We start from the raw sequence: 113,636 nt of genomic DNA on the forward strand, positions 1-113,636 counted from the left end.
CGAAGATCGAACCGGTCACGCCGATCACGAAGGCGCCGATCGCAAGCCCGTGGAACGGGTCGAACCAGGAGGCGTCGAGCGACAGCCCGGCGGGCGCGTCGCCCGCGCCGACGTGCACGAGTGCCGCGACCGCGAACGCGAGCAGGAGCACCATCTGGAACCCGACGAGCGCGTACTGGACGCGTTCGCTCGTGGTGATGCCGCGGCTCGCGATCCATGTCGCGATCGCGATGAACACCAGGGTGGTGCCCACGTTGACGAACTTGTTCCCGGGAAGATCTGCGATCGCGGAGTCTCCGGTGATGCGGGCGAGGAACAGGTAGAAGAACTGGACGGCGATCGCGGCCAGGTTGGACAGCACGATGATCGTCGCGATCACCATGCCCCAGCCGCACATCCACCCGACGTACGGGCCGAAGGCCTTCGTCGACCACGTGAACGACGCCCCGCAGTCCGGTGATTCGGAATTGAGTTCGCGATAGGCGTACGCCGTGAGGAACATCGGGATGAACCCGGCGATGAAGATCGCCGGCATCTTCAGCCCGACGGCCGCGACGATCAGGCCGATGCTCGCCGTCAGCGTGTAGCCCGGCGCGACGGACGAGATGCCCAGGACGGCGCCGGCGAACGTGCCGATCCTGCCGGCGGCCAGGCCCTTCGGCACGACGCCGTCGCCGGGGGTGATCACCGGGTCGGCCTCTCGAACCCGGGTGGGAGGAAGCGAATTCGTCATGGCGGGCCTACTCACTGTTCTCGGGGTCGTGGGCGGGAACGACGACCATGGGCACCGGAACGACCCGCAGCATCTTCGCTGCGGTCGAACCCAGGAAGAGCCGGTGCGGCTGGGCGAGCCGGCTCGAGCCGACCATCACCACGTCGCCGTCGCGCCACTCCAGCGTGGCCACCGCCGATTCGACGGTCGCACCGTCCGCGACGAGGGAGGCGACCGGGAAGTCGTCGGGGAGCTGGGCGCGTGCGGTGTCCAGGACGCACCGGGCATGTGCCCGCGCCGATTCGAGCACGTGCTCATGGGACGGATGTGCGCCGCGCCCGACCCCGTGCGGATCGAACGCGACGAGCGAGACGAGCCGCAGCGGCGTGCGCATGTGCTCGCAGGCGCGCACCGCGGTCCGGAGCAGGAGGTCCGCTCCGGTGCGGGTGCCGAGTGCGCACGTGACCTCGCGGATCCGGGGGGCGGCGGAGTGCCGGAATCCCCGCGGTGCCAGGGCCAGCGGCACGGGCGCGGAATGCAACAGCTCGGACGACACCGTGCCGATGGAGTGCCGGCCGAGGAGCCCGTCGCCCGCGGCACCGACGACGACGGCGCGGGCGCCGAGCCGCGCCACCTCGTCGAGCAGGCCCTGCGCAAAGGACTCGTGAAAGCTCAGGTGGGTATGTGCCCGCACGTCGTCGGGCACCGTGGCCGCCGCCTGGGCGAGCCACGCTTCGCCCGTTCCGGCGAGGACGTCCTCGTACCCGGGCTCGGTGGGTGCCCGGGAGGGCACCGGGCGATCCGGGGGCAGGACCATACAGATGTCGAGTTCGGCGCCCAGGCTGCGGGCCAGCTGGACGCCGAGCGCCAGCCCGTCCGCGCCGCTGGGAGTGGCGAGGTATCCGACAACCAGTCTCATGGGAATCCGATCCGGTAGGGAAGCCGGAGCCGGGGTGGTGCCGGCTCCGGCGACGGCGCGGTGGGGCCGCGGAAGGTCAGTCGTGGGTGCTCATCACGTGCTTGATGCGGGTGTAGTCCTCGACGCTGTAGGCGGAGAGGTCCTTGCCGTAGCCGGAGTGCTTGAACCCGCCGTGCGGCATCTCCGCGACGAGCGGGATGTGGCAGTTGATCCACACCGCCCCGAAGTCCAGCGCGGCGGACAGGCGCTGGGTGCGCCCGTGGTCGCGGGTCCACACGCTCGCGGCGAGCCCGTAGCGGACGTCGTTGGCCAGGGCGACGGCCTCGTCCTCGGTGGCGAAGGACTGCACCGTCAGAATCGGGCCGAACGTCTCGTCCTGCACGATGGGGTCGTGCTGGTCCACGCCGGTGACGATCGTCGGCTCGAAGAAGAAGCCCTTCTCGCCGGCGCGCGTGCCGCCGGTGACGATCGTCGCCGAGGCGGGCAGGGCGGCGATCTTGTCGGTGACGCGCTGGAAGTGCTGGGCGTTGTTGAGCGGGCCGTAGAAGGCGTCGGGGTCGTCGGGCCGGCCCGGTCGCAGCTGCTCGGCCTGCCGCGCCAGCGCGTCGACGAGATCGTCGTGGACGGACTCGTGGACCAGTACCCGGGTGGCGGCCGTGCAGTCCTGGCCACCGTTGAAGAAGGCGGCCGCCGCGACGGCCTCGGCGGTCTTGGCCACGTCGGCGTCGTCGAACACCAGGACGGGGGCCTTGCCGCCGAGTTCGAGGTGGGCGCGCTTGAGCTGCCGGGCCGCGGAGACCGCCACCTCGATGCCGGCGCGGACCGAGCCGGTGATCGACACCAGGCCGAGTGCGGGATGTTCGACGAGGGCGGCCCCGGTGGCGGCGTTGCCGAGCACGACGTTGAAGACACCGTCGGGCAGGATGCCCTGGGTCAGGCGGGCCAGCACCAGCGTGCTGTCCGGGGTGGTGTCGCTGGGCTTGAGCACGATCGTGTTGCCGGCGGCGAGCGCGGGACCGATCTTCCACAGCGCCATCATCAGCGGGTAGTTCCACGGCGTGACCTGGCCGACCACACCGATCGGCTCGCGCCGCACGTAGGAGGTGTGGCCCTCCATGTACTCACCGGCCGCCTTGCCCTCGAGCAGGCGGGCCGCGCCGGCGAAGAAGCGCAGCTGATCCGCGCCGACCTTGACCTCCTCGTCCGCGATCATGGACTTCGGCTGGCCGGTGTTGCGGCACTCGGCCTCGACGAGTTCGTCGCAGTGCTCCTCGAGGGCGTCGGCGAGCTTCAGCAGCGCCGCCTGGCGTTCCTTGGGGGTGGTCCTGCCCCAGCTCCGGAACGCGCGCTGCGCGGCCGCCACCGCGGCGTCGACGTCGGCGGCGGTCGACACCGGGATCGAGCCCACGAGGGACTCGTCGACCGGGTCGATCAGCGGCAGGGATTCCGTGGCCGTCGAGGGCACGAACGCGCCGTCGATGTAGTTCTCGCGGATGTCGGTCATGGGGGTCCTCTCGGAAGCCTGCCCGGCCGGGTGGGAGGGGCAGGGATCTCTGGTGATCAGTGTGGGCCGCGCCGCGGGTGCCCGGCCAGGGGTCCGGCGGCGGGGTGGGAGCGCAAGCTCGGAAGCCGGCGGCGCCGCCGGAGGGGCGGCGCCGCCGCGACCGGAACGCTCACGTCGTCGTGAGCGCGTCGGGCGCCGCGACGGGCGCGCCGAAGGAGTCGTGAAAAACGGTGTAGAAAAGGGTCTTCGGTGTCGCGGCGGCCGGGCCGCGAGGGGCGGTCAGTGTGCCGGGGCACCGGCCACCGCGGCCGCGGCCGAGCGGGAGCCGAGGGCGTCGAGGATGCGCCGGGCCGTGTCCTCGCCCATGCGCACGGCTCCGTCGACGTGCTGGTAGCCCTCCGCGGCGAGGTCGGACGACGAGAAGAGGATCGGACCGACGGGGGTGAGCTGGTCCTTGCCGTAGCGGTGCAGGCCGCCGAGGTCGTAGCTTGCCGCGTAGGCTCCGCGGGTCCACTCCTCCGAGCCCCAGTCGGATTCGTAGTAGACGACCGGGCTCAGCGCCTTCTCGCCGAGGTAGCCGGCCATGGACGAGAGGATCGCGGCCTTGCGCTCCTCGGCGGGGAGTTCGAAGACGGCGTCGGCCTTCTCGTCCGCCACGAAGGCCACCAGGGTGCCGCGCGGATCCTCGAAGTTGGTGTTGTCGTAGATCTCCTGGACGAGTGCCCCGGCGCCGAAGCACGTGCCGGACAGGCCGTCCTCGCGCCAGAACGGCATGTCGTACACGGCATGCACCTTGATGACGAGACCGAGGGACTGGTGCTGGTGCATCTGGTGCTGGCGGCGCGGCAGCGGCGGGACGTAGGAGATCCGGGAGTACAGGTTCGGCGGCACGGCGAGCACGGCGAAGCGGGCATCGACGGTGACGCCGTCGGCCACCGCCCGCACGTGCCCGGGCGCGCCCGGTTCTTCGCCCTCGGACCAGTGCAGGGTCCGGACCGGGTTGCCGAGAAAGACGTCGTCGCCGAGCTTTTCGGCGAGCCGCTGCGACACCTGCTGCATGCCGCCCACGACGCGCTGGTCGAGGATGAAGTCCTCGTCCACGAGGTTGCTGAACGAGCCCGCGGAGGCCGCCATGAGGATCGCCTGCAGCGCGGAGAACGCGTGGGCCGGCTTGGTGAGCATGCCCCCCGCGATGAACAGCCCGATGTTGTTGCACGCCTCCTCGTCGTCGGAGTTGGCCCGCAACCAGTGGTGGAAGGAGACGGTGTCGAGTTCCCGCGCCCGCGGATGCGCCCACGGCTCCCGGGGGCCGATCTCGGCGGCGAGTTCGTCGAGCAGCGCGATCAGCTTGTCCATCTCGGCGCGGGTGTGCTCGGACGTGGGGAACATCTCGCCGCGGTACCGGACGGGCCGGCCCTCGGCGTCGAGGTAGATGTTCTCGCCCTCGCGGTAGCGGGAGAACGTGCGCAGGCCCAGTTCGTCGAGCAGCGCGATCAGGGCGGTCTGGTCGGGGGACACCCACTGACCGCCGATCTCGAGCATCGCTCCGTCGATCGTGTCGGTCCAGGTGCGGCCGCCGACGCGGTCGCGGGCTTCGAGGACGGCGACCCGCAGGCCCGCCTGCCGGAGGCGGTAGGCGGCGGTCAGGCCGGACGGGCCCGCCCCGACGACGACGACGTCACGCTCGATGGATTTCATGGGATTCCCCTTCGAGAAAATGAACGACATTCATATGTGTCGCATCACACTGTAACCTCATCGGGGCGCGAGGAGAAGACCTTCGCGGCAATTCGTGGCCGGAATCGTGAGGCGAAGGGGAGCGGCGTGGGAGAGGGGACGCATCGACGCGCCGGCCGGCCGTCGACGAAAGTGCTGTCTCGGCAGGCGATCACCGACGCGGCGCTCGACGTGATCGAGCAGGGCGGCTACGACGCCTTCACCGTCGCCAAGCTCGCCCGTGCCCTCGGTGTGGCCCCGTCCGCCCTGTACAACCACGTGAGCTCGAAGCAGGACGTCCTGCTGTGGGTGCAGGAGGACCTCATGACGAAGGTCGACGTGAGCGGCTTCGGCGCCGAGCCGTGGGCGGTGGCGACGCGGCGGTGGGCCCTGTCCTACCGGGACGTGTTCGCCCGGCACGCGCCGCTGGTCCCGGTGATCGCCGTGATGCCCGTCGCGGGCGCGCCCCGCACCCTGGCGGTGTACGAGGCGGTGGCGGCGGGCTTCGCGGAGGCCGGGTGGCCGATCGACACGATCGTGCCGGTCGTCGTCGCGCTGGAGTCGTTCATCTTCGGCTCCGCGCTCGACGCCAACGCACCGGCCGACATCTTCGACACCGCCGACCTCGCCGGCGACAGCCCGGTGTTCACCGCGGCGATCGACGCGTTCGCCGGATCGGGCGGCCACTACACCCCGGACGCCGGTTTCGACGCCGGACTCGACGCGATGATCGCCGGACTCGAGGCGCGCCTGGAGCTGCTCCGGAAGGACTGAGCCGCAAGAGGATACGGCTCGGTCCGGGACCGGCGGTGTGCCGTGATCCCGGACCGAGCCGGTATTCGATTGCCGGGCGGGGTCCCGCCGCGGGGCCTACAGGGCGATGTACTTGGTGTCGAGGTATTCCTCGATACCCTCGGCCGCGCCTTCGCGGCCGAATCCGGACTCCTTGACGCCACCGAACGGGGCGGCGACGTCGGAGATGATGCCGCGGTTGACACCGACCATGCCGGTCTTCAGCGCGGACGCCACGCGCATCGCGCGGTCGAGGTCGCGGGTGTAGAAGTACGCGGCCAGGCCGTATTCGGTGGCGTTGGCGGCGGCGATCGCCTCGTCCTCGGTGTCGAAGACGGTGATCGCCGCGACCGGACCGAAGATCTCCTCCCGCAGCAGTCGCGCGTCGGCCGGGACCTCGTCGAGCACGGTCGGCGGGTAGAACGTGCCGGGTCCGTCGGGGATCTGCCCGCCGGTGCGGACCCGGGCACCGCGCTCGACGGCGTCGCGCACCAGTGCCTCGACCGTGGCGCGCTGCCGGGCGGTGATCAGCGGGCCGAGGTCGGTGCCGTCGTCGAGGCCGTGGCCGGTGCGCAGCGCCGCGATGCGGGCGGTGAGCTTGTCGGTGAACTCGCCGGCGACGCTGCGGGCGACGTGGAAGCGGTTGGCGGCGGTGCAGGCCTCGCCGCCGTTGCGCATCTTCGCGGCCATCGCGCCGTCCACGGCGGCGTCGACGTCGGCGTCGTCGAACACCAGGAACGGGGCGTTGCCGCCGAGTTCCATCGAGGTGCGCAGCAGCCGGTCGGCGGACTGGCGGACCAGCAGCTTGCCGACGCCGGTGGAGCCGGTGAAGGTGATCTTGCGCAGCCGCGCGTCGGTGAGCAGCGGCCCGGTCAGCGCCGCGGCGTCGGTGGCGGGCAGGATCGACAGCACCCCGGCCGGCAGGCCGGCGTCGGCGAAGACCTGCCCGAGCAGCAGCATCGTCAGCGGGGTCTCGGCGGCCGGCTTGACCAGGATCGGGCAGCCCGCGGCCAGGGCCGGGCCGATCTTGCGGGTGGCCATCGCCAGCGGGAAGTTCCACGGGGTGATCGCCAGGACCGGCCCGACCGGTTCCTTGGTGACGAGGATGCGCCCGCTGCCGGCGGGGGCGGTGGCGGTGCGGCCGCCGATGCGCACGGCCTCCTCGGCGAACCAGCGCAGGAACTCGGCGCCGTAGTTCACCTCGCCGCGCGCCTCGGCGACGGTCTTGCCCATCTCGAGGGTGATGACGCGGGCGAAGTCGTCGCCGCGGGCGTGGACGAGGTCGAAGGCGGTGCGCAGGATCTCGCCGCGCACCCGGGGCGCGGTCGCGGCCCACTCGGCCTGCGCGGCGACGGCGAGGTCGAGGGCGCGCAGCCCGTCGTCGGCGGAGGCGTCGGCGACGTCGGCGAGCACCGCGCCGGTGGCGGGGTCCTCGACGGGGAACGTCGCGCCGGTGGACGAGTCGGTGAGCTTGCCGCCCAGCCAGAGCCGGGTCGGGACGCCCGCGGGGAGGGTGTGGGTCATCGGGTGGCTCCTGCCAGGGTCGGGCGCACGCCCGCGACATCGCGGACGGCGGCAGCGAGGACGTCGAGGCCGTCGGTGAGCAGCTCGTCGGAGATCACCAGCGGTGGCAGCAGGCGGACGACGTTGCCGTAGGTGCCGCAGGTGAGCACGATGACACCCTGCTCGAGCGCCTTCGCGGCGATCGCCTTGGTGGCCTCCGGATTCGGCTCGCGCGTGCCGGGCTGCACGAACTCGACGGCGAGCATCGCGCCGCGGCCGCGGACCTCGCCGACGATGTCGACGTCCGCGGCGAGCGCCCGCAGCCGCTCGGTGGCGATCTGCTCGATGCGCCGGGCGCGGCCGCACAGGTCCAGCTGCTCGATCCGGTCCAGCGTGGCCAGCGCCGCGGCGCACGCGACGGGGTTGCCGCCGTAGGTGCCGCCGAGGCCGCCGCCGTGGACGGCGTCGATCAGCTCGGCGCGGCCGGTCACCGCGGCGAGCGGCATGCCGCCGGCGATGCCCTTGGCGAGGGTCATCAGGTCCGGCACGACGTTCTCGTCGTTGCTGGCGAACCAGTCGCCCGTGCGCGCGAAGCCGGTCTGCACCTCGTCGGCGACGAAGACGATGCCGTTGGCCTTCGCCCAGTCGACGAGGGTCGGCAGGAAACCCTTGGCCGGCACGATGAATCCGCCCTCGCCCTGGATGGGCTCGAGCACGATCGCGGCGACGTTGTGCGCACCGATCTGCTTGTCGATCTGCACGATCGCGCGATGGGCGGCCTGCTCACCGGTGACCTCGGTGCCGTCGTAGTTGCGGCCCTCGCGGAACGGGTACGACGCCGGCACGCGGTGGATGTCCGGGGCGAACGGGCCGAAGCCCTCCTTGTAGGGCTGGTTCTTCGCGGTCAGCGCCATCGTCAGGTTGGTGCGGCCGTGGTAGGCGTGGTCGAAGACCACCACGGCGCTGCGACCGGTCGCGACCCGGGCGATCTTGACCGCGTTCTCCACCGCCTCCGCGCCGCTGTTGAACAGCACCGTGCGCTTGGCGTGGTCGCCGGGGGTCAGGGCCGCGAGCTTCTCGGCGACGGCGATGTAGCCCTCGTAGGGAGTGACCATGAAGCAGGTGTGCGTGAAGTGCGCGACCTGCTCCTGCACCGCCGCCACGACCGCCGGGTCCGAGGCGCCGACACTGGTGACCGCGATGCCGGAACCGAGGTCGATCAGGGCGTTGCCGTCGACGTCGACGACGATGCCGCCGTCGACGTCGGCGGCGTAGACCGGCACGGAGGAGGCCACACCCGCCCCGACGGCCGTGCGGCGACGCTCGGTCAGTGCCGCCGAGCGCGGGCCGGGCAGCGCGGTGACCAGGCGACGCTGCTGCGGAAGGCGGTATTCGATGCTCGTCATGGGGGACTTCCTCGGGCTCGGCGGCGTAGAGACGATTCGAGTATGGGAGCGTCCGCGGACCCGAGACAGGGCCGATTCGTACAACCCGGTGAATCGCACCGCGCCATTTCGTCGAGCGGTCTTACGATGGCCCCATGAGCGTCGGCATCGCCTGGCTGCTGCGGCAACCGGGACTGGGATTGACACTGCGCGGCGGCCGGACCGGGAAGGAGCGGCCGATCGGGTTCGTCCAGCCCACCGAACTGCTGGACCCGCGGCCCTGGCTCTCCGGCGGGGAACTCGTCCTCACCACCGGCCTGGGACTGCATGCGGAGGAGGGCGGTGACTACGTGCGCCGCCTCGCGGAGGCGGGCGTCGCCGCCCTTGGGTTCGGCACCGGGCTGTCGCACGAGCGGATCCCGCAGTCGGTGCTCGAGGCGGCCGACGCGGTGGGGCTGGCGCTGCTCGAGGTGCCGTACACGACGCCGTTCGCCGCCGTCAGCCGTGCCGTCACCGCCCGGCTCGCCGAACAGCAGTACGAGCTGGTGCGGCGCGCCGCCGACACCCAGGTGCGCATCACCCGCGCCGCGCTGCGCGGCGGCGTGGCCGCGATCGTGCGGGAACTGGCCGTCGCCACCAGCGCCGCCGTCGCCTACCTCGACGAGCGCAGCGGGGAGGTGGTCGCCCACCCCGAGGCCGCGGCGGAGCTGGCAGAGCAGATCTCGGAGCTGCGCCGGGACGGTGCCGGCTCGGTCACCACGAGCCGGCCCGGCCGGACGCTGACGGTGCAACCGGTCACGCACGCCGGCCTCGTCAGCGGACACCTGGCCGTGCAGGCCGACCGCCCGCTCGAGAACGTCGAACTCGTCCTGATCGGCCACGCCGTCTCCCTCGTCACCCTCGAGCTGGACAAGCCGCGGCGGCTGCGCGCGGAGCGGAACGCGCTGGGCGCGAAGGCATTCGGCCTGCTCGTCGACGACGTCCTCGACTCCGGCGACGCCTTGGAGTATCTCGCCGACGCGGTCGGCGCCCGCAACCGCATCCGGATCCTGCGTCTGCACACCCCGGCCGCGGCCGACGTGCGGCGCGTGCTGGACGCCGGTCTCGGCGCCCGGCAGCGCCCGCTGTACGCGCGCAGCGGCGACGAGGCGCTCACCGTGCTGCTGCGCGGTGAGGACACGCTGTCCGACGTGGCGGCGCTCCTGGCGGACCTCGCCCCGCCGCAGGCGCGCACCCTCCGCGCCGGGCTCAGCGCCGCGCACCGGCTCGCCGACACCCGCCGCGCCGTCGAGCAGGCCGAACACGCCGTGGCCGCGGCGGACGCGGCCCACCGCCTCGTCGAGTTCGACGCCACGCACGGAACCGCCCTGCTCGCCTCCCCGGCGGTGCGGTCCGTACTCGAATCCGTGGCTGCGTCCACTGTTTCCGCTCTCGCCGACTACGACCGCGGCCGGGGGACCAGGCTCGTCGCGTCGTTGCGGGCGTTCCTCGAGGCGAACGGGCAGTGGGAGGCGGCGGCCGCGGCTCTGGAGGTGCACCGGCACACCCTGCGCAGCCGGATCGCCAAGGCGGAGCAGGTGCTCGGCGTCGACCTCGGCGACGCCCGCGTCCGGGCCGAGCTGCTGCTCGCCCTGCTGATCGGGGAACCGGCGCCCTAGGTAGCTGGAAACGGCGTAGTGCTGCAGTCGTAGTCGGCCCTTCACGCTGCGGGCGAGTTCGTCCAGCCGGCCGGAATGCCGTCGGAGCCGGCGCGGCACCGTTCCCGGGGAGAGCCCGAGTGGTCGTCGCGGGGCGACTTCGGCCGGGAACAGGAAAGTATGGTTGAGTGTTCAACTATATGATTGAGTAATCAACTATATGACGAGCGTCGCGCCCTTCCGTCGGGAGGGGCGTGACCGAAACCGACCGTACGGAGGATCATGGCTAGCAGTTCGACCGAGCACAGCGGCTCCATCGGGACCGCGTCCCAGAAGGGCATCCCCGACGAGGTGGACGTGGCGATCGTCGGGTCCGGCGGCGCAGGCCTGATGGCGGCGCTCACCGCCGCCAAGGAGGGGGCACGAGTCCTCGTGGTCGAGTCCCGGGAGATCGTCGGGGGCGCCACCGGCATCTCGGCGGGTGCCGCCTGGATCCCCAACCACGGCTTCTCGACCAAGGACCTGAAGGTGCACGACGACCTGGACCAGGCGCGGCGGTACATCTACGGCCAAGGTCGCGACCGGATCCTCGACCACGACCTGGTGGAGAAGTTCCTGGAGACCGGACCGCACGTCGCCCGGTTCATCGAAGAGCACACCTCCTTCGGGTGGATCCCGACGATCTGGCCGGACTACCGCTCCGACATCGACGGCGCGTCCGTCGGTCGGGCACTGTTCCCCGGCCCGTACTCCCCGGAGGGACTCGGGGAGAACGCGAAGTACGTGCGACCGGCCCTGACCACGGGCATGGCCAAGAACCCGCTCCCGTTCTGGTTGCTGGGCGGGATCGGCATCGACGACGTCTGGCTCGCCGGACCGGCCTTGATCGGAGCGCTGCTCGAGGCGGGCCTGCGCAACGGCGTCGACGTTCGCGTCGAGACGCCCGCGACCCGGCTTGTCACCGACGAGTCGGGGGTGCGGGGGATCGTCGTGCGCGCCGCCGGCGCCGAGCACACGGTGCGTGCCACCCGGGGGGTCCTGCTGGCCAGCGGCGGGTTCGAGAGCTCGACCGAGATCACCACGACCTACCTCGACGCGCCCTTCGGCGTGCAGGTCTCCCCCCAGGGCCACGACGGCATCGCGGTGCAGCTGGCGCAGGAGGTGGGCGCTGATCTGACCGGCATGGAGGACGCCTGGTGGATGCCCGGCGTGCAGCTGCCCGGTGAAGAGCTGGAGGGCCGCCCGCTCAGTCGTGTGTTCCTGGGCGAGCGAGCGCTGCCGCACAGCATCATGGTCAACAGCAAGGGTGAGCGCTTCGCGAACGAGGCCCTGGCCTACGACCAGTTCGGGCAGATCATGCGCGAGGTCGACCCGGAGACGGGCACCATGCCCAATGCCACGGCCTGGCTGATCTTCGACCACAACTACTGGACGAAGTTCGGGATCTTCGGCGTCACGCCGGGCGCAGAGGTGCCCGACTACCTCCACCGCGCCGACACCCTGTCGGAGCTGGCGAACAGGATCGGGGTCGACGAGGTGGGGCTGCTCCGCACAGTCGACCGGTTCAACCCCGAGGCCGCCCGAGCTCGCGACCCGCAGTTCCACCGCGGGGAGACCTTGTTCGACCGCTACTTCGGCGCCTACTATCCCCGGCTGGGCAAGAACTCGCCCGACGCGCGGTTCCCCGCCGCCACCGCAAAGGCGCGGATGCGCATCGCCGCGGCGATCGGTCCGATCGTGAGCAAGCTCGCCGGACGGGTGGCGAAGAGGAACGACCCCGAACGCGTGCGTTCCCTCGTGGTCGGACCCCTGGCGAAGATCATCCGACCCATGCTGAAGAGCCCGAAGTCGAGCGTGCTGGGACCGGTCGACACCGCGCCCTACTACGCGCTCGAGGTCCAGGCCAGCGCGCTCGGCACCGTGGGCGGCCCGAAGACCGACGCACTCGGACGCGCGCTGAACACCGAAGGCAAGGTCATTCCCGGCCTGTACGCCGCCGGCAACGCAGGAGGCGCACCCACGAAGGGCTTCTACGGAGGCGCCGGGGGGACGATCTCGCTCGGGCTGGTGTTCGGTTACCTCGCGGGACGGGAAGCAGCCAAGCGGCAGGACGACGCGTAAGCATCTCGTCGGTGCCCTCGACCGTCGGCACGGCGGTCGAGGGCACCCTCGCGAGCACCGGCCTTCGCCGCAGGTGACCGAGCGCGAAGACAACGCATCGACCACGCCATAGCACCATGCCGCACACAGGGTCCCGTCCCTGCGAGGCACGCGCTCAACGGTCGAGCAGGCGCAGTTCCCCGGCGATCACGGCCAGCCGTGCGGTGTCCACCGCGTCCTCGCCGCGGAGCCGGTCGAGGAGTCGCACGAGACGGTGCGTGCGACCGGTCGGGTCCGCGGCACTCCCGTCGAGTGCGGTGACGACGAGCGTGTCGAGGCGGTCGGAGATCTCGTCGCGCAGGGCCGCCGCACCCATGGCCTCCCAGTAGGAGCCGCGGACGCGGGTGGCGAAACCTTCGAGCAGCCAACGGATGTGAAGGCTGTCGATCAGTGCGTCCCGGGCCGCGGCGACACGGGCGGGGTCGGTGCCCAGGCGCAGCGCCACCGCGGCGTTCGCGAACGCGCCACGGCAGTCCTCGGCCGACGGCCGGTCGCCCAGTGCGGCGGCGACGGGCGCGGCGAAGAGCGCCACGAGAGCCTCCGGTGTGTCCGCGTCGTCGCACGCACCCGCGAGCACGTCGCGGAGCGTCCGGCGGGCGGTGTGGCGCAGCAACCACGCCATCTCGGCCTCGACGACGCGCGCGAGCGCGCTCAGCTCCGCCAGCGTGCTGCGGGCATCGGAGCCCGCCGCGAGGATCCGGGTTCGGATGTCCTCGGTGTGCAGCACGCGGCTGACCACCACGTAAGCGCGCGCCGAGTCCGCGGTGGCGGCGCCGAACCGTTCCTCGAACCGGTACAGGGCTCCCGGGCCGAGACGGTTGACGAGCTCGTCCGCGAGCGACGCGACGACGATCTCCCGGCGCAGCGGATGCTCGGCCACGCCGCTTCCGGCGCGGGCCAGGATCTCGGCGGGGAAGTAGTTCTCGGCCCACGGGGTGCAGGCCGGGGAGTCCGGCAGCGACGACGCGGCCAGCTCGCTCGCGACGACGTTCTTCGACTGCGCCAGCAGCACAGCGAGTTCCGGTCGCAGCAGGCCCGTTCCCGCCCGGCTCCGCTCCCGGATCTCCGCCGTCGGGGGCAGGCCGTCGCCGTCGCGGGCGATCCGGCCGGCCCGCACCAGATCCTCGATCAGCCGCTCGTGCTGGGTGAGCAGCGCCGGGGCGTCGTGCTCGCTGCAACCCAGGGCGAGCACCTGATCCCGGGACGCCGTGAGCACGGCCTCGGCCACGTCGTCGGTCACCGCGGCGAGCAGCGTCTCCCGCTGTCCGGGCGCCAGCGTTCCGGCCGCGACCGCGCGATCGACTGCGATCTTGATGTTGACCTCCCGGTCGGAGGTGGCGACGCCGGCGGCGTTGTCGATGAAGTCGCCGTCGCAGCGGCCGCCGTGGCGCGCGTACTCGACACGTGCGGCGCGGGTGAAGCCGAGATTGCCGCCTTCGCCGACGATGCGCGCACGCACCTCGCAGGCGTCGACCCGGACCCGGTCGTTGGCGGGATCGGCGGCGTCGCCGTGCGTCTCGCCGGAGGCCTTCACGTACGTGCCGACGCCGCCGTTCCACAGCAGGTCCACGGGCGCGCGGAGCACGGCCTTGATCAGTTCGTCGGGCGTCTGGGTCTCGGCGTCGATCCCGAGGGCCGCGCGGGCGGCCGCGGACAGCGGCACGGCCTTGGCGGTGCGCGGCCACACGCCGCCACCCGCGGAGATCGCCGCGGGGTCGTAGTCGGCCCAGGACGAGCGCGGCAGCGCGAACAGACGCGCGCGCTCGCGGTGGGAGGCGTCGGGATCCGGGTCGGGGTCGAGGAAGATGTGCCGGTGGTCGAAGGCCGCGACGAGGCGGATGCGGTCGCTGAGCAGCATGCCGTTGCCGAAGACGTCACCCGACATGTCGCCGATGCCCGCGACGGTGAAGGTCTGCGTGTCGACGTCGTGTCCGAGTTCGGCGAAGCGGTGCCGCACGGCCACCCATGCGCCGCGGGCGGTGATGCCCATCGCCTTGTGGTCGTAGCCGGCCGAGCCGCCCGAGGCGAAGGCGTCGCCGAGCCAGTAACCGTATTCGGCGGCAACGGCGTTCGCCGTGTCGGACATGCGGGCGGTGCCCTTGTCGGCGGCGACCACCAGGTAGGCGTCCGCGCCGTCGTAGGCGACGGTGTCGGCCGGGGTGGTCGGCGCTCCGTCGACGACGTTGTCGACGACGTCGAGCAGGCCGCGGATGAAAGTGGTGTATGCGGTGGTGAGGTCCGCGGTGGATCCGGGGCGGATCACGAAGGCGCCCTTGGCGCCGCCCGGGACGATGGGTGCGTTCTTGACGGCCTGGGTCGCCATCAGTCCGAGGACCTCGGTGCGGTAGTCCTCCGGGCGTTCGGAGAACCGCAGCCCGCCCCGCGCGACGAGCTCGGCCCGCACGTGCACGCCCTCGACGTCGCGGGAGTGGACGTAGATCTCCCGCAGCGGCACGATCGCCCCGCCGACGGTCAGCGCGGACGGATCGAGCTTGAACGACGCGTACGGTTTGGTGCCCCCGCTCTGGAACCAGTTGGTACGCAGGGTCGCGTCGACGAACGAGCGCAGCCCTCGCAGGGTCCGGTCGAGGTCGAAGGTCGCGGCGCGGTCGATGTGGCCGGCCACCGCCGAGGCCGCGGCGGCGACGGCGGCTTCCCGGTCGGGCAGCCCGGGGCGGAACCGGGCGTCGAACAGTGCGGCGAGGGCCGCGGCGTAGCCGGGGGTGGCCGTCAGGCAGCCGAGCATGTACGTCGGCGACAGGCCGATGCCGGCCTGCGCCAGGAACCGGACGGCTGCCCGGATCAGGTCGACCCACCGCCACGAGATGCCCTCCTGCAGAACGAGTATCGAGAAGTCGTCGATGTCGGTGCGGCCTTCGGCGCCCGCGACGAACGCGTCCGCGATCAGGTCGAGCACCCCGGCATCCGGAGCGGCGGTTCCGGACGGCGCGATCGTGAAGTGGTGCGCCCCCGGCTCGTCCAGCGGCCGGTGGTCGCTCACGTGAAGACCGAAGCGCCGCAGGACGTCGACGACGTCGGTGAGGGTGAACCGGTGGTTCGGCCACGAGGCGAGGCAGCCGAGCGGACTGCCGTCGGCGGAGTCGAGGAAACGTAGCGTCGTCGTGTGCTGGGACAGGGAGGGGGCGCTCACGTGGGGTCCTTTCCGGGGCTGCGGCGATGGGGCGAGTCTGCCGCCTCTGCCTCCGGTAAGGCAGGGCCGAAGTGGAGCGGTCGGAGCGCCGCGAATCGCCGATTCGGAGTGGAGGCTGATCCGCTCGAGGCTGCGGGTGACCTGTGTATATCCGTCGGCGTCGGTGAACTGTACGCCGCGCCGGTGGGCGAGGGCCGGGCCGAGAAGATCTCTGCGGGGAGCTTCTCGGCCCGGGGCCTTTCTCACCGGTTCATGGATTGGACCGGTTTGCCGTCGTACGCGGCTTCACGAGGGTCAGGGCTCCTGGTGACGCGAGTCGTTCGGCTTCGTGGCCGACGGACGCCATCGGCGTAGCCCGGTGCCGGACTCGTAGGCCTGTGACGTGGGACAGGTGACGAGTTCGATGGTGCTACCCCAGGGCGTTCGGGCGTACAGATAATGGTTTCCCCGTCCCGCGTCGCCGCCGGGCAGCTCTGTCGGCGGGCTCATCAGCTGACCTCCTTCAGGATTACTTGGCGGGAGTCGCCGGCGTCGCCGCGGGTTCGTGCAATCGCCGAGCGGAGGAGATCGAGCGCCATGCGCCGGCGGTGTGCGCTCCGTCGGCGTCGAGGTGCCGCATCGACACGTCCGGCCATGCGGTCAACAGTTTCGGATTCGGAGAGTCCGGAAGTGTCCGCATGAGAGCCGAGTCGAGGTCGGGCACTGCGTCGGTCAACAGGTGGCGTGGAACGGAGAGGAGTGTTCTTGATCCAGGTCCCGGCACTGAGGCACTCGGCGGGGCCTACGCCGTCCCACAGGGCAGCGGTGCCGGAAGCGTTTTCGGCGCCCCGACTGCACTGTTCCAGGACCTCCGTTCCAGGGCGGACGATGAGGACCGCGACGTACTCACCTGGGGTGCGACGAAGTTCGGCGGCGCGTCGGTATCCGCTCATCGAGCCGACGCTGCATCCGACCACCAGTGGTCGCCATCGTCCGATGATGTCCGGCCGGGTGTTGACACTCCGAGTGTTGTGGAACACAATCTGAGCGCAGTTGACATGACTGTCACGTCATACTGCATGTCCGACGCGTTTCACTGTCCAGAGGAGATATCGATGACCGCCGCCGTTCCTGACATGCGTGAACTCGGACGAAAGGTACGGAATTGGGGGCGGTGGGGCGCCGACGACGAGCGCGGCACGACCAACCTCATCACCCCCGAGCGGGTCAGGGACGCGGCACGGCTGATCCGAACCGGACAGATCTTCGAACTGGGCATCCCGCTCGACGGCAACGGTCCGCAGCCGGGCGGAAGCCGGATCAACCCGATCCGTCTGATGTCCGAGAACGGGCAGGAGCAGGTGTTGCCGGGCGGTTTCAAGTGGGCCGACGACTACGTCTTCATGCCGCTGCAAGCCGGGTCGCAGTACGACTCCCTCGCGCACGTCCACTACGACGAGCAGCTGTACAACGGGCATCCCGGCGACGGCGTCACCGTCAAGGGCGCCGACAAGTGCGGCATCCACACCCAGGCCAAGGGCATCGCGGGCCGCGGCGTGCTCCTCGACGTCGCCCGGCATCGGGGTCTCCCATGGCTCGAGTCGGGAACCGCGATCACACCCGAGGAACTCGATGCCGTCGTGGAAGCGCAGGGCGTCGAGGTCGGGCCGGGCGACATCCTCCTGATCCGAACCGGTTGGCACGCCAAGTTTCTCGCGGAGTCCGATTCGGCCGCGTACATGGCGGGAGAGCCGGGGCTGAGCCTGTCGTGCGCACAGTGGCTGCGCGACCGGGACGTGGCGGTCGTAGGTGCCGACAACTGGGCCGTCGAGGTGATACCCGGGGAGAACCCGGGCGCCCTCTTCGAACTGCACATGGTGCTGATCCGAGACATGGGCATGACGCTCGCCGAGATGCTCGACTTCGAAGAACTCTCGAAGGCATGCGCCGCCGACGGCATCTACGACTTCTTCTACACGGGGCCGCCGTTGCAGTTCACCCGGGCAGTCGGTTCCCCGATCAACCCTCTCGCCATCCGTTGACACGACTGGCAGCCGGAATCCTCCCGCTCGGCCGAACCGACCCGATACCGCCCATTTCATCACGCCAAGGAGAACCGAATGCTGCTCAGCGACATCGTCGAGTACAGCGCACGCAAGCATCCCGATCGAATCGCCCTGCGCTTCGAAGACGAGACGGTCGGCTACGGCCAGCTGCGCGACCGCAGCCGCCGCCTCGCGAACGCACTCCTCGGCGTCGCGGACCCCGGCGACCGCGTCGCGATCCTCTCCACGAACCGCACCGAGTACTTCGACTGCTACTACGGCGTGCCCATGGCGGGCATGGCGTTGACGATCCTGAACTTCCGGCTGCATCCCGAGCAGATCGCGGCGCTCGTCGAGCACTCGGGCGCCGCGGTCCTCGTAGTCTCCGAGGACTTCGCCGAGATGGTCGCGAGTATCCGCGACCGGATCACGTCGGTGCATACCGCCGTCGTGATCGGCGACGCCGACGCCGATGCGGCGTTCTTGTCATGGGACGCGTTCGTCGCCGGCGCGCCCGCGACGGAACCGAAGGTGCGTCCGCGTCCTGACGACATCGCATGGATCGTCTACACCAGCGGCACGACCGGGGTGCCGAAGGGTGTGATGCTCAGCCACCGCAACCTCCTCACCGGCATAACCTCCTCGGCCCTCCAGTGGGCGCTGCCGGAGGACACCGTCTTCCTGTTCTGCTTCCCGCTCTGCCACGTCGGCGGTTACGTGACGCTCCTGAACCACCTGATGGGTGCCACGGTCGGGATCATCCGCGCCTACGACAATGCCACCTTCCTCCGGCTGGTCCAGCAGTGGAAGGTCACCCAGACCGGCCTGGCGCCCACGATGATCAACTTCCTGCTGCAGGATCCGGCGCTCGACGCGCACGACCTCGGCACGCTGGAGGCGATCGGGTACGGTTCGTCGGCGATTCCCGCTCCCGTACTGCGGGAGGGACTCGACCGCCTCGGTTGTGACTTCTATCAGGGTATGGGCATGACCGAGCTGGCCGGAAATGTGCTGCACCTCGACCAGCAGGCGCATCGGCGCGCCGCGAACGGGGAGTCCAACCTCCTTGCGGCAGCCGGAAAGCCGATGCGTTTGGCGGATATTCGAATCGTGGACGACGAGCTTCGGGACGTTCCGGTCGGAGAGATCGGCGAAATGGTCGTCCGTGGCGACCAGGTGATGGCCGGCTACTGGAACGACACCGACACGACGGACGCCGCGTTCACCGACGGCTGGTTCCACACCGGTGATCTGGTGCGACGGGACGCCGAAGGATTCGTCTACATCGTGGACCGCAAGAAGGACCTGATCATCAGTGGTGGCGAGAACATCGCTTCTCTCACGGTGGAACAGGCCCTGTACAGTCATCCGGCGGTGGCCGAGGCGGCCGCGATCGGCGTCAAGGACGAGACGTGGGGCGAAATCGTCTGCGCCATTGTTGCTCTGCGCTCCGGCTCCACCGCTACCGCGGACGAGATCATCGCGACGTGCCGAGAGCACCTCGGCGGATTCCAGGTGCCGAGGCGCGTCGAATTCGTCGACGCCCTCCCGAAGAACGTCAGCGGCAAGATCCTCAAGCGCGATCTTCGCGAGCGCTTCGCCACCCGAACACTCGTCTAGCACAAGCCTCCCAGTCCGGCCCGCCGCCCCGAGCCACACTTCTGTCCTGCCCTGCGCACCTCTCGACACACGGAGCGACCATGAAACGTACTCTTGCCGTGGGCCTTACTGCCCTGTGCACCACCGCCGCCCTGGCAGCCTGTTCCGGCCGGGACACCGCCACTTCGGCGGGTGACTGCGATCCCGGAATCACCGACACCGAGATCCGCTTCGGAACAAGCCTCATGCAGTCCGTCGCGGGACCTCAAGCGGTCGCCGCAACCGCGCTGTTCGACGAGATCAACGCCGCGGGCGGGGTCACCATGGGTGACGGGAAGACCCGCAAGATCGAGTACATCGCGATGGACGACGGATACGACCCTGCACGCACCGTCGGCAACGTCCGCTCACTGGTCGAACAGGAACAGGTCTTCGCGATCCAGAATCTGATCGGCACCGCCTCGACGCTCGCCGTCGTGGACTACCTGACGCAGAAGAACGTTCCGCTCGTGTTCCCGATGACCGGCACCGACGAACTGCTGGCCACGCACGAGCAGCGCCCTGTCGTGGCCGGAGCGGTGAACCCGCAGACACGATGGGAGGTCTCGGAGCGTGCCGAGATCATCCTGCGCGACCATCCACAGGCGAAGATCGCGGTGCTGTACCCGAACGACAGCCTCGGCAACGGAAGCCTCGACGCCCTGAAGTCCGCACTCGACGGCAGCGGTACCGCGGTCGTCGCACAGCAGGCCTACGAGCAGACGACGCCGTCCGTCGACTCGCAGGTGGTCAACCTCGCGAACTCCGGCGCCGACGTCTTCGTCAACTTTGCGACGGCGAGCTTCGTGACCCAGTCGCTGAAGAAGGCGCACGAACTCGGATGGAAACCCGACACCTACATCTACTCGGGCGCCACCGACACCAACTTCGTCCTCGCCCCCGCCGGTCCGGACGCCGCCGAGGGCGTCCACTCCTTCTACTGGATCTACGACGTCAGCAGCACCGATCACGACGCCAAGCCCGGTGTGCAGAAATGGCGGGAATTCGCCGAACGCAACTCCGGGAAGATCAAGACCACCGACACCATCGCGGCGACCGGCTACAACTCCGCCCAGCTGCTGGTGACCGCCCTGAAGCAGATGGACGGCTGCACGCGGGCCGACCTGCTCGACGCGGTGCAGAACATGCGGGGTGTGACCACCGACCTCGCGATCGAGGGAATCACCTTCGACACCACGCCGGACTATCCCTACGCGATCACCTCGATGGCGCCGATGACGTTCCGCGACGGCAGGTGGCACTACGACGCTGCGGTCACCCGCAGCACCGAGCGATGACGTCCGTACCGGACGCCGGCGACGACGGCGCGGTTCCCGCCCTGGTCGTGGAGGAGGTCCGGCTCCGGTTCGGCGGCGTCGTCGCGCTCGACGGTCCCTCGTTCACGATCGAGCCCGGCCACATCGTCGGGTTGATCGGTCCGAACGGGGCGGGAAAGACGACACTGTTCAACTGCATCAGCAGGCTGTACCAGCCGGAATCGGGACGAATCGCCTTCGGGGACAAGGATCTGCTGTCGCTGTCGGCGGACGGGGTCGCGGATGTCGGTATCGCCCGAACGTTCCAGAACATCGGGTTGTTCCCCACGATGTCGGTTGTGGACAACGTGCTGACCGGTGCGTACTCGCGTACCCGGACCGGGTTTCTCGGGGCCGCGCTGGGTCTGCCGATGACCGGACGTGAGGAGCGACGCGAGCGCGACGAGGCATGGGCACTGCTCGAGTCGATGAACCTCGCCCGGGTCGGTCGCGAACCGGCGGGCACCCTTCCGTACGGGACGCTGAAACGGATCGAACTCGCGCGGGCGCTGATGCAGCGTCCGAAGTTGCTGATGCTGGACGAACCCGCGAACGGCCTCATCCACGAGGAGGTGCTCGAACTCGCCGAGACCGTCCGGCAACTGCGTGACGAACGAGGATTCTCGGTGCTGCTGGTCGAGCACCACATGGCGATGGTGATGTCGATCTCGGACCGCGTCGTCGTGCTGAACTTCGGGCAGAAGATCACGGAGGGGCTTCCGGCCGACGTGGCCGCGCACCCCGAGGTCGTCGAGGCGTACCTGGGGGGTGCGGCGTGAGCCTGCTGAGCGTCGAGGGGCTTTTCGCCTGGTACGGAAGTGCAGAAGTTCTGCACGGCATCGAATTTCAAGCCGAGAAGGGCGCGGTGACGGTGGTGCTCGGCGCGAACGGTGCCGGCAAGACCACCATCTTGCGGGCGCTGTGCGGCATGGTCCGCACTCGTGGCCGGATCGAATTCGGCGGCCGGGACATCGCAGGCATGCGCACCGACAGGATCGCGCGTCTCGGGATCGCGCACGTTCCGCAGGGCCGCGGCACCTTCGGCGACCTGACGGTCGAGGAGAACCTCCGCATCGGAGGGTACGCGGCCGCCGTCGCCGACACCGACCGGGCGATCGAGCAGTGGTACGACTTCTTCCCCCGGCTGCGGGAGCGGCGTCGGCAGCAGGCCGGCGGACTCAGTGGCGGCGAGCAGCAGATGCTCGCCATCGCCCGGGCCCTCGTCGCCGCACCACGGCTGCTGCTGCTCGACGAGCCGTCCCTCGGCCTGGCCCCCCGCATCACCCAGGAGGTGTTCCGTGCGCTGAGCCGCATCAATGCGGAGACGGGGACGACAATTCTCGTCGTCGAGCAGAACGCGCACCTGGCCCTCGACATCGGGTCGTCCGCGGTGCTCGTCGACGCCGGTCGCATCGTCGCCCAGCGTCCCGCCGCCGGTCTCGCACACGACGAGTCGGTGCGACGCGCCTACCTCGGCTACTGAGCACAGGAGTGAGTCATGCACGTCTTTCTTCAACAATTGGTAGACGGGCTCACGTGGGGCGCACTGTACGGTGCGTTCGCATTGAGCATCGTCCTCGTCTACCGGGCCTCCGGGATCGTGAACTTCGCGCAGGGGGAGATGGCGATGTTCGCGGCGTTCTTCGCGTGGCAGTTCCACCAGTGGGGTGCGCCGCTGTATGTCGCGATCCTCGGGGCGATGGCGGTAGCGTTCCTCATGGGCGCCGTCACCGAGCGGGTGCTGATCCGGCCGCTGGCGGGCTCGCCGAACCACATGCCGCTCGTCATCATCACTCTCGGACTGATGCTGGTCCTCAACAGCGCGGCCGGCTGGATCTGGGGTGTGCAGAGCAGGGAATTTCCGTCGACGGTGTCCGGACCGGTGGTGACGCTGGGGACGGTGGCAGTCTCGCGGCAGTCCCTCGTGATCGTCGGCGCGGTCGTGGTTGTCGCGGCGCTGCTGTTCCTCCTGTTCCAGCGTACCCGTGTCGGCCTCGCGATGCGGGCGGCCGCCGGAAATCCGGATTCCGCTGAGCTGGTGGGTATTCCGGTAGGTCGCATGCTGATGATCGGCTGGGGATTGGCGGCGGCGATCGGCGCGCTCGCGGCGTCGCTCGCGGCCCCGCAATTGTTCCTCCAGCCGAACATGCTCGTCGCGTCGCTGATCTACGCATTCGCTGCCGCCGTTCTCGGCGGATTGGACAGTCCGGTCGGCGCCCTCGTCGGCGGATTGTGCGTCGGTGTCGCGGAGAACCTCGCCGGTACGTACATCGAGTGGATCGGCCACGACTTCAAGCAAGCCGTGGCACTGGTCCTCATCCTGGGGGTGTTGCTCTTCAGGCCGGAAGGTCTCTTCGGTGCGCGGAAGGTGGCGCGGGTATGAAAGTCCTCGATATGCTCCGCCGCCCCCGCGCCGAACTCGACGCACCGGTGTGGCTCCGCCGTACCACCGTTGCGGTGGTGCTCGTCCTCGCCGCGGTCGCACCGCTCGTCTCGGCGCCGTACGTCAACTTCGACCGTTCCATGGTCCTCGTGTACGTCGTGGTCGGACTCGGCCTGAATCTGCTGACAGGCAACACCGGTCAGATCTCCCTGGGCCATGGCTTCTTCTTCGCCGTGGGCGCGTATCTCAGTGCGGTGCTGATCGAGAACCATGGTGTCGCCTATCCGGTGGTGCTCCCGCTCGCCTTCGCGGTCTGCTATGTGGGCGGGTACCTGTTCGGGCTGCCGGCGCTGCGGCTCCACGGCCTCCAGTTGGCGCTCGCCACACTGGGTCTCGCACTGGTGACCCCCGCCGTGATCAAACGCTTCGAGCACGTGACCGACGGTCAGGCGGGCATCAACGTCACCGCGGCCGAGGCACCCGTATCCTCCGGTCTCGATCGCGACCAGTGGGTGTACTACCTGTGCCTGCTCGTCGCCGCGCTGACCTATCTCGTGGTGCGCCGGCTCTCCACCGGCCGCATCGGGCGATCGCTGATCGCGATCCGTGACTACGAGGCCGTGGCGACGACCCTCGGTATGCCGGCCACCCGGACGAAGACCACCGTGTTCGCCCTCAGTGCCGCACTCGCCGGCGTCGGCGGGGTGCTCTACAGCTTCGTCGTCCAGTACGTCGGTCCGGAGGCCTTCGGGCTGCCGCTGGCGATCGCGTTCATCACCATGATCGTGGTCGGAGGTCTCGGTACCGTGCCCGGTGTCGTGTTCGGCGCCTTCTTCGTCGTCTACGTCCCGCAGTGGACTGCTGAACTCAACCAGTCGGCGGCCGGCATCACCTACGGCGCTGCGTTGATCCTGTTCATCTTCGTACTGCCCTACGGCTTGATCAGTCTGGTGCGGTGGGGGCTCGCGCCGCTCGTGGCATGCATCCCGGGTCGTCGCAGCGACGGGGGACGGTCCGAGGGCACAAAGGACCCGGGACTGGAATTGGAACCGGTGGCCACCGGCTGAACTGCCCGGACCACGACCGGCGACGGACGGGCACCCTCGATCAGGATCTAGGGTGCCCGTCCGTCGCTGCGGTGTTAGTGGTCTCCGGCTGTCGCCCGGTGCGATCGGTACCGAAAAAGCCCGCCTGGCCATGTGGCCAGGCGGACCCTTCCGGCTCAGCGATCGGCGAAACGGGAACCGAGTTCGTTCACCTCGGACAGTCCGATGAACCCGGTGAACTCGTCGAAGGAGGGCAGGCGCGACAACGCCGCCGCCGGGGTCCCGTCGCGCACGATCGTGGCCAGGAAGTCCTGGATCGACCTCGTAGCGGCCAGCAGCGCGCCGATCGGGAACAGCACAAGAGCGAATCCCAGCTCGCCCAGCACATCCAGCGGCACCGGCGGAGTGCGCCCGCCTTCTACCCAGTTGAACACCAGGCGATGTCCCTTCAACCGGGTCGCCACCGCACGCACCTCGTCGATGCTGGCCGGAGCCTCCACGAACAACAGGTCGGCGCCGGCGTCCGCGTAGTGCAGGGCGCGATCGATTGCCGCGTCCAGCCCGTCGACGGCCGCGGCGTCGGTCCGAGCGATGATCAGGAGGTCCGGATCGGTGCGGGCCGCGACGGCCGCCTCCAGCTTGGCCACCATGTCGGTGACCGGGACGACCGCCTTGCCCTCCATGTGGCCGCATCGCTTGGGAGCGACCTGATCCTCGAGCTGGATGGCCGCGACGCCGGCCCTCTCGTAGTCGCGGACGGTGCGAATGACGTTGAGAGGGTTGCCGTACCCGGTATCGGCATCGGCGATCAACGGGACGTCGACGGCAGCAGCCATGCGGCGGGCGTTGTCGGTCATCTCCGTAGCGGTGAGCAATCCGACGTCGGGGCGACCGAGCAGACTCGCAGAGGTGCCGAAGCCGGTCATGTACGCCGCATCGAACCCGGCGGCCTCGACCAGGCGCGCGGACAGGCTGTCGTAGGCCCCCGGCGCCAGGACCGGTGCCGCGCTGTCCAGCAGTTGGCGCAGCCGTGGTCTGGTAGGGGTCGGTGATCCGAGAAAATCTGACATGGAATCGCTTTCGATCACGTGGTGAGGTGGCGTGGATTGGCGACGCGCAGACGGGCCAGGACCGCTGTCGAGACGGCTCGACGCACAAGGGGGTCGGTGTACGAGAGCGTTCCCCGGTGAAGCGCGGTTGCGAGCTCGGCCTCGGTGGCGCAGCCGACTTCGGTCAACAGGTCCCCGAGCACGGTGCTGTCGCCGGAGTCGAGTTCCCGACGCGCCGTGCCCAGGAGGTTGACGCAGATCCGCAGCAGGTAGCGCTCCCGGTCCTGCGTCCGGTCGAGTGCCGGACCGATTTCGTCGGTGAGCGTCCAGGAGACGAGCTCGAGAATCTCGGCCAGGCTCGGGCGGTCGTGCAGCGACTCGGCCGGCGGAGCAGGTGCCGCCGGTGGCTCGTCGTCGAGCAGATCGAGGATCAGGAGCAGGTCGTATTCGGATTCGCAGACCCGGCGGCCGATCGCGGCGAGTTCGAGCGAGCGCTCGGCGCCGCCGAAATGCCGCTGCGCCTGGAACCGGCTGAGCACCAGCCACCGCAGGGTGCCGTAGGTCTCCCACCAGTGCAGCTCTGCCGTCGAAGGCCGCTCACCCGTCGCCTTCTCGTAGCCGTCGAGCAACTGCTCGCGGGTCCCCACACCGGCGACCGGGAGTTCGGCACCGAACCGCCATGCCCGGACGCAAAGCCATCCGAGGTCCTCGATCGGATCGCCCAGATGGGCGAGCTCCCAGTCGAGGACGCCCCGGATTCCGGTGTCGTCGACCAGAAGGTTGCCGAGGCGGAAGTCGCCGTGCACGAGAGTGGCCGGTCGGCGCGAAGGCCGATGGTCCCGAAGCCACCGCAGCCCGATTTCGACCGCAGGGCGCGGGTCGTCGAGAGCCCGATAGACGGACTCGAGCACGTCGATCGGGTCTCTGGTGTCGAGCATCGTGAGGGCTCCGACAGCGCTGCTGTGGATCTGTCCCAGCACGAATCCCATCTTCTCGGCCAGCCGCTCCCGCATTTCGGCGAGCGCCGGATCCCGTTGGATCTTCCGGGGAATCGACTCGCCGGCCACTCTTTCCATCAGCAGGAAGGGGGCATCGATGCCGGGGGCGGTGTCACCGCTGGCAAGGACAGCGGGTACCGGCACACCGGCGGCGGCGGCGGCGCGCAGGCATGCCGTCTCCGCGCGCATCCGCTGTGCGTCGCCGTGCCCGGGGGGATCACGCCTGAGGACTACGGGCAGGGGGTTGCCCGCGGCATCGGTTGCCTGCGCCGACCACACCTCGCGGCTCGCGCCGCCGGTCAGCTGTCGGGGTTCGCCGACCGAGACGTTCTCGCCGCGCACCTCGATGAGGATTGCTCGGATCCCGTCACCCAGTGACGAGGAAGCCTCGGTCACAGCCACGGCGCCGCGCCCGGGTCGCGCAACAGTTTGCGAGCTGTGGACATGCGGTGGACCTCGTCGGGGCCGTCGTAGATGCGGGCGTACCGGGCCTGCCGATACATCCGCTCCAACGGCGTGTCGGCGGTCAGCCCGAGCGCTCCGTGCACCTGGATGGCGCGGTCGACGACGTCGTGCAGCATCCGTGCACACCAGAACTTGACGAGCCCGATCCGGATGCGTGCATCGTCGCCGGAGTCCATCGCGCGGGCGGCATCGAGTGTCATCAGCCGGGCAGCGTGGATCTGCGCGGCGGATTCCGCTATGTACCGGTGGACCTCGCCCTTCTCTGCCAGGAGAGAACCGTGCACGTAGCGGGTGTTGGCCCGCTCGCACATGAGCTCGTAGGCCCGCTGCGCCTGACCGAGCCAGCGCATGCCGTGGAAGATGCGCCCGGGTCCGAGGCGGTCCTGCGCGACGGCAAACCCCTTGCCGCGCTCGCCGAGCAGGTTCTCGGCAGGCACCCGCACGTCGGAGAGACGGACCTCGTAGTGGTCGCTGGGATCGTGGCCCATCGTCGGGATCGAGCGGAGGATCTCGAAACCGGGGGTGTCGGTCGGAACGATGATCGCGCTGATCCGGGAGTGGCGGGGCACGTCCTCGGGCTCGGTGCGCGCGAAGACGGTGCAGTAGCCCGCGTCTTTGACTCCCGTCGTGAACCACTTGTGCCCGTTGATGACCCAGGTGTCCCCGTCGAGCTCCGCGCGGGTGGTGATCAGGGTCGGATCGGAGCCGGCGACCTCCGGCTCCGTGAGTCCCACCGAGGGCAGGAACTCGCCGGCGACGAGCGGCGGGATCCATCGTTCCCGCTGTTCCTCGGTGCCGTGCTTGCGCAGCATCAAGGTGTCCTGCATGGACACGGACCCGACGGCGAGCTGCCCGAACTCGGACCGGCCGATGATTTCGTTGAGGTATACGAAATCGAGGAACTGCACACCACCACCCCCGACGTCCGCCGGGTGGCCCAAGGCCCACAGACCGAGCTCTTTTGCCTGCGTGCGCAGCTGATCGAGTGCCTTGCGGGCGTCGTCGTCCTCGCGCGCGAGGACCGGCTCGGCAGGAATCACCTGGTTGTCGATGAACGAGCGCATGCGGGCGCACAGGTCTGCGATGTGGCCCTCGGGATGATTGGTGGTCATGCCCCGTTTCCCTTCGTTGTCGTGTCGGTCGTCTCGTGCAGCGGTCGGATGGCGGCGGAGTCGACGTACTCGTCGATGCGGGTGATCCGTCCGTCCACGACCCGGACGAACAGTGCGGCAGGAACTTCGAGCGGACCGTGTCCCGGCAGGGCCCCGCGCACCACGTGCTGCTGTACGAAGCCGTCCGGAACCGCGTCGCGGCGGACGTCCTCGTAACGGAAGTCCTCGAGCGTGCGGGTGAGCCAGCGCAACACGCGCAGGTTCTCCTCGACGGTCTGCTCGCGGCCGTCGTCGTTGTGCCAGATGCGCGCGTCCGGCGCATACAGGTTTGTCAGTGTTTCCACGTCACCGGCTCGGACGGCGGCGAAGAATCGGTCTGCGAGATCCAACATGCGAAGGTGGTTCTCCTCGGTGCTGCGGATGGTATGTCAGGGGGAATCGGATTCCAGTCCCAGGGCGCCCAGGCACATCTGGTCGAGGGTGCTCAGCAGTGCCTCTTCGTCCGCCGCCTCCCCCTGGATCAGCCAGAGGTAGAGGGTGTGATCGACCATCGCGGACATCGCGCGGGCGGCGAGTATCGGGTCGAGCGACTGCCGGACGAGTCCCTCCTGTTGCCAGCGGGCGATCGCCCGGGAAGTCCGTTCGATGAGCTGGGAGCGGTGCTCGTGGCGCAATTCCCGGAACTCGTCGTTGATGGTCGCGACCTGCTCGACGATCGCCATCAGCCGTGCATTGCGCCGATAGGCCTTGTAGTACGAGCGATTCGCCGCGACGAGCCGTGCCGCGGGGGACAGGTCGGGATCGGTCGGTTCGCGGCGGTGTACATCCTCGAACAGGCGGGTGCTCAGTTCGCGGAAGATGTGTTCCTTCGACTCGAAATACCGATAGAAGGTGCCATAAGCGACGTTGGCCTCCTGGGTGATCTGCTCGACCCGGGTGTCGGGGAATCCGACGGTCTCGAATACGGTGCGCGCCGCGTCGAGCAGGGCGTCACGAGTCTTCCGCCCCCGCGCCGTGAGGGTCTCGACCGGCGCGGGTACGGACGGGGTGTTGACAGATGACTTGGCCACGGTCAGACTATCCCCGAAGGTGACATGACTGTCAAGTCATCTCGTACCCCTTGTTCTCTGATTCTCTCCGTTTCCTGCCCGGATTTCTCCGAATCAGTGCCCGAAAGGATTGCAGTGACCACATCGAATTCGAAGTTCGAACTCCGCGGGATCAATCACCTCGCCCTCGTCTGCTCCGACATGAAGCGGACGATCGACTTCTACTCGGGAACCCTCGGCATGCCCCTGGTGAAGACGGTCGAGCTGCCCGGGGGACTCGGCCAGCACTTCTTCTTCGACTGCGGGGGAGGCAACACCCTCGCGTTCTTCTGGCTCGAGGACGCACCCGATGCCGCCCCCGGCGTTGCGGCGCCGAAGGGCCGCCCCGACGAGGGGGAACTCGCCAGTGCGGTCGGATCGATGAACCACGTGGCCTTCGCTGTCCCACCGGAACTGTTCGGCGAGTACCGCGCACGGCTGCAAGCGGACGGTGTCGAGGTCAGCCGCGTCCTCAACCACGACGACAGCCCGTCCGGCGTAGCCAAGGAGGTGCACGACGGCACCTTCGTCCGATCGTTCTACTTCCAGGATCCGGACGGCGTCCTCCTCGAATTTGCCTGCTGGACGCGCGAGTTCACTCCGGAAGACGTCGTGCACGAGCCGAAGACCGCGGCCGACCGCCGCACGACCGGCGCCTCCTGACCGACGGCCGAAAGGACAATCGACATGCCCCGCCTCCGTGAAGTCCCTCGTGCCGAGGTGACCGACGAAAAGATCCTCTTCTTCTACGACCGGCTGTTCGGCGCCGACAAGGACCCCGCCGTCGACCACGGCACCATTCATGCCACGCCGGGCGACTGGTGGACGGTGTTCGCACAGTCTCCGGCCGTGTTCCGGCATGCCGTACGGGGCTTCGCGTTGTACCGCAACGCAGGTCTCGACCCGCTGCTGCGCGAGCTCGGTCAGGGCAGGGCCGGGTACGCGCGCGGGAGCCAGTTCGTGTTCTCCCAGCACTGCAAGCAGATGCGTTCTCTCGGGATGTCCGAAGAGAAGATCGCTGCCCTCCCGCACTGGCAGATCAGCGACCGGTTCTCGGAGCTCGAGCGCGCCGTGCTCGCCTACACGGACGGGCTCGTCCTCGGTGGCGGCCGGGTGCCCGACGAGGTGTTCGCCCTGCTCCGGGCTCACCTGTCCGACCAGGAGATCATGGAACTCACCTACATCACGTGCATGTACGACATGCACGCTACGATCTGCCGCGCGCTGAAGCTCGAGTTCGACGACAGACCCGAACCGGTCGAGGAGGTCCGGATCCCGGACGGCGTCCATGTCTCCGACCTCTCCGCCGATCTGGCCGGCGAGTAGCGGCCGTTGCATCATGCGCGCTGCGGTTCTCTCGCGCCCTTCGTCGGACCGGTTGTGGGTTGTTCGACGGCGCAACCGGTCCGGCGGCGCCGCGCACCGCGAGGCGGTGAGCGGGTCGTCGTCGGGATCTCGGACGAACAGCATGCCGCCGTCGATGAGCACGGATTGGCCCGTCATGTAGTTCGAGTCGGGGGCCGGCCAGGTAGAAGACGAAGGCTGCCACGTCCTCACCGGTGGAGACGCGACGACCGAGGGTGATGCCCTCGGCCATGGCCTTCATCGACTCACCCTCACCGACATCGTTGATCGCGCCGAGCCCGGTGCGGCCGCTCGGGGTCTTCCGGTCCTCAGCCGTTCGCCGCATCGGCGAACCCGAGCACCACCTTCAGCACCACGTGCAGCGCGGGATTGGTGTCGTCACGCCGCCACGCCACGCGTAGGTCGACGTCGGGGGTCGACTCGTCGAGCGGAACGAAGACGACATGGGGATCGGTGACGTTGCTCGCCACGGACGCCAACGTCAGGTGGCACCCGACCTCGGCGCTGACCAGCGCCAGGGCGGTCTGCGTATCGGGGGCGACCTGGACGACGTCGGCGACGAACCCGCCCGCGTGCGCGAGCCGCCGCAACCGGTCGGGAAGCACCGCACCCTCGTGCGGCGGGAGGGAGACGAAGCTTTCCGCGGCAAGCTGGGCAATCGACAACCGGCGCGCGCCGGCCAGCGGGTGGGTGTCGGGCAGCGCGACGACGAGGGAGTCCGGCATCGCTGGCCCGGTTCGGCTTCAACGAGTTTGCCAACAAGAAGCTCGTGAGAAACCCCGGGGGAAAGAAGTAACCGGGCGCGTCGACGGCAAGACTGCCGTGCGTCCGAGGGTGCAGTGCGGTCGCTGACGAAGGTGGAGTGAGCGACCGTCACTGCCCGGGCGGCGGACCTGCCGGGCGGCCGGCGGGGCCGCCTCCCATCCCGCCCTGCGGCGGCGCATCGGACTGGACGTTCGCCGACTTCTCGGCGACACCGACCGTGATATCGACGGCGTAGCCGGTGTCGATGCTGCCGGTGACGGTCGCGAGTTCGGCGTCCCAGCCGTCGCCGAAGACGTTGTCGGAGTCGAGGCTGATCTGCGCCAGGTTGCGGGTGCTCTGCGCGTATCCGTCGGCGCCGGCGTACACCGTCTCGCACATGTCCTGGGGGAGGGCGATCTGCGAGGTCAGCCGCGCGTTGTCGCCGGCGACGGCGACCTCGAGGGAGTCGTGCACCTCGAAGTGGATGTGCGGCCAGCGCCCCGAGTAGCAGGCCGGGAAGATCGAGGTGAACGAGACGGTGCCGTCGGCGTCGGCGACCTGCACGCCGCGCAGGTAGTTCTGGTCCGTCAGTCCGTCGCTGTAGAGGGAGTACTGCCCGTCGCGGTCGCAGTGCCACAGGTAGACGGCCATGCCCTGGCCGGGGCTGCAGCCGGCGGCGAGATCCTGCAGGTGCAGGGTGATGGTGGTCGGCACGCCCTCGGCGGTACCGGTGTAGTCACCGAAGCTGGTGGTGATGTCCTTGCGGACGATTCCCGACTCGATCAGGACGTTGGGCCCGTTCGATCCGTCGCCGGGGTACGGGCCGGCCGTCTCCTGTGGTGCGGCGGCGACGCACTCGCCCGCGGCGGTCGCGGAGGTCGTCGAAGCGGCGGTGGTGGTGGCCGACGCGGATGCCGAGGTGGACGTCGACCCGCCCGTCGAGCACGCAGCGAGGGCCGCGGTGCCGGCCGCGCCGAAGACGGCCAGCATCCGCCGGCGCGACAGCATCGTCCTGATGTCGTGGGCCAGGCCCAGGTCGTGCTCGTGGAGTTCGGGGTCGGTCGGAACGCGACGCGCCCGGCGTGAACTCATTGCGGTGTCCTCTCGGCTCGGTTCGGTGGGGTTCACGCTACGAAGGGAAGCTCGGGAAACACCGGACGGATGCTGGGAACTTGCTGGCAGCCGGGCTCGGGTGGATCCGTCCTTCGGTCGTCGAGCCCGGCTCGCGCCGCGCGGGCGCGGGTAGGATACGAAAGGTCGGCGCTCCCGCTGATTCCCGATCGCCACGACATGAGGAATGCGATGTACTCGTACAAGGTTGTCGAGGTCCGCGAGAAGATGCTCGGCGGGAAGATGTCCGGTGACAAGCTCGAGGATCTGCTCAACGAGCACGCCCGGCAGGGGTGGCGCCTGAAGGCCATCACCTCCGCCGAGATCAAGGGCCGCGTCGGCCCGGGCGGGGTCGAGGGGCTGCTCGTCACCTTCGAACGCGAGGGCTGACGGGCGCGGTTGGCCCGACTCGTCCGTCGCCGCGACTCGAACAACGCGGCATCGGGGACACTGTCGTGGCCGCGCCTCCCCGCGTCCCCTGTGCCGACGACGTCCCGGCTCTCGGCTTCTTGCAGGTTTCGCCACGCGAAAGCGAGACCCCACGACCGACGGTCGTGGGATCTCGCTTTCATCGGAGCCGACGTGTGAGAGCTGCCCGGTGCAGATCTCCGATCAGTGCTGAAGCGCCAGGGGCTCCTTGACCTTCAGTGGTTCCACCCTCCCCATGACGAACAAGTAGTTTGCTGCCCCCAGCAGTGCCACTGCGCCGATCACCGCGAGCGGGGCGACGTAGGATCCGGTGCTGTCGACGAGGACGCCGATGACGAGCGGCGTGAAGATACCCGCGAGATTCGACGCGAAGTTCTGGATTCCGCCGATCGACCCGACATGCTTCGAACTGGGTGCGACGTCCGCCGGAAGCGACCAGATTCCGGTAGCGGCGACGGTCAGGCTGGAGTACGCAAGAGACAAGAGCGCCAACGCCATCCACGCCTCGGGGACGACTGCGGCGAACATGATGACCGATCCGCCGACCAGGCCTCCGGCGATCTGGGTCTTGCGAACCCGGGTGACCGAGTGTCCCCGACGTACCGCGCGGTCGGCGGCGAATCCACCGAGCCATCCGCACGCCACCGCGCACACACCCGGCAGCGCGCCGAACATTCCGAGCTTCAGGAGATCGAATCCCCTCTCGCTGACGAGGTAGCTGGGGAAGAAGGTGATGAAGAAGTAGATCGCGCTGTTCAGGCAGAAGAAGCCGAACATCATGCTCAGGATGGTGCGGTACCGGAACAGCGACCGCCAGGGTAGCTTCGCGGCGTCCGCGTCGTCACTGCCGGCACCGCGTGCGCCGCCGCTCTCGATATGCGCGAGTTCGGCGGTACCGACCCGCGGGTGATCCTGAGGGGCCCGATAGATCTTCCACCAGGCGAAGGCCCATACGACACCCAGAGCGCCGATGATGATGAAGACGCCGTGCCAGGTGGTGAAGGAGATGATGAGCGTGACGATCGGAAGGGCGATCACCGCGCCGACGCGCGAGCCGGAGTCCCAGATGCTCGTAGCGAAGGCGCGCTCGCTCTTCGGGAACCAGGTGGCGACCACCTTGGCGGACGTACTCGGTGCCGGGCTCTCACCCACTCCGAGCAGGAAACGGACCGCGAAGAGCGAACCGAATCCCCGCGCGAAGGATGTGGCCATGGTGCAGACCGACCACCAGAGGGCGGCGATGGTGAACGATCGCCGGGGGCCGACCTTGTCGACATACCAGCCGGCGGCGAGCTGGCACACATCGTAGGCCCAGAAGAAAGCCGCGAAGATCATGCCCTGCTGGGTGGCGGTGAGATGGAAATCCTCGCCCATGAACGGCAGCGCGACGCTCAGGCTCGACCGGTCGAGGTAGTTGATACTGAGGCCGACGAATGCGAGCCAGATGATGGCCCATCGCATTCGAGTCATGGTCCGAGGTGCTTTCACTTCGGAGTCACTTCCTACTGCAGTACTCATGGGGGTTCTCCCTGACATGACCATTGTTTCCTCGAATCCTCGAACATGAGGCAGGTGGGGTGAGGTCGATCGCGGCACGGGATCGTATAGGAACACCGGCGATCGTATAGGCCACATGGAATCAGGTGACTGCCGTCACTGTCAAGCGGGCCAGGGAGGGGCAACCCGGCACCTCGGAGCTTCCCGTTCCGGTCGCGAAAGGGCGCCGGCGGAATCGACGCGTCGAGGAAACGCCTCGATCGTCGGCGTCCGACCTCGTCTCCCCTGGGACGTCGCGCTAACCGACGATGTGCGCCTTCTGCGTCCGTGCGGTCTCGGAGGCATCCAGGGGTGGCATGTTGCCGTCGAAGGCCTGCGCGAATCGCGTGAAGGAGTTGCGAATGTGGTCGGCCATGGCCTGCTCGGCGGTCTGCGGCTCGCAGGCACGGATGGCATCCCAGATCTGCCGGTGTTCGGCGACGGTGACCGACCCGTCGACGTCCGCGGGATAGAGCCGGAAGATGTGCAGGTGGCAGTGGGTCTGGACGAATGCGTGCTGGACCACTGGGTTGCCGGCCGCACCGAGGATGGTGTCGTGGAAGCGGGTGTCGTGGGCGACGAGGTCCTGACGCAGGTCGCCGCCCTCTTCGACGCGGCGCTCGAAGGATTCGAGCTCCCGGTCCAGGGCCCTGCTCGGGTTCGTGAGCCGATCCACTGCCGCGGATCGTGCTGCCCAGGGCTCGACGAGCAGTCGGAACTCGAAGAGGGATCGGAGTTCGGGAAGGTCGAGCAGGGGGGTGGTGCTGTACCCGCGGCCGGGGCTGTAGACGACCAGGTTGTCCCCCTCGAGCCGCTGCAACGCTTCTCGGACCGGCGTCTGTGAGACGCCCAGGTCGCGCGCGATGGCATCGATGTTCATTCGGGTGCCCGGCGGAATCTCGCTGGCCACGATGGAGTCCCGCAGCTTCGAATAGACCTCGCCGGCAGCTACTTTCGGCTGAACTCTCGGGGCGTCGGACGTATCGCGCCGGGCCATGACCATCTCTCTCCACTTCTCGGCCCGCTGTGGCGGTGCGGCAGGTGGCGGGCGCTCGGACATGCCGACTGTATACGCCCCGGTCCTCTTCGCCGTCGACCAGCCTCGGGGCCCCTCTCGGGCCCCGGCGGGGTGACCGATCCATCTCCGGCGGCTTGACGCGGGCCACACTGCCTATATGATTGCGGCGATTCCTATACGATTCACGGAAGTGAGTGCCATGTCTCACCTCGTCTCCATCACGACCGACGATGTCCGGTTCCCGACGTCGCTGGAACTGGACGGTTCGGATGCGGTCAACGTCGACCCGGACTATTCGGCCGCCTATGTCACGATCCGCACGGATGCCGGCGACGAAGGGCACGGCTTCGTCTTCACCTGTGGTCGGGGCAACGATGTCGTCACCCATGCCATCGACACCTACGCCCAGCTGCTGATCGGCCGGAACACCGAGGAACTGATCTTCGATCTCGGCGCCGCATCCAAACGTCTCGTCCACGACTCGCAACTGCGGTGGCTGGGCCCGGAGAAGGGCGTCAGCCAGATGGCCTGCGGCGCTCTGATCAACGCGCTGTGGGATATTCGGGCCCGTCGCGAAGGCAAGCCGCTCTGGTTGCTGCTGAGCACCATGTCCCCGGAGGAGATCGTCGACGTCGTCGACTTCACGCACATCCGCGACTCCCTCGATCCGGCTCGGGCCCTCGACCTCCTCCAGCGCGGCAGCATCGGCAAGGCGGACCGCATCGCCGCACTCCAGGCCGGCGGCTACCCCGCTTACACGACGTCACCGGGGTGGCTGGGATACAGCGACGAGAAGCTCGTGCGTCTCAGCAAGGAGGCAGCCGCCGACGGCTTCTCCATGATCAAGCTCAAGGTCGGCGGGAGCGTCGAGGACGACCTTCGTCGCCTGGCCCTCGCCCGCGAGGCCGTCGGTGACCTGCCGATCGCGATCGACGCCAACCAACGGTGGGAGGTCTCCGAGGCCATCGATCGGGTGAACGAGCTCGCGCAGTTCGACCCGTACTGGATCGAGGAGCCGACCAGCACCGACGACATCCTCGGCCACGCCGACATCCGTAAGGGTGTCGCCCCGACGCGGGTCGCGACCGGCGAGGCTGTCGCGAACCGTATCGTCTTCAAGCAGCTGCTGCAGGCCCAGGCCATCGACGTGCTCCAACTGGACTCCACCCGCGTTGCCGGAGTGAACGAGAACATCGCCGTCATGTTGCTGGCCGCCCGCTTCGGGGTGCCGGTGTGCCCGCACGCCGGCGGAGTCGGGCTCTGCGAACTCGTTCAGCACTTCTCGTTCTTCGACTACGCAGCCGTCAGTGGCTCCCAGGAGGGACGCATGATCGAGTACGTCGACCACCTGCACGAGCACTTCGCGGAACCCGTCCGGATCGTCGGGGGACGTTACGCCGCGCCGGCCCTGCCGGGTATCGGCGCGGAGATGCTGGCCGCGTCGCGCGAACGCTGGGTCTTTCCCGCCGGCCCCGGCTGGCGAGAGGTGAACGGACGCGCGGCCACCACGAAGACCGGAGTGGAGGTGGCGCCGTGAACACGACCGTCGAGGAACTGAACCGGAAGGTCGAAGCGGCCCACGCGGCATTTCAGAAGGCCCGGACGGTCCCCCCGGACACCCGCGCCGGCTGGCTCGAGGCCGTCGCCGAGGGGCTGGAGGGCGACGCTCCGGCCCTGGTCGACATCGCTGCGCGGGAAACCGGTCTGGGGCTCGACCGGCTTCAGGGCGAACTACGGCGCAGTACTTTCCAGCTCCGGTTGTTCGCCGACGAGGTCCGCCGCGGCGAGCATCTCGACGCCGTCATCGACCATGCCGACGACTCGTGGGGGATGGGGCCGCGGCCGGACATCCGCCGTGTCAAAGTGCCGCTGGGCGTCGTCGGTGTCTTCGGTGCGTCGAACTTCCCCTTCGCGTTCAGCGTGATGGGTGGCGACAGCGCCTCGGCGCTGGCCGCCGGATGCGCTGTCGTCCACAAGGCCCACGACGGGCACCTCGAGCTCGCCGCACGCACCGCGGACGTCGTGGTCGCCGCACTCGAGGCCGCCGGAGCCCCTGCCGGTCTCTTCGGGCTCGTGACCGGCAGACCCGCAGCAGAGGCGCTGGTGGATCACCCGCTGGTCAAGGCTGTCGGCTTCACGGGTTCGACCGGTGGCGGCCGCGCCCTGTTCGACCGCGCGGCGGCACGCCCCGAGCCCATTCCCTTCTACGGCGAACTCGGTGGAATCAACGCGGTGTTCGTCACCGAGAACGCGTGGAACAGCCGCCGCGAAGACATTCTCACCGGCTACGCGCAGTCCTTCACTCTCGGCATGGGGCAGTTCTGCACCAAGCCGGGGCTGCTGTTCGTGCCGGCGGGTGACACCGGATCCGTTGCGGCTGTGCTGGCGCACGCCCTCGACCGCTTCGAGCCGACCGTGCTCCTCAACGATCGCCTCCACGACGGATACCGCGAGGCGGTGACGCGGGTCCGGGCCGCCGCCGGCGTCGAGGTACTCGTCGAAGGCGACTTCGCGGCGATGCCGTCGCCGATGGTGCTGCGCACCACGGCCGCGAACGTACGCGCACATCCGGAACTCCTGCGACAGGAGATGTTCGGGCCGGCGAGCCTGATCGTCGAGTACGCCGGTGAATCGGAACTGGTCGGTCTGGCACGCCTCCTGGAAGGCCAGCTCACGACGACTGTGCAGGCCGAAGCCGCCGACGACGTCACCGAACTGGCCGCCGTGCTCGTCGACATCAGCGGTCGGGTGCTCTGGAACGGCTGGCCCACAGGCGTGACCGTCAGCTACGCCCAGCACCACGGCGGACCGTACCCCGCGACGACATCGACGACCACCTCCGTGGGCACCGCCGCCATCTCCCGGTTCCTCCGACCGGTCGCGTACCAGTCCTTTCCCACATCGCGTCTGCCCGAGGCGTTGCAGGACGAGAACCCGTGGGGGATCGCACAGCGGATCGACGGCGAGTGGCACCGTCCGGCAAGGCCGGGAGCGCAGCGATGACACACGCTCACGTCCTGCCCGAGGACGCCGACCGGGCGCGATTGATCGGGCGCGTGTGGGACGTCGAGACGGGCGGCCCCCGCGTCGTCGCCGTGCGGGACGGGGGTGTCTTCGATCTCCATGCAGTCGCCGGAACCGTGTCCGAACTGCTCGAGTCGTCCACCGTCCTCGCCGACGTCGACAGCGTGACGGCGCAGTCGCCACCCCGCTGGCAGGTCTCCGATCTCATTGATGCCTCCCTCGTGCAGGATCCGGCCCGTCCGCACCTCCTGGCCCCGATCGACCTGCAGGTCGTGAAGGCCTGTGGGGTGACCTTCGTCGAGAGCATGATCGAGCGCATCATCGAAGAACGCACGGCCGGGAACCCGGATCGCGCCGCCGAGGTGCGGGCCTCGATCGGACGAACCCTCGGCGGCGGCATCGCCGCCTTGCGGCCGGGCTCACCCGAGGCCGCCGCGACCAAGCGGATCCTGCTCGACGAGGGTTTGTGGTCCCAGTATCTGGAGGTGGGGATCGGTCCCGATCCCGAGGTCTTCACGAAGGCTCCGGTGCTGTCCTCGGTCGGGGTCGGAGCGAAGATCGGCATCCCGTCGTTCTCGTCGTGGAACAATCCCGAGCCCGAACTGGTGCTGATCGTGAACTCGGTCGGCACCGTGGCCGGCGCCACGCTCGGCAACGATGTGAACCTGCGCGACGTCGAGGGCCGCAGCGCCCTGCTGCTCGGAAAGGCGAAGGACAACAACGCCTCGAGTGCGCTCGGTCCCTTCATCCGGTTGTTCGACGGGGACTTCGGTCTTGAGACGGTCCGCAACGAGGAGATCCGGCTTCGCGTGGACGGTCCCGACGGATTCAGGATGGAGGGCGTCAACAACCTCGCCCGCATCAGCCGGCCGTTCGAGGAACTGGTCGCCGCAACAATGGGCGATCACCACCAGTACCCCGACGGCTTCGCCCTCTTCACCGGAACGCTCTTCGCCCCTGTCGCCGATCGCGAGGAGCCCGGGCAGGGCTTCACCCACAAGATCGGCGATGTCGTCACCATCCGTAGCGCACATCTCGGTGCGCTGATCAACGAGGTGGGGGCCACAGAATCCCTGCCCGCATGGTCCTTCGGGCTGCGCCAGCTGTTCGACTACCTGCACACCCACCCGGCCACACCTGCGCCGGTCGCTGCCACCACCGCATAGACCGCGCGCCGGCCACGGGACCGGACCCGCCGAGCGGCGTAGTGGACCCTCCTCCTACGCCGCTCGGTGTCTCGTCGCATCACCCACTCGACGCCCGATCAGGAGCTGGTCATGACCGAATCCACCCGGCACGGCATCGCGCCGCACCACATCGTCGACCATCTCGCCGCGGCCGGTGTCGGTTGCGGAGATGCCGTTCTCGTCTGTATCGGGGACCGCCGGACCCGCGAGGCGGTCATCGACAACGCCAACTCGGCCGGGCACGCAGTCCTCGTCCCGCTCGTCGCACCCGACCGGCCCGGCATCGAAGACCTCGCAGTCGCAGTGGGCGCAGCCGCCGTCGTCACCGACAGGTCCGTGCCGCTCCCCCTCCACCCACGCGCCCTGCTCGCGTCGACCTCGCCCCCATCCGGAGCCGCCTCGCCCCCATCAGAGGACATCCACGGGTGGGGGGTGAGCATGCATCGGCGTTGGATTCTGCATCCGGTCCCGCAGTGCCGGGCTTTCGTCTGGTGCCGCATCCCGGCCGGCTGGCATGTCGACCCGAGTACCGTCGGTCGTCCCCCGCGATGGGCGCAACGGCGCTCGGCCTCCGGCTCGCCCGGCCACCCTGGAGGATCGCTGTGACTTCCGGCAACGCATCACTGCGCATGACGGTGCTCATGACCCCCGACATGGCCAACTTCTCCGGCAACGTCCACGGCGGCAGTCTCCTCGAACTTCTCGACCAGGTCGCCTACGCCTGCGCCAGCCGCTACGCCGGTACCTACGTCGTCACCCTCTCCGTCGACCGGGTTCTCTTCCGCGACGCAATTCACGTCGGAGAACTGGTCACCTTCTCGGCGTCGGTCAACTACACCGGACGGACCTCGATGGAAATCGGGATCCGGGTCGACACCGAGAACATCCGAAACGGAACACGTCGCCACACCAACAGCTCGTACTTCACCATGGTCGCCGTGGACGACACCGGCGAACCCGTTGCCGTGCCCCCCTTCACACCGAATACGGACGTCACGCGAGATCGTTACGAGGCGGCTCGGCTCCGCCGACAGGCCCAGTACGCCGCGTTCGCCTCCCCGCACTCCGTCCCCCTCGACGAGCTGTCCGAGACGACGCGCAACGGTCGACCTCCGAGGCGCACTATCCCCCTGTGAGGACAGCGGCGAACGCACGGCACGAATCGATCCGAGGTGGGCCGTGGGGGAACAGTCACGGCGGGGGCACGGGTTCGAACGCTCCGAGGTGCGCTCCGATCTGATAGCACGCCAGGACGAAGGCGGGTGCGGGAACGGACGGGGACTCGACGCGCGACCCGTAGAGAGCGACCACCAGCTCGAGTCCCGGTGAGACGAACAGCATCTGGCCGTGGATTCCGGTGGCCGTGTAGGAGCCGAACGGGTCGTCGAGCACCCACCAGTAGTCGCGGTACGACAGCGTCGACCGTGAGTCCGGTGACGCATTCGGTGGCCGCACACGCGCGCCGGGACCGGTGGGTACGCGGGCCCCGAGGCCTGTGACCACCGCGGCCGGCAGCGCCTGCCGGCCACCCAGCGCACCGCCGCAACGCAGCACCTCGCCGAGCCGGGCGACGTCGCGCAACGTGGCGCAGAACCCGCCGCTCGCCATCTCGGTGCCGTCGGAATCGAGGACGAAGTAGCCGTCCTCCTCGGCGCCGATGCGGGACCACACCAGCTCGCCGACGAGGTCGGCGAGCGTGGTTCCGGTGGCCCGGCGGAGCACCTCCGCGACCATTTCGACATTCCCGTTCTCGTAACGGAATTCCGCGCCGGCCGGACCGGTCGTCCGGGCCGTCGCCAGGTGCTCGCGGATCGAGCCCGGCCCCGTGTATCCGAAGGGGCGCGCGGACGGGCTCACCGCGGCGAGCAGGCGCTGCGCCTCGGCGCGACGGTGGTAGATCCGGCCGCTGTACGACACCCGGGTGCTCATGTGCAGCAGGTCGTCGACGCGTGCGTCACCGAACGCGGTGCCTGCCGCTTCGGGTACGTAGCGCGAGGCCGGGTGCCGCCGATCGACGACGCCGTCGTGCACGAGAATCGCGGCTGCCAGGCCGACGACGGACTTCGTCATCGAGGTGGTCAGGTGCGGATCGTGTGCCGCGAAGCCCGGCCGGTGGTACTCGTGGACGACGTGGCCCCGATGCACCACCGCGATGCCGTCGGTGTCGGACGTCTCCAGCATCCGCTTGAAGGTCTCCGGCCGTCCTCGGAGCCGTTCGATGGGAAGCCCGGACAGGTCGGTCGGTGCGGCGGGCAACTCCCACACGCCGCCGCGGCCGCGCCACACGCGCCGGGTGGGCATCGTCTCGCGGCGAGACGTCAGGTACCGGCGCACGTCGGCGGGATCGGTCAGGCCACGAGCCCACGTGAGATCCGGACCGGTGCGCATCGACGGGGCCGTTTCCATTCCGCGGTGCGCGGTCACACCGCACCGGCCGTGGCGTCGTCCGCGGTGCCGGTCGTCCCGACCCGGGTCAGACGACGCGCATCGTGGGCGGGACGGATGGCTGCGATGGCATACACGCCGCACGCGATCATGACGACGGCGGCGAGGGTGAACGCGGTGCCGTATCCGGCCACGACCGTGGCGCCGCCGTCGACTATCCGGCCGGTCAGGTACGGGGCGACGAGCCCGGGCAGGGTGCCGGTGGCGGCGAGGATGCCGAAGACGGCGCCGCGCTTGGCCGGCGGCACGACCGCAGCCGCCGTCATGTAGTGGAGCGGGAACGCGACGGCCGAGCCGCTGAACGCGATCACGATGAGCACGAGGCGGATTGCGGACGCGTCCGCGAGCGGGACGAGCACCATCGCGAGGCCCGCGATCGTCACGGCGACGCCCTGCAAGGCCCCGTGCGCCCAGCGCACCGACAGTCCCCTGCGCAGAAGCAGGTCGGACAGCGGGGAGATGGTGAGCAGCAGGACGAGGCTCGTGCCGGAGATCGCGCTGATCACGCCGGCGACGTCCGCAGGACCGAATTGCATTGTGGTGTGCAGGTATTCGGGGAGCCATGCCGAGTTGACCGCCATCGCCCAGTGGCCACCGAATGCGCTCGCCGCGCTGCCGAGGAACGTGCCGCTCACCAGGATCTTCCAGATCTTCGGATTGCCGGCCGCGCCCGACGGGCCGGCCGCGGCGCCGTGCCCGTGCCGGGTGTCGCGGTCGAACGGTCCGTCCTTGCCGATCGCGAGCCAGGCGATGCCCCACAGCCCGCTCACGACGGCCAGTGCGATGAACGCGGCCCGCCATCCGTGATCGCTGATGAGCCACGTCAGGACGGGGGCGGCGATGAGGACTCCCAGGGCGGCACCGCTGATCTGCAGGGCCGACGGCAACCCGCGCTTGTGCGCCGGGAACCACTTGTACAGGGCGTGCATCGACATCGGCGTGGCCGGGCCCTCGGCGGCGCCGAGGAGCACGCGTCCCGCCACCAGGGCCGGGACCGTGGCGACCAGCAGCACCGGAATCTGCGCGACCGTCCACATCATGGCCATCGAGAACAGCAGGAGCCGGCTGGAGACCCGGGCGGAGACGAAGCCGACGACGATGCCCGCGATGCTGTAGAGCAGGTAGAACGAGCTGGCGATCAGTCCGAACATGCTGCGGTCGATCCGGAACTCGTTCATGATCGGTACCGCCGCGAGACCGAGCACGGCCTTGTCGCCGAAGTTGATGATCATGAAGAAGACGATCATCACGAGGACGGCGAGGGCACGTCGACGGCTGTACCCGGGTGGGTTCACCTCCGGCGCCGTGGTCGCCGGGCTGGGGGTTCGAATTGTCGCCATGCATCCTCCTCGGCTCGTCCCGATCCTCGATCGGTGGCCACGTCGTCTGGGAATCCGATCGGCACCGGGCCCGCGTTCGTCGTCGGTGGCCCGACGGAAGGGCGGCGCATTCCGGTCGATCGTCACGAGAAGTCGAAGTCGTACACCGTCCCGTGTTGCACTCAGCCTACTGTGACGGATGCCATAACGCAAGGGCTGTGTCAGTGAAATATGTTAGAGGACAACATAATTCACCTGCGGTGTAGCTCGCGGGGTGACGATCGGAAATGCCGGGTCGAACCCGCCGCGCAGGTCGAACGGCACCCGCCACGCGGCGGCGTCACCCGAGATCGTGACGTGCCCGGCGGCCTCGGCGTCGGCCGCGGTGAGTGCCCCGAGCACCAGTCGCGCCAGCACCGGCCGCGACAGTGGCATCCACGTCGCCGCGCTGCGGACGACGGCTGTGGACGAGCACACCGTGGCGGACCAGGACGAAGATCCGCCCGTCGCCGTCCACATCGAGCGCCACGTGGGCGTCGCATTCGGCGGCCGCGGCTCCGTCGAGCCGGACGGCCAGGTGATCGAGCAGCATCTCGGTGGTCATCGCCGTGAGCATGTCGCCCCGCGCCCCACCGCCCCCGGCGTAGGCGACGCCCGAGCGCAGTTCCTGTGCACCCGTCAGGTAGAAGTTCCGCCACGAGGCAGCCTCCGCCTGATATCCGAGCTGCTCGAAGGCGTCGGCCTGCAGGGCCCGCGCGTCCTCGTTCCCCGGGTCGGTGAAGACGACCCGGCCGACCACCTCGGCGACCCACCGGTAGTCGCCGGCGTCGAACGAGGCCCGTGCCTTGCGGAGGACCTCGTCCGCACCGCCCATGAACTCGACGTACCGCGCCGCCGCCGCGGCGGGCGGGTGGGGGTGCAGGTTCGCCGGGTTGGCGTCGAACCAGCCCAGATACTTCTGGTAGACCGCCTTGACGTTGTGTTCGAGGGTTCCGTAGTAGCCGCGGTTGGACCAGTAGGTCGCCAGGGCGGGCGGAAGCTCGAGTCTCTCCGCGATCTCGGCCGCGTTCAGCCCGCGCGCCGCCCACCGCAGCGTCTCGTCGTGGATGAAGCGGTACAGGTCGCGCTGCTTCTCCATGAATTCGCGGATCGCCTCGCGCCCCCATACCGGCCAGTGATGGCTGATGAACAGCACATCGGCCCGGTCGCCGAAGAGGTCGAGGGCGTCCCGGATGTAGTTGCTCCACGCTGCGGCGTCGCGCACCTGAGCGCCGCGCAGGGTGTAGAGGTTGTGCATGTTGTGCGAGACGTTCTCGGCCATGCACAACGCCCGCAGGTCCGGAAGGAAGAAGTTCATCTCCGCCGGAGCCTCGCTGTCCGGGGTGTACTGGAAGACGATCCGCACCCCGTCGAGCACCATCTCGGTACCGGTCTCGGCGACCAGGTCGGTGGGAGCGAGCAGCGTCGGTGCACCGTTGGCGAGTGCGGCTCCGAGCCCGACCGAGACGACACCCCGGTCGTCCGCCGGCAGGAGCGAGCCGTACATGTACTGTGCGCGCCGCTTCATCGCGTTGCCGGCCTGGACGTTCTCGCTGACGGTGTGTTCCATGAAGCCCGACGGCGCGACGATCCGCACCGCACCGCGCGCCACCTCGTCGCCGGACACGACGCCCTTGACCCCACCGAAATGGTCGGTGTGGCTGTGGGTGTAGACGATCGCGCGGATCGGCTTGTCCCCGAGGTGTTCTCGTACGAGTCGCATGCCGGCGGCGGCGGTCTCCGGGGTGAGCAGCGGATCGATCACCAGGTATCCGGTGTCTCCCTCGACGATCGTCATGTTCGCGATGTCGAAACCCCGGATCTGGTGGATGCGATCGGTGACCCGGAACAGGCCGTGCCGCACGGTGAGTTGCGCCTGCCGCCACAGGCTGGGGTTGACGGTGTCGGGGCAGTCGCCGCCGAGGAAGTCGTACCGGGTCAGATCCCACACCACCCGGCCGTTCTCGGCGCGGATCACCGGCGGGTCGATCGTGGCGACGAATCCGCGGCGGGCGTCGTCGAAGGAACGCCGGTCGGCGAAGTCCAGTGTGCTCAGCACGGCCCGGTTGGCCGCCGCGGTGGCGGGGGTGGCCGCCTTCGGCCTCGACAGTGGGCTGGTCATGCCGCTTCCTTTCCGCGCGCCGGCTGTGCGAGCAACTGCTTGGCGATCCCGTTCTTCTGGATCTCGGACGACCCGGTGAGGACGCGGAACATGCGCAGCCGCCGGAACAGCCATTCGACCTCGGCGCCGCGGACCATGCCCGCCTTGCCGTGGATCTGCACGGCCTCGTCGGCGATGCGGAAGGCGTGCTCGGCGACGAACAGCTTGCACATGAACGCCTCGACGCGCGGCGGTGTGCCGGCGTCGAGCGCGGCGAGGGCGTCGTAGGTCATGCTCCGGGCCGCGTAGTAGTCGGTGGCCATGTCGGCGATCTTGTGCTGGATCGACTGCAACGCCGCCAGGGGTGCGCCCTGCACGTGCCGCGTCTTCGCGAAGTCGACGGTCAGGTGCAGCGCGCGTCGCGCGCTGCCCAGCACCGTCGGGCAGTGCAGCAACCGGTTGACGGTCACGCGCCCCAGCCCGATTCGCAGACCGTCGCCGACGGAGCCGAGCAGCTGCTCGGGCCCGACGTAGCAGTCGTCGAGGATGATGTCGCTCTCCACGTGCTGGCCGGACATCGGCAGGTCACCGTCGACGACGGTGCAGCCGGGGGAGTCGAGATCGACGAGGAAGGCCGAATAGACCTCCGGGTCGGTGTCACCGGCGGGGGCCATTCGCGCGACGAGCACGGAGAAGTCGGCGAACGGGCCGGCCGAGGAGAACACCTTGCGGCCGGTCAGCCGCCAGCCGTCCCCGTCGGGGGTGGCGATGGTGCGCATCCGCCGTACGTCGGATCCCGCGTCCTCCTCGGTGAGCGAGAAGCAGCACGCCCGCTCGCCGCGCAGCACCGGCATCAGGTACTTCTCGAGCTGGTGGTCCGTGGCCACGCCGAAGATCGACCCGACGCGGAGCGGCCCGCCCATGTCACCGAGGACCGAGTGGGCGAGGATCCGGCCGCTGGCCCCCACCTCCTCCTTGAGGACGGCGAGTTCGGTGTAGGACAGGCCCTGACCGCCGAGGGCCGGCGGCAGATGGATTCCGTAGAACCCGAGTTCACGGCTGCGCCGCCACACCGGTTCGAGTTGCTCTCGGGTATAGCGGGTTTCCGGTCCCAGGCCGAGTCGTTGTTCGTACTCGGCGAGTTCGCCGTCGAGGTAGTCCCGCAGGCGCGGAACCAGCGTCGCGAGCCGCGGGTGGTCGTCGTAGGACGGGGTGAGGGTGAACGACATGGGGGTCCTTGTCAGTGAACGCGGCGCTCGGCGCCGGACCAGTAGGAGTCGCGCACGGCGCGGCGGTCGACCTTGCCGTTGCGGTTGATCGGAAGGGACTCGACGAAGTCCACCGAGCGCGGCTTCTTCATCCCGGCGAGCCGCTGGGCGCAGTGGTCGATCAGTGCGGCTTCCGTCGGCCCGGTGCCGGGGCGCGGCACGACGACGGCCTTCACGGCCTCGCCCCACCGCTCGTCGGGGACGCCGACGACGCAGACCTCGGACACGTCGGGGTGCTCGTACAGGGCAGCCTCGACCTCACTGCAGTAGATGTTGAACCCGCCGGAGATGATCATGTCCTTCTTGCGGTCGACGATGAACAGATACCCGTCCTCCCGCAGGCGCCCGATGTCGCCCGTGTGGACCCACCCGTCGCGGAAGGTCTCCGCCGACAATTCCGGTTCGTGCCAGTACTCGCGCACGCAGTCCGGCCCGCGCACGACGATCTCGCCGAGTTCGCCTGCCGGCACGGGCCGGCCTTCGTCGTCGACCACCCGGACTTCGGTGTCGAACACCGCGCGTCCGCACGACAGCAGGAGCTCGGGGTCGGAGTCGATTCCTCGCTCCACGTCATCCGGAGTGAGAACTGTTACCCCACTGGTGGTTTCAGCCTGTCCGTAACCCTGGGCGACGACCGGTCCGAACAGGTCGACGGCGTCACGCAGGCGTTGCGGGGAGACGGGCGCGCCACCGATCCGCACGCATCTGAGGCTCGAGTAGTCGGTGGTGGTGGCCTCCGGGTGGTCGAGCACCAGGTTGAGCATGGTGGGCACCATGAACGTCGAGGTGATGCGCTCGGACTCGAGGGTGCGCAGGAACAGCCCGGTGTCCCAGTGCGGCAGGATCGCGACGGTCGATCCGCGGGAGAGGGAGGCGAGCAGGCCCATGCCCGAGGCGTGGGTGATCGGGCCGGGTGCGAGGTAGCGCTCGCCGACACCGAGCGAGCTGTCCGGAGTCATCAGGCGCTTGCGCATGTTGGCCAGGCGGTTGCCGTGAGTCTGCACCGCGGCCTTGAGTTTTCCGGTCGAGCCGGAGGTGAAGTTCAGGACCGCGGGAACCTCGGGGTCGACCTCGATCGCCACCGGGCGATCGTCGCCCTCGGCCAGCAGGTCGCTGTAGCGCACCGCGCCGTCGCAGCTGTCGTCGTAGTCGACGACCGTGCAGTCCGCCCCCGTGTCGGCGACGATCTTCAGCGCGGCCTCGGCGTGCTCGGCGTCGACGAACAGCATGCGCACGGCCGCGTCCCGTAGGACGTGGGCGACCTCGGCGGCGCCGAGTCGCGCGTTGATCGGCACGCGGAGCAGTCCGGCCTTGCACAGGGCCATCTCGGTCTCCACCAGCTGCGGGCGGTTACCGGCGAAGGTGGCGACCGCCTGCGCCGGTTCGAGTCCGCGCCCGAGCAGTGCCGAGGCGAGCCGGTTGGTGGAGCCCTCCAGGCGGCGGTACGTCCAGCGCTCGTCGCCGCACACCACGGCTTCGTGGTCGGGCCAGTACGTACTGCTGCGGCTCAGATAGATGCCGAGGTTCATTTCCGCTCCTTCGCGGACAGAGTGACTGTTATTGGACACGATGTATTGAACTGGTGTCCGTGTCAAGACTTGCGCTAGCATGGGCGTCCTGGTACCGGGAAGGGAGCCGGCAATGGCCACGGAAGACCGCCGGGTGCGTCGCACCAAGCGACTGCTGCGCGATGCGCTCGTGACGCTCGTGCTCGAGCGCGGCTACGGCGCCGTCACCGTCGAGGACATCGCCGAACGGGCCGACCTCAGCCGCGCCACCTTCTACGGGCACTACACCGACAAGGACGACCTGTTCGGGCGGATCGTCGCGGATCTGATCGCGGAGTTGAACGAGCGCCTGCGCCCGCTCGTCACGGACTCGTCGGCCGGGTTCACCGGCAAGCCGGTCCTGGAGATGTTCCGCCACGCCGCCGAGGAACGCGACGTGTACCGGGTGATCCTGCGCGGGGAGGGCGACGGCCGTGCGCTGCGGGAGTTCATGGACGACCGCAGCGAGGTCGTCGCCCGGATCTTCCGCAAGCGCGCGGACGCCCACGGGGTGACCCCGCGCATCGACGTCGACGTTCTCGCCCGGGCCTGGGTCGGCGAGCAGATCTCCGTGCTGCGCTGGTGGATCGAGTCGGACCCGCCCGTGCTTCCCCTCGAGGACGTCACGGAAATGCTGCTGGAACTGTCCCTGCGCGGCCGGTACTGGGCGAACGGCTTCGACGGACCGCCGCCCGGGGCCGGGTCCTGACGGTCGCCGATCAGCGCGGCGCGGCGGGCGACAGGCCGGCGAGTACGTACCGCCGCACGTAGCGCAGCACGGCGGCGGCGTCGTCGGGGTCGAGGGTGTTGCCAGGCACGGTGGCGAGGCTGATGAGCGAGCGCGCCACCCACTCGGCGGCCTCGACGGGATCGGCGTCGTCACGGACCTCCCCGCGTTCGATCGCCGCGACGACGAACTCGAGCCAGAACGCCGCGAGATCGGGAACCAGTTCGCGCACCCCCGCGCCGGCGCACGCCTCGAACTCCTCCGGCTCGGTGGCGCGCAGCCGGAGCGGCAGCGCGCCCGGGTCGTCGTAGGTGGCCCGGCCGATCCGGACGCCGGCCGCGAGCTGTTCGTCGAAGGAGCCGTACCCGGCGAGCGCCGCTCGGGCGTCGGCCCAGTACGCCTCGTCGAGCCGGACGATCACGCTGCCGACCAGGCTCGCCTTGTCCGGGAAGTGCCGGTACAGCCAGGCCCGGGACACGCCGGCCGCCTCGGCCACCTCGGCCATCGTGGTCGCCCGGATTCCCTTGGCGCGCAGCGAGTCCTCCGTCGCGGCGAGCAGTCGCTCGCGGACGCTTCCGGGTTTCGTCTCGATGGGCACGCGCTGTTCCTCTCGGCCGGCGGACCGCGCGGCCCGCGAGCCGACCCTACGCGCAGTAGACACTTTCCGGAATGTGTGTACACCCGCCGTGAACATGTTCTACATTGTGGTCGTCGTCACCGGACGCGCTCGCGCCGGAGATCGGACCGGCTCACCGGATGGCCGGAACCTGCACATGAGGAGCTGCGACATGCCGGCACCGACCACCGCCGTCATCGGCGCGGGAATCAGCGGTCTGACCGCGGGCAAGATGCTCGGGGACTACGGAGTGCCCTACACGTGCTTCGAGTCGTCGGACCGGATCGGCGGCAACTGGGCGTTCGGCAATCCCAACGGGCACAGCAGCGCCTACCGCTCGCTGCACATCGACACGTCCAAGCATCAGCTCTCGTTCAAGGACTTCCCGATGCCGGAGTCCTTCCCCGACTTCCCACATCACACCCAGATCAAGCAGTACCTCGACGGATACGCCGCGGCGTTCGACCTCGAGTCGCGGATCGAGTTCCGCAACGGTGTCGTGCATGCCCGCCGGAACGCGGACGGCCGGTGGGAACTCGACACCGAGGACGGGCGTACCCGGTACTTCGACTTCCTCGTCGTGGCGAACGGTCACCACTGGGATCCACGGATCCCGGACTTTCCGGGCGAGTTCACCGGCATGTCCCTCCACTCGCACCAGTACGTCGATCCGCGCACGCCGATCGACTTCTCGGACAAGCGCATTCTCGTCGTCGGGATCGGCAACAGTGCCGCCGACATCGCGGTGGAGCTGTCGTCGAAGGCGCTCGGCAACGAGGTCACCCTGTCCACCCGCTCGAGCGCCTGGATCGTGCCGAAGTACATCGCGGGCCGTCCGGCCGACAAGTACTACCGGACCAGCCCCCACCTTCCGCTCTCCTGGCAGCGCAAGCTCGCCCAGCTCGGGCAGCCCGTCATCGCCGGGCGTCCCGAGCGGTACGGCCTGCCCACGCCCAACCACAAGTTCTTCGAGGCCCACCCCACCCAATCGGTGGAACTGCCGCTGCGCCTCGGTTCCGGCGACGTCGTCGCCAAGCCGAACATCCGCCTACTCGACGGCGCGACCGTGCACTTCGAGGACGGCACCTCGTCGGACTTCGACGTCGTCGTCTACGCCACCGGCTACAACATCACCTTCCCGTTCTTCGACGAGGACTTCGTCAGCGCGCCCGGTAACCACATCCCGCTCTACAAGCGGATCTTCAAGCCTGGCATCGACAACCTCGCCTTCGTCGGGTTCGCACAGGTCACGCCTACCCTGTTCCCGTTCGTCGAATGCCAGGCCCGGCTCGTCGCGGCCCACGTGATCGGCCGGTACCGGCTGCCGTCGGTGGACGAGATGGAGCGGGTGATCGAAGCAGATCAGCGCAAGTACACCGGGCACATGCTCGACCGGCCCCGGCACACCCAGCAGGTCGACTACTTCCTCTACGAACACGACCTGCGGGTACACGAACTACCCGCCGGCAGGAAACGGGTGCTTGCGCACCGGTAGTCGCGTCCACCCGACCGGCCTCCCCGAGAAGGTATCCGAATGACACACCGACACAAGACCTTCCGATCCGATGACGCGCTCTGCGACGCCTGGCACTTCCCCGGGCAGGGCGAGGCGTTCGCCGGTGACGGCGGCCGCCCGGTCGTCGTGATGGCGCACGGGCTCGGCGGCACCAAGGATTCCGGCCTCCAGGCGTTCGCGGAGCGGCTCGCCGCGGCAGGTCTCGACGTCCTCGCCTTCGACTACCGGGGATTCGGCGCGTCCGGTGGTGCGCCGCGTCAACGGGTCGACCTGCGCGGCCAGGCGGACGACTACCGGGCCGCCCTGTGCGCCGCCGCCCGCCTCGACGGGGCCGACCCGAATCGCCTGATCCTGTGGGGTGTGTCGCTGGCAGGTGGACATGTGCTCTCGGTGGGGGCACACCGCCGGGACGTCGCGGCCGTCGTCGCCCTCACGCCGCTGGTCGACGGCCCCGCCGCGGGTCTGCTGGCGGCGCGGCACCATTCGATGCCGTCGATGCTGCGGTCCACCGCGATCGGGACCCGCAGCCGAGTCGCGGCGCTGAGAGGCCTTCCACCCGTAACGATTCCGATCGTGGGTCGCCCCGGCGAGACCGCGGCACTGACCCTGGACGGATATTTCGAGGACTACACGGCACTCGCCGGCCCGACGTGGCGTAACGAGATCGACGCAGGCGTCGCGCTCGAACTCGGTACCTACCGGCCGGGCAAGGACGCCGCCGGACTGCGGTGCCCGCTGCTCGTCCAGATCGCCGACTTCGACCGCAGTGCACCCCCGCACGCCGCCGCGGTCGCCGCCGCCCGGGGACGGGCCGAGGTCCGCCACTACCCGTGTGACCACTTCGACGTCTGGCCGGGGCGCGACTGGTTCGATGCCGCGGTCGCCCATCAGATCTCGTTCCTGTCCCGGCACCTCGGTGCCGGGAGCCCGCCCGCCGGGAGTCCCCGGCACTACGGCACCGCCGGGAGTCCCCGGCACGACGGCACCGCCGGGAGTCCCCGGCACGACGACGCCGCCCCCACGACGACGAGGTAGACCGATGGCAGAGACCGTCCAGCAAGCCCTCCGTGAGCGATGCGACCAGGACACCACCGCAGTCGTGTACGGCGACAGGACATGGACGTGGCGCGAGCACCTCGGCCGCGCATCCGCCCAGGCCGCGGCCCTGCTGGGCGTGGCGGACCCGGACCGCCCGATGCACGTGGGCACCCTGCTCGGCAACACTCCCGACATGCTCGAGGCCATGGCGGCGGCCGGACTCGGCGGCTACGTCCTGTGCGGCATCAACACCACCCGCCGCGGCGACGGCCTGGCCCGCGACATCCGGCGCGCCGACTGCCAGATCGTCGTCACCGACCCGGAACACCGGCCCCTGCTGGCCGGGCTCGACCTGCCGGGGGTGCGGATCCTCGACACGTCGTCGCGGGAGTGGGCCGACCTGCTCGCCGGGGCCGGTGTCCTGCACCCGCACCGCGAGGTCGAGGCCATGGACACCTTCATGATGATCTTCACGTCGGGCACGAGCGGCGATCCCAAACCGGTCCGCGTCGCCCACCTGATGGTGCTGTTCGCGGGTCAGAACCTCATCGGTCGGTTCGGTATCGCCGACACCGACGTCTGCTACTTGTAGATGCCGCTGTTCCATTCCAACGCCGTCCTCGCCGGCTGGAGCGTGGGCATCGGCAGCGGCGCCGCCATGGTCCCGGCCGCCTTCTCGGCGTCCCGGTTCCTCGACGACATCCGCCGCTGCGGCGCGACCTACATGAACTACGTCGGCAAGCCTCTCGCCTACGTGCTCGCGACCCCCGAGCGGCCCGATGACCGGGACAACCCGCTGCGCGTGGCATTCGGCAACGAGGCCACCGATCGCGACATCGAGGAGTCTGCACGCCGGTTCGACTGCACGGTATGGGACGGCTTCGGCTCCACCGAGAACGCCGTCATCGTCACCCGCGAGCCCGGCACGCCGCGCGGATCGATCGGCAAGGGCCTCGACGGCGTCGCCGTCTACAACTCCGCCATCGTCACCGAGTGCCCCGCCGCGGAGTTCGACGCCGCCGGTGCCCTGATCAACGCGGACGAGGCGATCGGCGAACTGGTCAACACCCACGGCGCCGGGTTCTTCTCCGGGTACTACAACGACCAGGAGGCCACCGACGAGCGACTCCGCCACGGCATGTTCTGGTCCGGCGACCTCGCGTACAAGGACGCCGACGGGTGGATCTACCTGGCGGGCCGCACCGCGGACTGGATGCGCGTCGACGGCGAGAACCTCGCCACCGCTCCCATCGAACGGATCCTGCAGCGCCTGCCCGCCCTGAACCGCGTCGCCGTCTACGCGGTGCCGGACGATCACGTCGGCGACCAGGTGATGGCCGCGATGGTTCTGCAGGACGCTGCCGAACTGACCCCCGAGATGTTCGAGGAGTTCCTCGCCGCCCAGCCGGACCTGTCGCCGAAGGCGTGGCCCCGCTACGTGCGCATCGCTGCCGACCTGCCCGGTACCGCTACGAACAAGATCCTCAAACGCGAACTGGTGCAACAGGGCCCGACTCCCGGCGGCGGCGTGCTGTGGTCCCGCCGCGACCGTCGCGCGACGGGCACGACATCGGGGGAGGAGGGCGGCTACGTCGTGACCGGGTGATCCGGGGGAGAGGCCGCGCGTTCGAGTCTCGCTGAGCGGGACTCCGGCGAGGGCGTCGCAGGTGCGCTCCTAGCATCCGCGTCATGACCGCAACCACCGTCGCCGCCTCCGACGTGCACGCGCTGCTCGAACGCCGGCAGCAGTACTCGCGTGACCACCTCGAGGAGTGGATGCGGCCCGAGGAACGCTCGGTGTTCTCCCCGTACGACCGGCTCGGCGCCACCGCCCAGGGCTTCACCGGCAGGCACGAGGGCAGGAACCCGCGCGGAATCGTCGTCTTCTGACCGCGACGAGAGGTCTCGCCATGGAGAGGGTGGCGTCGTTGCCGGCGGACACGCAACTGGGCCGGGTGGCCGAGCGGGTACGCCGGATCGAGGCGCTCGGGTACGACACCGTGCACGTGTCGGAAACGGTGCGGGACCCGTTCACCGTGTGCGCGCTGGCGCTGGAACACACGTCGCGGCTGACGGTGCGCACCAGCATGGTCGTGGCCTTCGCCCGGAGCCCGATGGTGACCGCGTATTCCGCGTGGGAGCTCGCCCGCTTCTCCGGGGGCCGCTTCCAGCTCGGTCTCGCGACGCAGGTCCGCGGCAACATCGTCGGCCGGTTCTCGATGCCGTGGAGCAATCCCGCCGCCCAGCTGCGCGACTACCTCGACTCCCTGCGGGCGATCTTCGGCTCGTTCGCCACCGGAGAGCCTCTGTCGCACAGCGGCACGCACTACACATTCGACCGGTTGCAGCCGTACTTCCGACCCGGCCCCGTCCATGTCCCGGCGCCGCAACTGTGGACCGGTGGCGTCAACCGGCGGATGTGTGTGCTCGCCGGTGAGTGCTCCGACGGATTCGTCACGCACCCGACGAACTCGCACCCCACGTTCCTGCGCGAACACATCCTGCCCGCACTGCGCGAGGGCGCCGAACGCCGTGGCCGGCGCGACGGCGGCCCCCGCGTCGTGGTGGTTCCCAAGGCGATCACCGGCCGCGACGACCGCGTCGTCGCGGCCGCGCGCGAGGCGGCCCGCTCCGAATTCGCGTTCCTGTACTCGACACCCGCCTACCGCGGAACGCTGGCGGCGCTCGGTCTCACCGAATTCGGTGAGCGGCTGACCAGGCTGGCGCGGGAACAGCGTTGGAACGAGATGACGGAGACGGTGAGCGACGACGTCCTGCGCACCCTCGTCCCGCACGGCACCTACGCCCAGCTGCCGGCCGTCCTCGAATCCTGGTACGGCGGCACGTGCGACGGGTTGTCGATCGACCCGCCCGAGGACCCGGCCGACGACGACGAATTCGCGGCCCTGCTCGACCGCATCCGGGCGATCCCGGTGCGGCCGGTGCGGTGAGGACCGCGGCGCCCGACGGGTCGCCTCGTCAGGCCGGTCCGCCTGCGGCCTCGCCGTTGCGCTCGGCACGACGCCCGACCTTCTCCGCCTCGGACAGATCCTCCAACCGCTCGGCGCGGGCACGCTTGTCGGCTGCCTCGCCCCGTTTGTCGGCGGCGTCCTTCAGCTGCGCCTCGGCCGGGGCGGCGGCGGCCTGCTCGGCGGCCCTGATCTGCTCCTGTTCCTTCCGCCGGGCCGATTCGACCGCCTGCGTGCGCTGTGCCGCCTCGGCGTCGGCCTGCCGTTTCGCCGCCTCGGCGCGTTGCTCGGCCTCCCGTGCGGCGGTGCGCTTGCGCTCCTCCTCACGGGCCCGGGCCTGCGCCACCTCACGCTGCCTCGCCTCGTGGGCCTCCGACTGCTGCGCCCGCGCCTGCTCGCGCTCGGCGCGCAGCGCGGCGTCGGCCTCCTGCTCCTTGCGGGCGGCCTCCTCCTCGAGGGCGCTCGCCCGGGCGAACGCGTCGGTGCGCTCGGTCATCGCGGCGCCGCGCTGCTGCACGTCGCGGGCGCCGAGCACGGTTCCCACGGTCCCGTCGAGCAGGCCGAGGCCCCGCTCGTACATCAGTCGTGGGGGTGCGTCGGGCGGGAACCGCGAGAACACCTGCTGCTCGATCATCTGCAGCGGGAATCGGAAGATCTGGTACTGAAGGCGCAACACGGCCAGGGGCACGGTGGTGATGTTCATGTCGTCTCCGCTTCGTCGGGTATGAGAGGTCAGGGCGTTTCGGCGTCGTCGCCGAGGCTCTCGGCCTTCTGCCGGGCCCGCGCGGCCTCGGCGCGCGCCTCGGCGGCCTCGTCCATCGCCTCCCGGTGTTCCTCGGTGGCATCGATCGCGTCGGCGGTGGCCTCGGCCACCCGGGCGCGCTCGGCGGACTGCGCGCGCGCCGTCTCGACGCGGGCGTCGCGTTCGGCTTCGAGCCGCCCGGCCGCGGCCCGGTGCTGCGCCTGCTGCTCGGCGACCAGATGCTCGCTCTGCTGCCGGCGGCGCACGTCCTGCTCCGCGGCCGCGGCCTCCTGCCGGACCGTCGCTCGTTCCTGCGCGCCCCGCTCGTGGATCGACCCGAGTTCGTCCGCAGCCTCCTCGGTCTCCGCCCGCGCGACGGCTTCGGCGGTGTTCGCCTCCTTGCGTGCGTGGGCCTCGGCCTGCTGGAGCTGGCCCTCGGCGGTGAGCGAGTCGTTGCCGGTCACCGCGCCCGCGACTTCCTTCGCCTTGCCCTTGATGGAATCCAGCAAGCCCTCGCGGGCTTCCGCGGACGTGCCCTCTTCGTCCATGACGTCCTGCTCCTCGGTGGTAGGGACTGTCTGTGCGGGGTTGTCCGCTACCCGGGGGTAACCGCAAATGGCCCGTGTCAATCACGCAGGAGGATTTTCGGAGTGCGGATCCGGGCCCAGCCGCCTGCGCTCCGGCGGACAATGAGGCGCGAGGATCCGGCTCAGGGGGAGGCGACGTCGATGACCGGGAACGACGGCTCGGCTCCGGACGGAAGGCTTCGACGGGTGCTCCCGGAGGCCGGAGCGCACGTCGGCGGCGGCCGCTACCGGCTGGTGGAGCGGCACGGCACCGTGGGCGGCCTGCAGTGCTGGCGGGGGCGCGACACGGCCATGAACCGGACCGTCGCGCTGACCCTCGTGCCTCGCCCCGCCCCGGATGCCGGCTTCTTCCCGGGGCTGTGCGTGCGGACCGCCTCGGCGGCCTTCGAGCGGGCAGGGGCCGCAGCCCGGGTCTTCGACGTGGTCGGCGACACCGACCACTGCGTGGTGGTGGCAGAGTGGACGCGGGGCCGGTCGCTGCGCGACGTCGCCGCCGACCGTCCGGACCCGGCCGCGGCCGCACGGATGACGCTTCGCCTGGCCGAGACGGTGCGCGCCGCGCACCGGCAGTCCACGGTCCTGTGCCTGGACGATCCGGTCCGCGTCCGGGTCGGCGAGTGCGGTACCGCCGTCCTCGCCTTCCCCGCGATCCTGTCCGGTGCGGACGAGACGACCGACGTCGCCGGGCTCGGCGCGGTGCTGCGCTGCCTGCTCGGCGCCGGCGAGGCGCGCCCCGGCGCAGAGCCGATGCGGCAGCTCGCCGACGAGGCATTGGACGGACACGTCTGTACCGCAACCGATTTCGTCGACCGGCTGGATCGGATGCTCCCCCGTGACGACGTGCGGTTCCGGGGCGCGGAACGCACGGCCGAAGCCGTACGTCGCCAAACCCCTTCGCCGGCACCGGAACGGTTCCCGGCGCATCGGCCACCCGCGACCCCTCCCCGGCGCATCGCGGTCGTGCCTGCCTCGGCTGCACTGGTTCTGGTGGCGTGCCTCGCCGCGGTCGGCTGGGTCGCCGGCACCGCCCTGAGTGGCCCGGGTGGCGATTCCGTGGTGACGGCACCGACGCTGCCCGCAGTCGCCGTCGTGGCGCCGACGATCGGTGCCGGGGCGGCGTCGCCCGGCTCCCCCCTCGTTCCGCTGTCCGTGCGCGCCCAGTCATGGGACGGGACTACCGACAATGCGGTGACGGCAGACCTTGCGGCGGACGCCAACCCGAATACGGCCTGGAGCACCGACCTGTATCCCCGGCCGGTCCCGGCCGGCCGGAGCGGCGTGGGCCTGACGATCGCCTTCCCGCGGCCGGTCCGTCTCGGCGAGGTCCGGATCGACAGCCTCAGTGCCGGTTCGCGTGTCGAGATTCGAACGGCACCCCGCGGCGGCGGCCCGGACCACGCGTCGCAGACGATCGGCGGCGCTGTCCTCGGCTCCGGCGTGACCCGCATACCGGTGGCGGCGACGGCGGCACCGATGTCGGAGGTCCTCGTCTGGATCACGGAGCTGGCGTCGGTCGGGCCCGACCGCTTCCGGACGTCGCTGTCCGAGGTGGGATTCAGCGGAGACGCCGGACCGTGATCGTCCGCTGGCACCTCGTCAGTCGTACGCGCGGACGTGGCGGACGACCACCCGCGGACCGTACCGTGCGCGCGCACGGGCCAGTGCCTCCGACCGCACCTGCTCCTCGGTCACTCCCGTGGGCAGGGACAGGATCAAGCTCTCCGTGCGGTGGTCCGGATCGGCGGGATCCTCGACCAGGCACATCCAATCGAACGTTCCACCGGCGCGTCTGCGGGCCAATTCGATCCGGGCCGCCTCGACAGGTCCGCACCCCACGGCGGCATCGTGCGTCGTGCTCTGGTCCACGAGTCGAACGAGATGCTCGGTGGACCACCGGTGCACACCGCTGTTCAGCCGAACAGGATCCATCGCGTCACCGCCTCCCCGCGGCACATCCCCGGACCCTTCGTTTCGGGCGTCGAGTCCGGTGCGAGAGCTCTCCGGTGATTCTTCCACCTGTGCGGCCGGACGAGAAGGCCGGTTGCGGCGTATCCGCCGAGCGGACCGGCCGGGTGCCGGGCGTGGCGCCGGAGCACCCCGTCGGCCACGATGACTTCACACCCCGCACGTCGAATCGAAGGACGGTCCCGCAATGAGCACCCCCGAGCTGGCCCGGCACGCCTCGCGGTTGCGGGCCGATCTGCACGTGTTCGATCGACGTATCAAGGAACTGAGCGAAGAGTTCGGGCGGATCGATCGCCATTCCCACGGAGACTCCGCCGAGGCCGCGCTCCTCGAGATCCTCGACCTCCTCGCCGACGCGCGCCTGGATCTGCGCAGCGTCGACAAACATCTGGAGACGGCGGTCCGGCACGCCGAGAACCTGCACTGATCGCCGCGAGGGCACACCCGTTCCGACGTCGGTGGCAGTTCATTCCATAATTCCATAGAATGCCGTAGTGAAGTCGGCTGCGTCTCCCGCCGGGAAGGACCGGCGCGCGGCGACCCTGATCCCACACGTCCCCGGAGGGCGGCTCATGAACAGCCCCACGCGCCCCACCACCCCGTCCGGCGAACGGATCGGACTCGGCCTGCGCCGCAACGCCGCCCAGTTCACGCTGCTGGTGGTGGTCAACGCCCTCGTCGGCGGCATGCTCGGCCAGGAACGCACCGTGCTGCCGCTGCTCGCCGAGGAGGAATTCGGCATCCGCGCCTACACCGCCGGCCTGTCGTTCATCCTCGTCTTCGGCCTGTCGAAGGCGATCACCAACTATTTCGCGGGCACCTTCTCCGACCGGTACGGGCGCAAACCGGTGCTCGTGGCCGGCTGGCTGGTCGCAGTCCCGGTGCCCCTGCTGCTCATCTGGGCTCCGTCGTGGGGCTGGGTGATCTTCGCCAATGTGCTGCTCGGCATCAGCCAGGGACTGACCTGGTCCACCACGGTGGTGATGAAGATCGACCTGGTCGGCCCGGCCCGCCGGGGGCTCGCGATGGGACTGAACGAGGCCGCGGGGTATGCCGCCGTCGCCGCGACCGCGCTCGCCACCGGCTACCTGGCCGAGGCCTACGGTCTGCGGCCGGCGCCGTTCCTGCTCGGCATCGCCTTCGCGGCGCTCGGCCTGGGACTGTCCACCCTCGCCGTGAAGGAGACCCGCGAACACGCGCGCCTCGAAGCCGTCGGCCACGTGGCCCGCGCCGACGGACGCCACGACCACCTGCACGACAAGCTCACCGACCGGCAGGTGTTCGTCCAGACCAGCTTCAAGGAACCGGCACTGTCGTCCGCCAGCCAGGCCGGCCTGGTCAACAACCTCAACGACGGCCTCGCCTGGGGCCTGTTCCCGATCCTGTTCGCCGCGGCCGGCCTCTCGGTCGGCCGGATCGGCGTCCTCGCCGCGCTGTACCCGGCCGTGTGGGGAGTCGGCCAGCTGGCCACCGGCGCGCTGTCGGACCGGTGGGGCCGCAAGTGGATGATCGTCGCCGGCATGTGGCTGCAGGCCCTCGCCCTGGCCGTGATCGCCGTCTCGGATGCGTTCCTGCCGTGGGCGATCGCCGCGGTGGCGCTCGGTGCCGGCACCGCGCTGGTCTACCCGACCCTGCTCGCCTCGATCGGCGACGTCGCCCACCCCGCCTGGCGGGCCCGGTCCGTGGGCGTGTACCGGCTCTGGCGCGACGGCGGATTCGCCGCCGGCGCCCTGCTGGCCGGTATCGTCGCCGACGCGTTCGGCGTCCACGCCGCCGTGTGGGTCGTGGCCGCGCTGACCGCCCTGTCCGGGCTGATCGTCGCGGTGCGCATGTACGAGACCCACCCCCGACCTGCCCGCGTCGCACAGGAGGACCCCGCCCATGGCTGATCGAGCCGCCAAGGATGCCCTCTTCGGGGAGTTCGCCGCCGTCGGCAAGGTGCTCGGCAACCCCGCGCGCCTGGAACTGCTCGACCTGCTCGCGCAGGGCCCGCGCAGCGTGGACGAGCTCGCCGCCGCCGCCGGGCTCGGGGTGAGCACCTGCTCGGCGCACCTGCAGACGCTGCGCGCGGCCGGGCTGGTGCAGTCCCGCCGCGACGGCAAGCGGATCTTCTACTCGCTCGCCGGGGACGACGTGGCCGTCCTGTGGGACACTCTGCGCCGCGTCGCCCAGCGGCACCGCCCGCACACCGAGCTCGCCCGTCGCGCGTATCTCGGCCCGGACGACACCACGGTCGTCGGCACCGAGGAACTGCTGCACCGCCTCGAGACCGGCGAGGTGGTCCTGCTCGACGTGCGCCCCGAGGCCGAATACGCCGCCGGGCACCTGCCCGGCGCGCTGCACGTGCCACTCGACGAGCTGACCGAGCGGCTCGCGGACCTGCCGGCGGGCCGCGAGATCGTCGCCTACTGCCGCGGTCGGTACTGCGTGCTCGCCCACGACGCGGTCCGGCTGCTGCGCACCCACGGCGTGCCCGCCCGGCGCGCCGCCGACGGTGTGCTCGAGTGGCGGCTCGCCGGCCTGCCCGTCGACTCGGACGTCGCCTGACCGCCGCCGCGACGTTCGCGTCCGGTTCAGTTCCGGGTCACGCGCCGGCCACCGAACCGGGCTTTCCGGTACCTACGGTCCGAAGGACTCGACCGGATCGATGGAGGTATCGAAACAGTGACGACGGCACCACTGAATCGCCGCGGGTTCCTCGGACGCACCGCGCTGGCCGGCCTCGGCGTGGCCCTCGCCGGCAGCGTCGAGGCGCTCGTGCGCCCCGGACTTGCGTCCGCCGTGCCCGGCACGGCGATCGGCTACGGCCCGCTCGTCCCGGATCCCAACCGCATTCTCGCCCTGCCTGTGGGCTTTTCGTACACCGTGGTGTCGCGCTCCGGCGAGACGACCCTCGACGACGGCGCGCCCGTCCCCAGCGATCCCGACGCCAACGGCGTGTTCGCGCGGGGCAACGGTTCCACGATCGTGACCAACCACGAGATCGGCAAGGACGAGCCGTTCGGCGTGCCCGTCGTCGACGGCCTGACCTACGACCCCGGTGCCCGAGGCGGCACCACCACCGTCACGGTGGGGCCGAACGGGCAGCGCACGGGCCAGTACGTCAGCCTGGCCGGCACCGTGAACAACTGCGCCGGCGGAATCACCCCGTGGGGCACGTGGCTGACGTGCGAGGAAACCGAGGCACGCGCCGGCTCCAAGGGATTCACGCTCGACCACGGTTACGTCTTCGAGGTCGACCCCGCGAGCCAGGAAGCCAACCGCGGCAAGAGCCCGGTGCCGCTGAAGTTCCTCGGCCGGTACGCGCACGAGGCCGTCGCCGTGGATCCGGCATCGAGCGCGATCTACCTCACCGAGGACGCCGACGAGCCCAACGGCCTGTTCTTCCGGTGGACGCCGCCGCAGGGTTTCCGCGGCGGGCCGGGCGCCCTGCGTGAACTCGCCGTGTCGCCGGGCGGCGACACGGCGGGCAGCCTGCAGGCGATGAGGTGCCTCGACGGCGGCACGCACGTGCCCGACCTGTCGCAGGCCACAGAGCCGGGCGTGCGCTACGCGGTGGAGTGGGTCGACGTCCCCGACCGCGACGCCGCCACCACGCCGGTGCGCGCACAGTTCGCCGCCGACGAGGTCACCCGCAGCCGCAAGCTCGAGGGCCAGTGGTGGGGCGACGGCGGCGCCTATTTCGTCGCCAGCTACGCCCGCACCGGCGACGGCAGCGTCGCCGAGCACGACGGCCAGGTGTGGTTCTACGATCCGGCCTCACAGACGATCACGCTGAAGACGCTGTTCGGGGTCAACCCCGACCCGTCCGTCGACACCGGCAACTACGACGGTCCCGACAACATCACCGTCTCGCCGTACGGCGGCGTGATCCTCGCCGAGGACGGCGACGGCATCAGCCACCTCATCGGCGTCACCGCCGAGGGACAGCCGTTCGCCATCGCCCGCAACGAACTCAACGACAGCGAGTTCTGCGGACCGGCGTTCAGTGCCGACGGCAAGACCCTGTTCGTCAACATCCAGTCGCCCGGGCTGGTCCTTGCCATCACCGGGCCGTGGCGTCGTCCGATCAATTGATCCTCGATCGCACGGCCCGCGCGGCGCCGCGGGCCGTGCGTGTCAGGCGGACCAGGACCGCCAGCGCAGATCGGCGATCCGGAGCACCGGCCCCGCCGGGCGGGCGGCGCGGTACTGCGCGTACTTGACGGCGAGCGCATCGAGACCGGCCGTGCCGACCGCGGAGCGCGGGTCGTGGACGGTGGCGGTGCCGTCGAGGCGGACCCACCACAGGTGCGTCCAGTCCTCCTCGTAGTGGTCGACGAGCACGGTGACGTGCGGGTTGCCCTCGATGTTGCGCAGGCGCCGCAGCCGGCGCGTCGTCTTCGGTTTGTCGTCGACGCAGGTGTAGAGGACGTCGCCGGCGAGCGCGAACACGATCGGGACGAGGTGCGGATGCCCCTCCGGCCCGGCGGTGGCGAGCCGTGCGACGCGGGCGGCGGTGACGAGAGCGCGTGCGTCCACACCCCCCACGGTAGGCGCCCGCCGGTCGTCACCTTCTCGGTCCGGGGATCCGCCTGTCGGGGCCGAACCGCGAGCCCGCGAGGCCCGGCGGCGCCGGCCGCCAGTTGTACTGGTTCTGCGGCGGCGGGGATTCCAGGTCGGCCCAGGCTTCCCGCGCCCAGGACTCGGCCTCCGGTCCCGGGCCGAAATCGATGCCCAGCGACGGGTCGTGGGTGCAGATCACCCAACGGTGACCGTCGGGAGTCTCGTGGATGCGGTAGTGCCGTGCCGTCGTGGGGTCGGGGAGAGGTGCCATGGGGACCGGGTTCCCCGCGGCGCGGCGAATCATGTCGGGCGCATTCCTCAGGTGCTGCCGAGGCGCTGCGGCCGGGCCGTGTCCGCTTCCACCCGAAGCACCTCGAGGACGACGCCGCCGTCGACGGTCTCCTCCTCGACAAGGATCGCGGCCAGCCGGTCCAGCGCCGCCCGATGCTGCGTCAGGAGCGCGACCGCCCGTTCCTCGGCGGCCCGCAGCAGCCGGGCGACCTCGCGGTCCACGAGCTGCTGGGTGTGTTCCGAGTAGGGCCGCACGAGGCTCCGGTCGCTGGTGTCGGCATGGAGGTAGTTGGGATCGCCGGAGCCGTACCCCACCGGTCCGAACGCTTCGGACAGCCCGAATTCCCGCACCATGCGCACGGCGATCCGGGTCGCGCCGCTCAGATCGTCGGCGGCGCCGGTCGAGCCCTCCCCGAACACGACGATTTCCGCGGCCCGCCCACCCACCCGCACGGTGAGCAGATCGTTGAGATACCCCTCGCTGTAGAGGTGGCGTTCGACCTCGGGGAGCTGCTGGGTCGATCCCAGCGCCATGCCCGCGGGCAGGATCGTCACCTTCGCCACCGGGTCGGCGTGCGGGCACAGAGCCGCGAGCAGCGCGTGACCCGATTCGTGCACCGCCACCGAGGTCCGTTCCTCGGGGAGCAGGGCGTTGGCGCTCTCGCGGCGGCCGAGCAGCAGGCGGTCGCGCGCGGACGACAAGTCGTCGGCGCAGATGACGGTGCGGTCGTCGCGGACGGCGTTGATGGCGGCCTCGTTGACCAGGTTCGCCAGATCCGCACCCGAGAACCCCGGGGTGGCCCGCGCGAGCACACTCAGATCGACGTCGGGTCCGAGGTGTTTGCTCTGCAGGTGCACCGAGAGGATCGCGGCCCGTTCCGACTGGGTGGGCAGGGGGATGACCACCGTGCGGTCGAACCGGCCCGGCCGCAGCAGTGCCGGATCGAGCGCCTCCGGGCGGTTCGTCGCCGCCAGCACCACGATGCCGACGCTCTGATCGAAGCCGTCCATCTCGGCCAGCAACTGGTTGAGCGTCTGCTCCCGCTCGTCGTTTCCGGCGTAGGTCCCGACGCCGCGTTTGCTGCCGATGGCGTCGATCTCGTCGATGAAGATGATCGACGGGGGGCTCTTGCGGGCCTGCTCGAACAGGTCCCGCACGCGGGAGGCGCCGACGCCGACGAACATCTCCACGAACTCCGAGCCCGTGACGGACAGGAAGCGCACCTCTGCTTCACCCGCCACCGCGCGGGCCAGCAGCGTCTTGCCGGTGCCCGGCGGGCCGATCATCAGCACGCCGCGGGGACCCTTCGCGCCGGCGGCCGCGTACTTCTCCGGATCCCGCAGGAAGTCGACGACCTCGCTGATCTCCTGCTTGACGCCGTCGTATCCGGCGACGTCGGCGAAGCGGGTGGTCGGCCGGTTCGCCTCGATCACCCGGGCCTTCGAGCGGCCGAACGTTCCGATGCCCCCGATACCGCCGGCGCCGCCGCTGAATGCGCGCTGCGCCCGGCGGCCGAGCCACAGCAGCAGTCCCGCGAACACCACGAAGGGCAGCATGCTGAACAGAATCGCCCCCCACGGGCTGTCGTCGGTCTGTTCCGCGCTGACCCGGACCTGCTTCGCCTGCAGCTTGTTGTCGAGCCCGGCGAGGTCCAGCGCGGTGGGTAGCTGGGTGACGAATTCGGTTCCGTCGGAAAGTGTTCCGTAGACCGATCCCTTGTCGTCGATCGTCACCTGTTCCACGGTGCCCGCGTCGACCCGGTCCACGAAGTCGCTGTAGGTCAGGGTGCTCGACGTCGGGGTCTGCAGGGCCAGGGCGACCACCAGGCCGCCGAGCAGGACGGCGACCGCGACCAGCTGCCACCACAGGCCCGAGGACGGCGCCGGCGGGGGCGGCGGGTCCGGGGGAGGCCCCGATCGCGCCGACCGTGAGTGGTGAACGGAGAAGAACCTGGTCCGTGTGATCATTCGGCGCTCTCCTGCCTGACCTGTCCGCGTCGGATCCACGGTATCCGGACGCACGGAGGTCCTCACCCGTGTCAGCAGGATCGACGAGAGACTGTCGAGTGTGGCGGCGAACCTCGACGTCGGTATCGCAGGGTTCGCCGCCACGGTCCGGGGCTCAGGCCCGGACGGGGACCGGTCGGGGCGGCGGTGCCTCGGCAAGTTCACGGACGAGGTCCTCGGCGGCGGGCCAGTGGCCGTAGCCGGCGGCGGGGTTGAGGTGCCCGACCGGTCCGGCGTCGACGAGTCTGCTGCCCCAGTGCCGCGCGAGAGCGGCGGCCCGGTCGAACCCACAGAGCGGGTCGTTGCTGCTGGCGGCGACGATGCTGGGAAACCGCAGCGGTGTGCGCGGCGTGGGATACCAGCCGTTGTCGCGTAGCTGCTCGGGGGTGGGGTAGCCGGCGGGCAGCGCGACGGTGAGGTCGGGTGGGGTGGCCAACAACGCGCCCACGACGGGGTGGTCGTGGCGCTGGGCCCACGCCACGGTGATCATCACACCGGCGCTGTGCGCGACCAGCAGCACCGGGCCGGTCGTGCCGGCGACGGCCTCGTCGAGGGCGGCGACGCGGGCGGCGAGACCGAACTTGTCGCGCTGCAGCGGCTCGACCGTGGTCACCTTCGGCAGCCGCGCGGCGAGCAGGGTCTGCCAGTGCTCGGCGACGTGGCCGCGCAGGCCCGGCACGATCACCACGGTCGTGGTATCGAGGATGCTCACTTGTCGGCTCCGGTCTGCTGCGCGGGGGTGGCGGACAGGGTGGCGAGCTTGCGGACGCCGGCGGGGTAGACGCGCTTGCCGACCAGCAGCACCGCGACCGCGCCCAGGTAGACGAGCGGCGCGAGTTGCAGAGCATCGGCGAGGCTGATCCTGTCCGCGAGGACACCGACGACGAACGGGCCCGCGGCCAGCCCGAGCAGGCTGTTGGCCAGGGTGGTGGTGCCGAACGCCGACGCCCGCACGGTGGGGTGGGTCAGGTTGGCGACCATCGCGGTGACCGCGCCGGTGGAGCCGGCGGAGAAGAACGCGCCCAGTCCGAGCAGCACCAGCTGGGCGGTGCCGACCGGCAGCCGGAACCCGACGATCAGCAGTACTCCGGCGGCGAGGCTGATCGCGATCGCGACCGTCCACTTGCGGGCCGGGTCGATGCGGGCGGCCCGGTCGGCGACGATGCCGCACACGATCATGCCGGCGCCGATGAGCAGCACGAAGACCGCGGCCATCGCGGCGGCCTTGTCCGCGGCCAGCCCGTAGGAGCGGCCGAAGAAGCTGGGCAGCCACGCCATCAGCGCGGCGGCGGTGAACATCTGCAGCCCGCCGCCGATGTAGGCGCACAGCACCGCGGGGTTGGTGAACAGGCTCGAGATCGGGGCACGTGCAACCGGGCCCGGCGCCTCGGTGTGGGTGGTGTTCGTGTCGTCGTCGATGGCGTGGCGGGCGAGCTTGCGCTCGCTGACCAGGGCCCAGAACAGCGCGACCAGGATCAGCCCGAAGATCGCCATCGACGCGAAGGACCAGCGCCAGGACAGCTGCACGGCGATGACCCCGCCGAATGCGACGCCGATCACCGACCCGAACGAGCCGCCGGCCATGAACGCACCCGAGAGCGAGGCCCGCAGCCGCGGCGCGAACACGCTGAGCACGACCGCGATACCGACGCTGCCGTAGGCGGCCTCACCGACCCCGACCAGGAACCGGGCGCCGAGCATCTGCTCGTAGGAGCCCGCCACCGCGCACAGCAGGGTCGCCACGCTCCACAACGCGGCCATCACGACGAGGCTGCGCACCCGGCCCCACCGGTCGGCGAGCATCGACAGCGGCAGGGTGAGCAACCCGACCATCAACGCGACCACGCTGTTCAGCGATGCGAGGTGCGAATCCGACAGCGACCATTCGGCTTTCAGGAACGGGAACACCGCACTGAGGACCTGCCGGGACATGTAGTCCGACAGCAGCAGCCCGAAGGTGAGTGCGAACACGAGCCACGGGTAGAACCGGGATCGCCCGCTGCGGCGAGACGGCGCCGACACGGTCGCGGTCCGCTCCGGCGCGGTGGGGGTGAGAGAGGACATGATCTTCCTAAACCTCGGGTGGGGTGGGGAGGAGCGCGATGGCTGGGGGTGAAGTTTGTGGTGCTGACGGCCGGTGGGAGAAAGGGTTTCGCGTGCCCGGGGGCGCGGCACGGGGCGTGGTGTCACGCCCCGCGGGTCACGCGGATGCCGCGTCAGGCGTGCTGGGTGAAGCCGCGCTGGCCGGGGCGGCGGTTGGGCGCGAAGCCGATCTTGGCGAGGGTCTCCTCGGCGCTGGTGTAGTGCTCGTCGAGCTTGTAGATCTCGCGGGCCTCCTTGCCGGTGGCGACCTCGCGACCGAGTTCGTTCGCGATGCGGACGAGCTGTTCGACCTGCGCCACGGAGGTCATCTTCTCGCCCTTGCGGCCCCACAGGGTGTCCTCGGTGCCGCAGCGGGCGTGCAGGCCCATCGCGATGGCCATGGTGTTGACCGGCAGCACGCTGCGCATCAGGGTTTCCAGGGTGAGCACCGCCCCGTCGGGGGTGCGGCGGATGAACTCCATCATGTTGTACGGGTTGGGACCGTCGAAGCCGCCGCCGATGCCGACCCAGGTCACCATCAGCGGGCCGGTGTAGACGCCGCGACGGATCAACCGCTCCACGGTCTCGAGCTGGGCGATGTTGGCGAGCTGGAAGTGCGGCTGGATACCGTTGGCCTGCAGCCGGCGCAGGTGCTCCTCGACCCAGCCCGGCCCGGCCGGGACGGTCATCTCGCGGTAGGCGTCGTAGACCTCGGGGCGCTCGAAGGAGGTGCCGGCGATGTCGTCGTCGGTCATCAGCTCGACGATGTTCATCTGATTGGTGTTGATCGCGATGGTGACCTGGTCGGGCTTGGGGTCGAGTTCGGCGAGCATGTGGCGGGTGTCGTCGGAGAGCCACTTCGCGTCCGCGCCCTCGCCTTCGGGTGCGAACGAGATCGAGCCGCCGACCTGCAGGATCATCTCGGGTACCGCCTCGCGCAGCCGTGCCAGCAACTCGTTGAACTTCGAGAGCCGCTTGGAGCCCTTGCCGTCGAGTTCCCGCACGTGGATGTGCAGCACGGTCGCGCCGGCCTCGTAGCAGTCCACCGCCTTCTGCACGTGCTCGTCCATGGTCAGTGGCAGGTCCTCGGCGAAGTCGTCGATGTCCCACTCCGGGCCGTAGGGGGCGACGGTGATGACCAGCTTCTCCTGGTTCTCCGGGAACAGGGCGTCGTCGTGGAAGTGCATGGTAGTGCTCCGATCAGAGTTGTGGTGGGGTTGGTGAGGGTGGACGGGACGGGGGATGGGTCAGAAGGTGGCGTCGCCGACGATGCCGGCGCGTTCCATCTTGCGTACTGCGGGCCAATAGTCTTGCACCGCATAGTGTTGCGTGGATCGGTTGTCCCAGATGGCGACGCTGTTGGGGGTCCAGCGCCACCGCACCTGGTATTCCGGGATCGCGGCCTGGCTGATCAGGTAGCGCAGCAGATCCCCGGCGCCGGGGGCGTAGTCGATGCCGAAGCGGACGTTGTCGGGGGTGTGATAGTTGACGAAATGGGTGGCGAAGGCGTTGACGAACAGGATCTTCTCCCCGGTTTCCGGATGGGTGCGCACCACCGGGTGCTCGGCGTCGGGGAACCGCTCGTGCAGCGCGTACCGGGCCTCGAGGGGCATGTTCGCACCGAAGCTGGCCTCGATGCTGTGCCGGGCGCGCAGCCCGTCGATCCGGTCCTTCACCGATTGCGGCAGCCGCGTGTAGGCCTGCGCCATGTTCACCCAGACGGTGTCGCCGCCGACCGGTGGGATCTCCACGGCGCGCAGCACCGAACCCATCGGAGGGTTCTGCCGCCACGTGGCGTCGCAGTGGTAGGCGTTTTCGTAGTGCTCCGGCGCGCTGTCGAGGTCCTTGTAGATCCGCACCAGCCCGGGATGGTCGGGGTCGCTGCCAGCCACCGGGTGATCCTCGAGCGGGCCGAACCGCTCCGCCAGCGCGACGTGCTCGGCGCGGGTGAAGTCCTGCCCGCGCAGGAACAGCACCTTGTGACGCAGCAGCAGCGCACGCAGCTCGGCGAACAGGGCGTCGTCGCGCGACACCTCGCCCAGGTCCACGTCGAACAGCTCCGCACCGATCGTGGCGGTCAACGGCTCGACCCGGAACGGGGTCACCGTCCGTGTCCGCCGGGGCATCTCGATCGTGACAGACATTGCGTTGTCTCCTAGAAGAATTGGGGTTCGGTAATGGCGTCGGGTATTCGCCGGGTTCAGAGGGTGAACACCGAGGTGCCGATGCTGGCGCCGGCCTCGAGATCGCGGTGTGCGGTCACCGCGTCGGCCAGCTCGTAGCGCTGGTTGATGTCGATGCGGATCCGGCCGGCGGCGACGTGGCCGAACACCTCGCCGGCCAGTTCGGCCCGCTCGGCCGGGTCGGCGATGTAGTCCGCCAGCGCGGGACGGGTCACGAACAGCGAGCCCTTCACCGCCAGCGACATCGCGTCGATCGGCGGGATCGGTCCGGACGCGGTGCCGAAGCACACCAGCAGGCCGCGGCGGGCCAGCGAGTCGAGCGAGGTCGCGAAGGTGGAGGCGCCGATGCTGTCGAACACCACCGGCAACCCGACCCCGTCGGTGATCTCGCGGACCCGGGCGGGGACGTTCTCGCGGGTGTAGACGATCACGTGTGCACAGCCGTTGGCGCGGGCGATCTCGGCCTTCGCGTCGCTGGACACGGTGCCGATCACGTTTATGCCCAGCAGATTCGCCCATTGGGTGACGATGGAGCCGACCCCGCCTGCGGCGGCGTGCAGCAGCACCGTGTCCCCGGCGTCCAGCGCGGCGATGCGCCGCAGTAGATACGCACTGGTGAGCCCGCGCATGGTCATCGACGCCGCGGTCTCGAACGCGATCCCGTCCGGGAGCGTGATCAGGTGCTCGGCCGGCATCACCCGCTCGGTGCTGTAGGCGCCCAGCGGGCTGCCGGTGTAGGTGACGCGGTCACCCTCCCGCACGTGCGACACACCGGCGCCGACGGCCTCGACCACACCTGCCGCCTCGACGCCCATGCCGGCGGGCAACGCGGCCGGGTAGAGCCCGGTCCGGAAGTAGGTGTCGGCGAAGTTGAGGCCGACCGCACCGTGGCGGATCCGGACCTCGCCCGGGCCGGGTTCCCCGACCTCGGCATTCTCCCACCGCAGGACCTCCGGTCCACCGGTCTCGTAGAAACGAACGGCCTTCGCCACGGTATTCTCCTTCTCGGTCCCGGGCGCTCGCGTCGTGACGACTCGGAGATCCGAAACATTGTGCTGTGGAACAGCTTTTGGATTCGCTCGGGTGGGCCGGTTCGGCTTGTGAGGGCGGTCACCGGGTGGCCCGTGCTGTGATGAACCCAACTCTAGTCGGACCATCCCATGGATACTTATCCTGGCGGGACTCCAAATATTCGCTTCGGGACGCTGCGGCGATCCAGCGGTCTCGCCGGCCCGGGACGTGCATCCCGCCGGGTTCGAGCCGGCTGCATCCCGGATGCGAGGGTGTGTGGTGGTGTGGGACGGTGTCGGTCGATCGAGCCGACCGGGGCGGCGTCGGTGTGCGACAACGGTGCTCATCGGATTCGCGTGGAATGCAGGCGGTGTCGTCCGTGCGCCATCAACCCTGTCCCGATACGAATAGTTTGCTGACCCGATGAGATAAGTACGGTGGGTGCGGTTCGGCTACCGTGGAGTGGCAAGCCGAAGACCCGCATGGGTTCTCGATCGAGTCCCGCACTCCGCGGGCCACGTCTCCAGCACCGGGATCGTCGATGCAGCCGGCCGAGGCGGCCACCTGCCCGACGTGCTCGAAAACACCCGTCGCCACCCCTCAGGAAGATCGATGACCAGGACCATCTATACCGCCGACCACCTCGCCTTTCGTGACACGGTCCGTGACTTCACGCAGCGCCACCTGATTCCGGAGCACGAGCGGATCATCGAGCAGCGGTTCATCGACCGCGAGATCTGGATCGAGGCGGGCAAGCTCGGCCTGCTCGGTCTGGAGGTACCCGAACAGTACGGTGGCAGCGCGGCGGGAGACTACCGGTTCAACGCGGTTGTGGGGGAGGAACTCTCGCGGGTGAGTGCCGCGATCGCGTCGAGTTTCGGCATCCACTACGACATCGTGGCGCCGTATCTGGTGGAGCTGACCACCGAGGAGCAGAAGCAGCGGTGGCTGCCGGGGTTCTGCACCGGTGAACTGGTCGCCGCGATCGCGATGACCGAACCCGCCGCGGGCTCGGACCTGGCCGGGTTGAAGACCACCGCCCGACGCGACGGGGAGGACTGGATCCTCAACGGGTCCAAGACGTTCATCACCAACGGTTACCACGCCGACCTGGTGATCGTGGCGGCGAAGACCAGTCCGGAGAAGAAGGCCAAGGGCATCACCCTGTTCGCGGTCGAGACCGGCACGGCGGGCTTCGAACGGGGCCGCAAGCTGGACAAGGTCGGCCAACCCGAGTCCGACACCGCCGAGTTGTTCTTCACCGACGTCCGGGTCCCGGCGGCGAACGTGATCGGCGAGGTCGACGGCGGGTTCGCGCACATGATGCGAATGCTGCCGCAGGAACGGATCTGCGCGGCGGTGTCGAATCTCGCGCACGCCGAGGCGATCCTGGCCGAGACCCTCGACTATGCCCGGGCGCGCAAGGCGTTCGGCCAGGCGATCGGCTCGTTCCAGTACAACAAGTTCCTCTTCGCCGAACTGGTCACCACGCTCGAGGTGGCGCAGGCGTTCGTCGATCGGTGCGTGCAGGCACACACCGAGGGGCGGCTCACCGCGGTGGACGCCGCGAAGGCCAAGTGGTGGAGCTCGCAGGTGCAGAACCAGATCCTCGACAGTTGCGTCCAGCTGCACGGCGGCTACGGGTTCATGAACGAATACCGGGTCGCGCGGGCGTGGAAGGACGCACGGGTGACCAAGATCTGGGCCGGGTCCAACGAGATCATGAAGGAGATCATCGGACGGGACCTCGGACTGTGAGCATCACCGCGCCGGCCACCCACGCGAGCGAACCCACCGAGTGGCTCGCCCGGCTGACGCGCACCCGGCCCGACGCCGCCGCCCGCATCGCGTGGCTGACCGGGGTGCTCGGCTCCATTCGCTGGGCTCCGGCGCTGTGCGTGCCCCTTCGGCCCCACGCCAGTTCGGAGACGACCACCGACCACGACCCCTTTCTCGAACCACACCGGAGAACCACGGCATGACCAATCTCAGTACCAATCTCGTTGTGTCAGCGCGCAACTACCCCGGCAAGACCGCGTTGCGGTGCGGCGAGGACACGCTCGCGTTCGCCGAGTTCGACGCGGCCGCGGCGCGGGTGGCAACCCTGCTCGAGCGGGCCGGGATCGCACCCGGTGACCGGGTCGCGGTGATGCTGCCCAACACCGCGGCGTTCGCGATCGTGTTCTACGGCATCCTGCGGCGCGGCGCGATCGCGGTGCCGATGAACCCCCTGCTGAAGGCCCGCGAGATCGAGTTCTTCCTGACCAACACCGCCGCGTCGGCGCTGTTCGCGACCCCGGTGTTCGCCGAGCAGGCCCGCGCCGCGTCCGACGCGGCCGACGCCCGGTTGTGGCTGGTCGACGACGACGACCTCGCCCGGCTGACCGCCGACCTGCCGGCGCAGGCCGCGCCGGTGGCGCGGGCGGGTGAGGACACCGCGGTGATCCTGCACACCTCGGGCACCACCGGCAAGCCCAAGGGCGCCGAACTCACCCACGCCGGACTGGCCGGCAACGCAGAGGTGACCGCCCGCACCCTGATCCAGATCGGACCCGACGACGTCGTGATGGGCGCACTGCCGCTGTTCCACGTCTTCGGGCTCACCTGTGGGCTCAACGCCTCGGTCCTCGTGGGTGCCACGCTGACACTGGTGCCGCGGTTCGACCCGCGAGTCGCGCTCGAGGTGATCGCCCGCGACCGGGTCACCGTGTTCGAGGGCGTGCCGACCATGTACGCCGCGATGCTCGGTGTCGCCGGGGAACTCGACGCGGCGGCGACGGCGAGCCTGCGAGTGTGCGTCTCGGGCGGCGCGTCGCTGCCGGTGGCAGTGCTCACCGACTTCGAGCGGACCTTCGACGCGGTGATCCTGGAAGGCTACGGGCTGTCGGAAACCTCCCCGGTCGCCTCGTTCAACCACCCGGACCGCGTCCGTAAGACCGGCTCGATCGGCACCCCGATCGAGGGCGTGCGGATGCGTGTCGTGGACGGCACCGGTGCCGAGGTTCCGGCCGACCAGCCCGGCGAGATCCAGATCGCGGGACCGAACGTGATGAAGGGCTACTGGAACCTGCCCGAGTCGACCGCGGCCGCGATCGACGCGGCCGGCTGGTTCGCCACCGGCGACATCGGCCGCATCGACACCGACGGCTACTTCTACATCGTGGACCGCAAGAAGGACCTGATCATCCGCGGCGGGTTCAACGTCTACCCCCGCGAGGTCGAGGAGGTCGTCTACGAGCACCCTGCCGTGGCGGAGGCCGCGGTGGTCGGCATCCCGCACGCCAGCCTCGGCGAGGAGATCGGCGCCGCGGTCACGCTCAAGCCCGGCGCGAGCGCCGATCCCGCCGAGATCGTCGCATTCGTCAAACAGCGGGTCGCCGCCTACAAGTATCCGCGCCACATCTGGATCCTCGACACCCTGCCGCAGGGGCCGACCGGCAAGATCCTGCGCCGCGACATCACCATCCCGACCTTCGAAAGCAGCAACCGACCATGACCACCACCACCACCAAGCCGGCACACCGCCCCGACGAGCTCGCCGCGCCGCTGGACCTGCTGCTGGCCGGCTCGGCCCGCGGCGTGGCCGGCCGGATGCTGCCCAACCGATCCTGGGCCCGGCTCGCGGGCGGGCTGGCCACCCGCCCGGGCACGCTCGCGCACCGCGGCGGAAACCTGGCCAAGGAACTCGCCGCGGTCGCCGCCGGCCGCGCCGACCGCGCACCCGGCAAGGGCGACAAACGATTCGCCGACCCGGCGTGGCAGAACAACCCCTGGTTGCACCGCAGCATGCAGGCCTACCTCGCCACCGCCGACACCGCCTATGCCCTGCTCGCGGACGCGGGCTTGGACTGGCGGGACACCGAACGGATGCGGTTCGTGCTCGACAACCTCGTCGAGGGCCTCGCGCCGAGCAACAATCCGCTGCTCAACCCGCTCGGGTGGAAGGCGCTCATCGACACCGGCGGCCTGTCCGTGCTGCGCGGGGCGCGCGCGTTCGCCCGCGACATGGCCACCAAGCCGCGGGTTCCGGCGATGATCGAAGACGGCGCCTACACCCTCGGCGAGACCGTCGCGGTCACACCCGGGGCAGTGGTGTTGCGCACCCCGGTGTTCGAGCTGATCCAGTACGCCCCGCAATCCGCGACCGTGCGCGAGGTGCCGCTGCTGATGGTGCCGCCGGTGATCAACAAGTACTACATCACCGACATCGCCCCCGGTCGCAGCATGATCGAGTACTTCGTCGCCCAGGGCCAGCAGGTGTTCGCCATCTCCTGGCGAAACCCCCACGCCGAGCATCGGGACTGGGACCTCGACACCTACGGCGGCGCGATCCTCGAGGCGATGGACGCCGTCCAGGGGATCACCGGCACCGACCGCACGCATCTGCAGGGCAGCTGCTCGGGCGGGATCCTGGCCGCGACGACCGCCGCGTACCTGGCTGCCACCGGCCACGGCGACCGGGTTGCCGGGCTCACCCTGGCGGTGACCGTGCTCGACCAGGCCCAGGCCGGGTTCGCCGCCGCCGCCCTCGACGCACGCACCGCCGAGACCGCGATCGAACGCTCGCAGTCCAGGGGCTTCCTGGACGGGGACGAGCTGGCCGAGGTGTTCGCCTGGCTGCGCCCGACCGACCTGGTGTGGCGCTACTGGGTCAACAACTACCTGCAGGGCCGCCCGCCCGCGCCGTTCGACGTGCTGCATTGGAACGCCGACACCACCCGCATGACCGCCGGCCTGCACCGCGACCTGGTCCGCATCGGCGCTACCAACGCGCTGGCCACCCCCGGCACAATCGACCTGTTGGGCACCCCGATCGACCTCGGAGCGGTCACCGCCGACGCGTACGTGATCGGCGGCATCGCCGACCACATCTCGCCATGGCAGTCCTGCCACCGCAGCGCCGCCCTGCTCGGCGGCGCCGACACCCGGTTCGTGCTCTCCACCAGCGGGCACGTCGCCGCGCTGGTCAACCCACCCGGAAACCCCAAGGCGTCCTTCCGGGTCGGGCCCGTCGACGCGGACACCCCGGAGCAATGGTTCGACCGCGCGACGGTCACCCGCGACTCCTGGTGGCCGGACTACACCACCTGGCTCGCCGCGCGCAGCGGCGCCACCGTCGCCGCACCCACCACGCTCGGCGGCGCCGGCCACTCCCCGCTCGACCCCGCACCCGGCACCTACGTACACCACATCTGACCCACCACGACCTCAGGAAGCGACATCATGACCACCACACTCGACAACCCGAAAGCACTGCTCGACCTGGTCGGGCACGAACTCGGCCGCACCGACTGGCGCGAGATCACCCAGGAGCAGGTGAACCGGTTCGCCGACGCCACCGGCGACCACCAGTGGATCCACACCGACCCCGACCGGGCGGTGGCCGGACCGTTCGGCACCACCATCGCGCACGGCTACCTCACCCTGTCGCTGACGCCGATCGTGCTCGCCGAGGTACTCGCCATCGACCACCTCGGGATGGCAGTGAACTACGGGGTGAACAAGGTCCGATTCCCCGCGCCGGTCCCGGTCGGAGCCGAACTGCGCGCCACCGTCACCCTCACCGCCGCAGTGGAGAAACCCGCCGGCATCGAGGCCGTGTTCACCCTCACCTACGAGATCCGGGGCGGGACGCGGCCGGTGTGCGTCGCCGAGGTCGTCGTCGTCTACCGATGACCGGAGACGCTCGCACCACGCAGCGCACCCTCACCGTGGGCCGGCAACGCATCCGGGTCCACATCCGGCGCGGGTCGGGGGTGCCGCTGGTGCTGTGCAACGGGATCGGCGCCGGGCTCGAGGTGCTCGACCCGTTCGTCGCCGCCCTCGACCCGGCCACCACGATCGTCCGGTTCGACGTCCCCGGCGCCGGCGGGTCGCGGACCTCGTTCGCGCCCTACGGGTTCGGCTACCTCGCGCGGCTGCTGGGACGGGTCCTCGACCGGCTCGGTATCGGCGTGGTGGACGTACTCGGCCTGTCCTGGGGCGGCGCGCTGGCCCAGCAGTTCGCCTTCCAGAACCCGCGCCGGTGCCGGCGACTCGTGCTCGTCGCCACCGCCACCGGGGCGCTCATGGTGCCCGGACATCCCCGGGTGCTCGCCAAGATGCTCACCGGTCGCCGGTTCACCGACCCCGATCACACCGCAGCGATCGCCGGCCAGATCTACGGCGGCACCGCGAGAAACCAGGGCAGCGACATCGCCGCCCTCTTCGACACCCAGACCCACGCCGGATCGACGATCGGTTACCTGCACCAGCTGCTCGCCGGCGCCGTGTGGACCAGCCTGCCGATGCTTCCCCTCATCCGCCAACCCACCCTGATCGTCGCCGGCACCGACGACCCCATCGTTCCGATCGTCAACGCCCACATCCTGCACCGACTGCTACCCCACGCCACCCTGTACCTGCACAACGGCGGACATATCGAACCGATCACCAACGCCGGCAGACTCGCCCCGGTGATCGACGCCTTCCTCCACGAACCCGAACAACGATGATGACGATCACCCACGACCGCCGACGCATGCACTCGCGGCCGCCGCCCGCGCGGGGGACCGTCCCCGCGCTGCCGAACAGCCGTCGGTGCGACACGGTGCACGTGATCATCGGTGTCCCCGGCGGTGATTTCGATCGGCGCCATCCGGGGCGTGTCTCACCGCCCGATCGAGCGTATCTTGAGGTGACATAGGTGTTCTCTCCGGGGCGAGAGGTGGGGCCGGACATGAAGCCGTTGGCCCGCTACGCCGCGATCACAGGGTACGCCGACCTGTGCGCGTCGCTGGGCACGGATCCGACGCCACTGCTGCGCAGCGTCGGGCTCGATCCCGCCGGGTTGGGGCTGCCGGACCGGTGGATCCCCGCCGTCGCGATCGCCCGCCTGCTGGAACGCTCGGCCGCCGCGACCCGCTGCCCCGACTTCGCGCTGCGGCTCGTCGAGCGTCGGCGCTTTGCCAGCCTCGGCCCGGTGAGCCTGGTCATCCGGGAGGAACCCGACGTCCGCAGCGCGCTGAAGTTCCTGATGCGCTATCAGCACATGTACAACGAGGCTTTGCGGCTGCGGTTGGTCGAGGCAGAGGACGTGGCGACGATCCGGGTGGGGCTCGAGCTGGGCGAACCCGCCGACACCCGGCAGGCCACGGAACTGGCGATGGGGGTACTGCACGGGCTGTTACGCGATTTCCGCGGCGGCCGCTGGCAACCCCTGGCGGTCTGCTTCACCCATTTCGCCCCCGAGGACACCAGCGCTCACCTCGAGGCGTTCGGCCCGATGGTCAAGTTCGACCAGGAATTCTCCGGAATCGTACTCTACACAAGCGATCTCGACGCTCCCAACGCCATGTCGGGTCCCTCGATCGGCCCGTATGCGCGCCAATTCCTCGACACCATCGACACCCGGCCCGAGGTGACGCCTGTCACCCGGGTCCGCGAGCTGATCGAACTGCTGCTGCCCACCGGGCGATGCTCGGTCGAGCAGGTCGCCCGCAGCCTCGGGGTCGACCGGCGCACCGTACACCGCCATCTCGCCGAGGCGGGGCAGAACTACACCGCGGTGCTCACCGCCACCCGCGTGGACCTGGCCGAACACCTCGTCGCCGGCCGTCGTTACTCGCTCACCGAGGTCGCCGATCTGCTCGGCTTCTCCTCGGCAAGCAACTTCTCCCGCTGGTTCAGCAACGAATTCGACTGCAGCCCAAGGAAATGGCGCGCTCAACACCGGACGGACACCGCCGTGCGGGCCGGGAACGCGCTGGTATGACACCGGCATCCGCGCGAACGCGGTGTCCCATATCGAATACACCGTGTCCCGATAGGGACAGTATGCCGTGCCGAATCCGGATACCGTGAGGTGCGTCGCAATTCAGGCCCTGCGGGGAGGTCCCCAGCCGGGTCGGTGACCGTGGCCCGTTCGATCGCGGCGACGTTGATCCCGGCGAGCCGGTCACCGCGAAGTGTCCGTAATGCACCGACGTGGAACAGATCTCGGTCACCCACCGAGCCTGACGAACCCGACCCCACGTCGAATACCTCGACCGGGCCGGGATGCCCGGGCCGACATGACGAAGAAGGAGAGTGTGCAGCGTGCTGGATGCTACCGCGGCCGCGGAGTCCGACCGCAGGGATCCCGACCACGACACGTCGGGCGGAGCGGATACGCGGCCGGCTGCGGGGGTGGGGACCGGCCAGGCGGAGTCGGGCGGCCGAGGCGGAGACGGGCGCAGCGGCGGCCGCGGCACCCGGCTCAACGGGAAGGTTGCGCTCGAACGGGCGCGTGCATCGCTGCCCGGATTGGTGTTGTCTGCCGCCGCGGCGGCGGTGGCAGTTGTCGCGGCGCGCCTGTTGGGTGGGATCAGCCCTCTGCTGATCGCGATCCTGCTCGGCGCGGTGGTCGCGAATCTGGGAACGCTGCCGGCGGTCTTCGAACCGGGTGTGACCGTCGCCTCGCGGCGGCTGCTCCGTATCGGAGTCGCGCTGCTGGGTCTGCAACTGCTGCTGCCGAACGTGCTGGCACTGGGGTGGGGGACGCTCGCGGTGGTCACTGCCGTGGTCGGGCTGGGCATCGCCGGGTCGATGGCGCTCGGGAAGTTGCTCGGGATCGGCTGGACGCAACGGCTCCTGATCGCGTGCAGTTTCTCAATCTGCGGTGCCGCGGCCGCGGCCGCGGTCGACGGCGTGGTGAACGCACGTAAGCGGGAACTGGTGACCACCATCGCGCTGGTCGTCGTCTTCGGCACCGTGATGATTCCGGCTCTTCCCGCGGCTGCGGCCGCCCTGGGTCTGGACTCGACCCAGGCGGGAATGTGGGCCGGCGCGGCGATTCACGAGGTGGCGCAGGTGGTCGCGGCCGGCGGCGCGCTCGACGCGGGGTCGTCGGCCGCAGCGGTGGGCGGCGGTGCCCTGGCCATTGCAGTGACGGTCAAGCTGGCCCGGGTGGCGCTGCTGGCGCCGGTGGTCGCGTGGATCGGGGTGGCGTCACGACGCCGCACCGCCACGCCCACGCAGACGCGGCGACCGCCCTTGGTGCCGCTGTTCCTGGTCGGATTCCTCGCCTGCGTGGCGCTGCGGGCCACCGGTGTTCTCGGACCGGGGTGGCTCGACGCCGCGCGACTGACCCAGACCGCGCTGCTCACCGCCGCGATGTTCGCGCTCGGCACCGGGGTCCGGCTGTCCGTGTTGCGCGGTGTCGGGTGGCGGCCCTTCGCTCTCGCCGCCGCCTCGACGATCATTGTCGCCGCGACCGCGCTCACCGGGGTGCTGCTGGTCGGCTAGCCGGTATGTGGGCGCCGACCCGCCAACGACGAAGGCCCCGGCTGCGCGATGCGCCGGCCGGGGCCTTCGGGAGAGCCGATGACGGGAATCGAACCCGCGTATTCAGCTTGGGAAGCTGATGTTCTACCATTGAACTACATCGGCACGCTGGGCTTTTGCCGATTTCTCGGCTCCGTCCACGCTCGTCGCACACTGTAGCAGACTCCGCACGGACGACGTCACATCCACCCCGGAGCGTTCCGTTTCGAGGGGGAGGTTGTTGCGGCAAACGCCGAGTGGAGGCCTCCGGAACCACCCCCTCGTCGCCGGAACCTCCCGCTCGCACCCGCCGCGACAGCGGCGCGTCGCACCCCCACACTGGGAGCATGAAGGCCACGGGGGAGCGGTCCGAGGCGTCCGAGCTGGCTCGGCTGCTGCTGGACGAGGTGGGCGCGGCGACCGGGGGCGTGCAGGCGATGCACCGCAGCATCTCCGACCGGGTGTTCGGGGCGGTCGCACTGGGCGTCGGGACGCCGGCGCTGGCGGTGAAGGCCGCGCACGACGCGATCGCCGACGGGGTCTATTCCGCGATCAGGGGTGCCGCCGCGGCGACGGGGAAGCTGGCCGCGCTCGGGCTCGCGGAGTCCACCGGCGACCGGTTGCCGTCGGAGAGCGTCCGCGGGGCGATGGCGATCGCCGCGGTCGAGGGCCTCATCGGCGACGTCCTCGAGGCCGAGGGCTCACCGCTGGCGCTGCCGATGTCGGTGCGGGTGGACAGCCGGGCCGTGCCGCTCACGACCGAGGGCCTCGCCCGCGCGTTCCCGCCCGCGACGGGCCGCGTGGTGGTGTTCGTCCATGGTCTGATGGAGACCGAGACGACGTGGCGGTTCGGCGGCCGTCGTACCTACGGCGAACGACTCGTCGACGATCTCGGCTGCACGTCCGTGTTCGTCCGCTACAACACGGGCCGGCGCATCTCCGCGAACGGTCGGGAGCTGTCGGCGCTGCTCGACGCGCTCGTGCGGGCGTGGCCGCGCAAGGTCGAGCAGCTCGCGTTGATCGGCCATTCCATGGGTGGGCTCGTCGCGCGCAGCGCCTGCTTCTACGGCACCGAGACCGATGCGGCGTGGACTCATCGTGTGCGCCATGTCGTTTCGCTCGGATCCCCGCATCTGGGGGCGCCGCTCGAGCAGGCGGTGCACTACGCGAGCGCCGCGCTCGTCGCAGTCCCGGAGCTGCGGCCGTTCGGGACGCTGCTGCGACGGCGCAGCGCCGGCATCCGCGACCTGAACCAGGGCGCCGTGGTGGACGAGGACTGGTCCGGTCGCGGCATCGACGACCTGCGCCGCGCCGTGTGCCGGGAGGTGCCCCTGCTCGACGGGGCGATGCACTGCTTCGTGTCGGCGACCCTGACGCGCAGCCCGGCTCATCCGCTGGGGCGGTTGCTCGGGGACGGACTCGTCCTGGTGCCGAGCGCGTCGGGGCACGGCCGGACCCGGCGCATCGGCTTCCGCATGGAGGACGGCATGCACCGGGCGCCGGCGCACCATCTGACGCTGCTCAACGACGACGAGGTCTACCGGCAGCTGCTGATGTGGCTGCGTACCGGCCCCGGAGGGGCTAGACCAGCGGACGGCCCGTCCGGATCCGCCGGCGCAGATCGGCCATGAGCAGCCGGTAGGGGGCTTCGCGCAGCGCCACCGGGAGCCGCGAGTTGACCGCCCCGAGGGTGCGCATGAGCCGGTCGAAGCGGCGCTGGTCGCGCGGGCTCCACGGCAGCCGCATCCGGTCGCGGAACATCGGCGGCAGGAAGCCGGCGGTGAGGAACAGGTTGAGCCGGCCGAACAGCAGCGACATCGGGCGGGGCAGGAACCGCATGGCGGCGATGGCGTAGAGATGGTCGCGCACGACGTCGTCGATGTCGACCTTGGCGAGCGCTTCGTTCCAGTACTCCTCGAACGCCTCGCGGTCGATCGGCCACATGTCGGGCTCGACCTGCAGGGTGGTGCCGAAGGTGGCGCCCTTGCGGTAGTACCACTCGACGGCCTCGGCCGGGATCGGTCCGTAGAGCGCGTGGTGCACGTCCTCGAAGCCGCGGTAGATGCACGCGGCCACCCACAGCTGCAGTTCGGGGTCGAAGGCGTTGTATTCGACCGGGCTCGCCTCGGTGGAGCGGACGTGGCGGTGGGCGGTGTTGACGGCGCGCCGGAAGAGTTGCTTCTCCTCGTCGGTGCCGGTGGCCGCGACCGCCAGGTAGGTGAGGGTGGTGCGGGTGCGTTTGATCGGATGGTCGAACAGCCGGCCGGAGGCGACACGGCTCTCGACGACGCCGTAGCCGACGCCGGGGTGGGACAGCTGCATGATGACGTTCGCCGCGCCGGCCATGAGGCCGAGGCCGTCCATGACGTCGTCGAACTCGGCAGGCTTCTCGAGGGTGGTCACGAGGTCGATCCCTTCGTCCGTCCTATATGTGAACACGACTGTAGTCACATATATGATCGGGGTAAAGAGCTCTCCTGAGAAGATGGACGGATGGTGACAGGACGGCTCTACGGGGGACGCGGGGGAGAACAGCGGCAGGCGGAACGGCGGGCGCAGCTCATCGAGGCCGGGCTCGACATCCTCGGCGGACCCGACGGCGATCACACCCTGTCCGTCCGCGGCGTGTGCAAGCGCACCGGCCTGGCCTCACGCTACTTCTACGAAAACTTCCCCGACCGCGACGAACTCACCGTCGCCGTGTACGACCACGTGATCCAGCGGATCGCCGAGAGCACCCTGCGCGCGGTCACGGAGGCACCGCGCGACGAACGGTCGGTGGTCCGGGCCGGCGTGGAGAACATCGTCCGCGAGGTCGCCGAGGACCCGCGCATGGGCCGGCTGATCTTCTCCGTCAGCCAGGCCAACCCCCAGCTGGTGAGCCGGCGACTCGAGTCGTCGCGCATGTTCGCCGGGCTGGTGACGGCGCAGGCGGTGGACTTCTTCGAGGTGAGCTCGACGCCCCGGCTCGACCTCGCGGCGCACTTCGTCGTCGGCGGCCTCGCACAGGTGCTCACGGCGTGGCTCGAGGGCGACAGCCCGCTGAGCCAGGACGAGGTGATCGAGGCCTGCACCGATTTTCTGCTCACGATGTCGTCGCAGGCCCGCTGACGCGACCGGCGGCGACGGACATCCGGCGCGGCTGACAACCTCGAGCGCTCTCGGAGTCGCCCTGTGCGAGTTGTTAGCCTCTACCTCGTGCTGCTCTCCGATCGCGACATCCGCGCCGAGGTCGCCTCCGGGCGTCTCGGCATCGACCCCTTCGATGCGGCGATGGTGCAGCCGTCGAGCGTGGACGTACGGCTCGACAGCCTGTTCCGCGTCTTCAACAACACCCGCTACACGCACATCGACCCCGCGCAGCGCCAGGACGAGCTCACCTCGCTGGTGCAGGCCCCGCCCGGGGAGCCGTTCGTGCTGCACCCGGGCGAGTTCGTACTCGGCTCGACGATGGAGACGTGCAGCCTGCCCGACGACCTCGCCGGCCGGCTCGAGGGCAAGTCGTCGCTCGGCCGCCTCGGGCTGCTGACCCACTCCACGGCGGGGTTCATCGACCCGGGCTTCAGCGGGCACATCACCCTCGAGCTCTCCAACGTCGCCAACCTGCCGATCACGCTGTGGCCGGGGATGAAGATCGGGCAGTTGTGCCTGTTCCGGCTGACCAGCCCGGCCGAGCACCCCTACGGCAGCGCCGCCGTCGGGTCGAAGTACCAGGGCCAGCGCGGCCCGACGCCGTCGAAGGCGTATCTCAACTTCGTGCGCGAACACCCCGACGCCCGCCCGAGCTGACCGGGCGGTTGTCGCGTCGAAGGGGCGGTTGCTGCGCCGGCCTCTCGGCGTTCGCCGCAACAGGCGCCCCCTCGACACGAGATCCTCCCGTCCAGCCGCCACTTCACAGTCCGGACCGCGATTTCCTGCCAGCGTTCGCACGGTGCCCGGCATAGTGTGAACGGGACAGGGGAGCCGGGTGCGTCCGTCCCGCGAACAGTTCGTCGATGCGGCACTGCGGTGCAGGAGGAGGCGGCCATGTACGGGTGCGAACGGATCGTCCCGGGCGGCGGACGCGGCCTCGGGGGTGTGCGATGACCGCAGCCCCGCATCCGGACGTCGCCGACCTCGTCCTCGCCGGCGGCGGGGTGAAGGGCATCGGCCTCGCCGGTGCCGTCGTGGCTCTGGCCGACGCCGGATACCGGCTCAACCGGGTGTCGGGCACGTCCGCGGGGGCGGTGGTCGGCGCCATCGTCGCGGCCGGATCGAAGGCCGGATGGACGGGCGAGCAGATGCGCGACGCCGTCTTCGGGATCAAGTACCGCAAGTTCCTCGACCCGGGTCCCGTCGAACGGATTCCCCTGCTGGGTCCCGCATTCGGGGTGCTCCGGGGGTCGGGGATCTACCAGGGCGACTACGCGCACGCCTGGATCCGGGACACGCTGAAGGACCTGGGCGTCAGCACCTTCGGGGATCTGCGGATGGAGGACGACGACATCCCGGAGGAGCGACGGTACCGGCTGGTGGTCACCGTCACGGACATCACGCGGGGCCTGCTGGTCCGGCTGCCGTGGGACTACCGGTCGGTCTACGGCCTCGATCCCGACGAGCAGTCGGTGGCCGACGCGGTGCGCGCGTCCATGTCGATCCCGTTCTATTTCCGGCCCGCGACGCTCACCGCCACGTCCGGGTTGACGTCGACACTGGTCGACGGCGGGCTGCTGTCGAACTTCCCGATCGACTCGCTCGACCGGATCGACACCGAGCAACCCCGCTGGCCCACCTTCGGCGTCACCGTGCTGCCGAACCTGCCCGCCGACAACGACAAGGTCCTCCCACCGCTGCGGCTGCTGCGTCCGTTCTCGGCCCTCGGCGACTCCCCGGAGCTGATCGAGGGCATCGTCACCACCGTGCTCGTCGGCCGCGACCAGGCCCACCTCAACCAGCCGTGGGTCAGCGCCCGCACGATCCGGGTCGACTCGACCGAGGTGGGGGTCCTCGACTTCCACCTCGACAAGTCCGAGATCGAGGCACAGTTCGCCAAGGGGTACGAGGCGGCGCAGGGGTTCCTGTCGACCTGGAACTGGGTGGAGTACGTCAAGCGCTACCGTTCCCACGGAAAGAGATGGTGATCCCATGACGGCGCCCGCAGACAGGATCGAATCACTCTTCGCTGCAACGAAGATCGGCGCCCTCGTCACGCTGAAGCGGGACGGGCGGCCGCAGCTCTCCAACATCGTGTACCACTACGACCCCGGCGCCCGGACGTTCTCGGTCTCCATCACCGACGGGCGGGCCAAGACCGCGAACATGCGCCGCGACCCGCGCGTGAGCCTGTATGTCAGCGCCGCCGACGGCTGGGCGTACGCGGTCGCGGAGGGCACCGCCGAACTGTCGCCCGTCGCGAAGGACCCGCACGACGACACCGTCGAGGAACTCGTCGCCCTGTATCGGGCGGTGCAGGGCGAACACCCGGACTGGGACGAGTTCCGGGACGCGATGGTCGCCGACCGCCGGCTCGTGCTGACGATGCGGGTCGAACGGTTCTACGGGATGGCCGGACCGACCGGCTGATCCGGACGAAGGGGGGGAAGGCGATGCCGCGTGCGTCGACAACAGAATTCGCAGCCTCCACTGCGGGGAAGCAGTTCCTCCGCGCCTACGATGCCGTGCTCGCGAAGTGGCCGGCGGACGTCGGCGCAGTGACGGTCGAATCGGAATTCGGCACAACGCATATCAACGTCTGCGGCCGCGAGGACGCGCCGCCGGTCCTCCTGCTGCCCGGAGGGGGAGCGACGTCGACGGTGTGGTTCGCCAACGCCGCCGCGCTCGCCACCCGGTACCGGGTCCTGGCGGTGGATCCGATCGGTGACGTGGGACGGAGTGTCGCGCACGGAAAGCCGATGCGCAGCGTGGACGATCTGCTGTCGTGGCTCGACGGCATCGCGGCGACGCTCGGCCTGTCCTCGTTCCGGCTGGCCGGCCACTCGTACGGGGCGATGATCGCGCTCGCCTACGCGCTCGAACGCCCCGAGCGGATCTCGAACATGGTGTTGCTCGATCCGAATTCGTGCTTCGCCGGGATGCGCGCACAGTACCTCGCCCGCGCGATCCCCCTGCTGCTCCGGCCGAGCGACCACCGCCAGCGCAGCTTCCTCGCGTGGGAGACCGGCGGCCGGCCCCTCGACGCGGACTGGCTGAACCTCGCCGCCCAGGGCGCCGAGCACTTCCCGACGGCGAAGCTGGTCGTCCCGAAACGCCCCGCACGTCCCACCCTCGCCGGGCTCGCGGTCGACACGACGGTGATTCTCGCGGCCGGCAGCAAGATCCACGACAGCGCGCGGGTGGCGGCCGCGGTCGCGGCGACGAGCTCGCGGCTGCGGCCGGTGATCGTCGAGGGAGCAACGCACCACACGATGCCCATGGTCCCGGCCGCGGAGGTGAATTCCACCCTTCTCGGCGCGCTCGGCTGACCACCTGTTCCCGCACGGTCTCGTTCAGTGGGAACGGCGATGTGCGGCATGTCACAAGCCCCTACGTTCGGTCGGTAACAGGCCGTGCGCATCGACGTCCGTCCTGAAATCGACTGTGCGCGCGAGCGCTTCGAGGAAGGGGCGAGATGCCGGTCGCAACGGGCAGGTTTTCCATCCGGCGGTGGACGGCCGCCCTCGGGACGTGCGCGGTGCTGGTGGCCGCGTGCGGCTCCGAGGTGTCCGAGCACTCGGGTGTCACCGACCCGACGATCCCCCTGCGCTACGCGACGGTCTTCGGCGCGTCCTCCTTCGACCCGCACAAGACCAAGATCACCAGTGACGCCACGATGCTCAACCTGGTCTACGACCGGCTCGTGCACCGCGACGTCGACGCGCAACCCGTCCCCGGCCTGGCCGAATCGTGGGAGCTGACGGACGAGTCCCTCACCCTGCATCTGCGCGAGGGGGTGAGCTTCGCCGACGGTTCCCCCGTGGACGCGGCCGCCGTCCGGGCCAACCTGAACCGCGCCCTCGAACCGGACTCGGTGACCGCACCGATGCTCGCCGGGGTCACCGGCATCACGACCCCCGACGATCGCACCGTCGTGCTCGCGCTGGACCGGCCCGGCGCCCAGCTCGTCCTCGCGCTGTCCGACCTGGCCGGGATGATCGTCGACCCCGACGCATTCGGAACCCCGGAGAAGAACGCCGCGCTGGCGCTCACCCCGGCCGGTGCCGGCCGCTACACGGTCACCCGCGCGCAGCCGGGCGCCGAGTACGAGTTCGCCGCGCGGCCCGGCTACTGGGATCCCGACGCGGTCCGCACCGACAGCGTGGTGTGGACCGTGATGACCGATCCGCAGGCCCGGCTCAACGCCGTGTCCTCCGGAGACCTGGACGCCGCCATCACCACGCCACTGACCATCGATGCCGCCGAGCAGCAGGGCCTTCGGGTCGAGACGGCGCTGCGGCTCGACCACATGGCCATCAACCTCAACCGGTCGCGTGGGGAGTTCGGCAAGCCGGAGGTGCGGCAGGCGCTGGCGTACGCGATCGACCGGCAGTCCATCGCCGACACCGCGATGGAGGGCCACGCCGAGGCCGCGACGCAGAACTTCCCGAAGGACTACTTCGCCTACGAGCCCGACCTGGCCGGAGCCTACCCGTACGACCCCGACAGGGCGCGGGAGCTCCTGGCACAGGCGGGACTGCCGAACGGGTTCTCCTTCACTGCGATCCTGCTCAACCTGCCCGAGAACGTGCAGGTGGCCCAGATCGTGCAGCAACAGCTCGCCGAGGTCGGCATCGACATGCAGTTGAAGCCGATGCCGCCGTCCGAAGCCTCCCCGACGTTCAACCGCGGGGACGCCGACGCCGTCGTCACCACCTTCACCGGCCGGTCCGATCCCGCCCTGCTGTTCTCCTCGCTGTACGGGGCGGAGTCTCGGCAGAACCCGTCCCGCAGCACGGCCCCCGGATTCCAGGAGGCCTTGGATGCGGCCAACCGCGAGTCCGATCCGCAGGCGCGCGCCGGCAAGCTCGGCGACGTGTCGAAGCTGGTCAGCGACAACGCGCTCGCGATCCCGCTGGTGTTCTTCGAGCTCGGCTCCACCCTGACCGATCAGGTCGTGGGCTACGAACCCACCCTGCTCGTCGACGAGTGGCGCGGCGTCGGCGTCACCGCCCCGTGAACCCCTCGACGACCCGAACCCCCCGAGGAATCTGATGTTTCACAGATCGATGAAGGCCGCCCTGTCCGTGCTCGCCGTCGCCGTCGCGGTGGCCGGGTGCGGCAGTTCCGCGGCGACGGACGCCGCGCAGACCGTCGACCCGAACGCGACGTTGCGCTATGCCACCACCTACGGTGCGTCGTCGTTCGACCCGCACAAGACGAGGATCACCAGCGACTCGATCATGCTCAACCTGGTCTACGACCGGTTGGTGCACCGTGATCGGGACGCGAATCCGATTCCCGGGCTGGCCGAATCGTGGGAGTTCGCCGACGACGGGTCCACCCTGACGCTGCGCCTGCGGCAGGACGTGACGTTCTCCGACGGCACCCCGTTCGACGCCTCCGCGGTGGTGGCCAACCTCGAACGGGCGATGCAGCCCGACTCGATCACCGCCGCCATGCTCGCCGGCGTCGCCGCCGTCGAGGCCCCCGACCCGCAGACCGTGGTCCTGCGACTCGACGGCCCGGGCGGGCAACTCGTGCTCACCCTCTCCGATCTGCCCGGAATGATGGTCAACCCCAACGCGTTCGGCACCCCCGACAAGGACGCCGCCCTGGTGCTGACCCCCGCCGGCACCGGACGCTACACCGTCGCGCACGCACAGCCCGGTGCGCAGTACGAGTTCGTCGCCCGGGACGGCTACTGGGATCCGGAGGCGGTGCAGGCCCGCGCCTTCGAGTGGATCGTGATGACCGATCCGCAGACCCGGGTGAGCGCGGTGGCCTCCGGTCAGCTCGACGCCGCGATCGCCACCCCGCTGTCCGTCGACCCGGCCGAACAACAGGGCCTCGAGTCGCACGTGCAGACCACCCTCAACAACTACGTGCTCAACCTCAACCGGACCCGCAGCGAGTTCGGGAACCTCGAAGTGCGGCAGGCACTCGCCCACGCCGTCGACCGGGAGGCCGTCGTCGAGACCGCACTCGAAGGTCACGGCGAGGCCGCCAGCCAGAACTTCCCCTCCGGGTACTTCGCGCACAACGCCGCCCTCGACGGCCAGTACGCGTTCGACCCCGAACGCGCGAAGGCCCTGCTCGCACAGGCCGGTGTGCCGAACGGATTCTCGTTCGTCGCCGGCGCGTCGAACCTGCCGGAGAACCAGCTCATCGCGCAGATCATGCAGGAACAGCTGGCGCGGGTGGGGATCACGATGGAGATCCGGTCGATGACGCCGACCGACCTCAATCCCGCATTCAACCGCGGCGAGCTCGACGCCATCCTCACCACCCTGACCGGTCGCGCCGAACCGTCGCTGCTGCTGACCTCGTACTACGGGCAGGACTCGCCGCAGAACCCGTCGCACGACGATATCCCCGGCTTCCGGGCGGCGATGGAAGCAGCCAACCGGGCCACCGATCCCGGCGAACGTGCCGCCCTGCTCGGGGAGGTGAACGCGGTGGTGATGGATCACGCCGCGATGTTGCCCGTCGCGTTCGCCGATTTGGGTGCGATCACCTCCGGCACCGTCGTCGGCTACGAGCCGAGCCGGGTGCTCGACGAGTGGCGCGGCGTCGGGGTGGCCGCGCCGTAACACCCGTCTTCCTCCCACCCCGCGTCCCGTCTCCATCCCACGCCGAGAATCGGAGAACATCATGGCCCGTCGTACGAGACTCGCCCTGGGCGCCGCGCTGGCCGTCGCGCTCCTCGCCGGGTGCGGGTCCGCCGGCACCGCGACGTCGGACGCCGTCGATCCCCAGGCGACGCTGCGGTACGCCACCACCTACGGGGCGTCGTCCTTCGATCCGCACAAGACCCGGGTCGCGCAGGACAACATCATGCTGACCCAGGTGTACGACCGGCTGGTGCACCGCGACCGGGACGCGAACCCGATTCCGGGACTGGCCGAGTCGTGGGAGTTCTCCGACGACGGCCGCACCCTCACCTTCCACCTGCGGGAGGGACTGCAGTTCCAGGACGGCACCCCGCTGGACGCACAGGCGGTCAAGGCCAACCTCGAACGCGCCCAGGAGCCGGACTCGATCACCACGACGATGCTCGCTCCGGTCGAGGCGATCGAGACCCCCGACCCCACCACGGTGGTGCTGCGGTTGACCGGACCCGGCACACAACTCGTCCTGACCCTGTCCGATCTGCCCGGAATGATGGTCAGCCCGAATGCGTTCGGCACGCCGGAGAAGGACGCCGCCCTGGTGCTGCGACCCGTCGGCGCCGGCCGGTACATCGTCGCCGACGCCCAGCCCGGCGCATCGTACGACTTCGTGGCCTGGGACGGCTACTGGGATCCGGAGTCGGTGACCGCCGGACGCTTCGAGTGGGAGGTCGTCACCGACCCACAGACCCGCATCAACGCGATGGCGTCGGGCGAACTCGACATCGCGATGGCCACGCCGCTCTCGATCGACCCCGCCGCCGCACAGGGCCTGGACTCGCAGGTGCAGACCAGCCTGAACCACTACGTCCTGCACTTCAACCGCACCCGAAGCGAATTCGGGAATGTCGACGTGCGCCGGGCGCTGAGCACCGCGATCGACCGGCAGGCTCTTGTCGACTCGGCCCTCGAAGGTCACGGCGAGGCGGCCAGCCAGAACTTCCCGCAGGGCTACTTCGCCTACAACCCGGAACTGGCCGACCGCTACGCCTACGAGGAGCGGGCCGCCCGCGAGACGCTCGCGGCCGCCGGCCTGCCCGACGGGTTCACGTTCACCGCCGGGGTGATGAACCTGCCCGAGAACGAGCGGATCGCGCAGATCGTCCAGCAGCAGCTCGACGCGATCGGGGTCACCATGCAGATCCGCCTGCTCAGCCCGGCCGAGATGTCACCGGTCTTCAACCGGGGGGAGCTCGACGCCGTGCTCACCACCTTCTCCGGACGCGCCGATCCGTCGCTGCTGCTGGCCACCTACTTCGCCCCGGATTCGCCGCAGAACCCGTCGCACGACGTCACTCCCGGCTTCGCGGAGGCCCTGGCCGCCGCGAACGCCGAACCGGACCAGCAGACCCGGGGACGGCTCATCGGCGACGTCTCCGCCACGGTCGTGGACCAGGCACTGATGATCCCCCTGGCCTTCGCCGACCTCGGCGCCACCCTCACCGACCGGGTCGTCGGATACCAGCCGTACCGCGCATTGGACGAATGGGGAGGGATCGGCCTCACGGCCGCCGAATGACCGCTGCGGCAGCGCCCCGAGCGACACCTCGAGAGATGTAAAGGACCGGCAGGATGCTTCGATTGATCGGCCAACGGCTGCTCGCGGTGCTACCGCTGCTGCTGATCGCCACCGCCATCACGTTCGGCCTGATATTCCTGATCCCGGGCGATCCCGCCCATCGGATCGCCGGGGAGAGCGCGACACCGCAGCAGATCGAGGCGGTGCGCGTGGATCTCGGCCTCGATCAGCCCGTCGTCGTGCAGTATCTCGACTTCCTCGGCGGTCTGGCGCGAGGTGACCTGGGGACGAGCTTCACCTATCAGGCCCCCGTGCTCGAGATGATCGTCGACCGGCTGCCGGTGACCGTGTCGTTGACCCTCGTGTCGGTGCTGGTCGCGCTGGCAGTGGGTATTCCGGCCGGCATCATCGGCGGCAGCCGCCCCGGCAGCTGGCAGGACCGGACCACCAGCCTCGGGTCCACGCTGGGCGTCGCGACACCGAACTTCGTGCTCGGTCTCATCCTGGTGCTGGTGTTCTCCCTGCAGTTGAAGGCACTCCCCGCGACCGGGTACACACCGCTCGCAAAGGGGCTGTGGCCGTGGCTCAGCCACCTGCTGCTCCCGGCGATCGCGCTGGGACTGGCTGCCGCGGCCGAGATCGCCCGCCAGTTGCGCAGTTCCATGATCGACGTGATGCAGCAGGACTACGTCCGCACCGCCACGGCCAAGGGGCTCGGGCGACGTGCCGTCCTGTGGAAGCACGCCCTCAAGAATGCGTTCATCCCCACCGCGACGGTGCTCGGCATGCAGATCGCCTTCCTGCTCGGCGGCACGGCGGTCATCGAGTCGGTGTTCGGGCTCAAGGGACTCGGGGACTTCGCCGTGCAGGCGGTGCTGTCCGGCGACCTGCCCGCCATCCAGGGCGTGGTGATCTTCGGTGTCTTCGCGACGGTCGTGATGAGCCTGCTCGTCGACATCTCGTACGGCTACCTCAACCCCCGGACCAGGAGCGCCGCATGAGCGAAACCATCACGCCGCCGAAGACCGTCGAGGATGCGTCCCCGGTTGTCGTCGAATCCCCGCGCCGCCGGTTCCTGCGCCGGTTCCGTGGCCGCCGCGCAGCCGTCGCGGCGGCCGTGTTCCTGACGCTGATCACGGTGCTGGGTCTCGCCGCGCCGCTGATCGCGCCGCACGATCCGCTGGTGCAGGAACTGACGGCGCGCCGGCTGCCGCCGCTGAGCGAGGGCTATCTGCTCGGCACGGACAACCTCGGCCGGGACACGCTGTCGCGGTTGCTCTACGGCGCGCGGGTCGCCGTCTCGGCCGCGGCGATCTCGGTGTCGGTGGGGCTGGCGTTCGGCGTGATCCCCGCGCTGACGGCGGGGTTTCTCGGCGGCCGCTGGGACGCGCTGCTGTCCCGGATCGCCGACGCCTTCCTCAGCTTCCCGCCGCTGCTGCTGGCGATGGCGATCGTCGGCGTCATGGGGCCGAATCTCACCAACGCGATGATTGCCATCGGAATCGTCTTCGGGCCCAGGTTCTTCCGCGTGGTGCGCGGCGCGGTGATCGCGGTGCGGGAGAACACCTTCGTCGAGGCGTCCCGCAGCATCGGCACCCCGACCGCGTGGATCGTGCGCAAGCACATTCTTCCGCACACCCTGTCCCCGCTGATCGTGCAGGTCAGTCTCGCCTGCGGCTTCGCCATGCTCGCCGAATCCTCGCTGAGTTTCCTCGGCCTCGGGGTCCAGCCGCCCGACCCGAGTTGGGGGCGGATGCTCGCCGAGGGACGCGAGGCCTGGAACTACACCGCCTGGCCCGTCCTGATTCCCGCCGTCGCCATCGTCCTTGCCGTGCTGGCCTGCAACACCCTCGGTGACGGCATCCGCGATTCGGTGGGCCGCGAGAACCGGAGCGAACGATGATCGAACCACTGCTGAGTGTCCACGGCCTCGGCGTCGAGTTCGCCACCGCGTCCGGCTGGACGCCGGTCCTGCAGGACGTGTCCTTCGACGTCGCGGCCGGCGAACTGGTCGGGCTGGTCGGGGAGTCGGGCTCCGGCAAGTCCGTCACGTGTTCCTCGGTGCTGCGGCTGCTGCCGCCCCGGCAGTCCCGAACGGTCGCCGGCAGCATCCGGTTCCAGGGACGGGACCTGCTGACCATGCCTGCTCGCGAACTGGAGTCCGTGCGCGGAAACGACATCGCCATGATCTTTCAGGAGCCGATGACCAGCCTGAACCCGGTGTTCACGGTCGGTGACCAGATCACCGAGGTGGTGCGCCGGCACCGCCGCATGAGCCGGAAGGACGCCACGGCCCGGGCCGTGGAGGTACTCGACCTCGTCGGAATCCCGAATGCCGCACGCCGGGTCCGGCAGTATCCGCACGAGTTCTCCGGGGGCATGAGGCAGCGGGTGATGATCGCGATGGCCCTGGCGTGCGAGCCGAAACTGCTCGTCGCCGACGAACCCACCACCGCGCTCGACGTCACCATCCAGGCACAGGTGCTCGATCTGATCCGCGAGATGGCCGGACGATTCGGCATGGGGGTGCTGTTCGTGACCCACGACCTCGGCGTGGTCGCCGACCTGTGCACGGAGGTGGTGGTGATGTATGCGGGACAGGTGATCGAACGGGCCCGCACCGAGGCGCTCTACGCGGCGCCCCGGCATCCGTACACCGAGGGCCTGCTGCGATCGGTGCCCGACATCGGCGGCCGGACGGACCTGCACACCATCCCCGGCTCACCACCGCCGCCCGGCTCGATCCCCGTCGGCTGCCGGTTCGCACCGCGCTGCGCGCACCGGGCCGACGAGTGCGCGGTCGACGTGCCGCTGCGGCCGGTCGGCGACGACCGCGTATCGCGCTGCGCGCGGGTGACCGATCTGATCCTGGAGGGAACCTCATGACTGTGGACGTCGTCGAATCGGCCGCGAGCGCACCGCTGCTCAGCGTGCGGGGCCTGCGGGTCGAGTTCCCCGTCCGGGGCCGGATGTCGCGTAAGAAGCGGACGATCCGCGCGGTGGACGGGGTCGGCTTCGACATCCGGCCCGGCGAGACCTTCGCCCTGGTCGGGGAATCCGGATCCGGAAAATCCACCACCGCCCGCGGCATCCTGCGGCTGGTCGACGTCGCCGCCGGCTCGGTGGTCCTCGACGGCGTCGACCTCACCACGCTGAACCGGTCGGAACTGCGGGATGCGCGGCGCAACATGCAGATGGTGTTCCAGGACCCGTACTCCTCGCTGGATCCGTCGCGCACGGTCGGGGACGCCATCGCCGAACCGCTCGAGGTGCACACCGACCTGGACGCCGAGGCTCGGCGTCGGAAGGTGCGCCGCCTGCTCGAACAGGTGGGGTTGCGGCCTGAGCACGCCGAGCGCTACCCCTACGAGTTCTCCGGCGGCCAGCGTCAGCGCATCGCCATCGCCCGGGCCATCGCGGTGGAGCCGAGGCTGGTGATCGCCGACGAGGCGGTGAGTGCCCTCGACGTGTCCACCCAGAACCAGGTCATCGCGCTGCTCGAGGAGTTGTCCGCCGAGTTGGGCATCGCATATCTGTTCATCGCCCACGACCTGGCCGTGGTCCGGCACATCGCCCACACCACGGCGGTGATGTACCTGGGCCGGATCGTGGAGTGGGGGCCGTCGGAACGGCTGTTCACCGAGCCCGCCCATCCGTACACGCAGGCGCTGCTGTCCGCGGTGCCCGTCCCGGACCCCGTGCGGCAACGCACCCGCGTACGGATCCGGCTCGACGGCGAGCTGCCCGACCCGGCGAATCCCCCGGCCGGATGTGCGTTCAGCTCCCGCTGCCCGCAGGTGATGCCGGTGTGCCGGGAACGCCGACCGGAGACCACCGAGGTGCCCGGCGGCGGGCAGGTGGCCTGCCACCTCGCGTGACGCGTTCGCCGGTGCGACGATCACGCGGCCGGCGAACCCCGGAACTCTCTTCCTCCACCTCGATCCAGCCGGTTCAGTGGAACGTGCCGACGTGCTCTGCCTGGTGCAGCGCCCAGGCGGCGTTGACCAGTCCGATGTGGCTGAACGCCTGGGGGAAATTGCCCAGCTGTTCCCCGGTGGCGGAGTCGATCTCCTCGGCGAGCAATCCCACGTCGTTGACGTAGCCCACCGCGCGTTCGAAGACCTCGGCACCTTCGTCGGTGCGACCGGCCAGGGCGAGGGCCTGGGCGAGCCAGAAGGTGCACAGCAGGAAGGTCCCCTCCTGGCCCTCGAGGCCGTCCACCCCCGCCGTGGTGTGGTAGCGGTGAACCAGGCCGCGGGCGTCGGTGAGCCGCTCGCGGACGGCATCGATCGTGGACAGCACCCGCGGGTCGTCCGGGGGAAGGAAACCGACGATCGGCAGCAGCAAGGCGGTGGCGTCGAGGTTCGATGCGCCGAAGGACTGCGTGAACGAACCGAGGGCCTCGTTCCACCCCTGCGTGAGCACCGCATCTCGGATCTCCTGGGCAGCGGCCGTCCATGCCTCGACATGGCCGTCGGCGTGGAGCCAGTCGGCCAGGGCGACAGCACGGTCGAGGGCCACCCAGCACATGACCTTGGAGTGCACGAAGTGCCGCGGCTCGCCGCGGACCTCCCAGATGCCGTTGTCGGGTTGGCGCCAGCGTGCCGCGGCGGCGTCGGCGAGGCCCACCAGGAAGTTTCGAGTCGGACTGTCGAGCGAGCCGACCTGGTCACGGAGCTGGGCGGCGGCGTCGAGCAATTCGCCGTAGGTGTCGAGCTGGGGCTGGGTCCAGGCACCGTTCCCCACTCGGACGGGCTTGCTGCCACGCCAGCCGGAGAGGTGCGGAAGGGTCCGCTCCGACAGGTCGTGCTCCCCGCCGATGCCGAACATGATCTGGAGGGGGCGGTTGGTGTAGGAGCAGGCAGCGGCAGTGGCCATGAAATCGAAGAACTCGTGTGCCTCGTCCGGACAGGCAGCGACCCACAACGCTTGCATGGTCATGCTGGCGTCGCGCACCCAGGAGTAGCGATAGTCCCAGTTGCGCGCACCGCCGACCTGCTCTGGAAGCGAGGTGGTGACTGCCGCCACGATCGCGCCGGTGGGCTGGTAGCTCAAGGCCTGCAGCACCCGTCCCGAGTGGTGGACCAGGTCGCGCGCGCGGCCCTGGTAGGCCTGGTGCTGCGCCGACCAGTCCTGCCAGCCGGTCGTCGTGTCGTCGACCGCTGCCCTGACGGCGGCTCCGGGATGCACCGGCGGGACGGGTGCGCCGAGTGCCGCGTGCTGCAGCGCGAAGTACGCGCTCTCCCCGGCGTGCAGGTCGAACTGGGCCCGGGCTGCGCCGCCGCCGACCTCGAGGGGCACCGTGCTCGACAGGGTCAACCGGCTCGCCCCACCGGCGGCCGTGATCCCGCCGTCGACGGCGGTCAGTACCGGCGCGACGAGACCGTACTCCGGACGAGGCCGGAACAGCAGCTCCGCGCTGACGCTGCCGCGGGTGCAGCTGACGGTCCGGGCCAGCATGTGCGGCGCATGCTCCCCCAGGCGATGGGGGTCCTGCGCATCCCCGAGGATCAGGGCATCGCGCAGCTCGAGGGTCCCTCCGCCGGTATGGAAGAGCGTGCGAAGAACCATGCTGCCCTCGACGTACTCGCGCCGAACCCGGAATTCGCCGGCCGGCCGGATCGACCAGTGCCCGGCGTTGTCGTCGAGGATCGCGGCGAAGATCGAGGGGCTGTCGAAGCGGGGCATACACAGCCAGTCGATCGAACCGTCGGACGACACCAGTGCGGCCGAGTGCCGATCCGAGAGCAGTGCGTAGTCGCCGATGGGCAGCGAACTCATGCCGGTGCCGGCCCGGTCGTCGCCGTCGGTGCGTCGCGGGTCTCCCGGTCGGCGGGGTCACCGGCTGCGAGGGCGGTGTCCACCACGATCTCCGAGTGCAGCGTCCGGTGCACCGGACAGCGGTCGGCGATGTCGAGCAGACGCTGCCGCTGTTGCTCGTCGAGAACACCGGCGAGGTGGATCACGCGTTCGATCTTGTCGAGCCGCCCGGTCCGGGTCTCGCAGTCCTCGCAGTCCGCGGCGTGGATCCGGCTGTGACGCAGGGAAACCGTCACGTTCTCCAGGGGCCATTGCTTGCGGTCGGCGTACATGCGCAGCGTCATCGACGTGCAGGCGCCGAGGGAGGCGAGCAGCAGGTCGTACGGCGAAGGCCCGGTGTCGTCGCCCACCGGTGTGGGCTCATCGGCGGTGATCAGGTGCCGGCCGAGGGTGATGCGCTGCCCGAACCGGGTGGCTCCGTTCCCGGTGACCTCGACGACGCCTTCGGCCGAGGCCGGCGCGGTGGGCGCCTGGGCCGCAGTGTTCTCGTCGAGGTACCTGCTCGCCCATGTCGCCAGCAGCGAGGCGGCGAACCGGGCGTCGGACTGCCGGGAGAGCAGGTGGTCGGCGCCGTCGAGGGAGAGGAAGGACTTGGGGTGGCGGGCGGCCGCGAAGATCTGTCGGGCGTTGTCGATGCCGACCGTGTCGTCGGTGGGGGAGTGCATCACCAGCAGTGCGGTACCGGGCCGGTGGATCCGCTCGGTCCCGGCCGGGGCACCGATCGTGATCACGGCTCGCGTCTCGGGCACGTGCTCGCTCGCCGCGAGGACGGCCGTGCCGCCGCGGGAGTGGCCGATCAGGATGCTGGGAGCGGCATGGTGGGTACGCAGGAAATCCGCCGCACGCACGAGGTCGGCGACATCGGGACCGGAGGTGGTGCCGGCACAGTCCCCGCCGGACCCACCGCGACCGGCGAAGTCGAAGCGCAGGACGGCGATGTCGTGCTCGGTGAGGACCTCCGAGATCCGCGCCGCCGCCGGTACGTCCTCGCTGGAGGGGAAGCAGTGCGCGAACAGTGCGAACGCGCGCGGCGTGCCCTCCGGCAGGTCCAGCCGGCCCGCCAGTTCCGTAGCGCCGGAGCCGGCGAAGTGGAGTCTCTCGCTATGCATGCTGCCGCTCCCTTTCACCCTCTCGCCCGAGGCTATCTCGTCCTCGGGAAACCCGGTGAGAACCGCGGAAGATCCGCACCCGCAGGGGTGATCACGGCGTCTCGCCCGGTGCGCCGGGCCGCGGATCAGTACAGCGGGCCGCCGCCGAATGCGGCCCGATGCGAATCCGGTTGATTGCCTTCGACGTCGACGACCCCGTAGTCGAGGGCGGTCTCGGCGGTGATCAGGGTGCGCCCGCTGCGCTCGTTCACCTTCGGATCGTTCGCCAGCGCGACGATCACGCGGCCGACGAACTCCGGGGTCTCGGCGTTGGCGAGGGAGAAGCCCTCGAAGTTGTCGATGCCGCGGGCGAGCATCGCCTCGTTCTTCACCAGTCCCGGCCACAGCGACAGGGCGGTGACGCCGGTGCCGGCGAGATCGACGGCCATGTCGGCGGCCATCTTGTCGAGGCCGGCCTTCGAGACGCCGTACAGCACCGAGTGCAGGTAGCCGCGGGTGCCGAACGACGAGATGTTGACGATCATCCCGCTGCCGCGCGGCACCATCAGCTGCGCGGCGTCGACGGAGGCCACGTAGTGGGCGCGCAGTCCGACGCCGACGAGACTGTCCCAATCGCTGATCGGGCGTTTCCAGAACGGCTCGGAGAAGCCCGCGAACCCGGGCGGGCTCGCCCACACGTTGTTCACCAGCAGGTCCAGCCGGCCGCCCTGCTCGTCGGCGATGCGCCGGAACAGTGCCCGGATCTGCTCGTCGTCGGTGTGGTCGCACTGCACCGCGATGCCGAGCCCGCCGCGTTCGGTGACAGTCGCGGCGGTCCGGTCCAGGGGGCTGTCGGTGCCGACCGGGCCCCGCGCGGTGACGTAGACGGTCCAGCCGTCGGAGCCGAGGGCGCATGCGATGCCCTTGCCGACGCTGCGGCTCGCGCCGGTGACGAGGGCGACCCTGCGTTCGGTCATGTCAGAACACCACTTTCACGTCGTCGGTCAGGGCCCGTTCGATGGACCAGTGGACGCGCACGTGGCACCGGGCGATCTTCCACCTGCCGTCTTCGAACGCATAGTCGTCGTCGTAGTCGAGTGCGCTCACCCGCTCCGTGCGGGCACGCAGGTCGACCTGCCGGAACCGCAGCGTCCAGGCGCCGGTGGCGGTGCCGTCGCCGGTGAGTTCGATGCTGGGGTGCATGCCGTGGTGCATGTCGAGCACGATGTACCGGTCGTCGACGCGTTCGAGGGCGATGCGGGCGTAAACGTCGACGAGAGCGTCGGCGTCGTCGAAGCTGCCGAGGGCGGGGCCGTAACAGATGTCGGCGCCCGTCGCGACGAAACAGTCGCGCATGGCCTTCGGGTCCTTGGCGTCGCACGCGCGGAAATACCGGTGCTTGAGCATCCGGATCTCCTCGAGCGCTTCGAGGCGGGCCAGTCGCTCTTCGACGGTCATGGCGTCGTCCTTCCGTCCTGCGGATACAGCGGCGAGCGGACCGTAGCGCCGGGGGGCTCCTCTCGGCATCGGTCGTCCCGGTGATCGGACCGTGGCGTCATCCTGTCATAGAACTTGTTGCAGAAATATCGACGCAACACCTTCCGTGGCGGTACACACGTGTGCAGAATGCTCGGCATGCCGATGCGCACCGCCCGACTGCTCACCGCGGCCCTGACGATGCTGCTCATGCCCCTCGTCGCAGGTCCCGTCGCGGCCGCCGCTCCGACAGGGTCCGTGTCAGGCACGGGCGACGCCGGGTTCTACCTCCCGCCCGACCCGCTGCCCGACGGTGCGGCCGGCGACGTCCTGCGCGCCGAACCGGCCGTCGCGCCGGCGCTCGACGCCACCGCCACCCGCGTGATGTACCGCAGCGAGAACGCCACGGGCGGCCCGACCGCCGTCACCGGCACGGTGTTCGTGCCGTCGCAACCCTGGGCCGGTGACGGCCCGCGCCCGACGATCGTCCTCGGCCCGGGCACGCAGGGCATGGGCGATCAGTGCGCGCCGTCGAAGTTGACCCATCACGCCCAGGAGTACGAATACCTGCACATCGTGCCGCTGCTCGCGCGGGGCTACGCCGTCGCGATGACCGACTACGAGGGCCTCGGCACGCCCGGTGTGCATCCCTACCTGAACCGCGTCTCGCAGGGGCACGCCATGCTCGACATGGCCCGTGCCGCCCTGCGGCTGACCGACCGCGGCATCGACGAGGGCACCCGCATCGGCTTCTGGGGCTACTCACAGGGCGGCATGTCGTCGGCGGCGGCCGCGGAGCTGGCGGACACCTACGCTCCCGAGCTGCCCGTCGTCGCCGCGGTCGCGGGTTCACCGCCGGCGTCGCTCGCCGATCTCGCCGTCGCCGGCGACGGCTCGCTGCTCTCCGGCGGAATCGGCTGGGTGGTCAACGGATTCGCCGCCGCCTATCCGCAGTTGCGGGAGGAACTGCTGAGTGTGTTCAATCCCGCCGGACGCGACATCCTCGCGCGCGCCGAGACGTACTGCATCTACGACGCGCCGCGCATGAATCCGTTCTTCCCGACGACCTGGTACACGGTCGACGGCCGGCCCATCGCCGAGCACCTGGCCGCCGAACCGTGGGCGTCGCTGGTGCACGAGCAGCAGCTCGGCAACATCGCCCCCGCCATCCCGACGTTCGTCGCGCAGAACACGACCGACGACTTCGTCCAGGTGAGCGGCGTCGACACCATGGTCGGGAAGTGGTGCGCGGGAGGAACATCCGTCACCTATCGCCGCTACGGCATCCCGCCGGTGCTCACCGGGACGGGTGCGGGTCACGGGATCGGCCTGATCCCGGCCGCCGTGGAAGGCCTGGACTGGATGGACCGGCGGTTCGCGGGCGCGCCCGACGAGAACACCTGCACCGGCTGACGGCCGCCGGCCGACCGCGGTGACATGATGCGGTCGACGACCGCGGTGACATGATGCGGTCGACGACCGCGGTGGCATGATGCGGTCGACGACCGCGGCACCGGGAGGACCTCGTGATCGACGAATCGGAGATGACGCACCTGCGGCGGTGTGTGGAACTGGCGCGGGAGGCGCTGGACGCCGGCGACGAGCCGTTCGGCTCGGTGCTGGTGTCGGCCGACGGCACGAGCCTCGCCGAGGACCGCAACCGCGTCGCGGGCGGGGACCGGACCCGGCACCCCGAGTTCGAACTGGCCCGCTGGGCCGCCGCGCACATGGGCGAAGCCGAGCGCGCCAGCGCGACGGTGTACACGTCCGGCGAGCACTGCCCGATGTGCGCGGCCGCGCACGGATGGGTGGGGCTGGGCCGCGTCGTGTACGTGGCGTCCTCGGCGCAACTGGTCGGCTGGCTGGAAGAGCTGGGCGTGCCGCCGGCGCCCGTCCGGGCCCTGCCGATCCAGGAGGTTGCGCCCGGGGTGACCGTCGAGGGGCCGGTACCGGAACTCCTCGACGAGGTGCGTGCCCTGCATCGTCGGTGTCACGGACACGCGGTGTGACTGTTCCGTGACACGCTGGGTCACGGCCGGGTGACAGCCAATCGATGTTGATCACGGGTTGTGTTCGACTGCGGCGCTTTGCAGTTCCTGTACCCGTACCTGGGTCGACCATTGAACCGGTCGGGCTGGTCAACGGTCGAAAGGAACGCCCATGAAGGGCTCGAAGCTCGGACGCGCAGCGGTCGCCCTCGCGGCGCCGCTCGCATTGATGACGGGCCTCGCGCCCACGGCATCGGCAGTGGACCCCTACCCGTACGGCAGCTGGAGCGTGAGCGTGCGGGAGCACACGATCACGGTCAAGTTCATCTACTACCGCGCCCCCGAGGCGGACTACCCGCACTACTGCAACGCGGTGATCGACGAGATTCCCCTGGTGAAGAGCGCGAAGATTTACTACGCCGACTACGAAACCGTGAAGTTCGACAACGTGCCCGACGGCGACTACACGGTCGACGCGGACTGCCAGGACGACGACCACGTGTACCGGAGCGTCGGTTCGATCGACGTCTCGATCCCCGGCCCGGCGCAGACACGGTTCGTCGGCAGCCACCACTTCTCCTTCGGCTGAGTCCTGACCGCTCGCCGGGGCGGGAGGAGTCATAGACAACGGCGGCTCGACTCCACGGGGGTCGGGCCGCCGTTGCCGCTGTCCGGCGTCCCGAAGTCCCTCGCGTGGTCGATCGGACGGCGCTCAGCCCCGCAGGAAGTCCGCGACTAGTTCGTTGAACTCCGCGGCCCGCTCGATCTGCGTCCAGTGCCCGCAACGAGCGAAGACGTGCAGGTCCGCGTCCTGCAGCAGGTGCAGCATGGTCCACGAGACCTCCGGCGGCACGACCTTGTCCTCCCGTCCGTGAATCAGGAGCGAGGGCGTGCGGATCGACCGCACTTGCTCCTCGGTGATACCGAGCTCGTTGCCTTTGTGCCGGGGGTCGAGGAACATCGCGCGGTAGGCGTCGAAGGTTTCCAGGCTCGCCTGGTAGCGAATGCGGACCAGCTCGTCGGTGATGATGGACGGGTTCACCGCAAAGTAGTCGAGCAGCAGTGCCCGCATGTTCTCCAGGGAGGGTGCATAGGCGCGCAGGGCCTTCAGCCCGTCGGTCACGGTCATCCCGACGCCGGGCGAGCCCATGAGGACCATTCGGGAAATCCGTTCCGGATGGCGTTCGGCGAGGTCGAGCGCCATCCGTCCGCCCAGCGAGTTGCCGACCAGCGACACCCGATCGAGCTCCAGCACGTCGAGCAGGCCGAGGATGTGGTCGCTCCAGGTGCGAAGTGAGTAGACGATGTCCCCGGGACGCGAGGTAGCCCCGTATCCCACGGTGTCCGGTGCGATCACTCGGAAGTGCTCGGCAAGCCCGGGAATGGTGTGTTGCCAGTTCGCCCAGCCCGACACTCCGGGGCCGGATCCATGAAGCAGCACAACGGGATCGCCGCTGCCGGCCTCGAGGTAGAACGTGTCGATCGGTCCGGCGGTGACACCGGGCACGGCGACTCGGCGGCCCTGGGCGAGGTCGGTGGTGGTCATCGTGGTTCCTGTCCCGCCCGGCCACCGGCACCGCCGGCGTAGGCTTCGTCGGGCTTGCCGGAGAACACGGCGAAGCACTTGTTGGAGTTGAATACGTCGGTGGTGACGAGTGTCGACCAGGTCAGTGGCAGCCCGAGTTCGTGCATCGCGCCCAGCAGGCAGTACCAGTTGAGCATCTCGTGTTGGCCGGACTCGACGATCTCGGTGCCGCTCACCGCACGCCAGGTGTCGACGTCCCCGTGCACGAAAGCGTCGTAGAGCCGCTCGTCGACCGGGGTGTCCGGACGGAGATGCCAGAGCTTGTCGGTGAGGAAGGCATGCGACCAGCTCGACGAGGCCACCAGGGCGACCCGCTTGTCGGTCGCGGCGAACGCGCGCGCTACGGCGGCGCCGAGATCGAAGCAACGGTTCGGGGTCGGGCCGACCGGGTCGAGCTGTTCGTCGGCGATGTCGGCGAATCGAGCGAGGCCGCCCTTGCGGGCAATCGCATGCTGGCCATAGCAATTGACGGTGATCGGCACGATCGGATAGGGAAGCTTCGATCCCGCGTTCTCGTAGTCGAGAAAGATCTGTGTGTTGAGGATGGCGTGCGGGAAATGGGCCTCGGCGCGCTTGCGATACGAGTATGCCATGTCGAAGCCGTTCTCGATCAAGGCATTTGCCAGGCTCCGCGCGGCCTGCGGGTCGCCGTGCAGGGTGATCGTGAAGTCGTCGGGTAGTCCCCAGGCATTGGGGCTGCCGCGCTCGTTCATCACCTCGAACGCCGGGACCTCGAGGTCGTCGTAGGCCAGCACGCAGAACGGCGGCACGACCTCTTCGCGGAAGTTCTCGTACTGGTCGTCACCCCATACCACCACGAGGTCCGGTTCGAACTCGTCGAGTGCGGCCCTGCACCGGGCGAGGTGGTCGACCAGCTCGGCACGATGCGCGGCTGCGGCGGCCGTGCCGCCGTCGTCGTCCCATTCGCGGCGCATCCGGGCCGGCCAGTTCGCCGGATCCTTCAGGTCTTCCGGGATGTCCGGGTCGGTCAGGGTCCACCGCAGTAGCCCTGCCATGTGCTCGTCGGTGCCGGCGAGCAAGGGATAGTGAGTGATCCCCAACCCGAGGAATTCTGCCATGACTCCTCCTCATGCATTCGGCATCGCTGCCGAGACAAACCTTACGGAATCATGTATGCACAATTCAAGGGATGGAGCACAATTGTCGGCAACTATTCCGGCGCGACCGGCGAACGAGTGGGATCCACCGCCCGCACCAGGTCCTGACGGTGCAGTCCCAGGCACTTGTCCAGCGCCTCGCGGTCACCGTCGCGGATGGCGGCCACGATCTCGACGTGCACGGCGATGCTGTGCCGGTACATCTCCTCGTGGTCGGGCAGCAGTTCGACGCGCGTGGCCGCACCGCCGATGATCGCGGCGATCGCCTCGTACATGCCCGCCAGCACGGGGATCCGGGCGGCTCGCGCGATCGCCAGATGCAGCCTCAGGTTTGCATCCAGGAAGTCGCGCGGCGTGCCCGCCGACCGCATCGACTCCAGTGCCCATTCCATGTCGCGGATGTCCGTCGGGCCCGCCCGCTCTACGGCAACCCTGGTCAGGACGTCCTCCAAGTGCATGCGGGCCTCGAACAGATCCAGTGGATCCGTTCCTGTTCCGGAGAACCACAGGTCGAGCGCTCCGAGCCGGACCTGTGGCGGCCGGCTCGCAACGAACACCCCGCCGCCGGGCCCGGGCTTGACCACCACGAGCCCGCGGTCGCGCAAGATCCTCAACGCCTCGTTGATCACGGTCGGGCTGACCCTGAAACGCTCCATGAGGTCCGTACGTCGGCCGAGGGAGGTCCCCACCGGGGTGTGCGCGGCGAGCAGCTCGTTCTCCACTTCGACGGCGACCTGTTGTGCCCGCGAGAGCGACCGCTGGGCCTGCTTCTTTCCGGGGCCGTCCGCTGTCCGCGAGTGAGTCCTAGTCGATGACGTCATCAGGTTCGACCTCTTCCCAGGGCTGTGAACTGCGTATATGCCGGAGACGCCGGCGCAGGGCCGTAGTCCGACCTCAATCGTATCTGCAGGATTGGCGAGATTCGCGCGCTGTGAGCCCCCGGGTGTGGGGTGTAGCGGGCGTGCCGGCGCGGGAAGGTGGACCAACGTAATCATCTTGAATCCTGTAGTCATGATTTGTTACGGTTTCGATCACCCCGTCGGAACATCGACCCCGCGGGCGTCGTCGAGGGAGCCAGCATGAGCACGCACGTGAACGGCAACGCCGGATCTCCGCTTCCTCTCGGGGCGATCGACGTCCACACCCACGCGATCGGCACCCGGCTTCCGGACTTGTCCGGCCGACCGGGACGCTGGCCGTCCATCGAACTCCTCGATCCCCGACGCGCCCAGCTCCTGCTCGGCGGTCGCCCCTACCGCGAGATCGACCACCGGTGCTGGTCCGCCCAGCGCCGACTCGTCGACATGGACGCCGAGGGGATTGCAGCACAGGTCGTCTCGCCCATTCCTGTCACGTTGTGTCACGACCAGCCCGCCGACGGTGCACGGATCCTGGCTGTGGCGCAGAACGATGCCCTCGCCGCACTGGTCGCCGAGGCACCGGGGCGGCTGTACGCCCTCGGCGCCGTTCCCTTGCAGGACCCCGACGCCGCGGTCGCCGAGCTCTCCCGCTGCATCGACGAACTGGGTTTCCTCGGTGTCGAAATCGGTACTCGCGTCGGCACGCGAGAGCTGGCCGACCCCGCATTCGACGAGTTCTTCGCTGCTGCGGCCGAGCGCTCGGCACTGGTGCTGGTGCACCCGGTGGACACGACGCTGGACCCGCGGCTGTCGATGTTGGGCCTGGAGTTCGGGCTGGGGATGCCCATGGAGACAACGACCGCCGCGGCGGCGCTGCTCACGGGGCGGACCCGCACTCCGGGCGTGCGCCTGTGCCTGGCCCACGGCGGCGGCGCCCTACCTGCGATCTTGCCCCGGCTCGACCGAGGCGCCGTTCTTTCCGGCACGCCCGGACCGGCGCCGAGCGAGCGGGCCCGGGACCTGTGGTGCGATTCCCTCACCTACGACGCGGCGGCACTCGGCCAGGCTGTCGCCCGATTCGGCGGCGAGCACGTCCTGCTGGGCACCGACTACCCCTTCGCTGCACGCGAGACACCGCCCGGAGCCGTCCTCGGCGCCTGCTCCGACGAGCTCGCGGCCGCGATCCGCCGCGACAACGCCGCCGAGCTCATTGCCACGGTTCGCCCGCTCACCGGACCGGCAAACGCCCGCTGACGACGAACTCCCACTGACCCGTAACCAGCGGGCAGGAGCGGCGGCAGTGGGGGGGCGGAGCTGAAGGACCGTGGAGCGGCCGTCGACGAGCGTCCGTGGCCGAGGTGGCTGTTCCACCGGGGCACTCAGGTGCAGGGGCCGGGTGTGGTGCGAGTCGGGGTTGCCGTGCCGCTGTCAGGTCTGGCAGAACCTGCACGCCACCGCGACCACTCCCGGTACCGACCCTCGTTTCATCCGGATATCCGGGTGCAGAGCGGCCACACTCCATCCCAGCACCGAGGAAAGCTCCGTCTCGGCGAGGCCGGCACTACGTACTGCTGTCCGGCGATCCATCCCCTGTCTCGCGTAGGCATACCTGTGCTCGTTCGCAACCACGCACCATCACAATGTGCTTCGGTCCCGGCGCCTGCGACGGAACCAGGACTCGCTCAGGGATGTTCGTGTACCCCGGGGCAGGTGCAGCCCCGGGGTACGCGACTCAGGGCCGTAATTCGGGGAACTGGTCGTCGCGCCATTCACCGGCACCGGCGACGCCGGATTCTTCGCGGCCACGCAGTTCCACGCGGCGGATCTTGCCGGAGATGGTCTTCGGCAGGTCGGCGAACTCCAGGCGGCGTACGCGCTGGTACGGCGCGAGGTTCTCGCGGGCGTGCCGCAGGATGGCCAGTGCCGTCGCCCGCGTCGGCTCGTGACCCGGCGCTAGGCTGACATAGGCCTTGGGCACGGCCAGCCGGACTTCGTCGGGGGCCGGCACGACCGCGGCCTCGGCGACCGCCGGATGCTCGATCAGCACGCTTTCCAGCTCGAACGGCGAGATCTTGTAGTCACTGGCCTTGAACACGTCGTCCGTGCGCCCGACGTAGAAGATGTAGCCGTCCGCGTCCCGGGAAGCGACGTCGCCGGTGTGGTAGAAGCCTCCTGCCATCGCCTCGGCGTTGCGTTCGGGATCGCCCAGGTAGCCGGTCATCAGGCTTATCGGCCGCGCTGTCAGATCGACGCAGAGCTCGCCCTCTCCGACACCGTCGACCCGCGCGCCGGTCACCGGATCGACCAGCACGACCGGAACACCGGGCAACGGCAGACCCATCGATCCGGGCTTGACCGGCATGCCGGGTACGTTCCCGACAGCCAATGGCAGCTCGGTCTGGCCGAACCCGTCGCGGACCGTCAATCCCCATTGCCGCCGCACTTGATCCATGACTTCGGGGTTCAGCGGTTCTCCCGCGGAAAGCAGCTCACGCAGCTGCGCGGGGCCGCCGGAGAGGTCGGCGTTGATCAGCATTCGCCACACCGTCGGTGGGGCACAGAACGTGGTCACGCCGGCCCGGCGGATCTGTTCGAGCAACGTGGCGGCATCGAAGCGGGAATAGTTGTAGACGAAGATCGTCGCTTCGGCGATCCACGGGGCGAAGAAGCAACTCCAGGCGTGCTTCGCCCAGCCCGGCGAGCTGATGTTCAGGTGTACGTCCCCGGGTGCGGCTCCGACCCAGAACGAGGTTGCGAGGTGCCCGAGGGGGTAGGACACCTGCGTGTGCTCGACGAGTTTGGGCCGGCTCGTGGTGCCGGAGGTGAAGTACAGCAGCTGGGGGTCGTGCGGAGCGGTGCCGGGGTGCGTTGCACGGGGAACGTCCAGCGCGTATGCGTCGGCGAAGCTCACCCAGCCGGCAGGTGCCTCATGCGCGTCGCCGACCACGAAACGCGTGTACTTGCCCTCGATCTCGTCGAACTTGGTGGTGTCGGCGATGTTGGCGATGACGTGCCGGGCACCGCCCCGGTCGATGCGATCGGCCAGATCCACCGGGCCGAGCGCGGTGGTCGTGGGCATGATGACCGCACCGAGCTTCATGACCGCGAGCATGGCCTCCCAGAGTTCGACCTGGTTGTTCAGCATGAGGACGACTCTGTCTGCCCGGGCCACTCCGTGGGCGGCCAGATGGGCGGCGACCTGATCGGACCGGCGTGCGAGTTCGTCGAAGGTGTACTTCGCCTCGGCGCCGTTCTCTTCCACGATCCACAGGGCCACCCGGTCGTTGCCCCGTGCGATCGCATCGAACCAGTCCACGGCCCAGTTGAACCGCTCCCCGAGATCCGGCCAGGTGAACTCGTCGACCGCCTTGCGGTAGTCGCGGCCGAGATCCTGGAGCAGATCGCGTGCCGACCGGTAGAGCTCGGTTGCCCGGCCGTGGGTCGAAAGTTGTTCAGGATCAGATGTACCCGAGACACGGGATGTGTCGTCGACGTGGGATACGCCGGTCATGGCTCACCTTTCCGGGTCTGCACCCTGGATGTGGGATCGGTCGGTCTGTGGCGCGGCGACGTGTCAGCCCATGCTGCTGCCGCCGTTCACACTGATCACCTGTCCGGTAACGAAGCCGGATTCCGGGCGAAGGAGATAGGCGACGGCCCCGGCGACTTCGTCGGGAACAGCGGGGCGGCCCATCGGAATGAGTCGCACCGCGTCCTCGACGACCGGCCGTAGAACGTCGGGGAGGCGGTCTCCTTCGATCGCGGCGGCCAGCTCCGCGGTCAGGGTGTAGGCCGGCGCGACGGTGTTCACGGTGATGCCTGCGGGTGCGAACTCGCGCGCCAATCCGACGGCGAACGCGTGCACCCCGCCTTTGGCGGCGTTGTAGACCGCGTGGGCGGTGAGGCCGTTGCGCACGGACTCGGCGCCGATGTTGACGATGCGTCCTCCGCCGTTGTCGACGAGATGGGGGAGCAACGCCATGCTGGCCCGCAGCGTGGTCCACAGGTTGTTGTCGATGGTCGACTTCAGCGTCTGCTCGGTATGCTGGAGCGTCGGCGCGATGACGCCCCCGCCGGCGTTGTTGACGAGTCCGTACACCGGGCCGAAAGTCTCCGTGGCCGCGGTGAGCATCGCGTCCGCGGCGCCCGGGAGCGCCAGATCACCGACGAATCCCGCGGGCTCGGGAACGCCGGGGGGTGCGCTCAGCGCCCCGAGCCCGCGATGGAGTTCGTCCTCGTCACGGGCAGCGACGAGCAACGACGCGCCGTCGGCGAGCAACCTGCGGGTGATCGCGAGACCGATGCCGGTCGCTCCTCCCGTGACGATCACGGTGCGGCCCCGCAACGGTGCCCCGTCCAGTTCGGCGTTCACAGGATGATCGCGACGTCGGACACCTGGCGCAGGCTTCCCATGCGCAGCACGCACCGCTTCGACGCGATCCGCAGGTGCCCGTCGACGACGCGCAGTCGATAGTGGTAGCGGCCGGCGTAGGTGTAGGAGCGTTCGCCGCGGAAGCGCCAGACGACGAACTCGGCGACCACCGGAAGCTCGGCCGCACCGTCGGTGCCGTCGACGACCGGGCGCAGCCGCACGTTGGACACCTGGTGGCTGGTGGCCGAGTGCGGGTATTCCCGGTGTGCCCGGCGGGAATTGAGTCGCTCCACGCGGCAGGACAGACGCAGGTGGTCGTCGTCGACGAGCACCAGGTCCCGGGCCGGGTCGGCGTCGGGGGTGTCGTTGCAGGGCACGACGTAGCGGCAGTCGTCGGTGTAGAGGGTGATCCAGGTGTCGAGGTCCCAGTCGTCGAGCAGTTCGGCCTCGAGGTAGAGCAGGTCCTCGACTCGGCTGCGGGTGACCTGACGAAGGTCGTCGACCTGCGGGGACGGCGCCGGCGCGGCCTTCGGAGTCTCGGGTGCGGTGGTGGTCATCGGGCCTCTCCGATCATCTGCTCGTTCCAGCGTCGCCAGAAGGCACGCATCTGCTCTTCGTCGTTGGCCTCGGGCATGCGCGCCATGCCGCGTGAGATGTCGTTCCACTCCACTCCGCCGCTGTGGAAGCCTTGCTGGCAGGACTCGAGGGCTTCGATGTCGTCCGGGGTGGCGAAGCCACCGGGGCCCAGGAAGGTGAGGAAGCTGTCGAGACGGCGCTGCCGCAGCTGGGGTTGCTCCTGACTCGGAGCGAGCTCCCAGGCGGTGATCTCCATCCGGTCCGCGGAGACAGGCATGAACGTGCGTACGGTAACTGCCATGATGTCGTTGATCACCAGGTTCGGGTAGATCAACAGGTTGCGGTTGACGTCGGCCATGCGCGAGGCGCGCTCTTCGCCGTGCTTGGCCACGAGTTCGGCGCGCAGCCGGCCGATCTCCTCGCGCGCGCCCTCACCGAACAGTGGCTCCCACTTCGCCACCGGTCGGCCCCACGGTGCGGTGTATTCGAGTACCGCGTGCCCGTTGCCCAGGGCCTTCGCCGTGCCCTGGACCCCACCCGCGAGGTCGGTGCCCAGCGCTACCAGGTACTTGAAGTAGGTGTCGTGGGTGCTGACCGCGTGGTAGCCGTCGATGCTGTTCTCCGCCAGGAGTTTCCAGTTGGCATTGATCGCGTACTCGTTGGTTCCGGAGATGATTTCCGCGTCCTCGACCGCGTCGACGACGAGGTCGAGGTACTCCGTGGCGCCCGCCAGGTAGTCGACCAGGGGCACGATGTCGGGATCGTAGGAGAGGAAGACGAAGCCGCGGTAGCTGTCGACCTTGGCGGCGGGCCGGAGCCCGAGTTTGCCGAAGTCGAGGTCGTCGCCGTACGCCTGGCGGTCCGGGATGCCCACCAGTTCGCCGTCGGTGTTGAACGACCAGGCATGGTAGAAGCACGAGAAGATCTTCGCGTTGCCACGTTCGGCGCGGCAGACCATTGCGCCGCGGTGGGTGCAGGTGTTGTGGAAGACGTTCACCTGCCCCGATCGTCCGCGGACCATGAAAACCTGGCGTCCGCCGACGGGGCGGCGCACGTAGTCGCCCTTCTTGCGGATTTCCGACTCGTGGCCGACGTAGAGCCAGCTGTGCGCGAAGACCCGCTCGAGTTCCATCGCATGGACCTCCGGTGAGGTCATGGTGGAGCGGTGGACACGGAAGCTGTGTGCTTCACGATCGTCCTCGACGAACGGTCCGTGGGGTGTCGGTAGTTGGGTCGTCGGGTCGTCTGTGACGGTCATCGGTGCCTCTCTGGGATTGGGCCGAGGTTGGTGCGGGAGGGGATCCGAGGGGCCGGATCGGTGCAGTCGGGCGGTCGCTAGAACCGGATGACACCGCGGATGTTGGTGCCGGCACGCATGTCGTCGTATCCCTGGTTGATGTCGTCGAGGGCGTACTCGGTGGTGATCAACTCGTCGAGCTTCAGGTAGCCGGCCTGGTAGAGGTCGAGCAGCTTGGGGATGTCTGCGCGCGGGCTCGACGAGCCGAACAGCGAACCCTTGATCTTCTTCTCGTAGAGGATCAATTCGAGGATCGGTACCGGGATGCCGACGGCGGCGGCGTTGCCGAGCGCGGTGACGACGACCGTGCCCTGCTTGCGAATACCGGCGAATGCCTGCGCGATGTGGTCGCCGGTGATGACGCCGACGGTGACGATCGCGACGTCGGCGCCCTGGCCGTTGGTGAAGCTCTTCGCGATCTCGATGGCCTCCTCGACGGTGGCGACCGCGTGCGTGGCACCCAGAGAGAGCGCCGTGTCCCGCTTGAAGGCGACGGGGTCGACCACGATCACCCGTGCCGCACCGGCATGCACGGCACCCTGGACGGCGTTCGCGCCGATGCCGCCGACACCGAGGATCAGCACGGTGTCGCCGGGTTGCACCTTGCCGGTGTTGACCGCCGAGCCCCAGCCGGTCCCGACTGCGCAGCCGAGCAGGCACGCCTTTTCCAGCGGGGTGTCCGCCGGGACTTTGATGGCGGAGTCGACGGCGACCGTCGTGTATTCGGAGAAGGTGGAGATGCCGAGTGCCTGGGCGACGGGGGTGCCGTCCTCGAGCTGCAGTCGGAAGCTCGTCGGGTCGTCCCAGCGCGAGCCGACCAGGACGTTGGCGCCGAGGTCGCAGAGGTTCTGGTGCCCGGTGGAGCACCAGCGGCATTTTCCGCAGGCCGGCAGGAACGAGAAGATGACCTTGTCTCCCGGTTCGAAGCCGGAGGTGTTCGGGCCGACCGACTCGACGATGCCGGCGCCCTCGTGTCCACCGCAGACCGGGTAGACGGCGACGGGGAGGTCACCGGTGGCCATGTGGTCGTCGGAGTGGCACAGCCCTGAGGCGACCATCCTGACTCGGATCTCGTTCTGTCGGGGTTCGTCGACGACGAGGTCGACGATTTCGAACTTGCCAGGGGCTTGGCGGAGAACGGCGCCGCGGCTTTTCATGAGGACTCCTCGGGTGTGGGTCGGTGAGACGGGTTCTGCTCAGGCCTGCGCGGCCGAGGCGTCGAGATAGATGGTCTTGAGGACCTGGTAGCTGTGCAGGGCCTCGGGTCCGAGTTCACGGCCGATGCCGCTGGCCTTGATTCCGCCGAAGGGGGCGACGGGGTCGTTGACGTAGGCGTTGATGCCGATGCTGCCGGTGCGCACCCGGCGGGCGACGGCCTCGCCGCGCTCCGGGTCTGTGGTCCAGACGCTGCCGCCCAGGCCGTAGTCCGAGGCGTTGGCGATGGCAACCGCCTCGTCCTCGTCGGTGTACGGGATCACCGACAGGACCGGCCCGAAGATCTCCTCCTGGGCGATGGTGTGGTTGTTGTCGACCTCGGCGAACACGGTCGGCTGCACGTACCAGCCGTGGTCGAGGCCCGCCGGCCGGCCGCCGCCGGCGGTCAGCCGGGCCCCTTCGGCCTTCCCCTTGGCGATGTAGGACTCGACCCGATCGCGCTGCCGTGCGGACACCAGCGGACCGATCTGAGTGGTCTCGGCCAGAGGATCACCGATCCGCAGGGAGGACACGAGCCCGCTGACGGTGTCGACGACCTCGGCGTATCGCGATCGGGGGGCCAGTACGCGGGTCGAGAGCCAGCAGATCTGACCGTTGTTGAGAAGTGTCGAGGCGAAGAAGCTCTCGATCGTCGAGGCCAGGTCGGCGTCGTCGAGGACGATCGCGGCGGACTTGCCGCCGAGCTCGAGGGTCACCGGGCGCAGCAGGCGCCCGCATGTCTCGGCGATCGTCCGGCCGGCCGCCGTCGATCCGGTGAACGAGACCTTGTCCACCTGCGGATGGGCTACCAGGTAGGCCCCGATCTCGCCTCCACCGGGCACGACGTTCAGTACGCCTGCCGGCAGCTGTGCCTCGGCGGCTGCCTCGGCCATCAGCATGGCGTCGAGGACCGTCTCTGGAGCAGGTTTGAGCACGACCGTGCATCCGGCGGCGAGGGCGGGGGCGAGCTTGAGGAACGTGATTCCCTGCGGGACGTTCCACGGGACGATCGCGCCGACCACGCCGATCGGCTCACGGATCACGCGCGCCTTCCCGCCGAGCATGCCCTGCCGGGTCTCCTCCTGGGGGGTGTCGGCGACCAGGCCGGAGTAGTAGCGCAGCAGCAGGGCCGGGAACCCGCCCTCGAACTGCTGAGCGAGCCAGATCGGCATACCGTTCTGCGAGCTCACGCGGGTCGCGGTTTCGGGGGCGCGCTTCTCCAGTGCCACGGCGAAACGCTCGAGCGCCTCGCGGCGGCGCGCCGGATCCCAGCGGGACCAGCCCCGAGGGTCGTCGAATGCCCGGCGGGCGGCGGCGACGGCGTCGTCGATGTCCCGTTCGCTCGCTTCCGGGACGCTGCCGAGGCGTTCCTCGGTGGCCGCGGCCCGCACCTCGACGGTGCGCGACGATGACGGGTCGGCCCAGCTTCCGTCGATGTAGAACTGCTGATAGTCGGTCGTGCCGGTGAGTGCGGTCATGGGGTGCGGCTCCTTTGTAGCGCGGTCCCGGAAATGGGGTGAGGAAAGGGGGTGGCCCCGCAGGTGGGGTCCGGCGCCGGGTCAGCCGTTGGAATCGGGCACGACTACTCGGGCGCCCTCGCACGCGGCGTTGACGATGAGTTGGCATGACAACCGGGAGCGCTCGTCGAC

The 113,636-nt window shown here is 69.7% G+C and carries 100 protein-coding genes, 1 tRNA gene and 2 pseudogenes (2 of these 103 cut by a window edge); 54 read left to right on the top strand and 49 right to left on the bottom strand.

Features of this window, described 5'->3' with window-relative positions; genetic code table 11:
- The 4 genes from OCS65_RS06445 to OCS65_RS06460 all read right to left on the bottom strand — a co-directional run.
- Positions 1–733: the start of an APC family permease gene (locus tag OCS65_RS06445; RefSeq protein WP_006935188.1), read on the bottom strand. Its footprint begins 854 nt before the window's first position; the window shows 733 of its 1,587 coding nt (coding positions 1–733); its start codon is at positions 731–733; its stop codon lies beyond the left edge, outside the window.
- Positions 734–740: 7 nt separating this feature from the next.
- Complete coding sequence (locus tag OCS65_RS06450; RefSeq protein ID WP_203329917.1) at positions 741–1,631, bottom strand: universal stress protein; 891 nt, start codon at positions 1,629–1,631, stop codon at positions 741–743.
- A 76-nt stretch (positions 1,632–1,707) separates the two neighbouring features.
- Positions 1,708–3,135 (bottom strand): gamma-aminobutyraldehyde dehydrogenase, encoded by a 1,428-nt coding sequence (locus OCS65_RS06455; protein ID WP_006935190.1) that lies wholly within the window; start codon positions 3,133–3,135, stop codon positions 1,708–1,710.
- A 279-nt stretch (positions 3,136–3,414) separates the two neighbouring features.
- The gene (locus tag OCS65_RS06460; RefSeq protein WP_185713051.1) at positions 3,415–4,833 is read right to left on the bottom strand and encodes a flavin monoamine oxidase family protein; all 1,419 of its coding nucleotides are present in this window, start codon (positions 4,831–4,833) and stop codon (positions 3,415–3,417) included.
- A 126-nt stretch (positions 4,834–4,959) separates the two neighbouring features.
- On the opposite strand from OCS65_RS06460, the gene OCS65_RS06465 reads away from it, so the two are divergent.
- Positions 4,960–5,625, top strand: coding sequence for a TetR/AcrR family transcriptional regulator (locus tag OCS65_RS06465; RefSeq protein WP_006935192.1), 666 nt, complete (start codon positions 4,960–4,962; stop codon positions 5,623–5,625).
- 96 nt (positions 5,626–5,721) lie between these two features.
- Here the strand turns inward: OCS65_RS06465 and OCS65_RS06470 are convergent, their stop codons facing one another.
- Positions 5,722–7,167, bottom strand: a complete 1,446-nt coding sequence (locus tag OCS65_RS06470; protein ID WP_043798530.1) for an NAD-dependent succinate-semialdehyde dehydrogenase — start codon at positions 7,165–7,167, stop codon at positions 5,722–5,724.
- Complete coding sequence (gabT, locus tag OCS65_RS06475) at positions 7,164–8,552, bottom strand: 4-aminobutyrate--2-oxoglutarate transaminase (RefSeq protein WP_263509212.1); 1,389 nt, start codon at positions 8,550–8,552, stop codon at positions 7,164–7,166. Before gabT ends, OCS65_RS06470 begins: the two co-directional genes overlap by 4 nt.
- A 134-nt stretch (positions 8,553–8,686) precedes the next feature.
- On the opposite strand from gabT, the gene OCS65_RS06480 reads away from it, so the two are divergent.
- Together OCS65_RS06480 and OCS65_RS06485 are read left to right on the top strand one after the other, a co-directional pair.
- Entirely contained in the window at positions 8,687–10,189 is a 1,503-nt protein-coding gene (locus OCS65_RS06480) for a PucR family transcriptional regulator (protein WP_263509214.1), read from the top strand.
- A 261-nt stretch (positions 10,190–10,450) separates the two neighbouring features.
- On the top strand, positions 10,451–12,289 hold the full coding sequence (locus tag OCS65_RS06485) for an FAD-dependent oxidoreductase (protein WP_263509215.1): 1,839 nt from the start codon (positions 10,451–10,453) through the stop codon (positions 12,287–12,289).
- A gap of 154 nt (positions 12,290–12,443) precedes the next feature.
- Here the strand turns inward: OCS65_RS06485 and OCS65_RS06490 are convergent, their stop codons facing one another.
- On the bottom strand, positions 12,444–15,479 hold the full coding sequence (locus tag OCS65_RS06490) for an NAD-glutamate dehydrogenase domain-containing protein (RefSeq protein ID WP_006935199.1): 3,036 nt from the start codon (positions 15,477–15,479) through the stop codon (positions 12,444–12,446).
- A 1,094-nt stretch (positions 15,480–16,573) separates the two neighbouring features.
- On the opposite strand from OCS65_RS06490, the gene OCS65_RS06495 reads away from it, so the two are divergent.
- The 7 genes from OCS65_RS06495 to OCS65_RS06525 all read left to right on the top strand — a co-directional run bounded on the left by OCS65_RS06495 (position 16,574) and on the right by OCS65_RS06525 (position 23,907).
- Positions 16,574–17,500: a cyclase family protein gene (locus tag OCS65_RS06495; RefSeq protein ID WP_006935201.1), complete on the top strand. Its 927-nt coding sequence runs from the start codon at positions 16,574–16,576 to the stop codon at positions 17,498–17,500.
- A gap of 78 nt (positions 17,501–17,578) precedes the next feature.
- Entirely contained in the window at positions 17,579–19,123 is a 1,545-nt protein-coding gene (locus tag OCS65_RS06500; protein ID WP_102800479.1) for a long-chain-fatty-acid--CoA ligase, read from the top strand.
- Positions 19,124–19,203: 80 nt separating this feature from the next.
- Complete coding sequence (locus tag OCS65_RS06505) at positions 19,204–20,439, top strand: ABC transporter substrate-binding protein (protein ID WP_043798515.1); 1,236 nt, start codon at positions 19,204–19,206, stop codon at positions 20,437–20,439.
- Complete coding sequence (locus OCS65_RS06510; RefSeq protein ID WP_006935204.1) at positions 20,436–21,236, top strand: ABC transporter ATP-binding protein; 801 nt, start codon at positions 20,436–20,438, stop codon at positions 21,234–21,236. The genes OCS65_RS06505 and OCS65_RS06510 overlap by 4 nt, the downstream gene beginning before the upstream one ends.
- Positions 21,233–21,940: an ABC transporter ATP-binding protein gene (locus OCS65_RS06515; protein ID WP_263509218.1), complete on the top strand. Its 708-nt coding sequence runs from the start codon at positions 21,233–21,235 to the stop codon at positions 21,938–21,940. The genes OCS65_RS06510 and OCS65_RS06515 overlap by 4 nt, the downstream gene beginning before the upstream one ends.
- A 15-nt stretch (positions 21,941–21,955) precedes the next feature.
- Entirely contained in the window at positions 21,956–22,840 is an 885-nt protein-coding gene (locus tag OCS65_RS06520) for a branched-chain amino acid ABC transporter permease (protein ID WP_006935206.1), read from the top strand.
- Positions 22,837–23,907: a branched-chain amino acid ABC transporter permease gene (locus tag OCS65_RS06525; RefSeq protein WP_006935215.1), complete on the top strand. Its 1,071-nt coding sequence runs from the start codon at positions 22,837–22,839 to the stop codon at positions 23,905–23,907. Before OCS65_RS06520 ends, OCS65_RS06525 begins: the two co-directional genes overlap by 4 nt.
- Positions 23,908–24,062: 155 nt before the next feature.
- Here OCS65_RS06525 and OCS65_RS06530 read toward each other — a convergent pair whose 3' ends face one another.
- The 5 genes from OCS65_RS06530 to OCS65_RS06550 are packed head-to-tail and all read right to left on the bottom strand — an operon-like array spanning position 24,063 to position 28,580.
- Entirely contained in the window at positions 24,063–24,956 is an 894-nt protein-coding gene (locus OCS65_RS06530; RefSeq protein ID WP_006935216.1) for an isocitrate lyase/PEP mutase family protein, read from the bottom strand.
- A 14-nt stretch (positions 24,957–24,970) separates the two neighbouring features.
- Complete coding sequence (locus OCS65_RS06535) at positions 24,971–26,329, bottom strand: phosphotransferase family protein (protein WP_043798508.1); 1,359 nt, start codon at positions 26,327–26,329, stop codon at positions 24,971–24,973.
- Positions 26,326–27,510: an acyl-CoA dehydrogenase family protein gene (locus OCS65_RS06540; protein ID WP_029545865.1), complete on the bottom strand. Its 1,185-nt coding sequence runs from the start codon at positions 27,508–27,510 to the stop codon at positions 26,326–26,328. Before OCS65_RS06540 ends, OCS65_RS06535 begins: the two co-directional genes overlap by 4 nt.
- Positions 27,507–27,902 carry a nuclear transport factor 2 family protein gene (locus OCS65_RS06545; RefSeq protein ID WP_029545863.1) on the bottom strand — a complete coding sequence of 132 codons (396 nt, stop codon included), beginning with the start codon at positions 27,900–27,902 and terminating at the stop codon, positions 27,507–27,509. Before OCS65_RS06545 ends, OCS65_RS06540 begins: the two co-directional genes overlap by 4 nt.
- Before the next feature lie 36 nt (positions 27,903–27,938).
- Positions 27,939–28,580, bottom strand: a complete 642-nt coding sequence (locus OCS65_RS06550; protein ID WP_043798504.1) for a TetR/AcrR family transcriptional regulator — start codon at positions 28,578–28,580, stop codon at positions 27,939–27,941.
- 114 nt (positions 28,581–28,694) lie between these two features.
- Here OCS65_RS06550 and OCS65_RS06555 point away from each other — a divergent pair, with 114 nt between their 5' ends.
- A complete protein-coding gene (locus OCS65_RS06555) occupies positions 28,695–29,261 on the top strand; it encodes a VOC family protein (RefSeq protein ID WP_006935222.1) in 567 nt (188 codons plus the stop codon).
- Between the two features lie 24 nt (positions 29,262–29,285).
- On the top strand, positions 29,286–29,924 hold the full coding sequence (locus tag OCS65_RS06560) for a carboxymuconolactone decarboxylase family protein (RefSeq protein ID WP_006935223.1): 639 nt from the start codon (positions 29,286–29,288) through the stop codon (positions 29,922–29,924).
- Positions 29,925–30,271: 347 nt separating this feature from the next.
- On the opposite strand, the gene OCS65_RS06565 is transcribed toward OCS65_RS06560, so the two are convergent.
- Positions 30,272–30,688 (bottom strand): LysR family substrate-binding domain-containing protein, encoded by a 417-nt coding sequence (locus OCS65_RS06565; protein ID WP_006935224.1) that lies wholly within the window; start codon positions 30,686–30,688, stop codon positions 30,272–30,274.
- A gap of 148 nt (positions 30,689–30,836) precedes the next feature.
- Positions 30,837–31,799, bottom strand: a complete 963-nt coding sequence (locus OCS65_RS06570; protein WP_043798503.1) for an intradiol ring-cleavage dioxygenase — start codon at positions 31,797–31,799, stop codon at positions 30,837–30,839.
- 210 nt (positions 31,800–32,009) lie between these two features.
- On the opposite strand from OCS65_RS06570, the gene OCS65_RS06575 reads away from it, so the two are divergent.
- The gene (locus OCS65_RS06575; RefSeq protein ID WP_006935226.1) at positions 32,010–32,207 is read left to right on the top strand and encodes a DUF4177 domain-containing protein; all 198 of its coding nucleotides are present in this window, start codon (positions 32,010–32,012) and stop codon (positions 32,205–32,207) included.
- 222 nt (positions 32,208–32,429) lie between these two features.
- Here the strand turns inward: OCS65_RS06575 and OCS65_RS06580 are convergent, their stop codons facing one another.
- Entirely contained in the window at positions 32,430–33,842 is a 1,413-nt protein-coding gene (locus OCS65_RS06580; protein WP_231385950.1) for an MFS transporter, read from the bottom strand.
- Between the two features lie 199 nt (positions 33,843–34,041).
- On the bottom strand, positions 34,042–34,842 hold the full coding sequence (locus tag OCS65_RS06585; RefSeq protein WP_231385949.1) for a GntR family transcriptional regulator: 801 nt from the start codon (positions 34,840–34,842) through the stop codon (positions 34,042–34,044).
- 157 nt (positions 34,843–34,999) lie between these two features.
- Here OCS65_RS06585 and OCS65_RS06590 point away from each other — a divergent pair, with 157 nt between their 5' ends.
- From OCS65_RS06590 to OCS65_RS06610, 5 genes are all read left to right on the top strand, one after another.
- Positions 35,000–36,337, top strand: coding sequence for an enolase C-terminal domain-like protein (locus OCS65_RS06590; protein WP_043798501.1), 1,338 nt, complete (start codon positions 35,000–35,002; stop codon positions 36,335–36,337).
- A complete protein-coding gene (locus tag OCS65_RS06595) occupies positions 36,334–37,803 on the top strand; it encodes an aldehyde dehydrogenase (NADP(+)) (RefSeq protein ID WP_043798490.1) in 1,470 nt (489 codons plus the stop codon). The genes OCS65_RS06590 and OCS65_RS06595 overlap by 4 nt, the downstream gene beginning before the upstream one ends.
- Positions 37,800–38,990: a fumarylacetoacetate hydrolase family protein gene (locus OCS65_RS06600; protein ID WP_043798719.1), complete on the top strand. Its 1,191-nt coding sequence runs from the start codon at positions 37,800–37,802 to the stop codon at positions 38,988–38,990. The genes OCS65_RS06595 and OCS65_RS06600 overlap by 4 nt, the downstream gene beginning before the upstream one ends.
- Before the next feature lie 111 nt (positions 38,991–39,101).
- Complete coding sequence (locus OCS65_RS06605; RefSeq protein ID WP_043798488.1) at positions 39,102–39,617, top strand: hypothetical protein; 516 nt, start codon at positions 39,102–39,104, stop codon at positions 39,615–39,617.
- A 23-nt stretch (positions 39,618–39,640) separates the two neighbouring features.
- A complete protein-coding gene (locus OCS65_RS06610; RefSeq protein ID WP_051446021.1) occupies positions 39,641–40,147 on the top strand; it encodes an acyl-CoA thioesterase in 507 nt (168 codons plus the stop codon).
- 55 nt (positions 40,148–40,202) lie between these two features.
- Here OCS65_RS06610 and OCS65_RS06615 read toward each other — a convergent pair whose 3' ends face one another.
- The 5 genes and pseudogenes from OCS65_RS06615 to OCS65_RS06640 form a co-directional block, all read right to left on the bottom strand.
- Positions 40,203–41,399: a serine hydrolase domain-containing protein gene (locus OCS65_RS06615; RefSeq protein WP_043798717.1), complete on the bottom strand. Its 1,197-nt coding sequence runs from the start codon at positions 41,397–41,399 to the stop codon at positions 40,203–40,205.
- Between the two features lie 32 nt (positions 41,400–41,431).
- Entirely contained in the window at positions 41,432–42,796 is a 1,365-nt protein-coding gene (locus OCS65_RS06620) for an MFS transporter (protein WP_029545849.1), read from the bottom strand.
- Positions 42,797–43,009: 213 nt separating this feature from the next.
- Positions 43,010–45,050, bottom strand: a pseudogene (locus OCS65_RS06630) (alkyl/aryl-sulfatase).
- Positions 44,933–46,144 carry an acyl-CoA dehydrogenase family protein gene (locus OCS65_RS06635; RefSeq protein WP_006935246.1) on the bottom strand — a complete coding sequence of 404 codons (1,212 nt, stop codon included), beginning with the start codon at positions 46,142–46,144 and terminating at the stop codon, positions 44,933–44,935. Before OCS65_RS06635 ends, OCS65_RS06630 begins: the two are co-directional and overlap by 118 nt.
- 11 nt (positions 46,145–46,155) lie before the next feature.
- A complete protein-coding gene (locus tag OCS65_RS06640; protein WP_043798478.1) occupies positions 46,156–47,712 on the bottom strand; it encodes an acyl-CoA synthetase in 1,557 nt (518 codons plus the stop codon).
- Between the two features lie 112 nt (positions 47,713–47,824).
- Here OCS65_RS06640 and OCS65_RS06645 point away from each other — a divergent pair, with 112 nt between their 5' ends.
- Entirely contained in the window at positions 47,825–48,439 is a 615-nt protein-coding gene (locus OCS65_RS06645) for a TetR/AcrR family transcriptional regulator (RefSeq protein WP_029545845.1), read from the top strand.
- A 10-nt stretch (positions 48,440–48,449) separates the two neighbouring features.
- On the opposite strand, the gene OCS65_RS06650 is transcribed toward OCS65_RS06645, so the two are convergent.
- A complete protein-coding gene (locus OCS65_RS06650; RefSeq protein ID WP_006935252.1) occupies positions 48,450–49,055 on the bottom strand; it encodes a TetR/AcrR family transcriptional regulator in 606 nt (201 codons plus the stop codon).
- Positions 49,056–49,245: 190 nt separating this feature from the next.
- Here OCS65_RS06650 and OCS65_RS06655 point away from each other — a divergent pair, with 190 nt between their 5' ends.
- The 5 genes and pseudogenes from OCS65_RS06655 (at position 49,246) to OCS65_RS06675 (ending at position 54,578) form a co-directional block, all read left to right on the top strand.
- Positions 49,246–50,568 carry a flavin-containing monooxygenase gene (locus OCS65_RS06655; RefSeq protein ID WP_029545842.1) on the top strand — a complete coding sequence of 441 codons (1,323 nt, stop codon included), beginning with the start codon at positions 49,246–49,248 and terminating at the stop codon, positions 50,566–50,568.
- Between the two features lie 39 nt (positions 50,569–50,607).
- The gene (locus OCS65_RS06660; RefSeq protein WP_029545840.1) at positions 50,608–51,624 is read left to right on the top strand and encodes an alpha/beta hydrolase; all 1,017 of its coding nucleotides are present in this window, start codon (positions 50,608–50,610) and stop codon (positions 51,622–51,624) included.
- A 4-nt stretch (positions 51,625–51,628) separates the two neighbouring features.
- Positions 51,629–53,233: pseudogene (gene fadD1 / locus OCS65_RS06665) on the top strand (fatty-acid--CoA ligase FadD1).
- An 83-nt stretch (positions 53,234–53,316) separates the two neighbouring features.
- Entirely contained in the window at positions 53,317–53,517 is a 201-nt protein-coding gene (locus OCS65_RS06670; RefSeq protein WP_006939743.1) for a hypothetical protein, read from the top strand.
- A gap of 20 nt (positions 53,518–53,537) precedes the next feature.
- Complete coding sequence (locus OCS65_RS06675; protein ID WP_029545838.1) at positions 53,538–54,578, top strand: TIGR03617 family F420-dependent LLM class oxidoreductase; 1,041 nt, start codon at positions 53,538–53,540, stop codon at positions 54,576–54,578.
- Between the two features lie 28 nt (positions 54,579–54,606).
- On the opposite strand, the gene OCS65_RS06680 is transcribed toward OCS65_RS06675, so the two are convergent.
- Both OCS65_RS06680 and OCS65_RS06685 read right to left on the bottom strand, forming a co-directional pair.
- Positions 54,607–55,299: a hypothetical protein gene (locus tag OCS65_RS06680; protein ID WP_006939747.1), complete on the bottom strand. Its 693-nt coding sequence runs from the start codon at positions 55,297–55,299 to the stop codon at positions 54,607–54,609.
- Positions 55,300–55,328: 29 nt separating this feature from the next.
- Positions 55,329–55,886, bottom strand: coding sequence for a CsbD family protein (locus tag OCS65_RS06685; RefSeq protein WP_006939749.1), 558 nt, complete (start codon positions 55,884–55,886; stop codon positions 55,329–55,331).
- 180 nt (positions 55,887–56,066) lie between these two features.
- On the opposite strand from OCS65_RS06685, the gene OCS65_RS06690 reads away from it, so the two are divergent.
- Complete coding sequence (locus OCS65_RS06690) at positions 56,067–57,503, top strand: hypothetical protein (RefSeq protein ID WP_029545836.1); 1,437 nt, start codon at positions 56,067–56,069, stop codon at positions 57,501–57,503.
- Between the two features lie 18 nt (positions 57,504–57,521).
- On the opposite strand, the gene OCS65_RS06695 is transcribed toward OCS65_RS06690, so the two are convergent.
- Positions 57,522–57,791 (bottom strand): hypothetical protein, encoded by a 270-nt coding sequence (locus tag OCS65_RS06695; RefSeq protein ID WP_185713039.1) that lies wholly within the window; start codon positions 57,789–57,791, stop codon positions 57,522–57,524.
- A 286-nt stretch (positions 57,792–58,077) separates the two neighbouring features.
- Between OCS65_RS06695 and OCS65_RS06700 the strand changes: the two genes are divergently transcribed.
- The 4 genes from OCS65_RS06700 (at position 58,078) to OCS65_RS06715 (ending at position 61,967) form a co-directional block, all read left to right on the top strand.
- Positions 58,078–58,317: a hypothetical protein gene (locus OCS65_RS06700; RefSeq protein ID WP_006939756.1), complete on the top strand. Its 240-nt coding sequence runs from the start codon at positions 58,078–58,080 to the stop codon at positions 58,315–58,317.
- 145 nt (positions 58,318–58,462) lie between these two features.
- The gene (locus tag OCS65_RS06705) at positions 58,463–59,779 is read left to right on the top strand and encodes an MFS transporter (protein WP_029545832.1); all 1,317 of its coding nucleotides are present in this window, start codon (positions 58,463–58,465) and stop codon (positions 59,777–59,779) included.
- Positions 59,772–60,437: an ArsR/SmtB family transcription factor gene (locus OCS65_RS06710; RefSeq protein ID WP_029545830.1), complete on the top strand. Its 666-nt coding sequence runs from the start codon at positions 59,772–59,774 to the stop codon at positions 60,435–60,437. Before OCS65_RS06705 ends, OCS65_RS06710 begins: the two co-directional genes overlap by 8 nt.
- A 117-nt stretch (positions 60,438–60,554) precedes the next feature.
- Entirely contained in the window at positions 60,555–61,967 is a 1,413-nt protein-coding gene (locus OCS65_RS06715; protein WP_029545828.1) for an alkaline phosphatase PhoX, read from the top strand.
- A gap of 42 nt (positions 61,968–62,009) precedes the next feature.
- On the opposite strand, the gene OCS65_RS06720 is transcribed toward OCS65_RS06715, so the two are convergent.
- The 8 genes from OCS65_RS06720 to OCS65_RS06755 all read right to left on the bottom strand — a co-directional run bounded on the left by OCS65_RS06720 (position 62,010) and on the right by OCS65_RS06755 (position 69,990).
- On the bottom strand, positions 62,010–62,411 hold the full coding sequence (locus tag OCS65_RS06720; RefSeq protein ID WP_006939760.1) for a TIGR03668 family PPOX class F420-dependent oxidoreductase: 402 nt from the start codon (positions 62,409–62,411) through the stop codon (positions 62,010–62,012).
- Positions 62,412–62,439: 28 nt separating this feature from the next.
- The gene (locus OCS65_RS06725; protein WP_029545826.1) at positions 62,440–62,706 is read right to left on the bottom strand and encodes an SPRY domain-containing protein; all 267 of its coding nucleotides are present in this window, start codon (positions 62,704–62,706) and stop codon (positions 62,440–62,442) included.
- 47 nt (positions 62,707–62,753) lie between these two features.
- Positions 62,754–64,694, bottom strand: coding sequence for an ATP-dependent zinc metalloprotease FtsH (gene ftsH, locus OCS65_RS06730; RefSeq protein ID WP_231385948.1), 1,941 nt, complete (start codon positions 64,692–64,694; stop codon positions 62,754–62,756).
- A 154-nt stretch (positions 64,695–64,848) separates the two neighbouring features.
- Positions 64,849–65,445, bottom strand: a complete 597-nt coding sequence (locus OCS65_RS06735) for an RBBP9/YdeN family alpha/beta hydrolase (RefSeq protein WP_029545822.1) — start codon at positions 65,443–65,445, stop codon at positions 64,849–64,851.
- Positions 65,442–66,797 (bottom strand): MFS transporter, encoded by a 1,356-nt coding sequence (locus tag OCS65_RS06740; protein ID WP_029545820.1) that lies wholly within the window; start codon positions 66,795–66,797, stop codon positions 65,442–65,444. The genes OCS65_RS06735 and OCS65_RS06740 overlap by 4 nt, the downstream gene beginning before the upstream one ends.
- Positions 66,798–66,949: 152 nt before the next feature.
- Positions 66,950–68,002, bottom strand: a complete 1,053-nt coding sequence (locus OCS65_RS06745; protein ID WP_029545818.1) for a beta-keto acid cleavage family enzyme — start codon at positions 68,000–68,002, stop codon at positions 66,950–66,952.
- Positions 68,003–68,062: 60 nt separating this feature from the next.
- A complete protein-coding gene (locus OCS65_RS06750) occupies positions 68,063–68,959 on the bottom strand; it encodes a TauD/TfdA dioxygenase family protein (RefSeq protein WP_037201148.1) in 897 nt (298 codons plus the stop codon).
- A gap of 56 nt (positions 68,960–69,015) precedes the next feature.
- Entirely contained in the window at positions 69,016–69,990 is a 975-nt protein-coding gene (locus OCS65_RS06755) for a quinone oxidoreductase family protein (protein ID WP_029545814.1), read from the bottom strand.
- A gap of 631 nt (positions 69,991–70,621) precedes the next feature.
- On the opposite strand from OCS65_RS06755, the gene OCS65_RS06760 reads away from it, so the two are divergent.
- From OCS65_RS06760 to OCS65_RS06795, 8 genes are all read left to right on the top strand, one after another.
- Entirely contained in the window at positions 70,622–71,767 is a 1,146-nt protein-coding gene (locus OCS65_RS06760) for an acyl-CoA dehydrogenase family protein (protein ID WP_006937057.1), read from the top strand.
- Positions 71,764–71,991 (top strand): hypothetical protein, encoded by a 228-nt coding sequence (locus tag OCS65_RS06765; RefSeq protein WP_263509234.1) that lies wholly within the window; start codon positions 71,764–71,766, stop codon positions 71,989–71,991. The genes OCS65_RS06760 and OCS65_RS06765 overlap by 4 nt, the downstream gene beginning before the upstream one ends.
- Positions 71,988–73,505, top strand: coding sequence for a long-chain-fatty-acid--CoA ligase (locus OCS65_RS06770; protein ID WP_043798467.1), 1,518 nt, complete (start codon positions 71,988–71,990; stop codon positions 73,503–73,505). Before OCS65_RS06765 ends, OCS65_RS06770 begins: the two co-directional genes overlap by 4 nt.
- Positions 73,502–75,205: a PHA/PHB synthase family protein gene (locus OCS65_RS06775; RefSeq protein ID WP_043798465.1), complete on the top strand. Its 1,704-nt coding sequence runs from the start codon at positions 73,502–73,504 to the stop codon at positions 75,203–75,205. The genes OCS65_RS06770 and OCS65_RS06775 overlap by 4 nt, the downstream gene beginning before the upstream one ends.
- 27 nt (positions 75,206–75,232) lie before the next feature.
- Positions 75,233–75,685 carry a MaoC family dehydratase gene (locus OCS65_RS06780; RefSeq protein ID WP_006937051.1) on the top strand — a complete coding sequence of 151 codons (453 nt, stop codon included), beginning with the start codon at positions 75,233–75,235 and terminating at the stop codon, positions 75,683–75,685.
- Positions 75,682–76,503: a poly(3-hydroxyalkanoate) depolymerase gene (phaZ, locus tag OCS65_RS06785; RefSeq protein ID WP_029545805.1), complete on the top strand. Its 822-nt coding sequence runs from the start codon at positions 75,682–75,684 to the stop codon at positions 76,501–76,503. The genes OCS65_RS06780 and phaZ overlap by 4 nt, the downstream gene beginning before the upstream one ends.
- 224 nt (positions 76,504–76,727) lie before the next feature.
- Positions 76,728–77,762, top strand: a complete 1,035-nt coding sequence (locus OCS65_RS06790) for an AraC family transcriptional regulator (RefSeq protein ID WP_263509237.1) — start codon at positions 76,728–76,730, stop codon at positions 77,760–77,762.
- A 314-nt stretch (positions 77,763–78,076) separates the two neighbouring features.
- Positions 78,077–79,273, top strand: coding sequence for a YeiH family protein (locus OCS65_RS06795; RefSeq protein WP_263509238.1), 1,197 nt, complete (start codon positions 78,077–78,079; stop codon positions 79,271–79,273).
- Positions 79,274–79,346: 73 nt separating this feature from the next.
- On the opposite strand, the gene OCS65_RS06800 is transcribed toward OCS65_RS06795, so the two are convergent.
- A tRNA-Gly gene (locus OCS65_RS06800) sits at positions 79,347–79,417 on the bottom strand.
- 221 nt (positions 79,418–79,638) lie between these two features.
- Here OCS65_RS06800 and OCS65_RS06805 point away from each other — a divergent pair.
- A complete protein-coding gene (locus OCS65_RS06805) occupies positions 79,639–80,922 on the top strand; it encodes an esterase/lipase family protein (protein ID WP_050035828.1) in 1,284 nt (427 codons plus the stop codon).
- Here the strand turns inward: OCS65_RS06805 and OCS65_RS06810 are convergent.
- A complete protein-coding gene (locus OCS65_RS06810; protein WP_006947582.1) occupies positions 80,873–81,694 on the bottom strand; it encodes an oxygenase MpaB family protein in 822 nt (273 codons plus the stop codon). The two genes, OCS65_RS06805 and OCS65_RS06810, sit on opposite strands and share 50 nt — an antisense overlap.
- Before the next feature lie 90 nt (positions 81,695–81,784).
- Here OCS65_RS06810 and OCS65_RS06815 point away from each other — a divergent pair, with 90 nt between their 5' ends.
- From OCS65_RS06815 to OCS65_RS06870, 12 genes are all read left to right on the top strand, one after another.
- On the top strand, positions 81,785–82,402 hold the full coding sequence (locus tag OCS65_RS06815; RefSeq protein WP_006947584.1) for a TetR/AcrR family transcriptional regulator: 618 nt from the start codon (positions 81,785–81,787) through the stop codon (positions 82,400–82,402).
- A gap of 87 nt (positions 82,403–82,489) precedes the next feature.
- The gene (gene dcd / locus OCS65_RS06820; protein WP_006947585.1) at positions 82,490–83,080 is read left to right on the top strand and encodes a dCTP deaminase; all 591 of its coding nucleotides are present in this window, start codon (positions 82,490–82,492) and stop codon (positions 83,078–83,080) included.
- Between the two features lie 293 nt (positions 83,081–83,373).
- Positions 83,374–84,411 (top strand): patatin-like phospholipase family protein, encoded by a 1,038-nt coding sequence (locus tag OCS65_RS06825; protein WP_006947586.1) that lies wholly within the window; start codon positions 83,374–83,376, stop codon positions 84,409–84,411.
- A gap of 4 nt (positions 84,412–84,415) precedes the next feature.
- The gene (locus tag OCS65_RS06830; protein ID WP_006947587.1) at positions 84,416–84,853 is read left to right on the top strand and encodes a PPOX class F420-dependent oxidoreductase; all 438 of its coding nucleotides are present in this window, start codon (positions 84,416–84,418) and stop codon (positions 84,851–84,853) included.
- Between the two features lie 23 nt (positions 84,854–84,876).
- Positions 84,877–85,752 carry an alpha/beta fold hydrolase gene (locus tag OCS65_RS06835; protein WP_044476609.1) on the top strand — a complete coding sequence of 292 codons (876 nt, stop codon included), beginning with the start codon at positions 84,877–84,879 and terminating at the stop codon, positions 85,750–85,752.
- Between the two features lie 146 nt (positions 85,753–85,898).
- A complete protein-coding gene (locus tag OCS65_RS06840) occupies positions 85,899–87,443 on the top strand; it encodes an ABC transporter substrate-binding protein (RefSeq protein WP_006947590.1) in 1,545 nt (514 codons plus the stop codon).
- Positions 87,444–87,492: 49 nt separating this feature from the next.
- Positions 87,493–89,016: an ABC transporter substrate-binding protein gene (locus OCS65_RS06845; RefSeq protein ID WP_037201145.1), complete on the top strand. Its 1,524-nt coding sequence runs from the start codon at positions 87,493–87,495 to the stop codon at positions 89,014–89,016.
- A 61-nt stretch (positions 89,017–89,077) separates the two neighbouring features.
- Positions 89,078–90,613, top strand: a complete 1,536-nt coding sequence (locus tag OCS65_RS06850) for an ABC transporter substrate-binding protein (RefSeq protein ID WP_006945902.1) — start codon at positions 89,078–89,080, stop codon at positions 90,611–90,613.
- Positions 90,614–90,666: 53 nt separating this feature from the next.
- On the top strand, positions 90,667–91,614 hold the full coding sequence (locus OCS65_RS06855; protein ID WP_006945898.1) for an ABC transporter permease: 948 nt from the start codon (positions 90,667–90,669) through the stop codon (positions 91,612–91,614).
- The gene (locus tag OCS65_RS06860; RefSeq protein WP_006945896.1) at positions 91,611–92,516 is read left to right on the top strand and encodes an ABC transporter permease; all 906 of its coding nucleotides are present in this window, start codon (positions 91,611–91,613) and stop codon (positions 92,514–92,516) included. Before OCS65_RS06855 ends, OCS65_RS06860 begins: the two co-directional genes overlap by 4 nt.
- Positions 92,513–93,499, top strand: coding sequence for an ABC transporter ATP-binding protein (locus OCS65_RS06865; protein WP_006945892.1), 987 nt, complete (start codon positions 92,513–92,515; stop codon positions 93,497–93,499). Before OCS65_RS06860 ends, OCS65_RS06865 begins: the two co-directional genes overlap by 4 nt.
- Positions 93,500–93,501: 2 nt before the next feature.
- The gene (locus OCS65_RS06870) at positions 93,502–94,491 is read left to right on the top strand and encodes an ABC transporter ATP-binding protein (protein WP_006945890.1); all 990 of its coding nucleotides are present in this window, start codon (positions 93,502–93,504) and stop codon (positions 94,489–94,491) included.
- A 73-nt stretch (positions 94,492–94,564) separates the two neighbouring features.
- Here the strand turns inward: OCS65_RS06870 and OCS65_RS06875 are convergent, their stop codons facing one another.
- From OCS65_RS06875 to OCS65_RS06890, 4 genes are all read right to left on the bottom strand, one after another.
- A complete protein-coding gene (locus OCS65_RS06875) occupies positions 94,565–96,394 on the bottom strand; it encodes a glycoside hydrolase family 15 protein (RefSeq protein WP_029545792.1) in 1,830 nt (609 codons plus the stop codon).
- On the bottom strand, positions 96,391–97,542 hold the full coding sequence (locus OCS65_RS06880) for a bifunctional alpha/beta hydrolase/OsmC family protein (protein ID WP_006945888.1): 1,152 nt from the start codon (positions 97,540–97,542) through the stop codon (positions 96,391–96,393). Before OCS65_RS06880 ends, OCS65_RS06875 begins: the two co-directional genes overlap by 4 nt.
- A 125-nt stretch (positions 97,543–97,667) precedes the next feature.
- Positions 97,668–98,498, bottom strand: coding sequence for an SDR family NAD(P)-dependent oxidoreductase (locus tag OCS65_RS06885; protein ID WP_263509243.1), 831 nt, complete (start codon positions 98,496–98,498; stop codon positions 97,668–97,670).
- A 1-nt stretch (position 98,499) separates the two neighbouring features.
- Entirely contained in the window at positions 98,500–98,979 is a 480-nt protein-coding gene (locus OCS65_RS06890) for a nuclear transport factor 2 family protein (RefSeq protein WP_006945886.1), read from the bottom strand.
- A 168-nt stretch (positions 98,980–99,147) separates the two neighbouring features.
- On the opposite strand from OCS65_RS06890, the gene OCS65_RS06895 reads away from it, so the two are divergent.
- The 3 genes from OCS65_RS06895 (at position 99,148) to OCS65_RS06905 (ending at position 101,574) form a co-directional block, all read left to right on the top strand.
- Complete coding sequence (locus OCS65_RS06895; RefSeq protein ID WP_029545790.1) at positions 99,148–100,410, top strand: lipase family protein; 1,263 nt, start codon at positions 99,148–99,150, stop codon at positions 100,408–100,410.
- 113 nt (positions 100,411–100,523) lie between these two features.
- On the top strand, positions 100,524–101,006 hold the full coding sequence (locus OCS65_RS06900; RefSeq protein ID WP_029545788.1) for a nucleoside deaminase: 483 nt from the start codon (positions 100,524–100,526) through the stop codon (positions 101,004–101,006).
- Positions 101,007–101,157: 151 nt separating this feature from the next.
- Entirely contained in the window at positions 101,158–101,574 is a 417-nt protein-coding gene (locus OCS65_RS06905) for a hypothetical protein (RefSeq protein WP_029545786.1), read from the top strand.
- A 123-nt stretch (positions 101,575–101,697) separates the two neighbouring features.
- Here the strand turns inward: OCS65_RS06905 and OCS65_RS06910 are convergent, their stop codons facing one another.
- The 3 genes from OCS65_RS06910 to OCS65_RS06920 all read right to left on the bottom strand — a co-directional run bounded on the left by OCS65_RS06910 (position 101,698) and on the right by OCS65_RS06920 (position 104,509).
- On the bottom strand, positions 101,698–102,531 hold the full coding sequence (locus tag OCS65_RS06910; RefSeq protein WP_029545784.1) for an alpha/beta fold hydrolase: 834 nt from the start codon (positions 102,529–102,531) through the stop codon (positions 101,698–101,700).
- The gene (locus OCS65_RS06915; RefSeq protein ID WP_029545782.1) at positions 102,528–103,649 is read right to left on the bottom strand and encodes a DODA-type extradiol aromatic ring-opening family dioxygenase; all 1,122 of its coding nucleotides are present in this window, start codon (positions 103,647–103,649) and stop codon (positions 102,528–102,530) included. The genes OCS65_RS06910 and OCS65_RS06915 overlap by 4 nt, the downstream gene beginning before the upstream one ends.
- 92 nt (positions 103,650–103,741) lie before the next feature.
- A complete protein-coding gene (locus tag OCS65_RS06920) occupies positions 103,742–104,509 on the bottom strand; it encodes a FadR/GntR family transcriptional regulator (protein ID WP_051359211.1) in 768 nt (255 codons plus the stop codon).
- Between the two features lie 258 nt (positions 104,510–104,767).
- Here OCS65_RS06920 and OCS65_RS06925 point away from each other — a divergent pair, with 258 nt between their 5' ends.
- Positions 104,768–105,802, top strand: coding sequence for an amidohydrolase family protein (locus tag OCS65_RS06925; RefSeq protein ID WP_029545778.1), 1,035 nt, complete (start codon positions 104,768–104,770; stop codon positions 105,800–105,802).
- A 478-nt stretch (positions 105,803–106,280) separates the two neighbouring features.
- Here the strand turns inward: OCS65_RS06925 and OCS65_RS06930 are convergent, their stop codons facing one another.
- The 7 genes from OCS65_RS06930 to OCS65_RS06960 all read right to left on the bottom strand — a co-directional run.
- Positions 106,281–108,059 (bottom strand): AMP-binding protein, encoded by a 1,779-nt coding sequence (locus OCS65_RS06930; protein ID WP_006936700.1) that lies wholly within the window; start codon positions 108,057–108,059, stop codon positions 106,281–106,283.
- Positions 108,060–108,122: 63 nt separating this feature from the next.
- Positions 108,123–108,920: an SDR family NAD(P)-dependent oxidoreductase gene (locus tag OCS65_RS06935; protein ID WP_029545776.1), complete on the bottom strand. Its 798-nt coding sequence runs from the start codon at positions 108,918–108,920 to the stop codon at positions 108,123–108,125.
- Complete coding sequence (locus OCS65_RS06940; protein WP_006936696.1) at positions 108,917–109,477, bottom strand: aromatic-ring-hydroxylating dioxygenase subunit beta; 561 nt, start codon at positions 109,475–109,477, stop codon at positions 108,917–108,919. The genes OCS65_RS06935 and OCS65_RS06940 overlap by 4 nt, the downstream gene beginning before the upstream one ends.
- The gene (locus OCS65_RS06945) at positions 109,474–110,754 is read right to left on the bottom strand and encodes an aromatic ring-hydroxylating oxygenase subunit alpha (protein WP_029545774.1); all 1,281 of its coding nucleotides are present in this window, start codon (positions 110,752–110,754) and stop codon (positions 109,474–109,476) included. The genes OCS65_RS06940 and OCS65_RS06945 overlap by 4 nt, the downstream gene beginning before the upstream one ends.
- A gap of 77 nt (positions 110,755–110,831) precedes the next feature.
- Positions 110,832–111,950, bottom strand: a complete 1,119-nt coding sequence (locus OCS65_RS06950; protein WP_006936693.1) for an NDMA-dependent alcohol dehydrogenase — start codon at positions 111,948–111,950, stop codon at positions 110,832–110,834.
- A gap of 39 nt (positions 111,951–111,989) precedes the next feature.
- Positions 111,990–113,465 carry an aldehyde dehydrogenase gene (locus OCS65_RS06955; protein ID WP_006936692.1) on the bottom strand — a complete coding sequence of 492 codons (1,476 nt, stop codon included), beginning with the start codon at positions 113,463–113,465 and terminating at the stop codon, positions 111,990–111,992.
- Between the two features lie 81 nt (positions 113,466–113,546).
- On the bottom strand, positions 113,547–113,636 hold the end of the coding sequence (locus OCS65_RS06960; RefSeq protein ID WP_006936691.1) for a 2Fe-2S iron-sulfur cluster-binding protein. 231 nt of this gene lie beyond the right edge of the window; 90 of the gene's 321 nt are visible here — the last part of the coding sequence; its start codon lies beyond the right edge, outside the window — the gene reads right to left on this strand; its stop codon occupies positions 113,547–113,549.

It is taken from the genome of Rhodococcus aetherivorans (assembly GCF_025722975.1).
GTDB classification, from domain to species: Bacteria; Actinomycetota; Actinomycetes; order Mycobacteriales; family Mycobacteriaceae; genus Rhodococcus; species Rhodococcus aetherivorans.

What these genes read in the sequence shown, in the direction of transcription:
- OCS65_RS06450 (WP_203329917.1), bottom strand. Translation starts at nt 1,631, where the DNA reads ATGAGACTGGTTGTCGGATACCTCGCCACTCCCAGCGGCGCGGACGGG.
- OCS65_RS06455 (WP_006935190.1), bottom strand. Translation starts at nt 3,135, where the DNA reads ATGACCGACATCCGCGAGAACTACATCGACGGCGCGTTCGTGCCCTCG.
- OCS65_RS06460 (WP_185713051.1), bottom strand. Translation starts at nt 4,833, where the DNA reads ATGAAATCCATCGAGCGTGACGTCGTCGTCGTCGGGGCGGGCCCGTCC.
- OCS65_RS06470 (WP_043798530.1), bottom strand. Translation starts at nt 7,167, where the DNA reads ATGACCCACACCCTCCCCGCGGGCGTCCCGACCCGGCTCTGGCTGGGC.
- gabT (WP_263509212.1), bottom strand. Translation starts at nt 8,552, where the DNA reads ATGACGAGCATCGAATACCGCCTTCCGCAGCAGCGTCGCCTGGTCACC.
- OCS65_RS06480 (WP_263509214.1), top strand. Translation starts at nt 8,687, where the DNA reads ATGAGCGTCGGCATCGCCTGGCTGCTGCGGCAACCGGGACTGGGATTG.
- OCS65_RS06485 (WP_263509215.1), top strand. Translation starts at nt 10,451, where the DNA reads ATGGCTAGCAGTTCGACCGAGCACAGCGGCTCCATCGGGACCGCGTCC.
- OCS65_RS06495 (WP_006935201.1), top strand. Translation starts at nt 16,574, where the DNA reads ATGACCGCCGCCGTTCCTGACATGCGTGAACTCGGACGAAAGGTACGG.
- OCS65_RS06500 (WP_102800479.1), top strand. Translation starts at nt 17,579, where the DNA reads ATGCTGCTCAGCGACATCGTCGAGTACAGCGCACGCAAGCATCCCGAT.
- OCS65_RS06505 (WP_043798515.1), top strand. Translation starts at nt 19,204, where the DNA reads ATGAAACGTACTCTTGCCGTGGGCCTTACTGCCCTGTGCACCACCGCC.
- OCS65_RS06510 (WP_006935204.1), top strand. Translation starts at nt 20,436, where the DNA reads ATGACGTCCGTACCGGACGCCGGCGACGACGGCGCGGTTCCCGCCCTG.
- OCS65_RS06520 (WP_006935206.1), top strand. Translation starts at nt 21,956, where the DNA reads ATGCACGTCTTTCTTCAACAATTGGTAGACGGGCTCACGTGGGGCGCA.
- OCS65_RS06525 (WP_006935215.1), top strand. Translation starts at nt 22,837, where the DNA reads ATGAAAGTCCTCGATATGCTCCGCCGCCCCCGCGCCGAACTCGACGCA.
- OCS65_RS06530 (WP_006935216.1), bottom strand. Translation starts at nt 24,956, where the DNA reads ATGTCAGATTTTCTCGGATCACCGACCCCTACCAGACCACGGCTGCGC.
- OCS65_RS06540 (WP_029545865.1), bottom strand. Translation starts at nt 27,510, where the DNA reads ATGACCACCAATCATCCCGAGGGCCACATCGCAGACCTGTGCGCCCGC.
- OCS65_RS06545 (WP_029545863.1), bottom strand. Translation starts at nt 27,902, where the DNA reads ATGTTGGATCTCGCAGACCGATTCTTCGCCGCCGTCCGAGCCGGTGAC.
- OCS65_RS06560 (WP_006935223.1), top strand. Translation starts at nt 29,286, where the DNA reads ATGCCCCGCCTCCGTGAAGTCCCTCGTGCCGAGGTGACCGACGAAAAG.
- OCS65_RS06565 (WP_006935224.1), bottom strand. Translation starts at nt 30,688, where the DNA reads ATGCCGGACTCCCTCGTCGTCGCGCTGCCCGACACCCACCCGCTGGCC.
- OCS65_RS06570 (WP_043798503.1), bottom strand. Translation starts at nt 31,799, where the DNA reads ATGAGTTCACGCCGGGCGCGTCGCGTTCCGACCGACCCCGAACTCCAC.
- OCS65_RS06575 (WP_006935226.1), top strand. Translation starts at nt 32,010, where the DNA reads ATGTACTCGTACAAGGTTGTCGAGGTCCGCGAGAAGATGCTCGGCGGG.
- OCS65_RS06585 (WP_231385949.1), bottom strand. Translation starts at nt 34,842, where the DNA reads ATGTCCGAGCGCCCGCCACCTGCCGCACCGCCACAGCGGGCCGAGAAG.
- OCS65_RS06590 (WP_043798501.1), top strand. Translation starts at nt 35,000, where the DNA reads ATGTCTCACCTCGTCTCCATCACGACCGACGATGTCCGGTTCCCGACG.
- OCS65_RS06600 (WP_043798719.1), top strand. Translation starts at nt 37,800, where the DNA reads ATGACACACGCTCACGTCCTGCCCGAGGACGCCGACCGGGCGCGATTG.
- OCS65_RS06605 (WP_043798488.1), top strand. Translation starts at nt 39,102, where the DNA reads ATGACCGAATCCACCCGGCACGGCATCGCGCCGCACCACATCGTCGAC.
- OCS65_RS06610 (WP_051446021.1), top strand. Translation starts at nt 39,641, where the DNA reads ATGACGGTGCTCATGACCCCCGACATGGCCAACTTCTCCGGCAACGTC.
- OCS65_RS06615 (WP_043798717.1), bottom strand. Translation starts at nt 41,399, where the DNA reads ATGCGCACCGGTCCGGATCTCACGTGGGCTCGTGGCCTGACCGATCCC.
- OCS65_RS06620 (WP_029545849.1), bottom strand. Translation starts at nt 42,796, where the DNA reads ATGGCGACAATTCGAACCCCCAGCCCGGCGACCACGGCGCCGGAGGTG.
- OCS65_RS06635 (WP_006935246.1), bottom strand. Translation starts at nt 46,144, where the DNA reads ATGTCGTTCACCCTCACCCCGTCCTACGACGACCACCCGCGGCTCGCG.
- OCS65_RS06640 (WP_043798478.1), bottom strand. Translation starts at nt 47,712, where the DNA reads ATGAACCTCGGCATCTATCTGAGCCGCAGCAGTACGTACTGGCCCGAC.
- OCS65_RS06645 (WP_029545845.1), top strand. Translation starts at nt 47,825, where the DNA reads ATGGCCACGGAAGACCGCCGGGTGCGTCGCACCAAGCGACTGCTGCGC.
- OCS65_RS06655 (WP_029545842.1), top strand. Translation starts at nt 49,246, where the DNA reads ATGCCGGCACCGACCACCGCCGTCATCGGCGCGGGAATCAGCGGTCTG.
- OCS65_RS06660 (WP_029545840.1), top strand. Translation starts at nt 50,608, where the DNA reads ATGACACACCGACACAAGACCTTCCGATCCGATGACGCGCTCTGCGAC.
- OCS65_RS06670 (WP_006939743.1), top strand. Translation starts at nt 53,317, where the DNA reads ATGACCGCAACCACCGTCGCCGCCTCCGACGTGCACGCGCTGCTCGAA.
- OCS65_RS06675 (WP_029545838.1), top strand. Translation starts at nt 53,538, where the DNA reads ATGGAGAGGGTGGCGTCGTTGCCGGCGGACACGCAACTGGGCCGGGTG.
- OCS65_RS06680 (WP_006939747.1), bottom strand. Translation starts at nt 55,299, where the DNA reads ATGAACATCACCACCGTGCCCCTGGCCGTGTTGCGCCTTCAGTACCAG.
- OCS65_RS06685 (WP_006939749.1), bottom strand. Translation starts at nt 55,886, where the DNA reads ATGGACGAAGAGGGCACGTCCGCGGAAGCCCGCGAGGGCTTGCTGGAT.
- OCS65_RS06690 (WP_029545836.1), top strand. Translation starts at nt 56,067, where the DNA reads ATGACCGGGAACGACGGCTCGGCTCCGGACGGAAGGCTTCGACGGGTG.
- OCS65_RS06700 (WP_006939756.1), top strand. Translation starts at nt 58,078, where the DNA reads ATGAGCACCCCCGAGCTGGCCCGGCACGCCTCGCGGTTGCGGGCCGAT.
- OCS65_RS06705 (WP_029545832.1), top strand. Translation starts at nt 58,463, where the DNA reads ATGAACAGCCCCACGCGCCCCACCACCCCGTCCGGCGAACGGATCGGA.
- OCS65_RS06710 (WP_029545830.1), top strand. Translation starts at nt 59,772, where the DNA reads ATGGCTGATCGAGCCGCCAAGGATGCCCTCTTCGGGGAGTTCGCCGCC.
- OCS65_RS06725 (WP_029545826.1), bottom strand. Translation starts at nt 62,706, where the DNA reads ATGGCACCTCTCCCCGACCCCACGACGGCACGGCACTACCGCATCCAC.
- ftsH (WP_231385948.1), bottom strand. Translation starts at nt 64,694, where the DNA reads ATGATCACACGGACCAGGTTCTTCTCCGTTCACCACTCACGGTCGGCG.
- OCS65_RS06740 (WP_029545820.1), bottom strand. Translation starts at nt 66,797, where the DNA reads ATGTCCTCTCTCACCCCCACCGCGCCGGAGCGGACCGCGACCGTGTCG.
- OCS65_RS06745 (WP_029545818.1), bottom strand. Translation starts at nt 68,002, where the DNA reads ATGCACTTCCACGACGACGCCCTGTTCCCGGAGAACCAGGAGAAGCTG.
- OCS65_RS06750 (WP_037201148.1), bottom strand. Translation starts at nt 68,959, where the DNA reads ATGTCTGTCACGATCGAGATGCCCCGGCGGACACGGACGGTGACCCCG.
- OCS65_RS06760 (WP_006937057.1), top strand. Translation starts at nt 70,622, where the DNA reads ATGACCAGGACCATCTATACCGCCGACCACCTCGCCTTTCGTGACACG.
- OCS65_RS06770 (WP_043798467.1), top strand. Translation starts at nt 71,988, where the DNA reads ATGACCAATCTCAGTACCAATCTCGTTGTGTCAGCGCGCAACTACCCC.
- OCS65_RS06775 (WP_043798465.1), top strand. Translation starts at nt 73,502, where the DNA reads ATGACCACCACCACCACCAAGCCGGCACACCGCCCCGACGAGCTCGCC.
- OCS65_RS06780 (WP_006937051.1), top strand. Translation starts at nt 75,233, where the DNA reads ATGACCACCACACTCGACAACCCGAAAGCACTGCTCGACCTGGTCGGG.
- phaZ (WP_029545805.1), top strand. Translation starts at nt 75,682, where the DNA reads ATGACCGGAGACGCTCGCACCACGCAGCGCACCCTCACCGTGGGCCGG.
- OCS65_RS06790 (WP_263509237.1), top strand. Translation starts at nt 76,728, where the DNA reads ATGAAGCCGTTGGCCCGCTACGCCGCGATCACAGGGTACGCCGACCTG.
- OCS65_RS06805 (WP_050035828.1), top strand. Translation starts at nt 79,639, where the DNA reads ATGAAGGCCACGGGGGAGCGGTCCGAGGCGTCCGAGCTGGCTCGGCTG.
- OCS65_RS06815 (WP_006947584.1), top strand. Translation starts at nt 81,785, where the DNA reads ATGGTGACAGGACGGCTCTACGGGGGACGCGGGGGAGAACAGCGGCAG.
- OCS65_RS06825 (WP_006947586.1), top strand. Translation starts at nt 83,374, where the DNA reads ATGACCGCAGCCCCGCATCCGGACGTCGCCGACCTCGTCCTCGCCGGC.
- OCS65_RS06830 (WP_006947587.1), top strand. Translation starts at nt 84,416, where the DNA reads ATGACGGCGCCCGCAGACAGGATCGAATCACTCTTCGCTGCAACGAAG.
- OCS65_RS06835 (WP_044476609.1), top strand. Translation starts at nt 84,877, where the DNA reads ATGCCGCGTGCGTCGACAACAGAATTCGCAGCCTCCACTGCGGGGAAG.
- OCS65_RS06840 (WP_006947590.1), top strand. Translation starts at nt 85,899, where the DNA reads ATGCCGGTCGCAACGGGCAGGTTTTCCATCCGGCGGTGGACGGCCGCC.
- OCS65_RS06845 (WP_037201145.1), top strand. Translation starts at nt 87,493, where the DNA reads ATGAAGGCCGCCCTGTCCGTGCTCGCCGTCGCCGTCGCGGTGGCCGGG.
- OCS65_RS06850 (WP_006945902.1), top strand. Translation starts at nt 89,078, where the DNA reads ATGGCCCGTCGTACGAGACTCGCCCTGGGCGCCGCGCTGGCCGTCGCG.
- OCS65_RS06855 (WP_006945898.1), top strand. Translation starts at nt 90,667, where the DNA reads ATGCTTCGATTGATCGGCCAACGGCTGCTCGCGGTGCTACCGCTGCTG.
- OCS65_RS06860 (WP_006945896.1), top strand. Translation starts at nt 91,611, where the DNA reads ATGAGCGAAACCATCACGCCGCCGAAGACCGTCGAGGATGCGTCCCCG.
- OCS65_RS06865 (WP_006945892.1), top strand. Translation starts at nt 92,513, where the DNA reads ATGATCGAACCACTGCTGAGTGTCCACGGCCTCGGCGTCGAGTTCGCC.
- OCS65_RS06875 (WP_029545792.1), bottom strand. Translation starts at nt 96,394, where the DNA reads ATGAGTTCGCTGCCCATCGGCGACTACGCACTGCTCTCGGATCGGCAC.
- OCS65_RS06880 (WP_006945888.1), bottom strand. Translation starts at nt 97,542, where the DNA reads ATGCATAGCGAGAGACTCCACTTCGCCGGCTCCGGCGCTACGGAACTG.
- OCS65_RS06885 (WP_263509243.1), bottom strand. Translation starts at nt 98,498, where the DNA reads ATGACCGAACGCAGGGTCGCCCTCGTCACCGGCGCGAGCCGCAGCGTC.
- OCS65_RS06890 (WP_006945886.1), bottom strand. Translation starts at nt 98,979, where the DNA reads ATGACCGTCGAAGAGCGACTGGCCCGCCTCGAAGCGCTCGAGGAGATC.
- OCS65_RS06895 (WP_029545790.1), top strand. Translation starts at nt 99,148, where the DNA reads ATGCTCGGCATGCCGATGCGCACCGCCCGACTGCTCACCGCGGCCCTG.
- OCS65_RS06905 (WP_029545786.1), top strand. Translation starts at nt 101,158, where the DNA reads ATGAAGGGCTCGAAGCTCGGACGCGCAGCGGTCGCCCTCGCGGCGCCG.
- OCS65_RS06910 (WP_029545784.1), bottom strand. Translation starts at nt 102,531, where the DNA reads ATGACCACCACCGACCTCGCCCAGGGCCGCCGAGTCGCCGTGCCCGGT.
- OCS65_RS06915 (WP_029545782.1), bottom strand. Translation starts at nt 103,649, where the DNA reads ATGGCAGAATTCCTCGGGTTGGGGATCACTCACTATCCCTTGCTCGCC.
- OCS65_RS06920 (WP_051359211.1), bottom strand. Translation starts at nt 104,509, where the DNA reads ATGACGTCATCGACTAGGACTCACTCGCGGACAGCGGACGGCCCCGGA.
- OCS65_RS06925 (WP_029545778.1), top strand. Translation starts at nt 104,768, where the DNA reads ATGAGCACGCACGTGAACGGCAACGCCGGATCTCCGCTTCCTCTCGGG.
- OCS65_RS06930 (WP_006936700.1), bottom strand. Translation starts at nt 108,059, where the DNA reads ATGACCGGCGTATCCCACGTCGACGACACATCCCGTGTCTCGGGTACA.
- OCS65_RS06940 (WP_006936696.1), bottom strand. Translation starts at nt 109,477, where the DNA reads ATGACCACCACCGCACCCGAGACTCCGAAGGCCGCGCCGGCGCCGTCC.
- OCS65_RS06945 (WP_029545774.1), bottom strand. Translation starts at nt 110,754, where the DNA reads ATGACCGTCACAGACGACCCGACGACCCAACTACCGACACCCCACGGA.
- OCS65_RS06950 (WP_006936693.1), bottom strand. Translation starts at nt 111,950, where the DNA reads ATGAAAAGCCGCGGCGCCGTTCTCCGCCAAGCCCCTGGCAAGTTCGAA.
- OCS65_RS06955 (WP_006936692.1), bottom strand. Translation starts at nt 113,465, where the DNA reads ATGACCGCACTCACCGGCACGACCGACTATCAGCAGTTCTACATCGAC.